Source organism: Yinghuangia aomiensis (assembly GCF_039542225.1).
Lineage (GTDB): Bacteria > Actinomycetota > Actinomycetes > Streptomycetales > Streptomycetaceae > Yinghuangia > Yinghuangia aomiensis.
The window spans coordinates 56928-147447 of record NZ_BAABHS010000023.1; the positions used below are offsets into that span (position 1 = coordinate 56928).

General features: G+C 73.0%; 65 protein-coding genes, 1 pseudogene and 2 riboswitches (1 of these 68 running past the window's edge). Of the genes and pseudogenes, 25 read left to right on the forward strand and 41 right to left on the reverse strand.

The window, feature by feature from the left end; all coding sequences use genetic code 11:
• The 6 genes from ABEA93_RS28255 to ABEA93_RS28280 form a co-directional block, all read right to left on the reverse strand.
• On the reverse strand, positions 1–481 hold the 5' portion of the coding sequence (locus ABEA93_RS28255; protein ID WP_345678638.1) for a hypothetical protein. 404 nt of this gene lie to the left of the window's left edge; only the first 481 of its 885 coding nucleotides appear in the window; it begins with the start codon at positions 479–481; the stop codon falls past the left edge of the window.
• Positions 482–3349, reverse strand: coding sequence for an SAV_2336 N-terminal domain-related protein (locus ABEA93_RS28260; RefSeq protein ID WP_345678639.1), 2868 nt, complete (start codon positions 3347–3349; stop codon positions 482–484).
• Positions 3350–3352: 3 nt separating this feature from the next.
• The gene (locus ABEA93_RS28265) at positions 3353–4630 is read right to left on the reverse strand and encodes an AAA family ATPase (protein ID WP_345678640.1); all 1278 of its coding nucleotides are present in this window, start codon (positions 4628–4630) and stop codon (positions 3353–3355) included.
• A complete protein-coding gene (locus ABEA93_RS28270; RefSeq protein ID WP_345678641.1) occupies positions 4627–6762 on the reverse strand; it encodes a hypothetical protein in 2136 nt (711 codons plus the stop codon). The genes ABEA93_RS28265 and ABEA93_RS28270 overlap by 4 nt, the downstream gene beginning before the upstream one ends.
• Entirely contained in the window at positions 6759–7955 is a 1197-nt protein-coding gene (locus tag ABEA93_RS28275) for an alpha/beta fold hydrolase (protein ID WP_345678642.1), read from the reverse strand. Before ABEA93_RS28275 ends, ABEA93_RS28270 begins: the two co-directional genes overlap by 4 nt.
• Positions 7956–8122: 167 nt before the next feature.
• Positions 8123–9601: a glutamate-cysteine ligase family protein gene (locus tag ABEA93_RS28280; RefSeq protein WP_345678643.1), complete on the reverse strand. Its 1479-nt coding sequence runs from the start codon at positions 9599–9601 to the stop codon at positions 8123–8125.
• A 296-nt stretch (positions 9602–9897) separates the two neighbouring features.
• On the opposite strand from ABEA93_RS28280, the gene ABEA93_RS28285 reads away from it, so the two are divergent.
• The 5 genes from ABEA93_RS28285 to ABEA93_RS28305 all read left to right on the forward strand — a co-directional run bounded on the left by ABEA93_RS28285 (position 9898) and on the right by ABEA93_RS28305 (position 14739).
• Positions 9898–10749, forward strand: a complete 852-nt coding sequence (locus ABEA93_RS28285) for a polysaccharide deacetylase family protein (protein ID WP_345678644.1) — start codon at positions 9898–9900, stop codon at positions 10747–10749.
• A gap of 180 nt (positions 10750–10929) precedes the next feature.
• Positions 10930–12261: a hemolysin family protein gene (locus ABEA93_RS28290; protein WP_345678645.1), complete on the forward strand. Its 1332-nt coding sequence runs from the start codon at positions 10930–10932 to the stop codon at positions 12259–12261.
• Positions 12258–13244, forward strand: coding sequence for a hemolysin family protein (locus ABEA93_RS28295; RefSeq protein WP_345678646.1), 987 nt, complete (start codon positions 12258–12260; stop codon positions 13242–13244). Before ABEA93_RS28290 ends, ABEA93_RS28295 begins: the two co-directional genes overlap by 4 nt.
• A gap of 406 nt (positions 13245–13650) precedes the next feature.
• The gene (locus tag ABEA93_RS28300) at positions 13651–14271 is read left to right on the forward strand and encodes a hypothetical protein (RefSeq protein WP_345678647.1); all 621 of its coding nucleotides are present in this window, start codon (positions 13651–13653) and stop codon (positions 14269–14271) included.
• A 273-nt stretch (positions 14272–14544) separates the two neighbouring features.
• Positions 14545–14739, forward strand: a complete 195-nt coding sequence (locus ABEA93_RS28305; protein ID WP_345678648.1) for a DUF5999 family protein — start codon at positions 14545–14547, stop codon at positions 14737–14739.
• Between the two features lie 125 nt (positions 14740–14864).
• Here the strand turns inward: ABEA93_RS28305 and gcvP are convergent, their stop codons facing one another.
• The 16 genes from gcvP to ABEA93_RS28385 form a co-directional block, all read right to left on the reverse strand.
• Entirely contained in the window at positions 14865–17681 is a 2817-nt protein-coding gene (gene gcvP, locus ABEA93_RS28310) for an aminomethyl-transferring glycine dehydrogenase (protein WP_425585139.1), read from the reverse strand.
• A 142-nt stretch (positions 17682–17823) separates the two neighbouring features.
• Positions 17824–17956: riboswitch (glycine riboswitch) on the reverse strand.
• Positions 17957–17958: 2 nt separating this feature from the next.
• Positions 17959–18052, reverse strand: a riboswitch (glycine riboswitch).
• A 126-nt stretch (positions 18053–18178) separates the two neighbouring features.
• A complete protein-coding gene (locus ABEA93_RS28315) occupies positions 18179–19663 on the reverse strand; it encodes a DNA polymerase IV (RefSeq protein WP_345678650.1) in 1485 nt (494 codons plus the stop codon).
• Positions 19664–19766: 103 nt separating this feature from the next.
• Complete coding sequence (locus ABEA93_RS28320; RefSeq protein WP_345678651.1) at positions 19767–20468, reverse strand: SanA/YdcF family protein; 702 nt, start codon at positions 20466–20468, stop codon at positions 19767–19769.
• 50 nt (positions 20469–20518) lie between these two features.
• Positions 20519–21109 (reverse strand): MerR family transcriptional regulator, encoded by a 591-nt coding sequence (locus ABEA93_RS28325; protein ID WP_423534849.1) that lies wholly within the window; start codon positions 21107–21109, stop codon positions 20519–20521.
• Between the two features lie 426 nt (positions 21110–21535).
• A complete protein-coding gene (locus ABEA93_RS28330) occupies positions 21536–22009 on the reverse strand; it encodes a bifunctional nuclease domain-containing protein (protein ID WP_281473054.1) in 474 nt (157 codons plus the stop codon).
• Between the two features lie 585 nt (positions 22010–22594).
• Positions 22595–24649: a transcriptional regulator FtsR gene (gene ftsR, locus ABEA93_RS28335; protein WP_345678652.1), complete on the reverse strand. Its 2055-nt coding sequence runs from the start codon at positions 24647–24649 to the stop codon at positions 22595–22597.
• Positions 24646–25419, reverse strand: coding sequence for a double zinc ribbon and FHA domain-containing protein (locus ABEA93_RS28340; RefSeq protein ID WP_345678653.1), 774 nt, complete (start codon positions 25417–25419; stop codon positions 24646–24648). Before ABEA93_RS28340 ends, ftsR begins: the two co-directional genes overlap by 4 nt.
• A gap of 149 nt (positions 25420–25568) precedes the next feature.
• The gene (gene gcvH, locus ABEA93_RS28345) at positions 25569–25955 is read right to left on the reverse strand and encodes a glycine cleavage system protein GcvH (RefSeq protein WP_345678654.1); all 387 of its coding nucleotides are present in this window, start codon (positions 25953–25955) and stop codon (positions 25569–25571) included.
• A 142-nt stretch (positions 25956–26097) separates the two neighbouring features.
• On the reverse strand, positions 26098–29628 hold the full coding sequence (locus tag ABEA93_RS42195; protein WP_425585135.1) for a DUF881 domain-containing protein: 3531 nt from the start codon (positions 29626–29628) through the stop codon (positions 26098–26100).
• A gap of 13 nt (positions 29629–29641) precedes the next feature.
• Positions 29642–29974 (reverse strand): small basic family protein, encoded by a 333-nt coding sequence (locus tag ABEA93_RS28355; protein WP_345678655.1) that lies wholly within the window; start codon positions 29972–29974, stop codon positions 29642–29644.
• The gene (locus ABEA93_RS28360) at positions 29971–31113 is read right to left on the reverse strand and encodes a DUF881 domain-containing protein (RefSeq protein ID WP_345678656.1); all 1143 of its coding nucleotides are present in this window, start codon (positions 31111–31113) and stop codon (positions 29971–29973) included. Before ABEA93_RS28360 ends, ABEA93_RS28355 begins: the two co-directional genes overlap by 4 nt.
• Positions 31114–31251: 138 nt before the next feature.
• Entirely contained in the window at positions 31252–33747 is a 2496-nt protein-coding gene (locus tag ABEA93_RS28365; RefSeq protein ID WP_345678657.1) for a sugar phosphate nucleotidyltransferase, read from the reverse strand.
• Between the two features lie 90 nt (positions 33748–33837).
• Positions 33838–34437 (reverse strand): cardiolipin synthase ClsA, encoded by a 600-nt coding sequence (gene clsA / locus ABEA93_RS28370; RefSeq protein ID WP_345678697.1) that lies wholly within the window; start codon positions 34435–34437, stop codon positions 33838–33840.
• A 110-nt stretch (positions 34438–34547) separates the two neighbouring features.
• Positions 34548–35864: a glycosyltransferase 87 family protein gene (locus tag ABEA93_RS28375; protein WP_345678658.1), complete on the reverse strand. Its 1317-nt coding sequence runs from the start codon at positions 35862–35864 to the stop codon at positions 34548–34550.
• Positions 35865–35993: 129 nt separating this feature from the next.
• The gene (locus tag ABEA93_RS28380) at positions 35994–37412 is read right to left on the reverse strand and encodes a glycosyltransferase 87 family protein (RefSeq protein ID WP_345678659.1); all 1419 of its coding nucleotides are present in this window, start codon (positions 37410–37412) and stop codon (positions 35994–35996) included.
• A 179-nt stretch (positions 37413–37591) separates the two neighbouring features.
• Positions 37592–39604, reverse strand: a complete 2013-nt coding sequence (locus ABEA93_RS28385; protein WP_345678660.1) for an acetoacetate--CoA ligase — start codon at positions 39602–39604, stop codon at positions 37592–37594.
• A gap of 90 nt (positions 39605–39694) precedes the next feature.
• On the opposite strand from ABEA93_RS28385, the gene ABEA93_RS28390 reads away from it, so the two are divergent.
• The 5 genes from ABEA93_RS28390 (at position 39695) to ABEA93_RS28410 (ending at position 45675) form a co-directional block, all read left to right on the forward strand.
• Positions 39695–40630, forward strand: a complete 936-nt coding sequence (locus tag ABEA93_RS28390; RefSeq protein WP_345678661.1) for an AurF N-oxygenase family protein — start codon at positions 39695–39697, stop codon at positions 40628–40630.
• 163 nt (positions 40631–40793) lie between these two features.
• Positions 40794–41237, forward strand: coding sequence for a Zn-ribbon domain-containing OB-fold protein (locus tag ABEA93_RS28395; RefSeq protein WP_345678662.1), 444 nt, complete (start codon positions 40794–40796; stop codon positions 41235–41237).
• Positions 41231–42424 carry a lipid-transfer protein gene (locus ABEA93_RS28400; RefSeq protein ID WP_345678698.1) on the forward strand — a complete coding sequence of 398 codons (1194 nt, stop codon included), beginning with the start codon at positions 41231–41233 and terminating at the stop codon, positions 42422–42424. The genes ABEA93_RS28395 and ABEA93_RS28400 overlap by 7 nt, the downstream gene beginning before the upstream one ends.
• A 127-nt stretch (positions 42425–42551) precedes the next feature.
• Positions 42552–43424 carry an amidohydrolase family protein gene (locus tag ABEA93_RS28405; RefSeq protein WP_345678663.1) on the forward strand — a complete coding sequence of 291 codons (873 nt, stop codon included), beginning with the start codon at positions 42552–42554 and terminating at the stop codon, positions 43422–43424.
• 142 nt (positions 43425–43566) lie between these two features.
• Positions 43567–45675 (forward strand): FGLLP motif-containing membrane protein, encoded by a 2109-nt coding sequence (locus tag ABEA93_RS28410; protein ID WP_345678664.1) that lies wholly within the window; start codon positions 43567–43569, stop codon positions 45673–45675.
• A gap of 14 nt (positions 45676–45689) precedes the next feature.
• On the opposite strand, the gene ABEA93_RS28415 is transcribed toward ABEA93_RS28410, so the two are convergent.
• Positions 45690–46496 carry a hypothetical protein gene (locus tag ABEA93_RS28415; RefSeq protein ID WP_345678665.1) on the reverse strand — a complete coding sequence of 269 codons (807 nt, stop codon included), beginning with the start codon at positions 46494–46496 and terminating at the stop codon, positions 45690–45692.
• 523 nt (positions 46497–47019) lie between these two features.
• Positions 47020–47985 (reverse strand): LLM class F420-dependent oxidoreductase, encoded by a 966-nt coding sequence (locus tag ABEA93_RS28420; protein WP_345678666.1) that lies wholly within the window; start codon positions 47983–47985, stop codon positions 47020–47022.
• A 221-nt stretch (positions 47986–48206) separates the two neighbouring features.
• On the opposite strand from ABEA93_RS28420, the gene gad reads away from it, so the two are divergent.
• From gad to ABEA93_RS28435, 3 genes are all read left to right on the forward strand, one after another.
• Positions 48207–49595: a glutamate decarboxylase gene (gad, locus tag ABEA93_RS28425; RefSeq protein ID WP_345678667.1), complete on the forward strand. Its 1389-nt coding sequence runs from the start codon at positions 48207–48209 to the stop codon at positions 49593–49595.
• 69 nt (positions 49596–49664) lie between these two features.
• The gene (locus tag ABEA93_RS28430) at positions 49665–49982 is read left to right on the forward strand and encodes a hypothetical protein (protein WP_345678668.1); all 318 of its coding nucleotides are present in this window, start codon (positions 49665–49667) and stop codon (positions 49980–49982) included.
• A gap of 225 nt (positions 49983–50207) precedes the next feature.
• Positions 50208–51020, forward strand: a complete 813-nt coding sequence (locus ABEA93_RS28435) for a sugar phosphate isomerase/epimerase family protein (protein ID WP_345678669.1) — start codon at positions 50208–50210, stop codon at positions 51018–51020.
• Between the two features lie 85 nt (positions 51021–51105).
• On the opposite strand, the gene ABEA93_RS28440 is transcribed toward ABEA93_RS28435, so the two are convergent.
• Positions 51106–51768, reverse strand: a complete 663-nt coding sequence (locus tag ABEA93_RS28440) for a maleylpyruvate isomerase mycothiol-dependent enzyme family protein (protein ID WP_345678670.1) — start codon at positions 51766–51768, stop codon at positions 51106–51108.
• A 373-nt stretch (positions 51769–52141) separates the two neighbouring features.
• The gene (locus ABEA93_RS28445; protein WP_345678671.1) at positions 52142–53272 is read right to left on the reverse strand and encodes a serpin family protein; all 1131 of its coding nucleotides are present in this window, start codon (positions 53270–53272) and stop codon (positions 52142–52144) included.
• A 276-nt stretch (positions 53273–53548) separates the two neighbouring features.
• Here ABEA93_RS28445 and ABEA93_RS28450 point away from each other — a divergent pair, with 276 nt between their 5' ends.
• The 4 genes from ABEA93_RS28450 (at position 53549) to ABEA93_RS28465 (ending at position 58124) form a co-directional block, all read left to right on the forward strand.
• Entirely contained in the window at positions 53549–54928 is a 1380-nt protein-coding gene (locus tag ABEA93_RS28450) for an IS30 family transposase (RefSeq protein ID WP_345678699.1), read from the forward strand.
• 160 nt (positions 54929–55088) lie between these two features.
• Positions 55089–55646, forward strand: a complete 558-nt coding sequence (locus tag ABEA93_RS28455; protein WP_345678672.1) for a nuclear transport factor 2 family protein — start codon at positions 55089–55091, stop codon at positions 55644–55646.
• A gap of 132 nt (positions 55647–55778) precedes the next feature.
• The gene (locus ABEA93_RS28460) at positions 55779–57407 is read left to right on the forward strand and encodes a purple acid phosphatase family protein (protein WP_345678673.1); all 1629 of its coding nucleotides are present in this window, start codon (positions 55779–55781) and stop codon (positions 57405–57407) included.
• A 168-nt stretch (positions 57408–57575) separates the two neighbouring features.
• On the forward strand, positions 57576–58124 hold the full coding sequence (locus tag ABEA93_RS28465) for a YndJ family transporter (protein ID WP_345678674.1): 549 nt from the start codon (positions 57576–57578) through the stop codon (positions 58122–58124).
• Between the two features lie 21 nt (positions 58125–58145).
• Here the strand turns inward: ABEA93_RS28465 and ABEA93_RS28470 are convergent, their stop codons facing one another.
• The 6 genes from ABEA93_RS28470 to ABEA93_RS28495 all read right to left on the reverse strand — a co-directional run bounded on the left by ABEA93_RS28470 (position 58146) and on the right by ABEA93_RS28495 (position 68476).
• Complete coding sequence (locus ABEA93_RS28470) at positions 58146–62744, reverse strand: hypothetical protein (protein ID WP_345678675.1); 4599 nt, start codon at positions 62742–62744, stop codon at positions 58146–58148.
• Between the two features lie 106 nt (positions 62745–62850).
• Positions 62851–63669 carry a hypothetical protein gene (locus tag ABEA93_RS28475; protein ID WP_345678700.1) on the reverse strand — a complete coding sequence of 273 codons (819 nt, stop codon included), beginning with the start codon at positions 63667–63669 and terminating at the stop codon, positions 62851–62853.
• An 83-nt stretch (positions 63670–63752) separates the two neighbouring features.
• Entirely contained in the window at positions 63753–65312 is a 1560-nt protein-coding gene (locus ABEA93_RS28480) for a hypothetical protein (RefSeq protein ID WP_345678701.1), read from the reverse strand.
• A 472-nt stretch (positions 65313–65784) separates the two neighbouring features.
• Positions 65785–67275, reverse strand: a complete 1491-nt coding sequence (locus ABEA93_RS28485) for a HEAT repeat domain-containing protein (RefSeq protein ID WP_345678676.1) — start codon at positions 67273–67275, stop codon at positions 65785–65787.
• Between the two features lie 190 nt (positions 67276–67465).
• The gene (locus ABEA93_RS28490) at positions 67466–67942 is read right to left on the reverse strand and encodes a hypothetical protein (RefSeq protein WP_345678677.1); all 477 of its coding nucleotides are present in this window, start codon (positions 67940–67942) and stop codon (positions 67466–67468) included.
• Between the two features lie 303 nt (positions 67943–68245).
• On the reverse strand, positions 68246–68476 hold the full coding sequence (locus ABEA93_RS28495; protein WP_345678678.1) for a hypothetical protein: 231 nt from the start codon (positions 68474–68476) through the stop codon (positions 68246–68248).
• A gap of 221 nt (positions 68477–68697) precedes the next feature.
• Here ABEA93_RS28495 and ABEA93_RS28500 point away from each other — a divergent pair, with 221 nt between their 5' ends.
• Positions 68698–69789, forward strand: coding sequence for a hypothetical protein (locus ABEA93_RS28500; protein WP_345678679.1), 1092 nt, complete (start codon positions 68698–68700; stop codon positions 69787–69789).
• A gap of 117 nt (positions 69790–69906) precedes the next feature.
• On the opposite strand, the gene ABEA93_RS28505 is transcribed toward ABEA93_RS28500, so the two are convergent.
• Positions 69907–71775, reverse strand: coding sequence for a penicillin-binding transpeptidase domain-containing protein (locus ABEA93_RS28505; RefSeq protein ID WP_345678680.1), 1869 nt, complete (start codon positions 71773–71775; stop codon positions 69907–69909).
• 516 nt (positions 71776–72291) lie between these two features.
• On the opposite strand from ABEA93_RS28505, the gene ABEA93_RS28510 reads away from it, so the two are divergent.
• Entirely contained in the window at positions 72292–72606 is a 315-nt protein-coding gene (locus ABEA93_RS28510) for a WhiB family transcriptional regulator (protein WP_345678681.1), read from the forward strand.
• A gap of 111 nt (positions 72607–72717) precedes the next feature.
• On the opposite strand, the gene ABEA93_RS28515 is transcribed toward ABEA93_RS28510, so the two are convergent.
• The 3 genes from ABEA93_RS28515 to ABEA93_RS28525 all read right to left on the reverse strand — a co-directional run bounded on the left by ABEA93_RS28515 (position 72718) and on the right by ABEA93_RS28525 (position 76359).
• Entirely contained in the window at positions 72718–73302 is a 585-nt protein-coding gene (locus ABEA93_RS28515) for a phosphoribosyltransferase family protein (RefSeq protein WP_345678682.1), read from the reverse strand.
• A gap of 62 nt (positions 73303–73364) precedes the next feature.
• Positions 73365–75275: a vWA domain-containing protein gene (locus ABEA93_RS28520; protein ID WP_345678683.1), complete on the reverse strand. Its 1911-nt coding sequence runs from the start codon at positions 75273–75275 to the stop codon at positions 73365–73367.
• 4 nt (positions 75276–75279) lie between these two features.
• Entirely contained in the window at positions 75280–76359 is a 1080-nt protein-coding gene (locus tag ABEA93_RS28525; protein WP_345678684.1) for an AAA family ATPase, read from the reverse strand.
• Between the two features lie 313 nt (positions 76360–76672).
• Here ABEA93_RS28525 and ABEA93_RS42200 point away from each other — a divergent pair.
• Positions 76673–77674 (forward strand): annotated as a pseudogene (locus ABEA93_RS42200) (serine/threonine-protein kinase); the annotation flags it as partial.
• A 749-nt stretch (positions 77675–78423) separates the two neighbouring features.
• Positions 78424–78624 (forward strand): hypothetical protein, encoded by a 201-nt coding sequence (locus ABEA93_RS28535; protein WP_345678686.1) that lies wholly within the window; start codon positions 78424–78426, stop codon positions 78622–78624.
• Between the two features lie 116 nt (positions 78625–78740).
• Here ABEA93_RS28535 and ABEA93_RS28540 read toward each other — a convergent pair whose 3' ends face one another.
• Positions 78741–79772, reverse strand: a complete 1032-nt coding sequence (locus tag ABEA93_RS28540; RefSeq protein WP_425585138.1) for a DUF2637 domain-containing protein — start codon at positions 79770–79772, stop codon at positions 78741–78743.
• A gap of 469 nt (positions 79773–80241) precedes the next feature.
• Between ABEA93_RS28540 and ABEA93_RS28545 the strand changes: the two genes are divergently transcribed.
• The gene (locus ABEA93_RS28545) at positions 80242–81126 is read left to right on the forward strand and encodes a hypothetical protein (protein ID WP_345678688.1); all 885 of its coding nucleotides are present in this window, start codon (positions 80242–80244) and stop codon (positions 81124–81126) included.
• Here ABEA93_RS28545 and ABEA93_RS28550 read toward each other — a convergent pair.
• Together ABEA93_RS28550 and ABEA93_RS28555 are read right to left on the reverse strand one after the other, a co-directional pair.
• The gene (locus tag ABEA93_RS28550) at positions 81105–81914 is read right to left on the reverse strand and encodes a TrmH family RNA methyltransferase (RefSeq protein WP_345678689.1); all 810 of its coding nucleotides are present in this window, start codon (positions 81912–81914) and stop codon (positions 81105–81107) included. The two genes, ABEA93_RS28545 and ABEA93_RS28550, sit on opposite strands and share 22 nt — an antisense overlap.
• Positions 81911–83308, reverse strand: a complete 1398-nt coding sequence (locus ABEA93_RS28555) for a uracil-xanthine permease family protein (RefSeq protein ID WP_345678702.1) — start codon at positions 83306–83308, stop codon at positions 81911–81913. The genes ABEA93_RS28550 and ABEA93_RS28555 overlap by 4 nt, the downstream gene beginning before the upstream one ends.
• 151 nt (positions 83309–83459) lie before the next feature.
• Between ABEA93_RS28555 and ABEA93_RS28560 the strand changes: the two genes are divergently transcribed.
• The 3 genes from ABEA93_RS28560 (at position 83460) to ABEA93_RS28570 (ending at position 84485) form a co-directional block, all read left to right on the forward strand.
• Complete coding sequence (locus tag ABEA93_RS28560) at positions 83460–83708, forward strand: hypothetical protein (protein ID WP_345678690.1); 249 nt, start codon at positions 83460–83462, stop codon at positions 83706–83708.
• Positions 83705–84106 carry a DNA-binding protein gene (locus ABEA93_RS28565; RefSeq protein WP_345678691.1) on the forward strand — a complete coding sequence of 134 codons (402 nt, stop codon included), beginning with the start codon at positions 83705–83707 and terminating at the stop codon, positions 84104–84106. The genes ABEA93_RS28560 and ABEA93_RS28565 overlap by 4 nt, the downstream gene beginning before the upstream one ends.
• A 124-nt stretch (positions 84107–84230) precedes the next feature.
• Complete coding sequence (locus ABEA93_RS28570) at positions 84231–84485, forward strand: helix-turn-helix domain-containing protein (protein ID WP_345678692.1); 255 nt, start codon at positions 84231–84233, stop codon at positions 84483–84485.
• Between the two features lie 6 nt (positions 84486–84491).
• Here the strand turns inward: ABEA93_RS28570 and cobA are convergent, their stop codons facing one another.
• Positions 84492–85727, reverse strand: coding sequence for a uroporphyrinogen-III C-methyltransferase (gene cobA / locus ABEA93_RS28575; protein ID WP_345678693.1), 1236 nt, complete (start codon positions 85725–85727; stop codon positions 84492–84494).
• 254 nt (positions 85728–85981) lie between these two features.
• Positions 85982–90475: a nicotinate-nucleotide--dimethylbenzimidazole phosphoribosyltransferase gene (cobT, locus tag ABEA93_RS28580; protein WP_425585140.1), complete on the reverse strand. Its 4494-nt coding sequence runs from the start codon at positions 90473–90475 to the stop codon at positions 85982–85984.
• Positions 90476–90520 lie beyond the last annotated feature (45 nt).

The window sequence follows — 90520 nt, forward strand, 5'->3', positions numbered from 1 at the left end:
GCACCAGCGCCGCGACCGAGGCAAGCCAGCCGAGCGGGTACGGCTGCCTCTCGGACGGCTCACTCGGCGCGGGCAAGGTGAGCAGGGCCGGCTGCGGCGGGTGTTCCGCCAGGTCGATGCCGAACAGCGCCTGCATCAGCTCGTCGAGGGCGGGGCGGTGCAGCGCCAGGTCGACGCCGGGCAGCACGTAGTGGCTGGTGCCGACGATCGGACGTCCGAACTCGTCCAGCAATGCCGACCACTCGGTCCATGTGACGGTGTTCGCGGCGCCGTCGGCGCTGCGGTCGAACCGCACCCACGGGAGTGCGTCCGGGCCGCGTACCGCGGGCAGCGGCGTGCCTATGGCGCGCGCCCGGATCTCCGCGCCGAACCGCGGGTAGTCGGCGGGCGGTCCGGAGGCTCTCAGCACCCGGTAGTCGCCGTGGCTGTCCCCCGGTTTGGCATGCCACGCCCACTCCGCGGCTATGGTGCGTTCCGTCATTCAGGAAGTCTCCCCGGCGAAAGCTCCGACCGAACTGGCAAGCCAGACCATGGGTTCCCAGACGTTGACCGGCTGGACGGGGCGGCCGCGCAGCCGGAAGGCGTCGCCCTGGTAGTCCCATCCCACCGACGTCGTGCCGAAGTAGCGGACCCGGTCGTGGTGGAACCAGGTGCCGAGGACCCGCAGCATCGTGTCGACGTCGGCGTCCCCCCGGGCGGCCAGCCGCCGCAGGGCCGCTTCGACGCCGGCCGCGCCGGGCGCGGACGCGCCGCCGAGGACGCGGTCGCGGACCCGGGCGTCGTCGCATTTGGACACGCACACGGCGACGAAGTGCGGCAGCCGGTCGGCGGCTTCCTCGGGCAGGCCGTCCGGCCTGAGCCGCGGGATGAACCGGCTCAGGCTGGCCGCCGTGTGGGCGGCCGCGGCCGGGCTGCTCAGATCGGCGAGGAACACGATGCCGTGGGTGTCGCGCACGTTCCGCACCGCGTCGGCGCCGAGCGTCAGCGGCGAGTCCGGCTCCTCGAAGTCCCCGCCCGCCCGGTCGTGGAGTTCCAGGTCGAAGGCGACCCGCCAGGACAGCTTCCGGCGCCAGCGGAGCCTGCGGCGGACGGTGCACCGGGCGTCCACCCGCAGCCGCAGGTCTTCCGGCTGCGAGGTCGCGTTCGGGAACACCCGCTGCTCGATGATGCTCACGCCGGCCCGGTGCACGAACTCCTTGGTGGCGTCGTCGCGCGGGGTGATCAGCACGTCGTCGAGGGCGACGCCGGGCAGGTCGAGGTCCAGCCGCGCGCCGCGGTCCGTGGTGAACATCCGCAGGGCGGCGACGACCAGGAACGTGGTCTTGCCGGACGCCTGCCCGCCGAGCAGCGCCACCCGCGGCACCGCGCTCGGGCGGCGCCGGTCGCGGCCGGGCTCCGGCTCCGGGGCGGGCTCGGGCGGCAGGGTGCCGATCGCGTCGGCGACATCCGCGGCGGGCACGACCATGCGCGCGCCGTCGAGCAGCGCGCCGCCCAGGACCCCCCGCGGGCGGGCGGCCTCCGCGGCCGGGCCGGGCGTGCCGGGGTCGGCGGCGGAGAGCTGCGGTGTCCCGGACGGGGGCCGCGACGGCGGCGGTGCGGAGCCGGGCGGCGGCGCGGGCTCCGGCTTGCGGAATCCCGGGATGGGCGTGCCGGGCGCCAGGTCGGGCCCGCCCGCGGCAAGACGTTCCAGCAGGGCCGCGTTGCGCACCTCCGGGTTGTTCGCGAGGCGGCGCAGCAGGGCCGCGGTGAGATAGGCCAGCGGCCGGGCACCGTCCGCGATCCGTGCGGGGGCGGGGAAGTCCTCGCCGCTCAGCAGGACCCGGAAGGCGACGGCGTCGGAGCCGAGGCGGCGGGCGACCTCCTGGGCGATCCGGTCGTACATGGCGAGGAGCTCCGCCGACGTGCAGCGGCTCAGGAGGACGGCGCGGACGTCCGCAGGGAAGTCGTAGGGCGCTTCCTCGGGCGGCGCCTCGGCGGCTTCGTCGTCGGTGCGCACGAGCAGGCCGCTGAGGAACACCTCGGCGACGTCCGCCGGATCCGGACGTTCGTTGACGACCGCGTTGACCAGCCGCATCGTCTCGAAGGTGATGGGGGCGGTACCCGCGAGTCCGTACAGCAGATCGGCGCAGCTCGGCGGGACGGTGCGCAGGAACGTGTCCACACGCTGCTCCGCCGGCAGGTCCACCGGAACGGGCCCGGGAGGGTGCGGCGCGGCGCGTGGCGCGGATCGCGGCACCACCCAGGCGGCGGCGGTCAGTTCGCGGATGCCTTGGGTGCGTCCGACGAGCATTCCCATGAGCCTGCGCACATGCGACCAGGGCGGCTCCGCGGTCTCCCGGCCCGGCGCCCAGTGCAGGACCGGGGCGCCGTCGAAGGCCAGCACGGGCAGCGCCAGGAAGTCGGCGTCGTCGACGGGGACCGGCGGGCGGTCGTCGTCGCGGCACACGAGGATCCGCGGGCGGTGCCGGGCGCCGAGCGACGGGCGGAGGACGACGCGGCTCGGGGCGATCGCGGTCTTGGCCCACAGGCGTTCCGGCAGCAAGTGCCACACGACGACGGGCCCGCGCTCGTGCCAGGACCCGAGGTGGCCGATCGCGGCGGCGGACTGCCACCCTTCGCACACGCCGTCGGTGATGACGAACACCATGCCGCGGCCCCCGTCCGCGAGCATGCGCGCCGGGTCGCACGGGGTGGTGCGGTCGCTTGCCGTGAACCGCGGTTCGGGCCCGGACACGTCCGCGTGGATCTCCCGGACGGTGCGGAACACGCCGCTGCGCCGCAGCACGTCGGCTAGTTCCCGCAGGACAGCACCCCACGGTGCGGTCGCGGCGCTGGTGTCGCGGACCAGCAGCAGGTCCCAGCGCGGTTCGCGCTGCGGGCGCAGCACGGGGACGAACGCGTCGGCGACGGCCATCGCTTCCGCGGTGCGGTCGATGTCGAGGTCGGTGCGGCCGGGTGCGTCGGCGGTGGAGCCCAGCGGTTTGAGCGCGTTCTCGAGGGCGCGCGCGGCGGGCAGACGCGGTTCGGCGCGGATCCGCATCGGAAGCGCCCGCACCGGGGTCCCGCCGTCGTCCCACGAAGGCAGTTGGACGGGCGCCGCCGGGAATCCCGGCGTCGGCGCGGGAGGCGGCTTGCCGCCGCCCGGCCCCCAGTCGAATCCGGCGGGCGCGCCGTACCCGGCCCCCCCGCCGCCTTCCGGCTCGGCCGCCGGGTCGGGGCCGGTGCCGAGCGCACCGCCGAGCCACGCCATCGCGGCGTCGGGCGTGCTGCCGGTAAGCCACAGCATGTCCAGGGCGGCGCCGACGTCGTACGCGGGTTCCGGTCCGCCATGGCGCGCGGTGGGGTCCATCCGTCACCCCCCTCCGTGGAGATCGCCCATGACGATGTCGAGCAGGGCGCGTCCGGCGGCGTCGAGCGGGTCGAGGGGCGCGCCGGTGCCGTCGAGGAAGGCGGTGTGCAGGAGTTGGTCGGACGACAGGGTGCGGGATTCGGCGCGTTTCGCGAACGTCTCCACCGGGTCGCCCGGCCGGTAGGCGGCGGGTGCCACGCCGAGTTCGGCCCAATAGCCGGTGTGGCGTTCGAGCAGCATCTGCAGGTCGCGTTTGGTGGGTGCCTGGAGTTCGAGGCGCAGGCAGCGCCGGTGGAACGCGGCGGGGAAGTCGCGTTCGCGGTTGCTGGTGAGCACGACGACGGGGAACTCCGCGCACTCGACCCGGCCGCCGACGACCTCGACGCGCCGGTCCCGCGGCCCGGTCCGGTCGGCCGTGCGCACGAGGACGGACTCCTCGCGGTGCCGCTGGAGTTCGGGAATGTCGAAGGTACCGGTCTCGAAGACGTGCAGCAGGTCGTTGGCAAGATCGCTGTCGCCCTTGTCGAACTCGTCGATCAGGAGGACGCGGGGGCGCCGCCGCGGCACGAGGGCCTCGCCGAGCGGGCCCAGACGCAGGTAGTTGCCGATGTCCTCGGCGTAGTTGCCGGCGTTGTCGGCGATGCCGCCGCGGGCGAGGGTGAGGTCGTGGATGCGGCCGAGGGCGTCGTACTCGTACAAACCGTCGCGGAGGGTCGTCCGGCTGGTCACGCCCCAGCGGAGCACGGGTCCCAGATCGAGTTCGTAGGCGATGCTCATCGCGAGCGACGTCTTGCCCGCACCCGGAGGGCCGGTCACGAGCAGCGGGCGGCGCAGCCGGATGGCGGCGTTGACCGCGAGCAGGATCTCGGTGCGCTGCTCGGCGGGTAAGTGGAAGGTCCGGGCGACGTAGTCCTCTTGCAGGGTCGGCCGCGCGGCGGCCGGGGTGTCGGCGGCCGACCGGTCGACGCGCGGCGGCGGGTCGGCGGGCAGCGGCGGCGGTTTCGGACCGGCGCCGTTGGGCGGGGCGTCGGCGTCGCCGCGGGCCCCGGGCACGACGGCGACGGGGGCCACCGGGGCGGGCGCGACAGCAGGGGCCGCCGGGTGCGCGGCGACGGGGGCGGCAGCCGGCACCGCCGGGGGCACGGCAGCCGCGTCAGCGTCCGCGGGGATGCCGCCGAAGCGGCGCCACGGCGGCGCATCCGGCCACCGCACCGGGAGCGTGCGGGGGCCGCCGCTGCCGGGGCCGCGGTAGATGAACCACTGTTCGAGGTCGTCGGTCACTGCCGCCCCTTCCGCTGCGGGGTGCCGAGGCTGGGCCGCGGGTCGTAGGGCACGCGGAGGCCGGGCCGGTCGAGCACCAGAACCACTTCTTCGCGCGGCCGGTCCGGGGCCGCGCCGCGCGGCCACACGGGCCGTCGGCGCGGGTCGCCGCCGCCGTTGCGCCACAGCCAGACCCGTTCGGGCAGCTCGTCGATGCTCGCAACGCCGCGCAGGTGCCGACTCATGGCGCGGACGTAGCCGCGGCCGGGGCAGTCGCGGCCGCCCGCGCAGTCGTGCGGGCACAAGGTGCGGGGCCACAGGGCGAAGATGGCTCCTCCCTCCAGGACCTGGTCGACGCCGTCGGGTGCGCGTTGCTCGGCGTCGGCGGCGAACGCCAGCGCGGCGCCGATGTACCGCGATCCTTCCCACGACTGGAGGGGAATGTCGCGTGTGGCGGCGCCGCAGCGGAACCACTTCACCCGTTCGTGGATCCGACGGGAGCGTCCTTGGCCGATCTCGTGCATGAAGCGGCCGAACACCCGGCTGAGCGCGTAGCCGCTGGGGCCGCCCATGGTCCGCTCCCGGTCGCGCAGTACCAGGGCACGTGCCTTGCCCAACGGCAGCGCATTGCGTTCGTGGCCTTCCGGCCCCAGGGTAATGCGGTCGAACGCATAGCCGAAGAGCGAACGCGGGACCAGGATTTCCAGGACCTGCACGTATTTGTCACGCGGCAGGGCGGCCTCGGCGGCGGCGATCGCGGCGCGGAACGCCGCCGCGACGGGTTCGCCGAAGTCGATCCGCAGGTTGCCGAGCGGCAGTTTGAGGCCGTGGGTGCCCTGGTACAGCCAGGCGTCCACGCGGAACGGCCCGGGGGCTCCGCCCGTTTCGGCGCCGGCTGCGGCGACCCGATCGGTGGCGACGGCGTAGTCGACGACGAGGACCGGCGGTCCGGCGGGCGGTTCCGGCGGCCGGAGGTCGTCGGGGATCTCGTGCCACCACTCCTCGAACGGCGCGAGCAGTCCGTCGGCGGTGTCGCGGGCCCACCCGGCGAAGCCGGTGCGCAGGCACGCGCGGAGCCAGTCGCGCAGCACGTGCAGCGGATGGACGGCTTCGGTGGCGAACCGCACGTGGTCTTCGGTGTTGAAGTACACGGCGTCGCCGAGTTCCGCGAGGGTGCCGTCGCGCGGGAGGCCGCGGGTGCCGTGCAGCCACAGGGCGTGGCGCAGCGCGGCGGTGGCGAGCGGTTGCCCGGTGGCGGTCTCGTAGTCGCCTTCGAGCCGGTCGAGGACGTCCCACAGCGCCATGCGGTGCGGCGAGCCGTCGGGGACTTGGCGGTAGACGACGGCGGTGCCGGTGCCGGGCGGGCCGATGAGGAAGAAGTCGGGGGTCTGGCGTTGCGTCTGTTTGGACGCGGCCGCGCGGGCGAAGGCCTGCTGCACGGCCTGCCCGGCGAGGAGGGCGCGGGCGAGCGTGGGCTGTCCGTCGGCGGCGCGGTCGGCGAGTTCGTCGATCAGCAGGTTGGCGAACTTGACGCCGACGGCCTTCTGCCCCGCCGAGGCGGCGAACATCACGAGGGCGCGGCGGGCGGCCTGGTCGCTCGCGCCGTCGCTCAGGGGGAAACCGCCGATGTCCGGGTAGCGGTTCGGCTCGTGGTTGCGGCAGATGTCGAAGACGCCGAACCATTCGCCGAGCGGGCTGTTCTGCCCGGCGCGCTGCTGGCGCAGGTAGTCGTGCAGTTTTCCGACGTCCTGGCGGTGCGTGCTCCACATGCCGTCGTCGTCGAGGCTGGGAACCAGCGCGGATGTCGCGTGCGAGGTGCCTTGCAGGGTGTGCTGGCCGTGGCCGAGCCAGACGACGAACAGGGTTTCGCCGTCCTCGGCTTGCCGGTAGAACGCGCGGACGGCCGCTTCGTAGTCGGCGCGCGAGGTGTTGAGCCGGACGTCGACGCCGCGGTCCGCATACGCCTTCACCGCCGTCTCGTCCTCCGACCCCGGCTTGGCCGCCGCCAGCAGGGTGATGCGCCAGCCTGCGCCGCCGTCGAGGAGGTAGTCGAGGTAGCGGCACGCGGTGCGGACGACATGGGGCAACTGGGGCGGGTCGGCGCCGCGCGGCCCGAAGTATCCGTAGGCGACGACGAGCGCATGTCTGTTCACGGCTGCCGCCGGGCGAGTTCGGCGATGACGCGGTAGGTCTCCTTCTGCCCCCAGTAGCCGCTGTGCGCGTCCGGGAAGAGCATTCCGGTGTCGATCTGCAGGTCGGTGACGGGCACGTCGTCGCCGAAGTCCGGCCGCGCCGGGAAGCCGAGCAGGTCTTGCGGGCAGTGCGCGTTGGTCCAGCGCGTCGGCCAGTACGCGGGCGTGCCGCCGCGCGCCAGCGTGGCCAGCGCGCCGTAGCGGTAGAGCCGGGAGACCTGCGAACCGACCGTGAACAGCCGCACGCGCGGCCCGTAGTCGGCGCCGGTCAGCGTCTCGAACGCGACGATCCCGCCGAGGCTGTGGCCGACCACGACGACGTCGCCGTCGACGGCGTCGATCCGCCGGGCGAGGTAGTCGCGGGCGCGGGCGCCGTGCGCCTGGTAGACGAGGATGTCGCCGACGAACAGGTCGGCGCTCGCGTGGATCCTGTCCCGGTACTTGCGGATGCGCTTGCGCGAACCTCCGACATACGCGATCGCCGCACCGGCGATGGCGGCCTTCGCCCGCCCGCTCTGCTCGCGGCCGCCGAGGGTCTCCTCGAGTCCGTCGATCATCCCGGCCGGGTCGAAGCCGTCCGGCAGCACTCGGTGTTCGCCGGCCAGCAGGACGAACTGCGCGGTGAGCGCGCGGGCCAGGACGACGTTGCCGCCGGCCGTGGCGAACCAGTCCCACGCGTCGTCGCCGACCGAGGGATCGTCGTCGCCCGCCAGCAGCCGGGCCGCGGTGTCCAGCAGGGCCCGCGCCGGGACGCGCACGTCGGGGGCGTGGTCGTCCCAGGCGAACTCCCCCGGTGCGGCGAGGACGGTGTCGCGCACGTCCCGGCCGTACCCGGGCCCGCCGTCCTGCGGGTCGGCGGCCTGCGCGGCGGCGGTGACGCGGATCTCCAGCCCGGGGTCGGCGAGCAGCGACGCCCACGGCAGCGTGCCGTCGCCGTCGGGTGCCGGGGCGGGGCCGGCGTCGTCGTCCGGTCCGGGTTCCGGGAGCAGTCCGGCGTTGCCGCCGACGACGCCGCAGTCCTCGCCCCAGGCCGGGGCGAGGACGCGGTCGACGTCGGGGGCGAACGCCCGGCAGCCGTCTTCGATCAGCCGCAGCGTGTCGGCGAGATCGTCGGCCCGGACTCCGGTGCCGTGCACGAACAGAACCGTGGCCATGGCGTCCCCCGCAGACGTGGTGCCCGGCACGGCGGCCGGAATGAGCGGTCCGGTGTGGTGATCAGGTTAGCCGCACACGCGTCCCTCCGGGGTCGCAGTCGTGCAACAGGTCCGCCACACACGGTGATCCGCGGTCCGGTCCGCGGGTTTCGGCCGGGCATACCGGCTCAGGGCACCGGCCACGTGTGGACGGGTTCCCCGCTGCGCATGTGCTCGGCGTACCGGAGCGTCATCGTGCGCAGCGCGCCGAGCCGGTCGAGGCCGAACGCGTCGCGGGCGTGGTGGAACATCGCGCTCTGCCAGGACGCGCCGTTCACGCGGCGGATGCAGCGCTGCTCGATGATGCCGAGGTACTCGTCGCGTTCGCGCGGGTCGATGCCCCAGGCGTCCAGGCCGCGGTAGGCACGCGGCAGGAGTTCGCGCAGCACCAGTTCGGTGACCGGGACGCGGCCGAGGCCGGGCCAGGACAGTTCCGCATCGATGCCGCGCCGGGCCCCGGTGTGGAAGTTGTCGGTGGCTTCGGCGAAGGACATCCGCTGCCACACCGGGTGTTCGTCCTCCACGAGGGACCGCACGACGCCGTAGTAGAACGCCGCGTTCGCGATGATGTCGGCGACGGTCGGGCCGGCCGGCAGGACCCGGTTCTCGACCCGCAGGTGCGGTTTCCCGCGGGCGACGTCGTACACCGGCCGGTTCCACCGGTAGATGGTGCCGTTGTGCAGCCGCAGTTCGGGCAGGTGCGGCACGTCGCCGCGGTCCAGGGCCTCGACCGGGTCCTCGTCGTCGCAGATCGGCAGCAGCGGCGGGAAGTAGCGCAGGTTCTCCGCGAACAGGTCGACGGGGCCGTCGATCCAGCGTTCGCCGAACCAGGTGCGCGGCCGGACCCCTTGCGCGATCAGTTCCTCGGGCCGGGTGTCGCACGACTGCTCGAACAGGATCGGCCGGGTCTCGCACCACAGTTCGCGGCCGAACAGGAACGGCGAGTTCGCCCCGACCGCGACTTGCACGCCGGATATCGCCTGGGCGGCATTCCATAACGGGGCGAAGTTCTCCGGGGTGACCTGCAGGTGCAGTTGGACGGACGTGCACGGGCACTCCGGCGCGATCGTCGCGAACGTGGTGTCGAGCCGTTCGACACCGTCGATCCGCAGCCGGATGTCCTCGCCGCGGGCGATGAGGATCTGGTCGTTGAGCAGCGTGTAGCGCGGGTTGTGCGACAGGTTCTCCAGCACCATGTGCGCGTCGGTGACGGTCGGCAGGATGCCGATCATGACGATGCGGGCGCCGGCTTCGGCCGCCTTGCGGTCGGCGTAGTCGAGGCTGGTGCGGAGTTCCTCGGCGAGTTCGGAGAACACCGGGCCGGCCAGGCGGTGCGGCTGGATGTTCACCTCGATGTTGAACTGCCCCAGTTCGGTCTGGAAGTCCGGACTGGCGATCCGGTCGAGCACGGCGTCGTTGACCATGCACGGCAGGCCGTCGGCGTCGGTCAGGTTCAGTTCGATCTCCACGCCCATGAGCTTGCGCGGGCTCTCGAACCGCTGTTCCGCGAGCATGCGTTCGAGCGTCTCCAGGCAGCGCCGCACCTTGTGCCGGTAACGCTGCCGGTCGGACGGTGTGAACGCGATCTGCTCGACTTTCTCTCCCATCGGCGTACCTCCCCGTTGGCCGCCCCGGTCGGGCTGTCGGTCGTCCACCCTGGGGGATACCCCGCGGTCCGGTCGGACGTGCGCCCGATCACGCAACCATGTGCGGGACTCCGCGCGTCATCCGGACAGACGGGCCGGCCGGTCCGAAAGACCGCCGGGCCACCGCCCTTCCCCTGGGGATTTCGCGATCACTAGGGTGTGGGCGGCGTCGGCGGACTCCGTCCGCCGGCAGGCCGTCCGGGCATGCCGCCGGGGGGACGGCACCCGGAATCCACGCTCCACCATGGGGGGTTGCCATGTTCTCGTTGCCGGTGCGCAGCATGTCGTTCCAGGCCGCGGTCGCGGTGCTCGCGGTGTTCCTGTGCGGCTTCCTGGTCTGGACCGCGGCGGGGGACACCGTCACGTCCAAGGCCGCGGCGGCCACGCCGGGCACGACGCCGGACGCGACGCCCGGCGGCGGCGAAGGGCAGTACGAGGGTTCGACGAGTCCGCCGCCGCCGCTGGCCTCCGCGTCCGGGTCGCCGTCCGCGCCGCCGACGAAGGTGTCGTCCGCGGTGCAGGCGAAGCCGGGCCGGACCGAGCCGGGCAAGTGGGTGTCGCTCACGTTCGACGACGGGCCGTGGAACACCTACACCGACGAAATCCTGGCGATCCTCAAGCAGTACAACGTCAAGGCCGTGTTCTGCATGGTCGGCAACCAGGCCCGCGACCTGCCGTCCGAGGTGCAGAAGGTGGTGGCCGACGGGCACACTCTGTGCAACCACACGATGAGCCACGACGAACAGCTGTCGAAGAAGTCCCCCGACGAGATCCGCGGCCAGATGCAGCACGCCCTCGACGCGATCGGCAAGGCGTCGCCGGGCACCCCGGTGCCGTTCTACCGCGCGCCGGGCGGCGGCTGGTCGCCGCTGGTGCAGGAGACCGCGGCGTCGCTCGGCATGCGCTCGCTGGGCTGGAGCGTCGACACCGAGGACTGGAAGAAGCCGGGCGTCGACAAGGCCATGGCGACGGTGTCGAAGCAGTTGGGCAACTCCGGCATCATCCTCATGCACGACGGCGGCGGCGACCGGAAGATGAGCGTCGAGCTGCTGAAGAAGCTGGTCCCGCAGCTCATCGCGGAGGGCTACCAGTTCACCATCCCGGCCTAACGCCCTCCGGCCGGTCCGCGGCACCCGCGGACCGGCATCCGCCGGGCGTGGCATGTCCCGCCTGTACGCAATCAGCCGTAATCTGACCGGGTGGTGTCCGTTCTCGGACGCCACCCGGGGCCGTGCGCTTCGCCGGGCCCGGCACGGGGCCGACCGAGGAGACGGGCGATCGACGTCGCGTTGCCGCTGCTGCTGCTCGCCGTTCTCATCGCCGCGAACGGCATGTTCGTCGCCGCCGAGTTCTCCCTCATCACCGTCGAGCGCAGCCAGGTCGAAGAGCGCGCCCGCGACGGCGACCGCGCGGCGGGCCGGATCCTCAAGGGCCTGCGCACGCTGTCCTTCCAACTGTCCGGCGCGCAGCTCGGCATCACGATCACGTCGCTGGTCGCCGGCTACCTCGCGGAACCGGCGTTCGCCCATCTGGTGGAGCCCGCGGTGAAGGCGATCCCGGGCGTAGGCGACGCGCCGGCCCGCAATCTCACCGGGCCGCTGTCGCTGGTGATCGCGTCGGCCGTGCAGATGGTGCTCGGCGAACTCGTGCCGAAGAACGCGTCCATCGCCCGGCCGTTCCAGGTCGCCGCCGTCGCGGGCCCGTTCCAGACCGGGTTCTCGACCGCGTTCCGGCCGATCATCACCTTCCTGAACCGGTCCGCCAACCTCTTCGTCCGGCGTCTGGGCATCGAACCCGAGGACGAACTGGGCTCGGCCCGGTCCGCCGAAGAACTCATGTGGCTCGTCCGGCACTCGGCGACCGAAGGCGCCCTGCCCCCGGGCACCGCCCAGGTGCTGCACCGCGCGCTGCGGTTCGCCGACAAGCGCGCCGACGAAGCGATGACGCCGCGCACCGACGTGGTGTCCCTGCCGTCCGACGCCACCGTCGCCGACCTCATGGAAGCCGCACGGGACAGCGGGCACAGCCGGTTCCCGGTCCGCGGCGACTCCCTCGACGAAGTGAACCGTCTCGCGGTGGTCCACGACGCCTTCACCGTCCCGGCCGCGAGCCGCGCGACCACACCGGTTCTCTCGATCGCCCGACCGGCCGTGCTGGTGCCGACCTCGCTGAACCTCGACCGGGTCATCGAACGCCTGCGCGAGGCCCACACCCAACTCGCCGTGGTCGTCGACGAGTACGGCGGCACCGCCGGCGTCATCACCGCCGAGGACCTCGCCGAGGAAATGGTCGGCGACCTCGCCGACGAGCACGACCCGCAGGACGAGCCCAGCGCCCCGCCCCGGCTCCCCTGGGCCGCCGGAGGCGCGGCCCGGCTCTCCGGCCTGCTGCGCGCCGACGAGGTCGAGGAAGCCTGCGGCTGGCGGATGCCCGAGGGCGACTACAGCACGCTCGCCGGCCTCGTGCTCGCCCGCCTGGGGCACGTGCCGTACGTCGGCGAAGAAGTCGACGTGGACGACCGCCGCCTGACCGTCACCGCGATGGACAAGCTCCGCGTCGACCAGGTCGAGGTCGCGCCACTCCCCGACACCGCCGACGCCGCCCGGGACGGTGCCCGATGACCGGCCAACTCGCGCTCGCCGTCGTCCTGCTGCTCGCCAACGCCTTCTTCGTCGGCGCCGAGTTCTCGCTGATCTCCGCACGCCGCACCCGCATCGAACCGCTCGCCGAGTCCGGCTCCCGCCGCGCCCGCGTCGTGCTGCGCGGCATGGAGCAGATCTCGGTCATGCTCGCGGGCGCGCAGCTGGGCATCACCGTCGCGTCGCTCGGGCTGGGCGCGGTCGCCGAACCCGCCCTCGAACACCTGCTGCACAGCCCGCTGCACGCCCTGGGCCTGCCGTCCGGCGCCGCAAGCGTCACCGCCTTCGCGATCGGCCTGGCGATCGTGGTGTTCTGCCACATGGTGCTCGGCGAGATGGTGCCGAAGAACATCGCGCTGGCGGGCCCGGAGGAGTCCGCGCTGTGGCTGACCCCGCCGCTGTGGGTGTTCTCCCGGGTGACCGCGCCGATCCTGTGGTTCCTGGGGCACGTGGCCAACGGCTGTCTGCGGCTGTTCCGCGTGCACCCGGTCGACGAGGTGCGCAGCGTCTACACCGCGGAGGAACTCCCGGCGGTCCTCGCCGAGTCCCGCGAGCACCAGCTGCTCGACAAACGCGGGCACCACCGGCTGTCGGCGGCGCTGACGCTGCAGTCCCGTACCGCCGAACAGGCGATGCGTCCGTGGCCGGACGTGCGGACGCTGCCCGGCCCGGTCACCGCGGACGTGCTCGAACACGCGTCCGTCGACACCGGATTGTCCCGCTTCCCGGTGGTCGAGAACGGCAGGGTGACCGGCTACGTGCACGTCCACGACACCCTCGGCCGCGCGCCGGACGCCACCGTGCCGGTCCACCCGCTGCACACCGTCCGCGGCGATGCCACCCTCGCCGCGGTCCTCGCCCGCATGCGCGCGGGCCGCACCCACCTCGCGCTGGTGCAGGGCGCCGACGACCGGATCGCCGGCCTCGCGAGCCTCGACGACGTCCTCGCCGGGTTCCTCGCGTGAGCCCCGGCCGGGGACCGGCCGGACCTTGCCGCGACCAGGGCCGCGAGCCCGGATACGCCCCTGATCCGGCGCGATATCGCCCCGCTCCTCCCCCGCCCGCCGGGGGCGCCGCCCCGTGCGCCCCACCCGCTCCCCCTGGCGCATCGCCACCCTTCGCCCCACCGGCAAAAGCGCACAACCGGGCGAGTAGCGGACGCTTCCCACCAGGAAACCGCCCACAGTCCGTTACTTTTCGCATCCGTTCAAGTACAATGCGCTGACCGGCTTGTACGGTCGGTTCCTGCATGCGCGGCGCAGCACCCGCCCGGCCCGGACCGGCACAGCGGCTTTTTTCTCGACGGCTTTTTCTCGACCCACGCCCATCGCGGCGTAACCCTGGATGCTGTTTCAGAAATGAGGCGGTCTCATGGTCCTGCGTGTGCCCGAAACGCCCGAGCACGCCCGTGAGGCGGTGCGAGCCGTGCTCGCCACGCCCCGCCGGCGCACGGCACCGCCCCCGGACTCCGCGTTCGCCGGCCCGTCCGGTTCTCCCGACGCCGAGGCGGACGACGCCGACCCGGACGTGCCGGGCCCGACGGCCGTCTGCCCGCACCGGATGTTCGAAATCGACCTCGCCGACCTCGCCGCGGGCCGCGGCGTCGAGGCGGCGCGGCCGGTCGGCTGGCGCTGGCTGATCCACGAACGCGGGCGCACCGTCGGCGCCGTCGAGGTCGCCGAACCGGTCGGCGGCCCTCCCCTGGCCCGGTTCACCGAGGGCCCCTTCACCACCGGCACGGACGCCGCCGTCGCGACCGTCCGCAGCCTCCCGCACGTCGAACGCGGCTACTACGAACTGCGCTTGCTGCACATCCCCGGCCTCTACACGGTCGCCCTCTGGCTCGCCGACCTGGCCGGCTGGCAGGACCTCCTCGTGCCGCTCGCCCCGGCACCCCCGGGCGTGCAGCCGCTGCGCCCGTATCCGGCCGCGGAACTCGCGCACACCCTGGTCGCCCGCGGCGCGCACGTGCTCACCACGACCCAGGCCTGACCCCCCGCGCGGTCCTCGCACGCCCCTCGCGCAACCCTCGTATAGTCCTCGCGCGGCCTTCGCCTGACCCTCTCGGTGGAAACCCGGTGACGCGCTCGGGTGAGAACTGCGAATTCCGCTGCGGGAGCGCCTCCGCGGGCGGAGACTGGGATCGGATACGAGTCAGGTCGTGTCCGGAACGCACGTACGAACGCACGACCAACGCACCGGCCGGTCGGCAGGCGTCCGGCCCCATCGCGAGGCATCGCGAGAACACACCGAGAAGGTACGACGATGTGCCAGCACCAACCGCAATGCCCACCGGCCGACAGCCCTGACCGGGAAGCCGCCCACGTGGTCGCGGCCCACCCCGAGCAGGGTTGGAGCCTGCTGTGCAACGGAGTGGTCTTGTTCGACGACACGGGGGAACTGCTGCCGGACGGCCGCATGATCGCTCCGCACCGCCCGCGCGTCCGACTCGCCGCCTGAGGGGGCCTCAGGAGGCGTACTCCGCACCGCAATCCCCGCCCACGACGACGTGGGAGCGCCGGAGGGCCACACCCGATCGGGTGTGGCCCTCCGGCGTTGTCCGTGACGGCGGAGCGGGTCGGGGCTCAGCTCTCGTAGGCGTCCACCGACGGGCAGGAGCACACCAGGTTGCGGTCGCCGTATGCCCCGTCGATGCGCCGCACCGGCGGCCAGTACTTCCCGGCCGGCGTCATGCCGCCCGGGAACGCGCCTTCTTCCCGCCCGTAGGCGTGCTCCCACGTGTCCGCCGCGACCATGGCCGCGGTGTGCGGGGCGTTGACCAGCGGGTTGTCGTCCGCGGGCAGCGCACCGGCGCCGACCCGGTCGATCTCCGCCTTTATGGCGATCATGGCGTCGCAGAACCGGTCGATCTCGTGCAGGTTCTCGCTCTCGGTCGGCTCGATCATGAGCGTCCCGGGCACCGGGAAGGACATCGTCGGCGCGTGGAAGCCGTAGTCGACGAGCCGCTTGGCGACGTCGTCCACGGTCACGCCGGTGGCCTTGGTGATCCCCCGCAGGTCGACGATGCACTCGTGCGCGACCAGGTCCGCGGGCCCCGTGTAGAGCACCGGGAAGTGCGGCGCGAGGCGCTTGGCGATGTAGTTGGCGCTCAGCACCGCGACCTGGGTGGCGCGCTTCAGGCCGTCCGGGCCCATCAGGCGGATGTACGTCCACGAGATCGGCAGGATCGCCGCCGACCCCCACGGCGCCGCGGAGATCGGCCCCACGCCGGTCGCCGGGCCCGCGGTCGGCTGCAGCGGATGGTTCGGCAGGTACGCCGCGAGGTGCTCGCGGACCGCCACCGGGCCGACGCCCGGACCACCGCCGCCGTGCGGGATGCAGAAGGTCTTGTGCAGGTTCAGGTGCGACACGTCCGCACCGAACGCGCCGGGCTTCGCCAGACCGACCAGCGCGTTCAGGTTCGCGCCGTCCACGTACACCTGGCCGCCCGCGTCGTGCACGAGCGCGCACACGTCGCCGATGTGCTCCTCGAACACGCCGTGCGTGGACGGGTAGGTGACCATGAGCACCGCGAGGCTGTCCCGGTGCGCCTCGATCTTGGCCTTGAGGTCGTCGAGGTCGACGTCGCCGTTCTCCCCGGTGCCGACCACCACGACGCGCATCCCGGCCATCACGGCGCTCGCCGCGTTGGTGCCGTGCGCCGACGACGGGATCAGGCACACGTCGCGACCGGTGTCGCCGTTGGCGCGGTGGTAGGCGCGCACCGCGAGCAGCCCGGCCAGTTCGCCCTGCGACCCGGCGTTCGGCTGGATGGAGACCTTGTCGTAGCCGGTGACCGCGACCAGGGCGTCCTCGAGGCCGTGGATCAGCTCCAGGTAGCCGGCCGCCTGGTCGGCGGGCGCGAAGGGGTGGATCTGCGCGAACTCGGGCCAGGTGATCGGCTCCATCTCGCTCGTCCCGTTGAGCTTCATGGTGCACGAGCCGAGCGGGATCATGCCGCGGTCGAGCGCGTAGTCCTTGTCGGCGAGGCCGCGCAGGTAGCGCAGCATGTCCGTCTCCGAGCGGTGCGCGTGGAAGACCGGGTGGGCCAGGTAGTCGTCGGTGCGCAGCAGCCCCTCGGGCAGCGCGTCCGGAGTGGCCTCGTCCAGCGCCGCGACGTCCTGCCCGGCGACGCCGAAGGCACGCCACACGGCGGCGAGGTCCTCGCGGGTGGTGGTCTCGTCGCAGCTGATCGACACGTGGTCGTCGTCGGCCTGGTACACGTTGACGCCTTCGCCGCGCGCCGACTCGCGCACCGCGGCCGCCCGGCCCGGGACACGGACGTGCACGGTGTCGAAGAACGCGCCGTGCGCGACCTCGACCCCGCCCGCGCGCAGCCCGGCGGCCAGCACCGCGGCGTACCGGTGGGTGCGGCGGGCGATCGCAGCAAGGCCCTCGGGGCCGTGGTAGACCGCGTACATGCCGGCCATGACGGCGAGCAGCACCTGCGCGGTACAGATGTTGCTGGTGGCCTTCTCCCGGCGGATGTGCTGCTCGCGGGTCTGGAGCGCGAGGCGGTAGGCCTGGTCGCCCGCGGCGTCGACGGAGACGCCCACGAGGCGGCCGGGCAGCGAACGGGCGAGCTTGTCGCGGACCGCCATGTAGCCGGCGTGCGGGCCGCCGAAGCCCATCGGCACGCCGAACCGCTGGGTGGTGCCGACGGCGATGTCGGCGTCCATGCTGCCGGGCGAGGCGAGCAGGGTGAGCGCGAGCAGGTCGGCGGCGACCGCGACGAGCGCCCCGCGGCCGTGCGCGTCCGCGATGAGCGGCGCGAGGTCGCGCACCCGGCCGTCGGCACCCGGGTACTGGAGCAGCGCACCGAAGAACTCGCCCTCGGGCAGCCCCGCGGAGGTGTCCGCGACGACGACGTCGATGCCGAGCGCCTCGGCACGCGTCCGCACCACGGCGATCGTCTGCGGCAGACACGCCGCGTCCACGACGAACACGTTGCTCTTGGCCCGTCCGGCGCGGCGCGCGAGCGTCATGGCCTCGGCGGCGGCGGTGCCTTCGTCGAGCAGCGACGCGCCCGAGACCGGGAGGCCGGTGAGGTCGGCGACCATGGTCTGGAAGTTCAGCAGCGCTTCGAGGCGGCCCTGCGAGATCTCCGGCTGGTAGGGCGTGTAGGCCGTGTACCAGGCCGGGTTCTCCAGCACGTTGCGGGTGATGACCGGCGGCGTGTGGGTGCCGTAGTACCCGAGGCCGATCATCGGCCGCAGCACGGTGTTGCGCGACGCGAGGGCGCGGAGCTGCTCGTGCACGTCGGCCTCGGTGACCGCGGCGGGCAGGTCGAGCGCCTCGAGGGTGCGGATGGCGCCGGGGACGGCGGCGTCGGTCAGCTCGTCGAGCGAGCCGTAGCCGACGTGCGCCAGCATCTTGGCCTGCTCGTCGGCATCCGGGCCGATGTGCCGGGTGGTGAACGGCGACGCGGCCTCGAGCGCGGCGAGGCTGCCGGGACCGGACGCGTGGTGCGATGACGACGAGCTCACGTGGAGGCCTCCAGTGTCGCGGAGGAGACCGCGCGGGTCGCGCGACCTCTCTGCCTCCCCCTCTGTCATCGATACCTGAGAGCTTCACCCGGGCGCCGCAGAAACGCGGAACGGGTTTTCACCGTCGGTGAGCCCCGGCCGCACTCCGCCGGAAAACCGGCGGAACCCGAACGGGACTGCTTTCCAGAGTGCCCATGGCCACGCGGTACGGGTGCCTGAGAGATTCCGGGGAGGGGTTGCTCCTTCGGCGCCCGGATCGGTGTCCGGGACTCTCCCGCGCGACTGTTGGTGCGCCCTCAACGCTACCAGTGCGCCGCCGACGGATAGGCGGAAGATCACCCGGGGGAACGGAGAGAGGGGGTCTACGCGGGTAGTTGACGGGAAGGCGCAGCCGCCGCTGTGCGCCGCGATCCTCACCCGCCCTGCGGCGGCTCCCCCTCCGCCACCAGCGGCAGCGGCGCCGATGCCGTCACGTCCGGGTCGTCCACCGGGAACGTCCGCACCCGCCCGGGCGCCGAGCCCGGTGTCTCGAAGCGCACGGTCACGCGGCCGACGCCGCTGCCTTGGACCCAGCCGGGGCCGTACTCGGTGTGCGTCACGTCTTGGCCGGGGAGCCACTTGGCGTTGCCGAAGCGGCCGGGGTGGAAGACCGGGACGGGGCCGTAGGCGCCGTCCTCGGGGCCGTGCTCGGCCGCGGCCTCCTCGCCCGGGGCGGGCTCGCCGGTGCCCGCCGCAGCCGGGGCCGCGTCCTCGTCCGCCGCCTTCCCCACCTCCAGGTCGGCCGCCTCGTCGCCGCCCCCGGCGAACCCGACGTCCGCCCCCGCGACTTCCCCGAACAGATCCTGCTGGGCGAAGTCCGCCAGCGACGCGACGCCCACGCCCAGCAGCCGCAGGCCGCCGGTGAAGTCGACCTGCGCGGCCAGGCGGTGCACGGTTTCCCGGACCACCGCCAAGTCGTCCGTCGGGGCGCGCAACGTCTCCGAGCGGGTCAGCGTGCTGAAGTCGTAGCGCCGCATCTTCACCACGACGGTGCGGCCGGACCGGCCCGCGGCGCGCAGGCGTTCGACGCAGCGGGCGGCCAAGCGGTCGAGTTCGGCGGCCACCCGGGCCCGGTCGACCAGGTCGACTTCGAAGGTGTCCTCGACGGACACCGACTTGGCATCCCGTTCCGCGACCACCGGCCGGTCGTCGATGCCGAGCGCATGGTCGTGCAGGCCGCGGCCGTGGGCCTGGCCGAACATCCGGACCAGCTCGTCCGGGTCGGCCGCGCCCAGCTCGCCGATGGTGGTGATGCCGACCTTGCGCAGGTGCTCGGCGGTGGCCGGGCCGACACCCCACAACGCCCGTACCGGCAACGGGTCGAGCAGGGCGTGCTCTTCACCGGGTGCAACGACCACGAGGCCGTCGGGCTTGGCGGCCTCCGAGGCGATCTTGGCGACCAGCTTGGACGTGGCCAGGCCGACGGACGCGGTGAGGCCGGTGGCGGCCCGTATGTCGGCGCGCAGGCGTACCGCGAGCTCGGTCGCGCCCGCGGTGTCGAGTTCCTCGCCGTGCGGGCCGGCCTCCAGGTCGACGAACGCCTCGTCCAGGCTCAGCGGCTCGACCAGCGGCGACAGTTGCCCGAGCAGGCCCATGACGCGCTCGCTGACGTCCCGGTACGCGGTGAAGCGCGGGATCAGGAACGCCGCGTTCGGGCAGCGCCGCCGCGCCTCCGCGGTGGGCATGGCGGAGCGCACGCCGAACCGTCGCGCCTCGTAGGACGCGGTGGCCACCACCCCGCGGCCGCCGATGCCGCCCACGACGACCGGTTTGCCGCGCAGACTCGGTTTGGCGGCCTGTTCGACCGACGCGTAGAACGCGTCCATGTCGAGATGCAGGATGCCCGGCTTCTGTCGCATTTCCTCCGATGATCGCGCATCGGTGCGACATCCCGGCGGCGGCACACCCCGCACGGGCGCAAGGGGTTCGCGAGGGCGCTCGGCAGCCGCTTCCGCGGACGGTTCAGCGGGCCGCGGCCAAGCCCTCGTCGACGCCGGGCTCGTGCGGGCCGAGCGCCTGCGGTTCCGGTTTCAGCACCGCCTCGCCGAGAGCCTTGTACGCCGCGAACACCTCGCGGAAGCCGCCGTACAGCGTTACGCCGATCAGTTCGCCGTGCAGCGAGTCGTCGCCCACCCCGTAGGCCGTCACCCCGGCCGCGTCGCACAATGCGAGAGCACGGCGCAGATGGAACGTCTGGGTCACCACGATCGCCCGGTCGACCCCGAACACCTTCTTGGCGCGTACGCAGGAGTCCCAAGTCGAGAATCCCGCATAGTCGGCGACAACTTGCTTCTCCGGCACTCCGCGAGCGACCAGGTAACGGCGCATCACATCCGGCTCGTTGTACGAGTCCCGGCCGTTGTCGCCGGACACCAGCAGCACCTTCACCTTGCCCGCCCGGTACAGGTCCAAAGCCACGTCCAGGCGACGCGCCAGCAGCCGGGACGGCTCGCCGTCCTTGATCCCCGCCCCGAGCACCAACGCGACCGGCGTCGGCGGCACATCGGAGACCGTGCGCAGGCGGCCGCCCGCGACCGCGTACATCCACGTCACGGGGGCAAGGCCGAGCACGGTCACGAGGACGGTGGTCTGGAACGCGATGCGCTGCCGCCGACGCGTCCGCAGCGCGCGGGCGAGCCGGGCGGGAACCAACCGGTGAGCCATGCCGGAAGGGACGCCGCGGACCGCGGCGGCGGTTCCGGCGGGTGGCCGGATCAGCCCGCCCGCTCCCGGCGGCGGCGGGCGAGTTCGTCGGCGGGATGGGCGCGGTAGATGACCTCGCCGGTGTCCGGGCGCTCACCCTGCAGGTGGCCCAGCGACGCCTCGACCTCGCGCCACACCGCGCCCACGGCGATGCCGAAGACGCCCTGGCCGCCTTGCACCAGGTCGACGACCTGGTCGTACGAGGTGCACTCGTACACGCTCGCGCCGTCGCTCATCAGCGTCATCCCGGCCAGGTCCTCGACGCCCCGCCCGCGCAGGTGGGCGACCGCCACACGGATGTTCTGCAAGCCGACCCCGGTGTCCAGGAGCCGCTTGACGATCTTGAGGACGAGGATGTCGCGGAAGCTGTACAGACGCTGCGTGCCGGAGCCGTGCGCCGGTCTGATGCTCGGCTCGACGAGCTGCGTACGGGCCCAGTAGTCGAGCTGGCGGTAGGTGATGCCGGCCGCGGCACACGCGGTGGGGCCGCGGTAGCCGACCTCGCCGGACTCGTCGGCGGACGCCGCTTCCCGGGGCACGCCGTGCGGCGTCAGCGGGCGGGCCGCGCGGGCTTCGCCCGCAAAGTCGCCGGTGCTGCTCACGCCGACCTCCGTTTCGTCTCCCCGCACCTGCCTGCGGCGAGAGGAATGCCGTGAGTCCCGGGCCGCATGCGGCGGAGTGCAACGCGCACGGCTCACCCCCGGAACTGTCGATTTCGACGGTAGGCAGTCACCCACAGCGCGTCAACGACCGCCGCATTCGGCACGCCGAGTGACGCATCTCTCAATCTGCGTTTGGATACTCGGCAACAAGGGTACGCATGGCGACCGCCCTCTGTCGGTTCCGCACCCCAGTTGATCGAATCGGCCCGTTCGGGTGGCCGGGCAGATCGGCGTATTTCACTCGATCGCGCAAGGGTTGCGACGTCGAAACGGAAAGCCGGCCCGCGCCCACGCGGACCGGCTCCGGAAGTACCCGGTACTGATTGCCCGACGTCGCCCGACTACCGGCTTGTCACGGGTGGCCTGTCACTGACTCGTCGTGCCGAAATCCTCGGGCGAGATCTGGTCCAGGAACTCCCGGAACTTCTCGACCTCGTCCTCCTGCTCGTCCGGAATGACGATCCCCGCTTCGTCGAGCACCGCCTCGGCACCGAAGATCGGCGTCCCGGTACGCAGCGCCAGCGCAATCGCGTCGGACGGCCGGGCACTGACCTCGGTCCCGTTCGCGAAGACCAACTCGGCGTAGAACACCCCTTCACGCAGATCCGTGATCCGGATTCGGGTCAACTCCTGACCAAGTGCCTCGAGCACATCCCGGAACAGGTCATGCGTCAACGGCCGAGCCGGCACCACGCCCTGCTGCGCAAAGGCGATCGCCGTCGCCTCCACGGGCCCGATCCAAATCGGCAGGTAGCGATCGCCGCCGGTCTCCTTGAGGAGAACGATCGGCTGGTTGGAAGGCATCTCCACCCGGACGCCCACGACCTCAAGCTCGTTCACATCGCCACACTAGCGCGCTCGGGTGACGAGCACAGATCCCCCCGGCCCCATTCGCACACGGATTCGTCGCATTTTCTCCGCCGCCGGTAAACGTGCACCCCCCGGAATTTCACATGACTGCAACGGAATCGGCCGCGCTGAGGGGCTGTGGAGGAGGGGGCGAGAGGGCGGGGGCCGGATGGGTGAGGAGGGGGGTGGCATGGGGTGTTGGGAGCGCTTGGCCTGGCGAGGGGCGGGCGCGGGACGGGTGAGGAGGCGGATGGGCTGCGCCGTCGGCGGGCGGGAACTGCGGGCGCGCGAGTCCGCGGACCCCACCTGCTCGACACGGCCACGACGGACCGGCGGCGAGTCGGCGGCATCCGGTCCGGGGCCGGGTTGAGCCGCGGACTGCCGGCGGGCGGAGCCGGGCGTCCAAGCCGAGCGGGCGGCGATGTCGATCGCGAGGTGTGCTGTTCGGCCCCTCGGGGCCCGCGACACGCCGTTGCCTCGCCGTCCGGCGGCGCGGTGTGTCGTTCGGGACGCGAGCTGTCGTGGCGCGGCGGCCGTCCGCCGCGTGCGCCTGTGCGCGGCGGAGGCCGCTGTCGGTCAGCGGTCCAGGAGGGGGCGTAGGGCGGAGCTGACCAGGACGGTGTGGAGGCGGGAGGTGAGGGAGAGCAGGTCGCGGACGGTTTCCTCGGCGCCGGACTTGGCTCCCGCGCCGCGGCGGTGCAGCAACGGCGCGACGATCTGCTCGGCCAGCGCGGCCTCGCGGTCGGCGGCCGCCTTGACCTGGCGCAGGTGGCGCGGTTCGAGGCCGTACTCGCCCAGCGCGGTGACGAGCCGGGCGACGACGAGGGCGTCGCCGTCGTAGCGGAGGACGGTCCGGGGGACCGGGTCGGCGCCGGACGCCGTGGCGCGTGCGGAGGCCGGGCGGGCGGCGGGCTTGGCCTCGGCGGACGATGCCGCACCGGTCTGGGTGGCGATCGGCGGCGGGGCCGTGGGGCCACCGACCATAGGCCGCTCGGGCGCGTGGGGGGACGACGAGGACGACGTGTTCTCCCCCGCGGCGGTCCCGACAGCATGGCCGGCACCGGGTCGCTCCCGGTCCGGCGCGCGAGAGGACGACGCGGCCTCCCCTGCGGTCGTGTCGAGAGCATCGTCGGCGCCCGGTTGCTCCTGGACACGCGAGTCGGCTGCGGGGCCGGGGAGAGTCCCGACACCGCCGCCGTCCTGCCCCTGATAACCCGCGTCGGCCGCGGGGCCCAGGGGGGTATCGGAGCCGCCGGGCCGTGCCTGGTCGCGCACGTCGGCCAAGGGGCCTTGGAGGACATCGTCGGGTCGGTTCCGACCGGTCGTGTCCGCCACGGGGCCGTCCGGGGCATCGGTGCGCGTCTCTGCGGCGCCCGGGGCGGCCTTCGCCTCGGTGTCCGCAGCGTCGGCGTCGGGCGCCCGGTGGGCGGCCCGGGCCGCTTCGGGCCCCGAGGAGGACGTCAGGGCTGCGGGCGCCGTCGACGGCGCGTCGGTGGGGCTGTCGGGCGCGGCGGCCGCGGCCGAGTCGCCCGACACCGCAGCCGCCTCGTCCGCCGTCTCCGCCGTGGCCGCCGCGGCGGGCTGAGTCTTCGGGGCGGCCGAGGCTGTCGCCGCGGCATCGTCGGCAGCCGGAGCCGGTTCCCCGGGCACCGCGGCCTGGGTGTCGGTCGGCTCCGGCGCCACAGCGGCACGGGCGGAAGGCACGTCGCTCGACATGGCATCCGCGCCGGCATCGGTCGTCCGCCCCGAGCCCGGGGCGTCGTCCGGCGCCGCATCGGCGGCATCCATCGCGTCGGCGGCCCCACGCGCCGCCGGCGGTCCCGCAGAACCGTTCCATTGGGCGTCGAGAACCTGCGCCGACAAGACGTCGACCGCCATCGCGGCACCGTCGCCCGGCACCACGTCGGCAGCGGCGTCGCGCACGGCCCCGACGCCACCGCTAGGCCCGGTCACAGCCGAGTCGACGGCGTCGACCGTCCGTACATCCGCCGACACGCCCGGCACCGCAAAGCCGACGTCACCCGTGACCACGTCGGCGCCCGCGCCACCCTTCACACCATCGTCCGCCGCGCGCCCGGGCTCGAACGCCCGCACGGCTGCGGCTGCTCCCGCGCTGCTCCCCCGCGCCGCCGGAACGCCGGCCGCGGCGTCGGAGTCCGCACCCCCGGCCTCCGGCCCCGCGACCTCCACCACCCGCCGCGCCTCGATCAGCCCGAATTCCTCCAGGCGGGTGAGGGCCGCGTCGTCTATCCCCGCCGCCGCCAGCAGTTCGGCCCGGGTGAAGTACACCGGGGCCGGGGGTGACGCGTCGGCGGCGGCCAAGGCCGCGCCGAGGCCGTCCTCGGCCGGTTCCAGGCCGCGGTCGATGGCGTCGAGGTGGTCCTTGATCACCTTGAGCGGCAGGTACTGGTCGCGCTGGGCGCGCAGCACGTAGCGCAGGCGGTCGAGGTCCGACGGTCCGAACTTGCGGTAGCCCGAGGGCGTGCGCTGCGGCTCGACGAGGCCTTCCGCTTCCAGGAAGCGGATCTTGGAGACGCTGACGTCCGGGAACTCCGGACGCAGCAGCGCCATCACCTCGCCGATACCGACCAGCGCACGTCCGCCGCCGGCCCGCGGCGGCGTTGATGTCACGCGTGCTCCCCGCTGCCGATCTGCGCGTGGCGGCTCGGGAAGAACACCAGGCGGTACTTGCCGATCTGTACCTCGTCGCCGGCCGCGAGCGGCACCTCGTCGATGCGCTGCCGTCCGACGTAGGTGCCGTTGAGGCTGCCCACGTCGGCGACCGTGAACCCGGCGGCGCCGCGCCGGAATTCCGCGTGGCGGCGGGACACCGTCACGTCGTCCAGGAAGATGTCGCTCTCCGGGTGGCGGCCCGCGGTGGTGCGGTCCGAGTCGAGGAGGAAGCGGCTGCCCGAGTTCGGTCCGCGGCGTACCACCAGCAGGGCGGTGCCCGGCGGGAGGGCCTCGACCGCGGCCTGCGCCTCGGGGCTGAGGACCTCGCGCGGCGCGGGTTCGGCGTCGAGGGCCTCGATGCCGGTGATCGAGATCGTCGACGTCTGCTCGGACGGGCGTTCGACGTCCGGCCGCAGCGGGTTGCCGCAGTTGGAGCAGAAGCGGCTGCCGGCCGGGTTCGGGTTGCCGCAGTTGGCGCACGAGATCGTGTCGGCTGGCGCGCCGTACGGCACCGGCCCGGGCTGCGGCTGACCGCCGTACGGCTGCGGCGCCGGAGCGCCCGGATGGCCTCCGCTTATCCGCGGGTCGGCGCCGGACGCGGCGCCCGGCGGAACCGCGCCCGGAGCGGCCGGACCGGTCCCGGGGTACGGCACGCCGGCCGGAGGCTGCTGCGGCGCCTCCTGCTCCGCGCGACGCGAACGACCGAACAGCCTCGCGAACAACTTCACGCGAGAACCTCCCCGAGAGAGCCAGGCCCGCCCATGGGGCAGGTACATGTCGTAGTTGTACTGAAGGTTGTACTCAATGTCGTGCAGAAAAAGGTTGTACTCGAAATGGTGCGGAAGATCCGCGGGACACCCGACGCGTTCATGATCGGTCAGGCGTCCAGGCTCTTGACGTACGTCGCGGCGTCCCACAGCGCGCCGGGCGCGGCGGGGTCGTCGGGGCGTACCTCGAACATCCAACCGTCGCCGTACGGGTCGGAGTTGACGAGTTCGGGCACGGTATCCAGCACGTCGTTCACGGCGACAACGGTTCCGCTGACGGGGGCGTAGACGTCGCTGACGCTCTTCGTCGACTCCAGTTCGCCGCACGGCGTGCCGCCTTCGACGACCGCGCCGACCCGAGGCGGCGTCACGAACACGATGTCGCCGAGGGCGTCCTGCGCGTATTCGGTGATGCCGATCCGCACGGTCCCGTCCACGTCGCCGAGGGAGCGCACCCACTCGTGCTCCGCCGTGTACGTGAGGTCCTCGGGATACATGCGGGATCCGTCCTGTCTTCCTTGCCTCGTGTCGCCTCGTGGGCCGCCGGATGGCGCTGCCCGGAACTGCGGGTACGGCGGGCCGGCAGCGCTGGTCCGCCGCCGCTCACGACGATTCTGTCAGGTCTCGATCATCGCGGGGTCAGCCCTTGTCGTCGCCCGGTGCCGTGCGAGCGTAGTCAGGCGCCGTCGGCACCCGCAAGGCGTCGACGACGACCTGCTGAGAGGGCGTCACCACGGCTTGGGCCTGCTTCTTCTCCAGGGTGCGGATCACACCGCCGGGGATGTTCAAAGCAGGTTGCAGGTCTTGGGGGTTGCCGATGACCTTGAACGTGTACGGCGCGGTCACGCGCTGCCCGTCGACGACGATCTGACCCTGCGTCGGTTCGTCGAACCACGTGGACGCGACGACCCGGACCTGGTTGATCTGGATCGCCTCGGCGCCCGCCGCGCGGAGTTCCTGCAGCGTGTCGAGCAGCATGTCGGGGCGGACGTTGCCGAGCGGGTCGTTGATGGTCAGCGTGATGCCCGGGCCGGTGGCTTTGACGGTACCCGCGAGGATGCCGAGGACTTGGGCGCGCTGCTCGGTCTGCTGACGGGCTTCCTCGGCCCGGTTGTTGCTGCTTTCCAGTTGGTCGCGGGCCACTTCGAGCCGGTGCTTCTCGGAGTCGAGGCGCTGGGTGCGCTGTTCGAGTTCGTCGAGGATCCGCACCAGGTCGGACTCGCGCGCCCCGCGCAGCGGATCGGACTCGGTGTTGCTGCGGACCTGGATGGCGAGCCCGGCCCCGAGCGCGAACAGCAGCAGCCCGACGATCAGTTGGGCCCGGCTGACGCGGGGCGGCCAGACGGCGCCGAGGAGCCGGCGGCGGCCGGTGGGTTCGTCGGTGTGGGGGTGCTCGGGGAAGTCGGAGGTGTCGGGGTCGTCCGGATCGTCGGGGCCTTGCGGCCCGTCGGGGCCGTCGGGTCCGTCGCCGCCGGGACCGCGCGGGCCTTGGGGGCCGCGAGGGCCCTGGGGACCGTTGCCGTCCCCGGGCGCGCCGTCGTGACCGGCGTCGGCGTGGCCGGCGCCGCGCTCGTCGTGCGGACGGCCGCGGTCGTCGGCGGAACGCTTGGCGTCGCTCCCCCGGTCGGGACCGGGCGCCGCGGACGGATCACCGGGCTCGCCGGGCGTGCCGACCGGCTCCGGGAGTTCGGACGTGGTGCCGGACATGCCTTCGGCGCGGAACAGCCGCGACACGCCGCCGCGTGCCCCGCGCCCCGCCGCGTGCCCGGGCTCGCCGCCGTGTCCGGACCTCCGCGGACGCAGCGGCACGACGTCGCCGCCCCGCCCGGCATGCGCGGCCCGCCCGCGGTCGGACGCCCGATGGCCGGGCGCCGCCGGACGCGCGCCGCCACCGTCGGGTTCCTGGGACGACGCCTGGCCGCGCCGGGGAGCACGGTGGCCGGGCGAAGCCGGACGCGCGCTGTCCTGACCGGGCTCGGAAGGCGCCTCGCCGGGCCGACGCCCGGACGCGGGCGCCTGGCCCGCGGCGCGGTCGGGTCCGTGTTCGGGCGTGTGGCGGTGAGTGGGGCCGTCGTCGCCGGCCGGGGGCGTGCCGGCACCCGGGTGTGTCGGGCGCGCGCCATCCCCACCGGGCTGAGCGACGCCTTCGCCGGGCTGCGTGAGGCCCTCGCCGGGCCGACCCCCGGGCACGCCGTCGGCCGCCCCGTGGAGCCCCAGCGGCTCGGTGCCACGCCGCCCGTCGCCCGGCCCTGGCACTCCACCGCGCGGAAGCCCCGACGCGGAAGCATCGCCGCTCGGCCCCGCCACGCCCCCGGAGTCCGGCCTGGGAGCCCGGCGCATGTCGACGGGCGCGCGCAGGCCGCCGTGGGGCGGCTGCGGCTGCGGCGCAGTGTCGTCGGGAAAACGTCCAGGCGCCACGCCGCCGCGCGGATCAGCCGACGCGGCGCCACCGGTCGGCGGGCGCAGCGACGCGGTGTCGCCACCGGGCCTCGCGGCCCCGAACTCCGGCTCGGGCGCGCGACGACCGTCACCGAGGCCCGGCCGCCTGCCCTGCGGCAGCCGTGCCGCGGAGTCGTCGGCGGGGTGTCCGTGCGGCGCGCGGCCGCGCGGATCGGTCGACGACGCGTCCCCGACCGGCGGGCGCAGCGCCGCGGTGTCTCCGGAGGCCCCGCCCGTCGGACGAGGCGCCTGGGGGCCGTCTCCGGCCCCGCCGAAGTCCGGCTGCCGCGTCTCCGCAGCCGCGGTACGGTCCACGGACCCGCTCGCGCGCCCCGGAGCGCCTTGCGGCGACGCCCCCGGCGGGCGGACCGCCGCGCCGAACCCGCTGTCGCCGTCGTCGAAGCCGGGGCCGTACGGGTTCGCGACCTCGCCGGGCCGCTGCGGCGGCAGATCGCCCCGCGGCCGGTCGGCGGCTTCCGGACCTTGTCCGGCCACCCCGGCACGCGCACCGGACGGCCGCATGTCGCCGCGCCGCGCGTCACCCGCGCGCGACAGATCAACCCGCCGCGGCAATTCCGCGGACGCACCGGAGCGGCGGCCGGCGTCCGAGGCGGAAGCATCGGCGGCAGCGGCCTGCCAGGTCTCGCCCGGAGCCGAACCGCCCGGCGCCGCGGGCACCGACGATCCGCCGCCAAGCCCCTCCACCAGCCGCCCGAGCGCCGCGAACCCCGGCTCGGGAGCGGCGGGACCCGGAGGCGGCACGGAATTTCCGCCGCGAGCCGTCGGTGTGGGAGTCCGCGGCTGCGTGGAGGCCGCGCCTGCGGCTTCCCGTCGCGCGGTGTTCCACGGGTCGGCGGTCGGCATGCCGGACGAGTCGGCCGGCCGGGGCGCGACGTGGTCTTCCGAGGCTGCTGCCTGACCCGCGGGCCGCGAGGGACCGGTGGTCCGCGGCGCGGCGACTCCCGGTCGCGGTCCCCAGCCTTCCGAAGCAGCCGAGTCGGCCGAAGCCACCGGGTCCGGGGTCACCGGGGTCACCGGGGTCACCGGCAAGTCCGTCACCCGACGCGGCAGCCCACCATCCGCCGCGGGTTCGGACTCGCTTGCAGCTGCCCGACCGTCGGTCGGCGCGCCCGGCCCGTCGCCCGGCCCGTCGCCCGGCGCGTTGCGCCGCCGAGGAATCGCCTCGGCAGCCGGCGCCCCCGCTTCCGCCGCCTCCAAGTCGCGGAACCTGCGGAACGCCGGCATCTCGGGCCGCCCCCGCCCCGCGCCGCCGCTGTTTCCGGCAGCGTCGGCGCGCCCGGCGGGTCCTCCGCTGTCGGGCGCGTCCTCGCGTCCCCGGGAGCCTTCCCAGGCGTCCGTCCCGGCACGGTCGTCGGCGCTGCCGCGGCCCGCAGACCCTTCACCGCTCGGCCCGCGCTCGCGTCCGGGAGCACCGTCCCAGGCGTCCGTCCCGCCGCGGCCGGCAAATCCTCCGTCGTCCGCGGTCTCGCCGAGCCGGGCGCCGGCACCGCGGCCGTCCACCCGGTCACGGGCCTCGACGCCGTCGAACCAGCCCGACCCGTCGCGGCCCGCGGACCCGCCTTCCGCGGTCTCGCCGCGCCCCGGCGCGGCCTCGTGCCCGGCGAAGCCGTCGGAACCTCCGTCCGCCAAGCCGTCAGCCAAGCCGCCGTGCGGCTCTTCGCCATGGCCGCCGTCTCCGGATCTCCCCACCCCCGGCCTGTCGTCCGCCATGTCTCGCACCCTCTCAGGCCCGGAACACGTGCCGGCGGATCGCCGCGGCGTTGGAGAAGATGCGGATGCCGAGGACGACCACCACGCCGGTGGACAGCTGCGCGCCGACGCCGAGCTTGTCGCCGAGGAACACGATCAGGGCCGCGACCACGACGTTGGACAGGAACGACACGACGAAGACCTTGTCGTCGAAGATGCCGTCGAGGAGCGCGCGGAGGCCGCCGAAGACGGCGTCGAGCGCGGCGACCACCGCGATGGGCAGGTACGGCTCCAGTTCGTGCGGGATGACCGGGCGGGCGAAGAACCCGACCACGACCCCCAGCGCCAGGCCGAGTACCGCGATCACGCTAGTCCTTCCTCGGGCGTCGGCGCGGAGTCGCGCGCGGCCGCGTTGTTCGACGGGTGCGCGGTGGCCGCGCCCGTGGCGGATTTGCCGTTCTTGGGCGGTGACGTGCTGTTCCGCGGGGTCGCCGGGGCTTTGCTGCCCGGAGTCGCGGGGGCCCCGGACGTCGGGGTGGGAGACACCGTACCGGTCTGCGGCGTGCCCGAGGGGCCGGGCGCCTGCGTGGGGCCCGCGGACTGGGCGGGGGCGGGCGGTGCGCCTGCCGGTTGGGCGGCCCGGAGCTGGATGCCGATGGCGGCGGGGAGCTTGATGCTCTTCTGCGTCGCGAACGTCGCGCGGATGCCGTACCGCTCGCTCAGCGCGTGCAGGTAGCGCCCGTCGGAGCTGTCCTGGAAGGCGACTTGCATCTTCTTGCCGTTGCCGATCGCGAGGATCGTGTACGGCGGCGACAGCGGCCGGTTGTCCACCAGGATCGACGCCCCCGCGGCGCGGATCGCGGAGAGTGCCGTGAGGCGCTGGCCGTTGATCCCTATCGCTTCGGCGCCGGCCTGCCACAGGCCGTCGACGACGCGCTGCAGGTCGCGGTCCAGGACACGGCCGTTGGCGAGGTCCTCGGCGGCGCGCGGGTCCTTGTTGGCGCCGTCGGCGCCGTCGGACTGGGCGGCGTCGTCGACGACGACCTTGAGGCCGGGGCCTTCCACCGGGTCGGCGCCGGTGAGCAGCGCAAGGAGGTTGACGCGTTCGATTTCGTCGGGCGTCAGGTTCTTGTCCTGCATCGCGTCGACCTGGTCGCGCAGCGCGGCGACTTCCTTCTCCAACTGGTCGGCGGTCGTCTCCCGGGTGTGGATGCGCGCGATGAGGTCCCGGCGTTCCTTCTCGGCCTGCGGGGCGGCGATGCGGACCTGGATGGCGGCCATGGTGACGACCGCCGCGATGAGGCCGACGCCGAGCATGACCACGAGGCGGGCGCCGGGGGCGCGGCTGAGGGCGGTGCCCTGGCCGCGCACCGCGCGGCGGGCGGTGGCCTCGGCGTATCCCTCGTCGAGGCTGTGATCCATGATGTTGATCAGCAGCGACATGGACGCGTCGGGCCGCCGGTATTGGGCCTGCCGGGCCGGACCGGGTGTGGGCTTCGGCGTCATGCGCCATATCGTTCCATGCCTGCCCGGCCCGGCGTATGAGGGCCCGGGAGCGGGCGTGCGCGGGGCACGCGGCGCGGCCGGAAAGCACCCCGCCGCGCGCCCCCCGAAGCACCCTGCCGAGCGCCCCGGAAACGCCGGTCAGTCGCCCGCGCGCTCCACGACGTGCGACCACTCGTCGAGGAGTTCCGCGGCGGCCGCGTCGTCCGGGCCTTCGGCCCACAAGTGCGTGACGGCTTCGGCGACATCGGGCAGCACGAGCACCCAGCGGCCGTCGGATTCGACGACGCGGACGCCGTCCGTGGTGTCGATGCCGCGCTCCCCCGCCGCCTCGACGACCGAGCGCATGACCATGCCCTTGGCCGCCCACGGCGTCGGCACGTCCCGGCGCAGCACATGCGCCCGCGGGATCCGCGCATCGATCTGACTGAGCGTCAACTGGGTGCGGGCGACCAGCCCGATGAGCCGGACGAACGCCGCCGTCCCGTCGAACACCGTGCTGAACTCCGGGATCACGAACCCACCGCGCCCGTCGCCGCCGAATACCGTGCCGTCCTTCGACGCCACGCGCGCCAGGTCGTCGGGCGACGTCGTCGTCCACCTCACCTGCACGCCGTGGTAGGCCGCGACCTGCTCGGCGATCCGCGTCGTGGTGACCGGCAGGGCGATATCGCCGCCGCGCCGCTCCGCGGCCACCAGGTCGAGGAACACCAGCAGCGCGCGGTGGTCGTCGATGATCCGGCCGCGTTCGTCGACGAGCGACATGCGTTCCCCGACCGGGTCGAAGCGGACCCCGAACGCGGCACGCGACGACGACACCATCTCGCCGAGCCGGATCAGGCCCGCCGCGCGGTCCTCCGCGGTCTCGGTCGGCCGGGCGTCGTCCAGGCCGGTGTTGATCGACAGCGCGTCGATGCCGAGCCGGCCGAGCACGCTCGGCAGCAGCAGCGCCGCGTTGCCGTGCGCCGCGTCGACGACGACCTTGAGCCCGGCGTCGGCGACGCCGGTGATGTCGACGGTCTTCAGCAGCGAACCCGCATAGCTGTCGAACGGGCGTGACGGGAAAGTGAGTTCGCCGATCTCGCCGGGGAACGCACGGCGGTACTCCTGCCGCCCGAACACCCGGTCGAGCTTGCGCTGCTGGGCCTGCGACAGGTCGGCGCCGCGTTCGTCGAAGAACATGATGTCGACGGAGTCCGGCACCCCGGGCGTCGTGCGGATCATGATGCCGCCCGCCGAGCCGCGCGCGGTCTCCTGACGGGCCACCGGCATCGGCACGTTCTCCAAGTCGCGCACGTTGATCGCGCTGGCCTGCAGCGCCGAGATCACCGCCCGCTTGAGGGCCCGCGCACCACGCGAGTGGTCGCGCGCGGTGGTGACCGTCGCGCCCTTCTTCAACGTCGTCGCATAGGCGCCGGCGAGCCGGACGGCGAGTTCCGGGGTGATCTCGACGTTGAGGATGCCGGACACACCGCGCGGCCCGAACAGGTTCTTCTGCCCGCGCGACTCCCAGATCACCGACGTGCTGACGACCGCGCCCGCCTCGATGGTCTTGAACGGGTAGACGCGCACGCCCGTCCCGACGAGGGACTCCTCCTCGATCAGGCACTCGTCGCCGATCACCGAGCCTTCCTCGATCCGCGCCGCCCGCATCACGTCGGTGTTCTTGCCGACGACGCAGCCGCGCAGGTTGGTCTGCGGGCCGACGTAGACGTTGTCGTGGATGACGGCCTTGTGCAGGAACGCACCGCGCTTCACGACGACGTTGCTGCCGAGCACGGTGTGCTCGCGGATCTCGACGCCGCCCTCCACCTTCGCGTAGTCGCCGATGTACAGCGGGCCCTTCAGCACGGCGTCGCGGTCGACCTCGGCGCCTTCCGCGACCCACACGCCGGGCGACAGCTCGAAGCCGTCGATGTCGACGTCGACCTTGCCGTCGAGGACGTCGGCCTGCGCCTTGACGTAGCTCTCGTGCGTGCCCACGTCCTCCCAGTAGCCCTCGGCGACGTACCCGTAGACGGGCTTGCCCTCCTCGAGGAGCTTGGGGAAGACGTCGCCGGACCAGTCGACGGACACGCCCGCCGCGACGTAGTCGAAGACTTCCGGCTCCATCACGTAGATGCCGGTGTTGACGGTGTCGGAGAAGACCTGCCCCCACGTGGGCTTCTCCAGGAAACGGTCGACGCGTCCTTCGTCGTCGATGATCGTGATGCCGAACTCGACCGGGTCGGGCACCCGGGTCAGGCACACGGTCACCAAGGCGCCCTTGGCGCGGTGGTACTCGACCAGCTTCGTCAGGTCGAAGTCGGTCAACGCGTCGCCGGAGATGACCAGGAAGCTGTCGTCCCTGAGCGCTTCCTCGGCGTTCTTGACGCTGCCTGCGGTGCCGAGAGGGGTCTCCTCGTTCGCATACGTCAGGTGCATCCCGAGATCCTCGCCGTCGCCGAAATAGTTCCGGACGAGCGACGCGAGGAACTGCACGGTGACGACCGTCTCGGAGAACCCGTGCCTCTTCAGCAGCCTCAGCACGTGCTCCATGATCGGGCGGTTCACCACGGGCAGGAGCGGCTTGGGCATGCTTGAGGTCATCGGGCGCAGGCGGGTCCCTTCACCGCCTGCCATGACGACGGCCTTCATCGAGTCACGTCCTCCTTCGCTTCGCTTCGTCCGCGCGGAGTGGCTCCCGGCAACGCGGGATGCCTCGCGGACGGCTGGGCAGGGGCCGTGCTACGCGTACCCGGTCCCCGCCTGTTTCACCGCGGCAACCAGCCGTCTGGCCTGTACCGCGTACAGAACTCCTGCCCACCAGTACAGAGCGATACCCCACCAAGCGAAGGCCCAGCCGAAGATGGCGGCGAGAGTTGCGACACGTCCCGTGTCGTCGCTGAGCAGCAGCAACGGGAACGCGTACATCAGGTTGAACGTCGCCGCCTTGCCGATGAAAGAGACCGGCAGGAGCCCGTAGCCGTACTTCCGCAAGTACGGGAACAGCGCGCCGATGAACAATTCGCGCGCCACGAGAATGCCGGTCACCCACAGGGGCAGGATGTCGCGGACCGTGAGACCGATGATCGTGGAGATGATGTACAGCCGGTCGGCCGCCGGGTCCAGGATCTGGCCGACCCGGCTGATCTGGTTCCACTTGCGGGCCAGCTTCCCGTCCAGCCAGTCGCTGACCCCGCTGGCCATCAGGATGACCAGCGCGATGATGTCGTGCTTCGGTCCGCCGAACTCCGGCCACAGGACCAGCCACAGGAACACCGGCACGCCGAGCAGCCTCAGGAAGCTCAGCACGTTCGGAATGGTGAGCACCCGGTCGGTGGTCACCGCAAGGTTGCCGCCCGTCGCGGGGCGCGGAGCCGGGCCGCCGTCGGACGGGCCGGGCTCGGGTGCGGGGTGCTGGGCCGCCACGACCACTCGTTCTCCAGATCAGGGCGTCACTCGGGGCGGGAACCGCCGGACGGAACGGACGCCCTGAGCGTATCGGTGCGCGCCCCGCCCCCGGACCCGCGCCCCGCTTCCCCGGTCGGCCGCAGCGCCAGATAGGCCGCGACGGCGACCAGCAGCAGCCCCGCGAACAGGTACGCGTTCCCGGCCAGGAACTGCACCGCATCCCAGTGGTGCTCGCGGTCGTCGGCATACGGCAGCTTCCACAGCAGCCCCTGCGGCGTCAGCGCCGGCCGCCCCGGCAACGCCATCGGCCACGCGAACGCGAGCAGCACGAATCCGACCGGGAACGCCGCCCACGCCGCCTTCACCGCCCACGAACCCGCCGCCCGCCCGCGCGTGACGGCGACGTGCACCACCAGCACCAGCACCGGCGCGACCCACACCCAGTGGTGCGTCCACGAGATCGGCGACACCAGCAGCCCCGTCACCCCGCACGTCACCACCGCGGCGAGTTCCTGCCCCCGCCGGGACAGCAGCGTCGCCGCCCCCAGGCCGGCGACCGCGGTCGCCGCGCACAGCAGCAGCCACAGCGGCGCCGCCCCGCCGTCGAAGACCCGGCGCAGCATGCCGTTGAACGACTGGTTCGAGATGAAGTCCTGCCCGACGTTGTCGCCCACGCCGATCGCGTCGAACCAGTACTTGCGGGACGCCGCCGGAATCAGCAGCCACGAGCCCAGCACCGTGGCCGCGAACGTCGCCACCGCGACGGCCGCCGCCCGGAACCGCCGGGTCAGCAGCAGGTACACGACGAAGATCCCGGGCGTGAGCTTGAACCCCGTCGCCAGCCCGATCAGCGCGCCCTTCCACCAGCGGCTGTCCGGGAACGCCAGGTCGACCAGCACGACCGCCAGCAGGATCACGTTGACCTGCCCGAACAGCAGCGTCTGCTGTACCGGCTCCAGCCACAGCGCAGCCCCCGCGACCGCGAGCGTCGCACCCGCCCGGCCCCAGGAACGCCGGTAGTGCAGCATCCCCCACGACACCCAGACGATCACCAGCAGCGACGCCAGCGTCAGCCCCGTGACGACGAGCTTGAGCGTGCCGAACGAGAACGGAAGCTTGTAGAAGACCAGCGCCGCGAACGGCGGATAGATGAACGGCAGCTTCCCCTCGCCGAAGCGGTGCGTGTAGAGCCGGTGCTGCGCCCGCTCCAGGGAGTGCCCGGCGTCGTTGTAGACGCCCAGGTCGATCAGCCGCCACAGCGCGTCGGGCTGGTGGCGCACGGTCAGCACCCATGCGGTGGCCGCGGTGGCGGCGACGAGCAGGCCGAACGGAAGCCACCAGCGCGCCGGAAGGGTTCGCATGGCGGCATCATGGCGCCGCGCGGGGGGCGCACGCCATTCAGACGCGCGCCCTGCGCCGCGGTGGCGCCAAACGGGTGAAAGCGGGACGGGGCGGGCAGGCGAACCGGGACGGTTCGGGCGGCCTGCCGCTCAGGACTCCGCGGCGACCTTCTCCGCCCGGGGCCGCGGCGCGACGTCGGCGGGTTCGGCCTCCGTCTCGGCGCCGGTCTCCGCGGCGGCGGTCGTGCGCAGCACCCACCAGGCGACCAGCACGGTGAGCGCGATGCCGACGAACAGGTAGCTGTTGCCGACGAAGTACTGCCACACGTTCCACCGGTTCTCGCGCTTGCCGTCGCGCGGCGCGAGCCAGATGAGGCCCCACGGCTGGAGCTTCTGCCCGCCGTCCCAGTGGCCGTCCACGTCGAGCGACAGCGGCCAGGTGCCGTAGAAGGCCAGGAACGCCGCGGTGGCGTACCACCACATCCGGCGGCGCAGCCGCAGCGCGTGGTGCAGCAGCAGCACGAACGCGGGCACCACCCACACCCAGTGGTGCGACCACGAGATCGGCGACACCAGCAGGCTGAGCACGCCGACCAGGACGACACCGAGGAGTTCCTGCCCGGCAAGCGAGGCCTTGGCCGCGGCGACCATCACGAGGATCGCAAGGGCGGCGCAGCACAGCAGCCACAGCATGCTGCTGAGCGACTCGCTGTCCAGCATGCGCCGGAACATGCCCTGCACGGACTGGTTGTTGAGGGTGCCGACGGGGAGCTGTTCGCTGACCCGGTTGTTGATCTCGGCGATGTCGCTCCAGTACTTCGCCGACGCGCTCGGCAGCAGCACGAAGCCGAGGCCGATGGTGCCGAGGAAGGTGCCGAGCGCGACGCCCGCGGCACGGAACCGGCGGGTCATCGCCAGGTAGACGATGAAGATCAGCGGCGTGAGCTTGAACCCGGCGGCCAGGCCGACGCCCACGCCCTTCCAGCGGCGGGTGTCGGGCTGCCCGAGGTCGAACATGAGGACGGCGAGCAGCGCGAGGTTGACCTGTCCCCATTCGAGGGTCCACACGACCGGCTCGAACCACAGGACGACGGCGAAGGTCGCGAGCGTGGCGCCCGCACGCCCCGCCGAGCGGCGGTAGCCGAGCATGCCCCACGACGTCCACACCACCGCGGCGAGCGCGAGGAGGCTGGTGACGGTCATGAACCACTTGAGCCCGGCGAAGCCCATCGGGACGAGCCCGAAGAACGTCAGCGCGGAGAACGGCGGGTAGATGAACGGCAGCTTCCACGTGCCGAAGTTGCTCGTGTACAGCGCGTCCTGATTGTCCTTCAGCGAGTCGACCGCGTTGTAGTAGACGCTCAGGTCGAGCATGTTCCACATCACCGTGCGCTGCAGGTACGCCCATATGCCCCAGACCGCGAGGGCGAGGACGGCGGCGGCGATGCCGATGCGCAGCAGGCGCTGCTGGTTGCCGAAGGTCTTGTCGCGGTGCGTTCCGTAGGGGGTCCGCGGTGCGCGCGTGCACAGCTCACGGCAAGACGTGACGAGCACGCGTGGGAAGGACATAACGGCAGGGGACTCCAGGGACGCGCGGGAAGGCCGGCGACGGCGGCCGGGGTCAGGATATCGGCCGACTCCCGAGCCAGATGACGCCTTGTGAGCCGCCTCGGCACAGTATCACCGTGCTCGGACGGTACCGGGTTCCCCGTGCGCCGCTTGCCGCACTGGCGTTTCTTGTTGCGCGTTTATTGCTGTTTCGTGTTCCGTTCGCGTCCCAGTCGCGCATAGAAACCGAGGATTTCCATGTCGTCCACCGAACCGGGGTTGACGGCGGTGTCCAGGCTTTTGCCTTGCAGGAGTTTCTTCACCGGGATTTCGATGCGCTTGCCGGTGAGGGTGTGCGGGACGCCGGGCGCTTCGAGGATCTCGTCGGGGACGTGCCGCGGCGAGACCTCGGTGCGGATGACCTGCTTGATGCGGTCGCGCAGCGCGTCGTCGAGGACGGCGCCGGGCGCGGGCACCACGAACAGCGGCATCCAGTAGCCGCCGTCGGGCTGCTCGATGCCGACCACGAGCGACTCGGCGACCTCCGGGATGCGTTCGACGGCCTCGTAGATGTCCGCGGAGCCCATCCGGACGCCCTGCCGGTTGAGCGTCGAGTCGGAGCGGCCGTGCACGACGACGGTGCCGCGGCCGGTGAGGGTGATCCAGTCGCCGTGCCGCCACACACCCGGGAAGGTGTCGAAGTAGGCGGCGCGGTAGCGCTCGTGGTCCGGGTCGTTCCAGAAGAACACCGGCATGGACGGCATGGGCTTGGTGATGACCAGTTCGCCGACCTCGTCCACGACCGGACGGCCCGCTTCGTCCCAGGCTTCGACGGCGCAGCCGAGCAGCCGGGCCTGGAGTTCGCCGCAGTACACCGGCAGCGTCGGGACGCCGCCGAGGAAGGCACTGCACACGTCGGTGCCGCCGCTGACGGACGCGAGCCACACGTCGGGGTGCGCGGCCTCGTACACCCAGCGGAAGCCGTCCGGCGGCAGCGGCGACCCGGTGGTGCCGAGCGCGCGGACCTTGGACAGGTCGTGGGTGTCGCGGGGGCGCAGGCCCTTCTTGCGGCAGGCCATGACGTAGGCGGCGCTGGTGCCGTAGACGGTGGTGCCGGTGCGTTCGGCGACGGTCCACTGCACGTCGGGGCCGGGGTGGCCGGGGCTGCCGTCGTACAGCACGATCGTCGCGCCCACGAGGAGGCCGCCGACCAGCAGGTTCCACATCATCCAGCCGGTGGACGTGAACCAGAAGAAGCGGTCGCCGGGCCCCAGGTCGAGGTGCAGGGCGTTGTGCTTGACGTGTTCGAGGAGGATGCCGCCGTGGCCCTGCACGATCGCCTTCGGCAGACCGGTCGTGCCGGACGAGTACAGGATCCACAGCGGGTGGTCGAATTCGACGGGTTCGAAGTCCTCGGGAATCCCGGCGTCCCCGGCGGCCGGCTCGGCGACCAGGTCGGCCCACGCCACCGCGTCGCCGTCCGCGGGAGTGCCGAGCAGCGGGACGTGCACGACGGTGCGGACCGTCGGCAGCTCCGCGATCAGCTCGGCGACCTCGGCGCGGCGGTCGATCTCCTTGCCCGCGTAGCGGTAGCCGTCCACGGTGACCAGCGCGACGGGTTCGATCTGCTGGAGCCGGTCCAGGACGCTGCGCGCCCCGAAGTCGGGCGCGCAGGACGACCACACCGCGCCGATGCTCGCGCAGGCCAGCAGCGCGACCACCGCCTCGGGGATGTTCGGCAGGTAGCCGGCCACCCGGTCGCCCGGTCCGATGCCGAGACCGCGCAGCCGGTGCGCGGCCGCGGCGACCTGCCGGCGCAGCTCGCCCCAGCTGATCTCGCGCGGCTCGAGGGACTCGTCGACGTGGACGATCGCGGTCTCGTCCGGGTGGGTCTCGGCGCGGCGCAGCGCATGGCGCGCGTAGTTGAGGCGGGCGCCGGGGAACCAGACGGCGCCCGGCATCCCGGGATCGGCGAGGACGCGGTTCGGCGGGCCGGTGAAGGCGATGTCGAAATAGGCGCAGACCGAGGCCCAGAAACCGTCCGGGTCGTCGACCGACCACTGCCACAGCGCCGCATAGCCCTCGTGGTCGCCCAGCCCCTGCTCGGCGCCGACGTAGGCGGCGAAGTCGGTGATCCGTGCGGCGGCGACCCGCTCCGCGGAGGGGCGCCAGAGGATCTCCGGGACGGCGGGCTGCTGAGCTGCGGAAGGCATGCGCACATGTTGACACGGGGCCACCCGACGAGGGATGTTACTTGCGGTAACACCCCACGACACGGCTTCACGACGAGGAGGGCCCGGGCCATGGCGGTTGCGTCTGGTGTCAAGGACCGCGAGGTGACCGCGGAGCGCCTGTTGGCCGCGTCCGCGAAGCACTCGTTCGACCCGCTCAAGGACATCGACTGGGCGGCCCCGCTGCTGCCCGACACCTACTTCATCGCCGAGGAACGCTGCACCCTCTACGGCACCCGCACCTGGGACCGGATGAGCGGCCGGCAGCGCATCGACCTGAGCCGCCACGAAGTGGCCAGTACCGCCAGCGTCGGCATCTGGTTCGAGGTCATCCTCATGCAGCTGCTGATCCGGCACGCGTACGACCAGGACATGACGAGCCGCCACGTCCAGTACGCGTTCACCGAGATCGCCGACGAATGCCGCCATTCGACGATGTTCGGCCGGATGATCGAGAAGTTCGAGGCACCCAACTACGGCCCCGGCAAGCACGCGCACGAACTGGGCCGGGTCATGAAGACCATCGGCTTCGGCATCCAGACGTTCGCCGCCGCACTCATCGCCGAGGAGATCCTCGACACCGCGCAGCGCGAAATGATGCAGGACGTGACGATCCAGCCGCTGGTCCGCGGCGTGGCACGGATCCACGTCATCGAGGAAGCCCGGCACGTCCGCTACGCCCGCGAAGAGGTCGTCCGCCGCGCGCCGCGCCTCAACCGCGCCGAGATGGCCTTCAGCCGCCTCGTCATCGCGCGCTCCGCACACGTCATCGCCCGGCACCTGATCCACCCCGGCGTCTACGCCGCGGTCGGCCTCGACCCGAAGCTCGCCCGCGCCGAAGCCCGCGCCAACCCCCACCACCACGAGACCCTCCGCGCCTGGGCGCGCCGCCTGGTCGCGTTCTTCGAGGAAAACGACCTGATGGCAGGCCCCGGACTGGCCCTGTGGCGGCGCAGCGGACTGGTCGCCCCGGACTACCGGCCGCCCGCGAAGGCACTCGCGGTGTGACGCGGTGTGAGCATTGCGACTGCCCACCTCCTTGCCCCGGGTAACTGACGTACCGTCAGAATAGGGGGACGGGGCCCGCCCGGCCCCGGACCGACCCCAAGGCGCCAGCCTCCACCGGAACCCTCCGGAGAGGACTGCACCCGACACGAAGGAGGCCCGGGCGATGAAGGACCACAAGCCCGTGGTCCCGGGCTGGTTCACCGCGGACGACGAGGACTTCCGCCTCCTCGGCACCCGGTGCACCGCCTGCGGGACCGTGTTCTTCCCCCGGCAGGACACGTTCTGCAAGAACCCCGCGTGCGCGGGCCGTGAATTCGAAGAGGTCAAGCTCTCCGGGCGCGGGACCGTGTGGTCGTACACCAACGCGGGATACCGCCCGCCGGCGCCGTACGTGTCGGACCCGGACACCGAATGGGTGCCGTTCACCATCGTCGCCGTCGAGCTGGCCGAAGAAGGCATGATCGTGCTCGGCCAGGCCGAGCCCGGCATCACCGTCGACGACCTGACCGTCGGCGCCGAGGTCGAGGTCGTCCCGGGCGTGCTCTACGAGACCGACGAGCACGTCTACACCACCTGGAAGTTCAAGCGGACGGGAGCGGCATCGTGAGCGACCGCGAAATCGTCGTCCTCGGCGCGGGCATGCACCCGTGGGGCAAGTGGGGCCGCAACTTCGTCGAATACGGCATCAAAGCGGCCCAGGACGCCCTCGCCGACGCCGGCCTCGACTGGCGCGACATCCAGTACGTCGCCGGCGCCGACACCATCCGCAACGGCTACCCCGGCTTCGTCGCGGGCGCCACCTTCGCGCAGGCCCTCGGCTGGACCGGCGCCCGGGTCAGCAGCTCCTACGCGGCCTGCGCCTCCGGCTCGCACGCCATCGCCAACGCCCGCGCGCAGATCCTCGCCGGCCTCGTCGACGTCGCCCTCGTGGTCGGCGCCGACGCCGCCCCCAAGGGCTTCTTCGCCCCCGTCGGCGGCGACCGCCCGGACGACCCGGACTGGGTCCGCTTCCACGTCCTCGGCGCCACCAACCCGACCTACTTCGGCCTCTACGCGCGCCGCCGCATCGACCTGTACGGCGCCACCGTCGAGGACTTCGCCCGCGTCAAGGTCAAGAACGCCAAGAACGGCCTCGCCAACCCGAACGCCCGCTACCGCAAGGCGTTCACCCTCGACGACGTCGCCGCGTCGCCGGTCGTCGCCGACCCGCTGCGCCTGATGGACATCTGCGCCACCTCCGACGGCGCCGCCGCGGTCGTGCTGTGCAGCAAGGAGTTCGCCGCCAAGCGCACCACCAAGCCGGTGCGCATCGCCGCGGTCTCCACGGTCACCCCGACCTTCCCCAGCGCCATCATCGAAATGCCGGACATCGCCACCGACTCGTCCGCCGCCGTCGCGCCGAACGACCTGTCGTTCCGCGCGTCGCTCGCGCAGGCCGCCTACGACGAGGCCGGCATCGGCCCCGAGGACCTGAGCCTGGCCGAGGTCTACGACCTCTCCACCGCCCTGGAACTCGACTGGATCGAAGACCTCCAGATCTGCGGCCGCGGCGAAGCGGAGAAGCTCCTCCGCGACGGCCAGACGGAGATCACCGGCCGCATCCCCGTCAACGCGTCCGGCGGCCTCGGCTCGTTCGGCGAAGCGGTCCCCGCGCAGGCCATCGCCCAGGTGTGCGAACTGACCTGGCAGCTGCGCGGCCAGGCGGGCGACCGCCAGGTCCCGGACGCCAAGGTCGGCATCACCGCCAACCAGGGCCTGTTCGGCCACGGGTCGTCCATCATCGTGACCCGGTAATACGCCTGTGCGCGGTGTCCCGGCGGCTCCCGCTGCCGGGACACCGGCATTTCCGCTCCCCTCTGCTCCCGCCTGCTCCCCTCTCCACTCCCGGGACCTCCGCAGGACTTCCAGGAAGGTGCGTCTCATGGTCTTTCCGGCCGGTGTCGGCGTCGTCGACACCCTCATGGGTCTCCCCAACAAGGACCGCCGCTGGTGGGCGACCGCCATGGCGGGCACGCTGCGCGACGAGGACTCCCGCAGCGGCATGACGCACCCCGCCGGCTACATGTTCAAAGACCTTCCGGACATGGAGCGCTCCGCCACCTCCGCGGACGACCTCGTCGCCGCCATGGACGCGTTCGGCGTCGACAAGGCCCTCATCCCCGTCTCCTTCGAGGACGAAGGCACCATCGCCGCGGTCAAGCAGTACCCCGACCGGCTGCTCGGCAGCTTCCAGGTCGACCCGTCGCAGGGCATCGTCGAGGGCGTCCGCGCGCTGCGCCGGGCCCACGAAGAGGCCGGCATCGTCGCGGCGTCGTTCTTCCCGTGCGGCTGCACTCCCCCGGTGCCGATCGACGACCGCGCCGCCTACCCGCTGTACGCGGCCTGCGTCGAACTCGGCCTGCCGGTCTTCGTCAACGCGGGCATCCCCGGCCCGCGCGTCCCCGCGACCGCGCAGGACGTCATGCGGTTCGACCAGGTCTGCTACGACTTCCCGGAACTGACCGTCGTCATGCGGCACGGCGGCGAACCCTGGTGCGACCTCGCGGTCAAGCTGATGCTCAAGTGGCCGGGCCTGCACTGGTCTTCGTCGGCGTTCGCACCGAAGCACTACCCGCGCGCGATCATCGACTACGCCAACACCCGCGGCGCCGACAAGATCCTGTACGCGGGCTACTTCCCGTACGGCCTCACCCTCGACCGGATCTTCTCGGAACTCCCGCACGTGCCGCTCAAGGCGGAGGTGTGGCCGAAGTTCCTGCGCGAGAACGCGCTGCGGGTGCTCGGCACCGCCTGACCGCCGAGGGTCGCAGAGAGGCGCCGCGGGCCCGCGAACTGATATACGAGAGACCGCTGATCGCCCGGCCGTGTGGAAGCACGGCCGGGCGTCGTGTGTCGGAAATCGGGGGCGGGTCGCTTTGGTGCTGCGCGGGGTTGTCGTGCGGTGGTGGGTACTGGCGGTGAGCGTGCTGTCGGCGGCAGGTGCGTTGTCGACTGCCGGAGCGGCGACGGCACCGCCGTCGTTGGACACCGCGGCGCGGATCACCGTCTCACCGCGACAGGCCGACGTCGGCACCACGTTGGAGATCCGCGGCACCGGCATGCGCGGCTGCCCGGACGGCAGCATCGACGTGTTCCTGCTGTGGCATCCCGACGGCGGCAACATGGGCGACTACCGGTACCTCCTCGCCGCCGGCCTCCCCATGAACGACGCCAACGGCCACAGCTTCACCCTGCGCCACAAGGTCACCGAACAAGAGGTGGACAGCAACCAGGTCCAGGCCGTGTGCCACGCCGCCGACCGGAAAGCCTCCGCCGGCGTCCCGGTCGTGGTCCCGGTGGAGATGACCGGCCGGTCCCAGGCGGCCGGACGCCCGTCCCGCGCACCCATCGCACCGCCCGCGAACCTCCCCGCGAACTCCGCGACCGCGGTGCCGTCGTCCGGACTGCCCGGGTCGACTTTCGTGGTGTGGATCAAGGCGTCGTGCCCGCGCGGCGACGACATGGCGTCGCTGCGGAACAGCATGTGGGCGGCGTGGGACGAGACGGACCTCCTTCCGGACGACGCACCCTCGACCGCGACCGGCACCGACGGCATCGACCGGGCCATCCGGCTCCAGGTCCCGGTCAGCGGCACGCGCGGCCCCCACAAGATCACGGTGCCGTGCGTCAGCGGCCACGACACCCGCGAGCTGACGACCACCTTCACCGTCACCCCCACCGAACTCGCCGTCACCCCGCGGAACCCCGCACCCGGCGGCCGGTTCCACGCCACCGGCAAGTACTTCACCGGCTGCGCCGATGCCGGTGCGGGACGCACCGGCGAGATCGCCCTGGCCCTCGGCTCCCGCGAGATCGGCCGCACCCAGGTCGCGGCGGACGGCAGCTTCGACGCCGACCTCCTCCTGCCCGCCGACGCCACCGGAAACGTCCCGCTCACCGCGGCCTGCACCATCGACCACTTCGACGGCACCGCACAAGCCGCGCTCACGCTCGCGTCGGCCGCCGCCCCCGCACCGGACACACCGCACAGCAAGGGCGCCCCACTCGCCCCCGGACGCTCCGCATCCGCCGCGCAACTCCCGCAGCCCGCCGACGTGTTCCACCACCCGGGCACGGTCGCCGCGGCCGCGGCCGGCTCGACGATCGCGATCGCGGTCGTCGGGGCGGGCGCGGAGATCGTGAACCGCACCATCGAGGAGCAGCGCCAACGGATCCGCCGGTTCTTCCGCCCGGGCGGCCGGGCGCCGCGCCGCCACCCGCGCTTCCCCAAGCTCCACGTCCTCGCCTTCGTCCTGCTGTCCTCCCTGTTCGCGCTCGTCGCCGACCCGGGGCTGGACTTCGACCGCGGGACGCTGACACTCGGACTGGCGATGGCGGTCGCGGTGCCGCTCGGCGTGCTGACGTACGCGGCGAGCGCGGAAGCATACCGGCGCCGGGTGAGCGGGATACCGTCGGTGCCGTCGCTGGTGTGGGGCGCGCTCGGCATCGCGGCGCTGCTCGCGGTGGTGTCCCGGCTCGCGGACCTGACACCGGGTTACGTCTTCGGACTGGTCCTGGCGTTCACCGCCCTCGGAGCACGGGCGCTGACCCCGGCGCAGGAAGGACGCGCGGTCGGGATCGGCGCGCTGCTCCTCGCGCTGCTGGCCGGCACGGCGTGGGTCGCACGGATCCCCGTGCACGCGGCGGCGGGCGACGCCGCCCACCCCGGGTTCTGGCTGGTCTTCGGCGAGGACGTCCTGACGCAGACGTTCGTCGGCGGCGTGGTGGCCCTGGTCTTCGGCCTACTGCCGATGCGGGGCCTGGACGGCGGTCTGCTGTGGAGCTGGAGCAAGACCGCATGGCTGGCGCTCTACGCCGCGGCGACGTTCCTGTTCGTCCTGGTCCTGACCGACCCGGCGGGCGTCGTCGACGGCACCACCACGGCCATGCTGGTCCGCACCGGCGTCATCTTCGGCGTCTTCTTCCTCGGCTCCCTGGCGTTCGCCGCCTGGTTCCGCCTCCGCCCGGACCCGTCCCGGCCGGTGGCACCGCCCCCGGCCGTCTAGGGAGCCCTCGTTGCCTACGGAACGGGCGCGCTGCCGCCGGTCCACTCGCAGAGCACGGTGAACAGGGCCGCGCCGGCGACCGCGGTGCGGACGCTGCGCAATCCGAGCGATCCGGCGAACACCCGCCGCGCCACGAACCACACGCCGACGAGGAGCAGCGGGACGTAGATCACCAGCGCGGCCAGCGCCAACCCCCATGGCGACACCGCGAGTCCGGCGATGGCAATCGGCCAGGCCGCGGTGGGGCGCGGGCGCGGCGTCTGCTGGACGACGTAGGCCAGGGCCGGAGCCAGCGCCCAATGCACCGGGACGGCAAATCCGCGCAACGCGCCGAAGACCAGCAGCAGGGCGCCGACCGGGGCTGCCCACACGGCTCCGGCGGGGATCTCGCGGTCGAAAATGCGGATCCGGTCGCCGTTGCCGTTGCCTTTGCCGTCGCCGTCGCCGTTTCCTCTGCTGTCGGCGGCGCTGTCGCGTCGCCACAGGAACCACGGCAGGGCGAGTCCGGGAGCCACTGCGCTGACCGGGCCCAAGAGCAATGCCACGTACGCGATGACGCCCACGCGGCGCGGCCGTACGCCGAGCACGGGTGCGCCGGCGACGGCGATCAGCGGCCAGGCGATGGCGAGGAGAAAGAGCACGTTGTTGCCGGCCACCGGGCGGAGCGCGCCGGCGAGGACGGCGGTGGCGAAGGCCATGCCGACCGCGGCCGCGGGGAGGCTCCCGGCGATTGCGGCGGCATCTCTTGCGGCGGTATCGGTCTCGGGCGGGCCATCGGTGTGCGGAGTCGGGTGCTCGGTCGTCGCGCCGGTTCTGGGCATGCCGCTCACTCCCCCTTCGTGAACGCGCCGGTTTTGGCGGCGGGCATCACCATTACAGCGTCCGGTCGTTGGGCCATGTGGCGCAGGGTGTGGGCCGGTTGGAGGAACTGCGGTCGCACACCTGTCTGACCGGGGCGGGATCGGGGGAGCCATGAGGCCGGTCGGTCCGGCGCCGGTCGGGGCGGGGGCCGGGGAAGAGACGGGGCAGGGATGGGGCAGGGCGAGTGGCGCGAGTGGTGAGCGGTGTCGTGGACGAGGCGCCGGGTGCTGCGACCGGACCGGCGGAGCCGGCGTGTTCGTCGCGGCTGTGCGGGGCGGCGACGCGGCCGGAGCGGCGGCCGGGGCATCCGCGGTGGCGGGTGACGGTGGCGGTGCTGCGGGAGTGTGCGGGTGGCGAAGGCAGCGTGCTGGTCGTGCCGTTCGGACCGCGGGGGTCGTCCGAGCAGGTACGGGGGCCGCAACGCGCGCAGGAATCGCCCGGCCTGCCGGGGTTGCGCGCGCCTGACGGCCTTCCCGTGCTCCCTCAGGGGGCCAGTGTCAAGGCCGCGTCCAGCGGGCCCGCGTCCGGGCGGGGGTCGATGACGGCCAGGACCGGGACGGTCACGCCCGCGTCCACGTAGGCCTGGATCTTGGCACGGCACACCTCCGGGCTGCCGTGCACGACCAGGTCGTCGACGAGTGCGTCCGGGACGAGTTCGAGGGCGCGTTTGCGGTCGCCCGCCGCCCACGCGTCCCACATCGGCTGCAGCAGCTCGCCGCGGCCCAGCCAGCGGTGGAACTCGGCGTACACCGGCACGTTGAGGTACGACGTGATCATCCGCCGCCCGATCGCCCGCACGAGCACCGGGTCGTCGATCGGGCAGACGAAGATCCGCGCGACGATCTCCTTGTCCGGACCGCCCTCGTGGACGTACGGCGCGACCTGGCGGACGTCCTCCGCGGACAGCCAGTTGACGATCGCCCCGTCGCCTTCCCGCCCGGCCAGCCGCAGCATGCCGGAACGCAGCGCGGCGACCAGGATCTTCGGCGGGGTCTGCGGCGGCCGGGTGAGACGGAAGCCGCGGACCTGGAACGTCTCGTACTTCTCGGTGACCTTCTCGCCGGTGAACGCGGCGCGCAGGAAGCGCACCGTGTCCCGGACCCGCTGGTACGGGCGGTCGAACTCGGCGTCGTTCCACGACTCGACGATCAGCTGCGACGCCGAGCCGATGCCGAGGTGGAAACGCCCGGGCGCGAGGTCGGCGAGGGCCGCGGCGCTCATCGCGAGCGTCGCCGGGCCGCGGGTGTAGGGGGACACGATCGCGGTGCCGAGCCGCACATCGGGGTCGGCGAGCGCGGCGACGGTGAGCGGGGTGAACCCGTCGAAGCCGTCGATCTCCGCGGACCAGATGTCGGTGTATCCGGCCGCGGCCAGTTCGGCGATCAGCCTCGGATGCTCGGCAAGGGGTGCGTTGAGCGGGACGGTGATGCCGTACCGGTGGGCGGTCATGCGCACTCCCTGGGCGTCGCTCGTTCGGCCGACCCACAAGTACCACAGCGGAGCGCGGATGTGATCGGCGGACCGGTCGGCATGTCGTCTCGATGACGACCGGTTTTGCGGCATATGTTCGGACTTCCGGGCGGATTCCGAACGGATTCCGGGTGGGTTCCGGGTGGGTTCCGGGGAGATTCCGGCCCGGTTCGGCGGCACGACGACTGCGGAGGCATGCGTTGGCACTCAAGCACCCCGGCGGCCCGACGGGTCCGGACCGCGATGTTCCGGTCAACCCGCTCTACACGCGCGACGACATCCAGATTCCGCGCCACCAGATGCCGGAAGGCGAGATCGAGCCGGACACCGCCTTCCAGATCGTGCACGACGAGCTGATGCTCGACGGCAACGCACGGCTCAACATGGCGACGTTCGTCACCACGTACATGGAGCCGCAGGCCGGCGCGCTGATGGCCGAGTGCCGCGACAAGAACATGATCGACAAGGACGAGTACCCGCAGACCGCGATCATGGAGCTGCGGTGCGTGTCGATCCTCGCCGACCTGTGGAGCGCACCGGACGCCGAACGCGCGATGGGGTGTTCGACGACCGGGTCCAGCGAGGCGTGCATGCTCGCCGGACTGGCGCTGAAGCGGCGGTGGCAGCAGCGGCGCAAGGCGGCGGGGCTGCCGTACGACAAGCCCAACCTCGTGATGGGCGTCAACGTCCAGGTGTGCTGGGAGAAGTTCGCCAACTACTTCGAGGTCGAGCCGCGGTATGTGCCGATGCAGGGCGACCGCTTCCACCTCGGCGCGCCGGAAGCCGTGGCGCTGTGCGACGAGAACACCATCGGCGTGGTGGCGATCCTCGGGTCCACGTTCGACGGGTCGTACGAGCCGGTCGAGGAGATCTGCGCCGCGCTGGACACACTGCACGCCGGCGGCGGGCCGGACGTCCCGGTGCACGTCGACGGCGCGTCGGGGGCGATGATCGCGCCGTTCCTCGACCCGGACCTGGTGTGGGACTTCCGCCTGCCGCGGGTCGCGTCGATCAACACGTCGGGGCACAAGTACGGGCTCGTCTACCCCGGCGTCGGCTGGGTGGTGTGGCGCGACGACGAGGCGCTGCCGAAGGAGCTGGTGTTCCGGGTCAACTACCTCGGCGGCGAGATGCCGACCTTCGCCCTGAACTTCTCCCGGCCGGGGGCGCAAGTCATCGCGCAGTACTACAACTTCCTGAGACTGGGGCGGGAGGGCTACCGGCGGGTGCAGCAGAACTGCCGGAATGTGGCGACGTATCTGTCGGCGCACATTGCCGAGCAGGGGCCGTTCGAGCTGCTGACCAAGGGCGACGAGCTGCCGGTGTTCGCTTTCAAGGTGCGGGCCGAGGAGACGCGGTTCAACGTGTTCGACGTGGCGCGCGGGCTGCGGGAGCGGGGCTGGCTGCTGCCGGCGTACACGTTCCCGGCGGAGCGGACGGACTTGGAGGTGATGCGGGTGGTGGTGCGGAACGGGTTCAGCCACGATCTTGCGGATGTGCTGCTGGAGGACCTGCGCAGACTGTGCGAACGGCTCAAGGAGCAGCCTCATCCGATGGCGGGACCGGCGGCGGGCGGGTTCCATCACTGAGGCGGATTTCGTCAGCGCGGTCGGGCTGGGACCTTGTCCACGCCGTCGTCGCTGGTTGATCATCCGGGCATGAGAACCGAAGTCCAGGCCTTCGTCGCCGACGGCCCGCTGCCCGATTGGGACGCGAGCGAGGACGAGATCGACCGCCGCTGCAGCCGGCTCGACTCCATCGCCAAGCCCGTCACCCGCGCGGAAGCCCTGGCCCTGGCAAACTGCTTCGGCCCCGATGACTGCTACGGCGTCGCCTGGCCCCTGCTCCATCTCATCGAGACCGGCCCGAACCCGGTCCTGACCACCAAGCCCGCACCCGACGACAACGAATGGCGCCACAGGCTCTGGAAGCGCGCCGTCAATGCCGGCCTCGTGCAGGACGACTCGACGCATTGACATCGTGAGGTGTCTCCGGCGTTACCCGTCCGCTTCCCACCGTGCTTCCTCCTCTGACGTCCCCCGCCCACGGTGGTTCCCTCCTCCAGCGCGTCACGCCTTCAGCGCCCCACTGCTGGTTGTTCGATTAGTCGAACTGGGGTGTCGAAAATTGCCTGTTTCTGGGGTAGCGTCGGGCGCCCGCCCTCGGACTCGCCGGGGGCCGCCGCGACGGGAGTGCGCGACGTGCCGACGTTTTGCCTCAACACCTTCACGTTCTCGCCGTTCGCGGGGGCACCGAAGCCGGTCGACTTCGCGGAGCTGCTGGACGGTGTGCGCGCGGCCGGTTTCGAGGCGCTGAGTCTGGACGCGTTCACGCTGGCGGCGTACCGCGAGGCCGGCGCGTCGTACGAGCAGCTCGCCGCGCAGGTCGCCGCTGCCGGGCTGACGTGTCCGGAGATGCTGGGCTTCGTGGTGGCGGAGGACGAGGCGTCGACGTTGGACGGGGCACGACAAGTCGCCGAAGCCATCGCGGCGTTCGGCGCGTCGTTCGCGCTGGGCATGGTGACGATCGCGCCGGATGCCCGGTGCCGCGACCTGTTCGCGGGTTGTGCGGAGATCATCGCGGCGGCGGGCGGGAAGGCGGCCGTGGAGTTCCTGCCGTTCAGCCCGGTGGCGACGGTTGCGGACGCGCGGGCGTTGGTGCGGCACGCGGGCACGGACCGGGCGGGCGTGCTGGTCGACTCGTGGCATGTCTTCCACGGGCCGGGCAGCCTGGACGACGTCCGGGCGCTGCCGGTCGCGGAGTTCGGCTATGTGCAGCTCGACGACCATCCGCGGGCGCTCGGGCCCGATGCCGACCTGTACACCGAGTGCATGACCGGTCGCGTGATGCCCGGGGACGGGGTCTTCGATCTGGCGGCGTTCCGCGGGGCGGTGGAGGCGACCGGGTTCGACGGGGTGGTGAGCGTCGAGGTGATCAACCCGGAGCTGGCGGCGGCGGGGCCGGCGGCGTTCGCCGAGGCGGCGATGGCGGCGGTGCGCCGGGTGTGGAGCTGAGGGCGGCGCGGCCACAGCGGTTTGACGTTTCCGAGAATCGCTATCCGCAAAGCTACTTTCCGGATAGCGACTCCCGCCACAGCCATCAGCCCCGGTCGGCCTCGGGCCGGCTCTCCCACCTCCACTTGCCGACGACGCGGTCGCGGCCGGCCAGGTCGGCGCGGCCGGTGGCCCACAGCAGGGTCCGCCATGGGTCGGTGTCCTTCGGCACGGCCGGGAACAGCCGGTCGCGGACCCGGGCGCACAGGTCGGCCGGGGGTTCGAACGCGAGTCCGAGACCGCGCGCGACATCGTCCACGTGTACGAGCGTCTCGATGACGCCCATCGCGGCGAAGCCTTCCGGGTCGGAAACTCCGTAGCTGTGGAACCCGCGCACGTCCGGGCCCTTGACCGCGACGACCGCGGACAGCATGCCGCCGCTGACCTCGACGAGGTGGCACAACCCCGCAAGGCCGCTTTCGCGGTCGGCCCACAGGGAGTTCGACGGGCCTTCGGTGCGCGGCTGGGTCCACGCGAAGGGCGGGTAGTGCTGCGTCCAGGGGCGCGGCGCGGAGATCGCCGCGGCGTAGAACACCAGATCGTCGATGAGGTGTTCGACGGTTTCCCAGCAGGTCCAGGTGAGGGGTCCGGCGGCGGAGTCCCAATCGGCGTCGGTCGGGGCCGACTGGAACACGGCTACGGCAAGGGCGACGGCGTGGTCGACGTCGGCGGGAGCGACCGGGGTACGGTCGGCAAAGGCGTCAGGCATGCGCGCGACCCTAGCCGAGGGGCAGGTTGGCCGGGCCGGACATTTCCGGCCGAACAATCCGCCCACCATGCCACGCGTCTACGCGCCCAGCCCGCCACCCGCAAAGGCTTGAGGCGCGTGGCCGAACGGCCCGGCCACCCGGCCACCCGGCCACCCAGCCACCCGGCCACCCGCGAGGTCGGTCGCCCGCCCGGCCGCTTCTCCGCTCGGCGCTCGGCGCTCGGCGCTCGGCGCTCGGCGCTCGGCGCTCGGCGCTCGGCGCTCGGCGAATCGTCCGTTCGCCCAGCGTGTGCGCCGCCGCGACTGCCCCGGACGACGCTCGACCGCCCGTACGACGCACTTCCCCGACGTCATGACGGCGCGCGCCGCCACGTCAGGCCCCTGGCACCGCCGCCTGGTACGCGGCGAACAACGGCACCGTCCCGGACGCGTCCATCACCGCGCAGGCGAACGGGCGGTCGAATGCCAGGTCCAGAATCCGCTTCCTCGTGGGCGAGAAGCTCATCCGCACCATCGTCACCGACGTCACGGCCGCGGCTTCGACGCCCTCCTCGTCCACCTTGACGAGTGATTCCTGCACCACGTCCTCGATGCACAGCGGCTCGTCGGCCAGCGCCGCGAAGTCGGCAGCGTGCGCGTCGAGCGCGGCGTGGACACCGAGCGCGGGCAGGTGCGCGGCGACGTCCAGCGTCGTACGCAGTGCGAACCGGGGCAGCGCCAGGGCGACTTCGTCGTACTCGAGCGGCGTGCCCGCGCGGCGCGGCGCCCAGGCGGCGGACATCACCGGCGCGGGCGGCGCGCCTTCGGGGCCGAGCGCGAATCGTATGAGCGCGGGACGCTCCCCGGCGCAGGCGAGTTCCACGACATGGACCGGCCCGAGGTGCGCACCGATCGTCCACGCGTCGGCGGCAGCCAACGTGCGGTGCATCATCGGTACCGGCGCGGGCGTTCCCGAAGCTGGTGTGAAGTCACGCGGACGAGTGAAGTCGGGATCGAACGGAGTCCCCCACCGCGCTTTGAGCGCCAGCACGTTGGCGAGGAGCAGCCGGACGGTCGGTGCCACGTCCACCGGCAGCTGCGTGATCAGTCCGCCGGTGGCGTCGGCCACCCACGCGTCGATCGCCGCGCGACCCGCCAACGGGCCGAAGCCGATTCCGGGAAGCGACGCGCGGAAGGCGTCGCGCAGCGGGGTCGCACTCCAGAGTCCGGTGGCCACGGCGAGCGCGTCGGTCGCGCCCAACTCCGCCGCCGCCGCGGACACCGCGGGCGCCGCTTCCGGGCCCGCGACGCCGAGCAGGTCGGCGAGTTCGTCCGCCGTCTCGCCCTCCGCGCCGCACGCGACCGCCGCCAGCGCGAGCCACAGCCCCGCGGGCGAACACACCGCGTTCCCGCCGGCGGACGCCACCGCCGGATCCGACAACACGCCGTCGAGCCACCGCGAACCCAGCTCGCGGATCTCGCCGGCGTACTCGCGCACGGTCATGGTGGTGTCGCCGTCCGGCATCGCTCCGCCCCGTCTCGCCCGGTGAGTGATCGTCGCTTCGACGCTACCCCGGTTCGGCGTCGGCTGGGCTACACGCCCCACCGCAGCCTCACCACTTTGCTTCCGCCGCACTTCGGGGCCCTCCCTCTCCCGCTGTCACTGGGAGACGTCGCGTCAGGGCCCCTCCCCCGCCTCCGCCGCCGCCGGATCACTCCGACCCACGCAGTCTCGGCGGATTCAATCGGTTGTCGCAACACCTCGTCGTAGCGGGGGCGTTCGGTGGTTCGTCGCCAGCAAATGGCAGACCGGGCGATTCGCCCGGCGATGAGGTCGCCTGGTCATCCCAAGTTCCAGCGCGAGGTCGAGGCCGCGTTCTGGGCGGAGATCGCGAAGGGGTTGTTGCCCCCGGAGGCAGCAGCCGCGGTCGGTGTGTCGCAGCCGGTCGGGCAGCGGTGGTTCCGCAACGCTGGCGGCATGCCGCCCTTCGACCTCAAACAGCAGCGGTCAGGCCGCTACCTTTCCTTCGCTGAACGCGAGGAGATCGCGCTGCTGAAGGCTCAGGGCAAGGGGGTCAGGGAGATCGGCCGCGCGATCGGCCGCGACCCCGGGACGGTCTCCCGTGAACTGCGTCGCAATGCCGCCACCCGCGGTGGGAAGCCCGAGTACCGTGCGTCGGTCGCCCAGTGGAAGGCCGACCTCGCCGCACAGCGTCCGAAGGCCGCGAAACCGGCCGCTGATCCCCGGCTGCGCGAGTACGTCCAAGAGCGGCTGTCCGGGCAGATCGTCAGGCCCGACGGCACTGCGGTGGCGGGCCCGCCACCGCCGCGGTGGACCGGCAACAACAAGCCGCACCGCAAGGACAGGGCCTGGGTGCGGGGTTGGAGCCCGGAGCAGATAGTCAACCGGATCAGGCTCGACTTCCCCGAAGATGAGTCCATGCGGATCAGCCACGAGGCGATCTACCAGTCGCTCTACATCGAAGGCCGCGGCGCGCTCAAGCGCGAACTGGTCTGGTGCCTCCGCACGGGACGGGCACTGCGCGCCCCCCGGGAGCGCTCCCGGCGCAGGGCCTGGGCGCACGTCACGCCCGAGACCCTGATCAGCGAACGTCCCGCCGAAGCCGAGGACCGTGCTGTTCCCGGCCATTGGGAAGGGGATCTGCTGATCGGGTTGGAGCGCTCGGCCGTCGGCACGGTCGTCGAGCGCACCACGCGGTTCACGATGCTGGTGCACCTGCCCCGTGAGGAGGGCTACCGGCACAAGGCGACGCCGAAGAACGGTCCGGCGCTGGCGGGTTACGGCGCGACCACGATGAAGAACGCGCTGGCCGACACGATGTCGACGCTGCCGGCGCAGTTGGCGCGCTCGGTGACCTGGGACCGCGGCAAGGAGATGTCGGCCCACGCGAAGTTCACAGTGGAGACCGGAATCCCGGTCTTCTTCGCCGACCCACAGTCGCCCTGGCAACGCGGCACCAACGAGAACACCAACGGCCTGCTGCGTCAGTACTTCCCCAAGGGCACCGACCTGTCCCGGTGGTCAGCCGAGGAGATCGAAGCCGTCGCACACACCCTGAACACCAGACCACGCAAGACGCTGGGTTGGAAAACCCCAGCCGAGGCCTTCAACGAGCATCTACTGTCACTCCAACAAGCCGGTGTTGCATCCACCAGTTGAATCCGGTCTCTTCAGCCCGGTAACACCCCGTCCAACCCGAAAAGCCCACCCTGTGGAAAACCCATCCACCCACCGCCCAACCACCCACAACACTCGCCCGCGCGACGCCGACCCCCAAAGGCCCCTGGCGTATACATCCCCCCACCGCCAGAATCCCGCGATGAGCACCAAACCCGACCACACCACCCCCGACCCCCTCCACCACCTCCTCGCCCGCCAGGAGATCCACGACGTCGTCCTCCGCTACTGCCGCGGCGTCGACCGGCTGGATCTCGACACCGTCCGGGCCTGCTACCACCCCGACGCCACCGACGAACACGGCAGCTTCACCGGCGACGTCGACGCCTTCCTCGCCTGGATCGGCCGCCTGCTGCCCCGCTACACGATGACCATGCACGTCGTCGCGAACCACCTCGTCGAGTTCGCCGGCCCGGAGCTCGCCCGCGCCGAGACGTACGGCATCGCCTACCACCGCAGCGAAGGCGGCGACCCTCGCGGCAACCTGACCACCGGTTTCCGCTACATCGACGACTTCGCCCGGCGCGACGGCGCATGGCGCATCGCCAAGCGCGTGGCGACCACCGAATGGGTCCGCATCGACGACGCGGCCGGCCAGTGGCCGGTCCCGGACGGCATGCTCACCGGCCGCCGCGACCGTGAAGACCCGGTCTACGCGCCGTTGTCCGACCCGGAACACGACGCCGATCCGACAGCCTGACGACGTTTTCCGGACATCCCGGCAACACCTCGGGAAACTCTCACTGGACGCAATGTTGAACCTTGTTTTCTTGCGTCCAGCTCAATACGGTCCTCGCGGCGGGGGGCAGGCACCGACGAGAAGAGGGGTTCCATGGCGATATCGCGCAGGTCCGTACTCACCGGAGGCGGCGCCGCGAGCGCCGCACTCGTCGTCGGGGGCGCGGCGGCCACTCCGGCCGCCGCGGCCGACGACCCGGCGGGGACGCCCGGCTCCGCGCTGCTGTGGGACAAGCCGGGCGCCCTCGGCGCACCCAGCGTCACGGGCCTCCACCTCCAGTTCGGCGCGGACGCGTCGCGCGAGGTGGTGGTGTCCTGGCTGACCCTCCAACCGGTGGCGAAGCCTCATGTGCAGTACGGCACCGCGGAGGCCGGACTCGGCCGCAGCGTGGAGGCGGAGACGCGGCACTACCGCGACGGCCTCAACAACATCGAGGTCTTCGTCCACCACGCCCGTCTGACGAAGCTTCAGCCGGGCACGCGGTACGTCTACTTCGCGAGCCACCAGGGCTCGACACCGGAAAGCGGCGTGTTCGAGACCGCGCCGCGCGGCCGTCAGCCGTTCACGTTCACCAGCTTCGGCGACCAGGGCACCCCGAACCTCCGCAAGGAGGTCAAGCTCCCGCCGGGCACGCCGTCCCCGAACGGCCCGTACCCGATGTACACCGCCGACGCGGTCGGCACGCAGGCCTCCGCCGACATCGTCGCCGCGATCGAGCGCGTCAACCCGCTGTTCAACCTGGTCAACGGCGACCTCTGCTACGCGTCGATCGGCGCGATCTTCGGCGGCGCCAACCGTGTGCAGACGTGGGCGGACTGGTTCATCAGCAACAGCCGGTCGGCGCGTTTCCGGCCGTGGATGCCGTGCGTCGGCAACCACGAGAACGAGAAGAACAACGGCCCGGTCGGCGCGGCGGCCTACCAGGCGTACTTCACCACGCCGGATGCCGGCGCGGACGACGAGCTCAAGGGCCTCTGGTACGCGTTCACCGCAGGTTCGGTGCGTATCATCAGCCTCGCCAACTGCGACGTGACCTACGAGGACGGCGGCGACTCCTACATCCGCGGCTACTCCGGCGGCGCACAACGCCGCTGGCTGGAACGCGAGTTGAAGACGGCCCGTGCGGACCGCGACATCGACTGGATCGTCGTCTGCATGCACCAGCCGTTCATCTCCAGCAACAAGGGCGGCGGCAGCGACCTCGGCGTGCGCGAGGCGTGGGGCCCGCTGTTCGACCAGTACGGCGTCGACCTGGTGGTGAGCGGCCACGAGCACCACTACGAGCGTTCCCACCCGGTCCGCGGCCGTCTCCCCAACGAGACCCGCACTCCGACGCCGGTCTCCACCAAGCAGGACGTGATCGACACCGGCCTCGGCACCGTCCACATGATCATCGGCGGCGGCGGCAACTTCGCCACCTCGGAGAACACCCTTTTCGAACGCCCCCAGGGCCAGGTCGTCGTCGCCCTCAGCGACAAGCCGAGCCCGATCCTGCCAGGACACAAGGACTCGGTGAAGGTCCTCGAGGACGCCCCGTGGGCGTCGGTCCAAGACCGCGTCCACAAGCACGGTTTCGCCGCGTTCGAGGTCGACCCGGGCGACAAGCGCTCGGGCCGCACGCGCATCAAGGTGACCTACTACACCTTCGACGGCGCCTACGCCGACCTGACCCCGGTCGACCGCTTCATCCTGGAGAAGGACCGCGCCGACGCGAGGCACTGACGCACGCGAAGCAACGTACGGGACGGCAACTGCCGGGCAGCCTGAGGCTGCCCGGCAGTTGCCGTCTGGGGCGCCCGCCCTGCCCCCACCTTGACCCCCGCCATTTGAACATGTTCAAATCAACCCCGTCAGCGACTTTTGAACACGTTCAATTCCGGAGCGTGGGCCATGGTGCTCCTCGTCAACCTGCTCGCCACCCTCGGCATCGCCGCGGTCTTCCCCGCGCGTCTGCGGCGGATCGACGACCCCTGCGTGCGGGCGCTCTCCCGGGTCTGGCTGCTGGCCGCCGTCCCCGGCGCGATCGCGGTGTGGATGCCTCGGGGCCCCGACGCCGTGGCGATGACCGGGCTCTACGCCGCGGCCGCCATCGCCCTCGCCGGCTGCGTGCCCCTCCGCTTGGCACGCGCGAAAGCCACCACACCACACGAACTCACGCTGATCGCCGCTCTCCTGATCCCCCTCGGCGCGGCCGCCGCTCAGCTCGCCGACCGCGCCAACGGCGATTTCGGGCACCTCACGGCGCCCGAGCTCGCCCTCGCCGCCGCGCTCCTGCACCTCGGCGCCGCCACAGCCGCAGTCCGCGCCGCCGGCAACGACGCCCTACGCAACCGCTCCAGCACCAGCACCAGCACCAGCACCAGCAAGAGCACCGGCCGTGCCGCGTCCTCTCCCGAACCGCCCCGCCGACTCACCCCCGTCGCCGGCGCAGCCCAATAGCCAACCCCGAAGCAGCGTCCGCTACGGGACACTGACCCCCGGCGCATCCCGCAGCATCGGCGCATCCGTCTCCGTCTCCGCCTCGCCCACCGCGACCACAGCCGCAGCCGGCTGCCGGAACACCCGCGTCGCGTGGATCTGCCCCAGCCCCTCCGGAATCTCCGGGTCGGGCTGCGGCAACCCCGGCCGCAGGTGCTCCTCCACCGAGATGTACTTCAACCCGGCCCGCAGGTCCGCATCGTTCCGCAGCCGCACGACCAGCGGGAACTCCGCCAGCGCCGTCGTGTCGAACAGGCCCGTCGTGTAGATCAGCTGCACGCCGAGCGCGTCCGCGACCGCCCGCTGCAGCTCCAGCAGGTACGACGCGTTCGCTCGCCCGATCGGGTTGTCCAGGAACAACGTCCCCGCATGCCGGTGCCGGGCGCGTCCGCGGTCGTTCGACCGCAGCGCCGCCATCGTGCAGTACAAGGCGATGGCCGCGGTCAGCAGCTGGCCGCCGGAGAACACGTCGCCCATCTGCCCCACCGGGACACGCTCGGCGCGCAGCACGGAGTCCGGCTTGAGGATCTCGACCTGCACGCCTCGCGGTTCCAGGCCCGCATGCACGCTCCGCAGGAGCAGCGTCATGCCGTCGCGCCGCACTGCCGGGCCGGCCTTCCGGGCCGCGCGGGTGGCTTCGTCGACGACCTCGCCCAGGCGTTCGGACAAGTGGGCCGCGTCCGGGTCGTCGAAGCGGATCCGCAGGAATTCCTGCCCCGACCACTCGCCCAGTTCTTCCGGCAGCCGCGACAGCCGCTGGGCTGCCCGCAGGGTGGTCAGCGACGCTTCCACCATGCCGCGGAGCCGGTCGACGATGCTGTCGCGATTGCGTTCGATCTGGGCGAGTTCGTCGGTGAGGACACGCAGCCGCGGTTCGAACGCCGCCGCCCAGGCGAGCGCGTGTTCGGGCAGGGCGGACAGCGGCAGTTCGCGGATCTGCTGCCGCGCCGGCATCCGGACCTGTTCGAACTTGGCCGCACCCGCATGCCGGACGACCGCTTCGGCTCGCTCCCGCACCTGGCCTTCGGCTGCGGACAGTTCGCCGGCGGCGGTGCGCAGTGCCCGTCGGCAGGATGTGGCCGCGTCGCGGGCTTCCGCCGTGGTGCCCTCGAACGCCGGTGTCTCGTCTTCGTCGGACGTGTGTGCTTCGGCGGGCAGCGTGTCGGTGAGGGACACGGACACTTCGGCGAAGCTGGACGCCGAGGTCTCCGCGTCGGTCAGGGCCCGGACCAGACGGGTGTGGGCGTCGCGCGCGGTTTCCACCTGGTCGGTGCAGGCGGCGTGTTCGGCGGCGGCTTCGCGCAGGAGTTCCCGGGCGTGGGCCGGGTCGCGCGGGATGCGGTCCTCGGGGAGTTCGACGTGCGCGTCGCGGCCGTCGCCGGGGGCGTGCCGTTCGACCTCGCCGCGCAGGCGGCCGAGGAGTTCGTTGGCGGCGTCGGCGCGGCCTTCGAGTGTGCGGACGTGTTCCTCGGCGCGGCCGGCCGCGGCCAGTCGGGACGGGCCGTCCGCGCCGTCCGGACCTTCCAGCAGTTCCGCGGCGTGCCGCCGGACCCGGGCCGACAGCCGGTCCAGTGCGGCTTGTGCGGCGGCTTGTTCACTTTCCGCGCGGGCCTGTTCGGCGCGCAGGTCGGCGCCGACGCCGACCTTGTCGTACAGCACCGACGCGGTCCGGTAAGCCTCGCGCAGCGCCGGCAGGGCGGCCGGCGGTGTGCCGTCGGCCGTTTCGGCTTCGTCCGGTGCGCCGCTGATGTCGGCGCGTTCTTCGAGCAGGGCGCGGGCGGTGCGGCGGGCGTCGTCGGCGGCGCGCTGGGCGTGGCGGCGGTCCTGGTCGGCGGCGCGGGCGAGGGTGAGGCTGGCTTCGGCGGCGCGTTCGTGTTCGCCGGTCTCCTGGTCGAGTTCGCGGATGCGCCGGGTCCAGCCGGCGCGTTCGCGGAGTCGGAAGGCGAGGCCGGCGAGGGTGTCGGCGCGGCGGCGGGCGAGTTGGGCGGCGTCCATGCGCCGGTCGCGCTGTTCGGTGGCGCGGGCGCGGGCGGTTTCGGCGGTGTCCGCGGCGGCTTGGGCGGCGGTTCCGGCGGCGCGGGCGTCGACGAGGGCTTCGGTGGCGGCGCGGACGGCGGCGACGAGTTCGGCGACGCGGCCTTCCGGACAGGCGGTTCGCCAGGCGGCGAGGCGTCCGGCGAGGGTGCGGTCGCCGTCGAGGCGGGCGGCTCGGGCGCGGATGGCGTCGTCGCGGTCGGTCGCGCGGCGGCGCAGGGCTTGGCGTTCGGTGTCCGCGGCGCGTTCGTCGTGCATGGCGGGGTTCGGCGGGACGAGGAACACCGCGTCGCCGCCGCCGGTTTCGTTGCGTGCCGTGAGCAGGGCGTCGGGGGTGCCGACGGCGACGGCGGAGCGGGGCAGGAGTGCGGCTTCGGCGAGGGCTTCGCGGGCGCGCTGCATTTCGGTGGGGGCGGTGACGATGACGCCGTCGACGAGGTCGGGGTGGGCGTCGAGGACGGCGGCGTGGCGTTCCGCGGGGACGGATTGGGCGAGGTAGCGCCAGCCGGGCAGGGCGGGGATGCCGTGTTCGCCGAGGAATTCGACGGTGGCGAGGACGTCGGGGCTGGGCGGCAGGAGTCCGCCGTCGCCGAGTGCGGCGAGGATGCGGGTGTCTTCGGCGGCGTCGGTGCGCAGCTGGAACAGGGCTCGTTCGCCGTCGGCGACTGCGTCGCCGAGGAGTCCGGCGAGGATTTCGGCGGCCCGGTCGAGGACGGCGGCGGGGCCGGCCGGGTCGGCGTCGGCGGCTGCCTGGCCTTCCAGTCCCAGGAGTTCCCCTACCCGCGGTTCGTCGAGGAGTTCGCGGGCGGTGGCCCGGACGCCCGACAGGTCGTGTTCGGCGGCGGCCAGCCGGTCTGCCGCGCGGGCCGCGGCGAGCTGGGCGCGGCCGCTCTCGGCTTCCGCGTCGCGGACGGCGTTCGCGGCTTGTTCGACGCCGGTGCGGGCTTCCGCCCATGCCGCGGAGGCGGCTTTCTCTTCGGCTGCGGCGCGTTCGGCGGCTTCGGCCGGGTCGTCGTCCTCGGCGATCCAGCCGGCGTCGACGGCCTGGCCGAGTTCGCTGCCGACCTCGGCGAGGCGGGCGCGCAAGTGGACGGCTTCGCTGCGGGTGCGCTGCGATTCGGTGGCGGCGACGGTGGCGGCGCGCTGTGCGGCTTCGCCGCGTTCCTGGAGGTCGGCGGCGCGCTGTTCTTCCTCGTCGGCGCGTTCCTCGGCGACGCCGGCGGCGGCGTTGAGGGCGCGGACCAGTGCTCCGGCGGCGGCTTGGCGGGCGGCGAGGGCGGGGGCGGCATCGCGTTCGGCGGCCTGGATGGCGGTGGCGACGCGTTCGGCGCGGTCGGTCGCGGCGCGGTGCCGCAGGGCCGCTTCGGTGCCGAGCCAGGCGGCGTGCAGGCCGCGGGCGTCGGTGAGTTCGCGTTTGAGGGCGGCGGCGTCGCGTTCCGCGGCGGACAGGCGCATGCCCGCGTGCCGGTGGGTGATCTCGGCGGTGATGAGGGCGGTATGGGCGCGGGAGCGCTGTGCCGCGTCGACGGCTTCGGCGGCCGCGGCGACCTGGTCGGACAGGTCGGCGGCCCGGCCGCGTTCGCGTTCGGCGCGGTGGGCGAGGGCGCGGCCGAGGGTGCGGGCGTCCTGTTCGGCGGCGTGGTGGGCGGCGCGGTAGCGGCCGCGGCGGTCGGCGGCGTCGGCGAGCTGGTGGAGGAGGCCGGTGGCGCCTTCGACGAAGTCGCGTTCGGCCATGAGTTCGGCGCGCTGGGAGAGTTTGGCGGCGAAGCCGTCGACGAGGTCGGCGAGGCCGTCGGTGTCCGCGGTGTCGGTGACGGCGCGGAGCAGGAGGTCGACGAAGTCGGCGTCGTTCTTGACCGCGAACAGGCCCGCGGCCTCGCCTTCGTCGGCGTTCATTTCCCGCTGGTAGCGGAAGAGTTCGGGGTCGAGGCCGAGTTGGGTGAGGTGGTCGTTCCAGCGTTCGTGGATTTCCTCCCAGACGACGTCGACGTCCGGGTAGAGCTTGGCCGTTTCGGCGAGGGCGTCGCGGAAGCCGCGCATGGTGCGGCGGCGGCCGGACGACACGACCGGCAGGTCGTCGAGGGTGAGGCCGGGGCCGGGGCGGAACGAGTACCACGCCTCGGCGAACTTGCGCGGGTCCGAGGACACCTGGCGGCCGCGCCACTCGCTGACTTTGCCGACGACGACGAGTTCACCCGTGCGGGTGTGCTGCCATTCGAGAGCGACGTGCCCGCAGTCGTCCGCGAGGAGGAATTTGCGGAGCACGCCGGAGCTGGCGCCGCCGAGGGTGTTGCGGTGGCCGGGCAGCATGACGGAGAAGATCAGTTTGAGCAGCACGGATTTGCCGCCGCCGTTCTCCAGGAACAGCACGCCCGCGGGTGCCGGGCGGCGCGGCGGGCCGATCTGTTCGCCTTCGAACAGCTGGGCTTGGCGCGGTGCCGGTTCGGGCACCGGCTCGCCGACGCCGCGCAGGTCGAGCACGGTGTCGGCGTAGCGCGCACCCGCGGGCCCGATGGAGAACAGGCGGACGCGGGACAGCTCGTACATCGGTCTTCTCTCGGCTGGTTGGCGGGTCGTCGTCGGGGAGTGCGGCGGGGCTCGGCGGTGGGGCTGGGTGGTGGGGCGGGGTGGTGGGGCCCGTTGCCGGTGCGGGTCAGACGCCGTGGAACGGGAGTCCGGCGCCGGGGGCGAGTTCGGGTTCGCCGTCGGTGGGCGGTACCAGTGTCGGGGAGCCGTCCGACACGGGGACGATGCCGAGTTCGAGGAGTTCGCTCATGGCGGCGCTGCCCGCCATGTCGCGGACTTGGAGCTGGTAGCGGGCGGTGGTGCGGTAGGTGCCGCCGGATTCGTCGGAGACGCGCTGCAGGAATCCGGAGTCCACGAGGAAGGCGACGGCTTTGCCGACGATGCCGATCGTGGATGCGGAGAGGCGGCGGGCGTCTTTGGTGGCGCCGGTCGCGCTGCGGCGTGCGTACACGCGCCAGGCGGCTTCGAGGCCGGGCTGGTCGACGGCCGGGTCCGCGTTCGAACCGGCTTCTTCGGCGCGTTGTTCGAGGCGGCGGCAGGCTTGGCGGACGAACGCGTCGACGCCGTGCACGCTGAGCCGGCCGACGTAGGTGTCCTCGGCGAGGTCTTCGGGGCGCGGGAACGCCAGGGCCGCTATGGCGAGGTGGGCGAGACCGTGCAGGAACCGGTCGGCGGACTCGGTCGACGCGCGGCGTGCGTAGTCGCTCATCCGGACCGCGAACACCGAGTCCTCGGCGGCGGTCACCGCCATGCCGGCCCGCGGCGACACTTCGAGCACGACGAGGCCGAGACCGGCGGCGACGGCGTCGCACAGGGCCGCGAAGCGCGGGTCTTCGCGGTGCCGGCGGACGAGTTCGGCGTACTCCTGGTCGCGGGCCGGGAGCAGCTTGGGCTGCAGGCCGAAGGCGACGAGCCGGGCGGCGTCGCTCACGTCCGCGGGCGTCATCGGCGCCGCCGTGCCGGGGCGGCCGGCCTGGTCGGCGTCGGCGGGGCCGGGGATCGGACGGTCCGTCGTGGAGTGCAGGTCGGTCATGCGTTCGGTTGCCCGTCGGTCAGGTCGAAGGAAGCGTCGTGGAGGGGGGTGTCGAGCACGGTGTCGAGCGGGGCCGGCGCCGGGTCGTCCGCCATGTCGCCGGGGTCGGCGGCCGGTTCGGCGGCGAGCAGGGCCGTTCCGACGATCAGGTCGGCGCCGCCGACCTCGGGGTCGTCGAGGACCGCGCCGTCGTCGACGGCGACGAGGAGCGACCGGTCGCCCTGCCGCAGCGCGGTCCCGACCGGCGGCGACGCGGCGTGGAAGGCGAGCAGCGCGACCAGGTACGGCAGATCGGGGTCGCTCGCGCGTGCTTCCGCGAGCAGCCCGGACAGCCGCCGCGGCGCGTCGGGCGGAAGGTCGAGCAGCGCGGCGGCGGCATCGTGCTGGGCTTCGCTGTAGCGGCTGTCGTCCGGGGTGGCGACGAGGTCGGGTTCGGGTACTTCGGCGCCGAGGTGTTCGCGCTCGGCGGGCGGGGTCAGCAGCAGCTCGGCGAGGTCGTGCAGGCGCACGGACACGGGGGTGCGCAGGCCGGTGCCGGTCGCGAAGAACCGGTCGGTGACCGTGCGGGCGTCGCCGACCGGGAGTTCCAGGACCGGGCGCAGCAGTTGCCCGTACAGGTCGAGCCCGGGGCGCTGCGGCCGGGCCGCGAACGCCTGCCGGTCCTGTTCGGCGCGGAACAGCGGCCCGGCTTCCATGAGCCGGGTCTGGAGCTGGGTGTGGCGCCGGATGCAGTCCTGGACGATGTCGACGAGTTCGGCCGCGCCGCGCTTGTGCTCGGGTTCTTCGGCTTCGTCGCGGGCGCGGCGGATGTTGGTGAGGATCGCGTTCTCGTGCCGGTAGCGCTCGGCGACGTGGTCGAGGGCTTCGTCTATGAGGTCGGGGACGGCGTGCAGCCAGTCGACGGCGCGGACGTTGCGGCGGGTGGCCTCCAGCGCGCGGCGCAGCGTCTCGGCGTACTGGACGGTGCGGTAGCGGGCTTGTTCGGCGGCGAAGCGGGCTTCGGCGAGGCGGCCGCGGCGGATCAGGTGTTCGAGTTTGACCTCGGCGGCGATCTGCGCGCTGGTCACGTCGGTGTCGAGGGCGCCGACGAGGACGTTGACCGCTTCGTCGGTGGCGCGCAGGAAGATGTCGCCGTCCGGGCCGGGGACTTCTTCGAGGAGCTTGAAGTCGTAGTCGCGGCGGACATAGCCGTCGGCGGGCGTGTAGGTGCCGTAGACGGCGCGGAAGCCGCGGTCGACGCTGCCGACGTTGATGAGGTTCTCGAGCACCCAGCGGGCGACCCGTTCGTGTTCGGCGGGGCTGCGTTCGGGGGCTTGGGCGGCGACCCGGGGCCGGAGCCGGGCGACGACTTCCTCGTGGTCGGCACCCGTGTCGAAGTCCATCGTCACGGTGACCAGGTCGATCGCGGTGAGGCCCAGCTCGGCCATCGCATAGACGGTGTACTCGCCTGCGAGGTTGACCTTGCGCGCTTCGAGGTCGTGCAGTGGCGCGGTACAGGCCAGGGCCTTGAGCCGCCGTGCCAGGCCGTCTTCGGTCACGCCGGACCGGTACGGCATCGCCCCGGGAAGATGCGGGGTGCCAACAGGTGCAGCCTGGGCGGAAACGGTCACGGTCGACAAGACTAGAGCGTCCGGGCGACAGTCCTTGCCACCTCGAGGCGCCGTGCCCCGACGGGGATTCTAGCGGGGCGGCGGGGGCCTCGACGCATGTGCGCGGGTGGGTCCGGGGCCCTTGCCGGGAGCACCGCGGTCCGACCACGCAACCGCGGCACGTCCGTCGCTGCCTTCGGCCCGCGCGGGGTTCCCGCCGCCTCCCCCGCCCGGGCGTGCCGGAAAACGCGCGAGCGGCCCGTGGGGGTCTGCCCTGGGCCGCTCGTCGCGTCGTCGTGGTCGGTTGGGGGTGGTGGCCGCCGGGTGGGTTCGGGGGTGTCGGGGGCTCCCGAAGCCGCGGCGGCCGGTGGTGGGGTCGTTCAGCGGTTCCGGTGCGGCCGGTGCCGTGGTGGGACGGCCGGTCCGAAGTCCGGGTGCTTCACAGGGCCGCCAATCGTCGCCGCGCGGCGCTGCGGACGCCCTCGTCTTCCGAGGGGTCGCGGGCGAGTTCGCGGAAACGTTCCAGGACGCCGTCGACGGCAAGGTCCGCCCGGTCGACGGCGATGCGGCGGGTGCCCGCTTCGCAGTCCCACAGGCATTCCACCGCCGTGGTGCCGCCGAACGCGGGTTCTATCCGCGCCAGCGTGTCCACCGCGCGGCTGCGCAAGCCCGCGCACGGGCTGCCGAGGTAGACGTCCCGTACCGGTTCGACCGCGTCGACGAGGCCGAGTCGGCCGACGCCGTCCACGAGGTCGCCGAGGGCGAACCGGCGGTCGCCGCGGTGGTCGTGCCGACATCGCTGCAAGGCGGCGATCAGCACCGGGCCGTCGGCGGGTCCGCCCGCGCCGGCCAGTATCCGTACGGCGACGTCGCCGAGGGCGCCGTCCTTGCCCGCGCCGAGCCAGTCGCGGGCCCGGCCCACCGCCTCGCGGGTGCGCAGGCCGCCGACGGCTTGGACCGCGGCTTGGCGGACCACCGCGGGCGATTCGTCGCCGAGGGCGTTCTCGGCGAGGTCGAGGAGTGCGGGGTCGCCGAGGTCGCCGAGGTAGCGCAGTGCCGCGACGCGGGCGCCGGCGGCGCCGGACCAGGCCGCGGCCAGGATCAGCGCGCGGTGTTCGGCGGTGGCGACGGATGCGAGTCTTCTGCCGCAGACGAAGCTGCGTCTCGGGCTCGCGGCCGCCTCGGACAGCACCTGGTCGACCGTCGGCTGCATGCGCGGCGGCACCTGCGGTCCGTCGGCCGGTGCCGTGTCCTGTCCGGCCGCGGACTTGCCGCGGGCCAGTTCCCAGCGCCACCAGTCGAGGTCGACCTGTTCGACGATGGCCCGCATGCGGGCGTCCTGGAAGCCCCACACGCGCCAGGGGCGCATGCCGGTGCCCTGGCGGACGCAGTCGTACAGTTCGTCGTCCTCGCCGCGTTCCAGCGCGAGGGCGAGCATGCCGGACAGCGCGGCCGGGTCGGCCGCGCGGGCGAGGTGCTCGACGGCGAGCGTCCAGTCGCGGCCTTCCGCGGCGTAGCGGCGCAGCAGGGCGACGGCATCGGAGCGGCCCGCACGGGCGAGGGTGCCGAGGACGGCGAGCGGGAGCGCGGTGCGGTCCGCGTCCTCGTCGGTCCAGTCCTCGTCGCAGATCAGGTGTGCGGCGAGCGCGTCGAGGCCGGCGCCGAGCCGGTCGTACAAGCGCGCGTAGTACAAGGAGCGGGATTCGGTCGCCGGGACCGCGCGTGGATCTCGCAGGACGCAGGAGTCCAGCGCGGCGATCACTTCGGCGCGCGCGGCGGGGTCGGCGGTCGCGAGAGCGCGGCGCGCCCCGTCGCCGTGGCCGCTGCGCAGGCGCGCGAGCAGATCGCTGGGCGAGGGGCGGCCTGCCGGGGCCGCGGCGCCGGCGGCCGTGGCGGCCGTCTCGCGTGCGGCGTGTGCCCGACTGGTCATGACTTGTTCCTGGCTGGATCGAACATGTCGCCAGCATCCGACGCCCCGGATCAGGGGGCAACAGGATTTCACCGACATGAACCCCAGATGGCGATTTTGCCTCGCCTTTGCGTCGTGGTCACGGTGTGCTGGTCCCGTGGTCACACGGCGGCTATACGCGCGGTGCGGCGTGCCTGGTGTCCGGTGCCGGTCAACCCTGCCGCGGGAGGGTGATCCGGGGCCGGCGCCTGCGTACCGCCCGGTAGTCCTCACCCGGCAGCGGGGTGAGCATACGGGCCGGCACGAACGCCTGCTGCGCGCAGGTCCGGGTCTGGACCTCGCCGGCGTGCAGGACGGCACCCCAGACGGGCCAGGTGACCCGGGCCCGCCACGTCCCGTCGGCGTACTGGTGCCAGCTGACGAGGGTCACCTCGATGTGCTGGCCGTCCGGCAGCCGGAGCCGTACGCGCGGGGCCCGCGAGCGGCGGTGCCGCCGCCCGAACCCGGGCAGGGTGCGCAGGTCGGCGGGGGTGCCGGGGCCGAGCGTCTCGTCGGCGGGCTCCGGCGCCGGGCCGGGGACCCGCACCTCGTCGGTCGGCGGCGCGGTCGTGGTCGACGCGGCTTTGGTCGGGGTACGTCCCGGTCGACGCGCCGCACCGACGCCGGCCCCGGTCTTGCTGTGAGTCACGGCAGGCATTGTGGGGTGGGGGCGCCGGGTGGGTGGGGGAAGCGGTCGGCGGGTCGGTGATCCAACCACCCGTGTGGACCAGAGAACCCGACTTGCTTTGCCATCGGGCCCTCCCTCCTCCCACCGCTGTGTGGTCGGTCTCGCAGTGAAAGCCCCTCCCCCGCCTCCTCCGCCATCGGACGCATCCGACGCGCGCAGTCTCGCCTTGCCTCTCCCGCTCACGCACCCCGCTTCACTTCACCCTGTGGACAACCGAGGTTGTCCACAGGGCTCGCACTTGCGGCGTTCAGCCCCTCGACTCGGTCACGACACCACGCGCAGGTCCGGCGCCGCCGCCAGGTTCAGCCCCAGCATCGCCGCCAAGTCCTCGACCAGATTGGTCGCCTGAGCGGTCGTCAGGCGTTCGATCGTCCACTCCTCGGTCGGGCGGCCCTCGGCGTCGGTGTGCGGGCCGAACCGGAGTTCGACGGGACGCTCGGCGTCGGTCGAGCGCAGGACGGGGACGCGGGCGACCAGGGTGACGTTGTTCGACATGCGGTACTCCGTTCGGACGAAGGGCACAGCGCCCTCCGCGCAAATATCGACAATTCGCCCCACGTGCTTGAGTGGCCGTCGGAGTGACACGCTCCGCACGGGATGCGGAGGGCGGCGTGCCGGGTATGGCCCCGGAGGGGTCCTCCGTACCACCATGGAGGGCGACGAACCGGCTGCACCCGCTCCCCGGCCCGACGCCGGGGCTTCTCTCGGAGGATCAGGTGACCGACGCGTGCGAGCCGCTCGCGGCCGAGCCTGCCGAGCGTCTCCTCGCCCTCGCCGCCGCGCATCCCTCGCCGGCGGCCCGGGCCGATCTGCTCGCCGTCCTGTCCTGTGTGGTGCTGCCCGAGCAGTTGCGTCCGCGGCTGGCGGTGACGTTGATCGACGCGCTGTCCGACGCCGAGCCCGAGGTGTTTCCGGACCTGGTCCGGACCGCGGCGGGCAGCGACGCGCCCGCGGTGGTGATGTGGGTGCGCGCGTTCGCGGCGACCCCGGGCCCCCGTCGGCATGCGGCGCTCGAGGCGCTCGTGGACGTCGGCGACCCCGACGTGGGCATCGAACTCGAACACCTCATGCGCTCCCCCGACCCCGGCGACCGCCTCGTCGCCGCCCGGCTGACCCAGCGCCACACCCGCCGCGCCCCGCGTCTCCGCAACGGCGACACGATCCCTCCGCCGCCACCGCGCGAGGGCGCCGCCGAAGCCGCGCCCGAGACCCCGATCGAAGCCGCTCCCCGACCCGCCGCCGCCCTCCCCGGTCTCCCCGCCCTCACCACCCCCCTCGACGGTCCCCCCGCCCCACCCGACGACCCCTGGCGCCCCACCTACCACGGCATCCTCCGGGTGGTCGGCTCCCGCTGGTTCGAGCTGATGCAGCGTCATCCCCCGATCCACGCCACGTCGTTGCCCCCGGAGCGGCTCGGGCCGCTGCTGGTGGACCGGCTGTTGGACAGCGCGGTCGCGGCCGGTGCCGCGGAACCGCTGGAACTGCGGGAGTGGCCCGCGGAGATGCCGTCCGAGACCGCGGTGCGGCTGGCCCGATCGCTCAACGGCGCGTATCTGCCCGACCGGACCGGCCTGTTCCGCCGCTACCGGCTCGCCCGCCGCGGCGAGGGTCCGGATCTGGCCGTGTCGGCGCAGTCGTTGGCCGAGCTGGCCGGCGTCGGGGCGCCGGAGGCCGCCGTGACGGAGTTGCTGGGGCCGCTGCTGGCGGACGATCCCCACGAGTGCGCCGAGGCGGCGGCGTTCCTGCGCACCGCGCTCGAACAAGCCGCCGCGGCACGCAAACACCGGACACACCCCGCGCACACCTGACACCGGCCACGGCCACCCCGCCCGAGCCCGGCCCGGGCCGGGCCGGCCCCACGACAATAAGCGGACGGCCCGCGGGTTTCCCCGCGGGCCGTCCGCCGCAAAGCCGTTCAGCAGGGATCAGATCGACGACAGGAACTTCTGCACGATCGGTCCCGCCGCCTTGCCGCCGGATTCGCCCTTCTCGACGAGCACCGCGACCGCGATGTCGTCCTTGAACGCGATCATCCAGCCGTTGGTCAGCACCTGGCCGCCTTCGCTGAACTCGGCGGTGCCGGTCTTGGCGCCGACGGTGCCCGGGAGGCCCTGGAGCATCTTGGCGGTGCCGCCCGCGACGACGCTCTGCATGAGCGACTTGAGCTGCGCGGCCAGCGCCGGGTCGACCGGCTTGGCGGCGACGCGCTTGGGGGCCGGGTCGGTGACGATGATCGGCTGGTTGAACGTGCCGGAGTCGACCGTGGCGGCGACCGAGGCCATGACGAGCGGGCTGGCCTGGACCTTGCCTTGGCCGATCATCGACGCGGCCTTCTCGTTCTCGCTCGCGGCCGCCGGGACGGAGCCGTCGAAGGTGCCGGCGCCGACGTCCCACTGCTGGCCGATGCCGAACACGTCGTTCGCGACCTTGGTGAGCGAGTCCGCCTGGAGCTTGTCCCGCTGGCTGATGAAGCCGGTGTTGCAGGACTGCTGGAAGTCGGTGCCGAAGTTGGCGCCGGGGATCGGCGCAAGGCCGTCGTAGTTCTTGAACGTCTGGCCGTTCACGACGACGGTGTTGTCGCACGCCGCCGGGTCGTTCGGCTTGAGGCCGGCCTGGATGAGCGCCGCGGCGGTGACCGTCTTGAACGTCGAGCCCGGCGCGTAGTGGCCGTTGAAGGCTCGGTTGTCGCCGGTCGCCGGGTTGTTCGCGACGGCGCGGATCTCGCCGGTCTTGGCGTCGATGGCGACGATCGCGGCGTTCTTGTCGAGGCCGGTCATGGCCGCTTCGGCCTTGGACTGGAGGCCCTGGTCGATGGTCGTCTTGACCGCCGTGCCGGGCTTGCCCTGGATGTCGACGAGCGTGGCGACGTCGTTGCCGTTCGGGCCCTTGATGGTGAGCTTGGTGGTCGCGGTGCCGCCGAGCTGGGCCTGGTAGCGGGCCTGGAGGCCGCTGGTGCCGACCTGGTCGCCGGCCGCGGCGTTCTCGTAGCCGGGCTTGGCGAGGATCTCCGCGCTGGCGTCGCCGACGGAGCCGACGACCTGCTTGGCCGCGGTGGCGGTCTGCCGGGTCTGGTCGGCGATCTGCACGCCGGGCAGGTTCGCGAGCTTGGCGCGGGCCTGGCCTTCGTACACCTCGGTGCGGAGGCTGACCACGGGGACGGACTGGTTCGGGTCGGCCTTGGCGACCCGGTCCTTGAGCTTGGGCACGTCGACGTCGAAGACCGGGTCGCCGAGGGCGGCGTACACCTGGTCGGGCTGCGTCATCTTCGCGGGCCACAGCGAGATCGCCACGACCTTCGTGGCACCCGCCAGCGGCTTGCCGTCGCGGTCCAGGATCGGGGCGCGGTCGGGCGACTTGCGGGAGTTGGAGAACTTCGCGCCGTCGACGTACTGCGGGTGGATGATCGTGGACTGCCAGTGGACGAGCGTCTTGTCGTCCTTCTTCTGCACCGGCACCGCGGAGTCCCACTCCACGGGCGCCGTGACGCCCTGGACGGTGACCTTGGCGTGGTAGTTGAGGGTGGCGGGCTTGTCGCCGTCGCCCTTCTTGTAGTCCTTCGCCGTGTACTCGCCGGCCTTCAGCTGAAGCTGGTTGGCCGCGGCGGTGAGCCCCGCCGTCGCCTTGGCCGGGTCGTCGGTGAGTCCGGCGGCCTTGGCGATGTCGCCGGCCTGCCATGCGGCGAGGAAGTCCTGCGCGGTCTTCTGCGATTCGTCCTTGCCTCCGCCGCCGCTGCTGCAGCCGGAGAGCCCGATCGCGACCACCACGGACAGGGCCACCGGGACCGTCGCCCGCATCCGACGCCTTGACCTGCCCACGCACGCCTCCTGTTGCCACCAACCGCCGCGTCCCCGGCGGTATGTCTCCGCCACGCTACCCAACGGCGGCGCATGGTCGGTCGCCGGACGCAAACCGCGGACGTCTTGTGACCGAGCTGTTGATGTTCTTATCCGACCTAGTACCGAGACGGCACGCGGCTTCGCGGCACGGCGTGGCCGGTCGGACACCCAGTGCACACGAAAGCGCCGGAACGCGGCCCGGAGCACCGGAAAATCCCAGGCAACTCCCGGGGAACTCCACACACCCGCCAAGTGGACGGCCAATTCGCCCGTTTCGGGCTTATCCCCGCAAATCCCCCCACAGGCATGCCGCATCGCGTGCGTGCCCTCCTCCCCACTGCGGATGCGCGGGGCGGCCCCTCATCCTCCCGCACGAAAACTGCTGCCGTGCGGAAACCAATGGGCGGGGTCACGCGTCGGATAAAGGCATGGGGCCGAACCGCGTGGTCCCGCTACTGACATCCGGTCGGGGAAATGCCGGTCGAGCAGGAGGAGAACGGGGCGATGGGGACCACGAGGATCGCCATTCCGACACCGCCTAGGTACGGGTGGCAGGAGGACGCGTCGTGCCGGGGCATGGACGCGGCGTTGTTCTTCGGAGACGACCAGGAGCGTCCCGGGGAGCGCCGTGCCCGGGAGCGGGTCGCGAAGAAGGTGTGCATCAGCTGTCCGGTGCGGCGGCTGTGCCTGGACCACGCGTTGACCGTGCCGGAGCGGCGCGGTGTGTGGGCCGGGATGGGCGAGACGGAGCGTGCGGCGCTGCTGCGGGAACGCGAACACGCGGCGTAGCGGGCGGGCACCGCGTATCGGGGTGCCGGCGCGGGCGGATCCGGGCGTCGCGGGGGCGGCCGGGCAGGGCCGCCGCGCCTGTGCCGCGTCGCTGCCGTGCCTGTGCGGCTTCTATGCCGTCTCGTCGAGGTCGTCTTCGCGGACCAGGCCGCGGACGCCGAGCCGTTCGCCGACTTTGGATTCCGACGCGTCGACGATGACCGCGACGCCGGCCCACTCGGCGCCGGATTCGCCGACCATGCGGCGGACGGCGTTGGCCTGCGCGCCGGTTTCGATCCATTCGTCGACGAGGAGCACGCGGTCGCCGGGTCCGAAGAGGCGGCGCGGGGCGACGAGGGTGAGTCCGCCGTCCTGGTATTCGGGTGGGGTTTCGGCGCGCAGCATGGGGTCGTTGGCGTCGCGGCGGAGCGGGTCGCCGCTGGTGCGGTGGTCTTTGCGGATTTCGACGAAGCCGACGCCGAGGTGCAGGGCGGTGAGCGGGCCGAGGACGAGTCCGCGGGTTTCGATGCCGGCGACGACGGTCGGGGCGGGGGTGCCCGGCGGGTCGGCGTGGAGTCCGGCGAGGGCGGGGCCGAGGAGGCGCAGGACTTCGGCGTCGCGCCACCAGCCGGACAGGTCGGCGAATATTCCTCCGGGCGTTTCCCGCCAGGCGAAGGTCTCCTTGAGCCGCTGGACGACCCGCTGACGGTCGGTCACGCCCATGTCCTCCCGATTGCCCCCGATGTCATCGACCGGGCAAGGCTACCGGTCGGACAAAGTCACACGACACGGAACACCGGGCCGCGCGGGGTGAACGGCAGGCGGGCGCCTTGGGGGACGAGGAAGGCGTGTTCGCGGCGGACGACGACGCGGTCGCACGCGGCGTCGGTGATGACGAGGACCGGTCCGTCGGCGGGGAAGTCGTCGGCGCGTTGCAGGAGATCGATGCCGGGTTGCAGGACGGTGCCGCCGCGGCCGCGGATGCGGACGCGGGTGGCGATCTCTTCGACGGGGAGGTAGCCGGCGTCGTAGGCGGCGGCGTCGCAGAACACGACGCGGGCGCGCGGCACGTCGCGGGCGGCGGCGTAGGAGGCGATGGCGCCGAGGGCTTTGCCGAGGAGTTCGCGGTCCATCGATCCGGAGGTGTCGAGGACGACGCCGAAGGTGCATTGCGCGACGAGTTCTTCGGGGAGGACGCGGCCGGGGCGGGGGACGCCGGGGGTGGCGGCTTGGCGGCGGGAGGCGCGGGCGTAGGAGCGGCGCGCTTCGGGGGTGCGGACGTGTTCGTCGAACCAGCGGGCGAGTCTCGCGTCCCAGGCGAGGGGCGGGTGTTCGAGGGCGCGGATTTCCTCGACGAGTCCGGCGGGGACGAGGCCGCGGCCGTGGTCGTGGTAGGCGAGGCCCGTGGAGAGGGCGCGGCGGTAGAACGCGTCGAGGTCGACGGCGTCGCGCGGGGCGCCGGGGCGGTCCCAGGGTGCGGGGGCGGCGGGCCGGCGGTCGCGGGCGCGGGTGCCGCGCCGGTCGGCGGCAGCCGGTTCGCACAGCCAGTCGCCGAGGACGTCGCCGGATTTGCCGCCGTGGGTGCGTCCGGCGAAGGTGCGGAGTTTGCGGGCGCGGCGCAGGTCGGTGACGAGGGTGTCGTAGACGGCTTCGGCGGACAGGCCGGTCAATCGGGGGTCGTGGAGGAGTCCTTCGGGCATGTCGCCGACGCCCATCTGCACGAGCCAGTCGTTGATGACGAAGTCGCAGGCGATGTTGAAGAGTTCGGGGTCGCGGCCGGCGACGCGCCGGTCGTGGCCGAGGGCGGCGTGCAGCATTTCGTGGGCGAGGACGAACCGCCATTCGGCTTGGGTGAGGGCGGCGTGGGGGTTGATGTAGATCTCGCCGGCGCGGGCGCTGACGGCGGCGATGGAGATGTCCCAGGCGCGGGCGGTCTCCGGGTCGTCGACGATCGTGAGTCCGGCGGCGAGTGCGCCGAGCAGGGGGTAGGAGGCGACGAACCAGTCGAGGGCCTTGTCCCAGGGGCCGCGGCGGGTTTTGCGTTGGACGCCGCCGGCTTGGTCGTGGGCTTTCTCCATGGCGTCCTGGGCGGTGCGGGCGAGGCCGCGGGCGAACAGGCCCGGCCAGTCGGTGTCCCAGGGTTCGGTGCCGGCGTGGTTGCGCGGGGCGGGGAGGTAGCGGATGCAGGGTTTTCCGGCGTTGGGGGTGAGGGCGCGGAGTTCGCGCGGGATGCCTTCCTCGGCCCAGCGGGCGGCGAGGGCGAGGACGTCGCCGGCGGGGAGTTCGGGCAGGTGGTAGAGCGGGACGCCGACGCGCACGGTGTCCCGGGCGAAGCGTTCGACGGCGACGCAGCACGCGACCGCGTAGGTGTCGGGGATGGCGGGTTCGCCGGGGCGGTCGAAACGGACTCCTGCTTCGCGGAGCCGGTCCGGGTCGAGATGGCCGAGGCCGAGGTGCAGCAGCATGTGGGTGACGATCCAGGCCCACTCCCCCGGGCGGCCGTCCTGGTAGGGGTTGTGCCGGATGCGGCCGGTCGAGGTGATCTGCGCCCAGTCGACGGGGTGTTCGGCCGGTTCGAAGGCCGTGGCGGCCATCAGGCCGAGCAGGATCGACTGGTCGGCCACGATGCGGGTGCCCGCTTCGCGGGCTTCGCGGCGGCGTTTCTCGAGTTCGTCGGGGCGGCGGGCCACGGGCCTACTTCCTCGCGCGGGCGGCGACCAGGCGCGGCATGTCCTGCGCGGCTTCGACGAGGAACCAGCCGGGCAGCCGCAGTTCCCCGTCGTCGCCTTCGGCGATGACGAGCTGGGCGATCTCCAGGGAGATTTCCGCCAGTTCCACCAGGAGCGCCTTGGCGCGGAACGCGAACTGGCGTACGGACGCGGACGCGTGCTTCCGGTCCGCGGGGAGTTCCTTGACCAGCCGGGCGCGGAACGTCTCGGCGAGGAAGTACAGCAGGTCGCGGTCGGCGGGCGCGGCGGGCCAGCGCGCGTCGCCCTTGAGGATCGCGTCGAGGCCGTAGGCGTTGCGGACGGTCTTGAGGTAGGCGAGGAACGCGGCGGCGTGCGTCGGGGTGAGCGTGCCGTAGGCGAGGAGGGCGACGGTGTCGGCGGCGTTCTCGCCGGTGAGCGTGTCGCCGTACGACGCGAGCGTGTCGGACAGCATGTGCCAGCTGCGCGGGGTGGAGAACGGCTCTTCGCTCTTCGGCGGGGCGCTCCACAGGTGGTCGGGGCGCTGGGTCAGGTATTCGACGATCCACGGGTGGATGCCGGACCGCATCGCCCACGCCAGCCAGTCGGCGGCCGACGCGCGCAAGTGGACGTGCACGAGGCGGTTCGCGAGCGCGGACGACATGGGGCGGGCGAGGGCGTTGTCGGTGGCGCGGTTCCCGGCGCCGATGACGACGGACCCGGCGGGCAGCTCGTACGAGCCGATGCGCCGGTCGAGGATGAGCGAGTAGAACGCCTTCTGGACATCGGGCGAGGCGGCGTTGAGTTCGTCGAGGAACAGGCAGTACGGCTCGTCGCGGGCGATCTGCTCCGGCGGGCAGAAGCGGCTGCGGCCGTCGGCTATCTGCGGGACGCCGATGAGGTCCTCGGGCGCGAGCTGGGTGCCCAGCAGCGACACGCAGTCGAAGCCCAGGCTCGCGGCGAACTCGCGGACCAGGGACGACTTTCCGATGCCGGGCGCACCCCACAGGAACACCGGCCGCACCACGGCCACATGGAGGAGCACCTCGGGCAGGTCGGCGGGGGTCACGGTGACGGCTGATTGCACGCGGGGGTTCCGTTTCGGGGCTGCGGAAATCGGGTGGGCGGACGCGGGTGTGGGGGAAATCGCGGGGAAGCGGCCGCACGTTCCGTACTGGCGTTCGAAAGACCCGAAATCGGGCGCGCCCGGGAGGGGACATGCGGCGCGAAGCGGGTCCAGGGTGGCGGGCGAGGCCGTACGATGTCACCCGGTTTTACTCCGGGTTACGTCTCCGGGCCCCGCCCCGGGCGTTGCTACCACCAACCGCGTGCACCGTCCTCTAACGTGTGTCCCAGACGACTTGATCACAGTTGCCGGACCAGGTAGGAGAGCGCTCCCGATGACGATGGTGCGGCTGCGGCGGCAGGACCCGCGCGTCGTCGGTTCGTACCGGCTGCTGCGCCGGCTGGGCGCGGGCGGCATGGGCGTCGTCTATCTGGGCACCGACCGGCACGGCAACAAGGTCGCCCTCAAACTGATCCGCCAAGAGCTGGCGAACAACCCCGAGTTCCGGTCCCGTTTCGCCCGCGAGGTGGCCGCGGCCGCGCGCGTGCGCGGCAACCGCACGGCGCCGCTGGTGGACGCGGACCCGGAGGCGGCACGGCCGTGGCTGGCGACGGCGTACGTGCCGGGCCCGTCGCTGCAGCGCCGGGTCGGCGAACGCGGCCCGCTCAACTGCCTCGACCTCGCCCGTATGGGGTCGGCGGTCGCGGACGGACTGGTGTCCGTGCACGCGGTGGGCGTGGTGCACCGGGACGTGAAGCCGTCCAACATCCTGCTGTCGCCCGACGGACCGCAGATCATCGACTTCGGCATCGCGTACGCCGACGGCGCGGGCACGCTCACCCACACCGGCACCGCCGTCGGCTCCCCCGGGTTCCTCGCACCCGAACAGGTCCGCGGGCAGCCCGTCACTCCGGCGACGGACGTGTTCGCCCTCGGGGTGACGCTGGCGTATGCGGGGCGCGGCAGTTCGCCGTTCGGCTCCGGACCGGTGGACGCGCTGCTCTACCGGGTGGTCCACGAAGAGCCGGACCTGGAAGGCGTGCCGTCGGCGGCGATCCCGCTGGTGTCCGCGTGCCTGGCGAAGGACCCGCTGATGCGGCCGCGCGCCGAGGAGGTCCGCGACCGGCTCGCCGCGCTGGCCCGGCGCATCGCCGCCGATCCGCACGCGGCCGCGGCGGACGGGCCGCGCACGAACGGGCGTTCGCCGCGCCCCGGCAACGAACCCGCGTCCGGTCCGCGCACCATGCCGCGTCCCGGACCGGGCGTGCGCTCGGGCCCGGTACGGCCCGGGTCGGGGCCGCTGCGCACCAACGGGGCCGCGGCGTCCGCGGCCGCGGTCGCGGCGGCGGCCGATTCGGTGCTGGGGCCGGAGTCGGGCCGCAACCGGGTACGCGCTGCCGACGGTTCACCCTCCGGGCGCGGCGGCGCGGGCTCGTCCGGCACGGCCGGGCCCCGGTCGCGCGGCGGTTCCTCGCGGCCCCCGCAGCGCGGACCGCGGACATCGCCGCAGCGGCGGCGCCGCGTCCTCGTGCACCAGGCGATCGTGTTCGTGATCGTGACAGCCGTCGTCGCCCTCGCCATCGCGGCGTTCCAGGGCTCCGACGACAAAGCGCCGCCGTCGCCGAAGACCACCGGCGCGGCCGCGACGGGCGCCGCGGGCGCCCTCGCCCCCGCCGCGACGACCGCCCCGGCGGACTGGGCCAACCGCACCTACGCCGACCCCACCGCCGGCGGCGCCTCGGTCACCCTGATCAACGGCTCCGCCACCGTCGGCACCGACCGCGTCGACCTCACCGACACCCTCCCGGCCACCTTCCGCGGCGAACCCGCCGCCGTCGTCGTCCTCACCCGCACCCCGGGCAACGGCGGCCCCGCCACCCAGTTCGTCGAACTCTTCCGCTTCGACGCGGCCACCCCGGTCCCCCTCGGCGTCAAAGCCGTCCCCCTCGACCCCGGCGCCACCACCACCAAGTGGTCCGTCGAACCCGGCGCCATCCTCCGCACCGCCGCCCTCCCAGGCACCCCGGACGTCGTCAGCCGCTACGGCGTGAAGGCGGACGGCTCACTGGCCTGAGGCCGGGCGACATGTCGGTATGGCCGGGTCCACGGTTCTACACTCGGGACCTGGTCAACTTGGTCGCCGACCGCAAGGAAGGCCGGGTGCTCCTGTACTCCGAGCCCGGTCCCGGCGGATACGCCGACCCGGTGCCTTTCGGGGAGACCGTGTGGCTGCCCAAGCCGTTCGGATTCGCACTGGCGACCGAGCCCCTCAAGCGCTTCGTCTGACCCCGCCGCGTCGCCGCAACGCAAAACGGCGCCCGCCACTCGGGGTGGCGGGCGCCGTCGGGGTTTTGCTGCCGGACTGCCGTGCCGAACGGCGGGTCCGGGGTTTGCCGGGCCGGTCAGCCGAACTGGCGTTCCAGGTCCTTGAGCTTCCGTTCCAGGGAGTCCAGGCGCGGGAGCGTCATGGTGTCGTCTTCGGCCGTCAGATCGATGTGCTCGCCACGGGCTTGGGACGACGCTTCGGCGGTTGCGGGGGCGGAGGCGTGGTCGTGGCCCTCTATGGCCGGCTCCGAAACAGCTTCGGAGCCCCCACCTCCCGGCAGCGCCGCGATCTCCTGGCGCGAGCCGGACGACCGGCCCCAGCTTCCGCCGCTGCCCTCGCCGCGGCTGAGCGCCTTCAGCTGAGCGCGCTCGCGGCGGCTCTGCAGACGGCGGTGCTCACGGTCCTCCTGCTTCGAGCGGCGCTCCTCGCGGACCTCCTCGACGGCCTCGTCGAGGGTACGCACGCCTTCGAGCAGCATGAGCGACCAAGCCGCATACGTCTCCCGCGGGGCACGCAGCCACCGCACGATACGGATCTGCGGCAGCGGACGCGGCACGAGGCCCTGCTCGCGCAGCGCCGCACGGCGGGTCTGCTTGAGCGCGCGGTCGAACAGCACCGCGGCGGACAGCGACATGCCGGCGAAGAACTGCGGAGCGCCCGCGTGTCCGATGCCGCGCGGCGCGTGGACCCAGTTGAACCAGGCCGAAGCGCCCGCGAACGTCCAGACGAGGATGCGGGAGCCGAGCGCCGCGTCACCGTGGCTGGCCTCGCGGACGGCGAGGACGGAGCAGAACATCGCGGCACCGTCGAGGCCGAGCGGCACCAGGTATTCCCAGCCGTCGGTCAGGCCGAGGTTCTCGCGCCCGAAGCCCATGAGGCCGCGGAACGACAGCGCCGCGGCGACCGCGGCGCAGCAGAACAGCAGCGTGTAGGACGCGACGCCGTACCAGAGTTCCTTGCGGCGGCGGCGAGCTTCCTCGCGCTCCCAGCTGTCGTCCGACGCCAGCGCGGAGTCGGACTTCTTGGAGCGCAGCAGGTACGCCACCAGCGCCATGAGCGCCACGAGTTCGACCAGGCCGACGATGGCCCAGGCCAGGGGTACACCCATGATTTTCATGAAGCGGTACTGCCTCACTTCCCATGCCTGGTCCGGATTGCGGACGCCGGATCCCCGTCGGCCCGGGCGAAACGGCGCGCACCGGACCGGAGTTCGGAGCGTTCCCTGCGCGCCGGATGCCCCCTTCGTACGGCGCCCTATCTTGGCGGAAAATCCGCCGCGCGTCGTCCGAACGACGGAACAACCCCCGCTGCGGGTGAAACCTACTTCACTCTCAGGGGATTTGCTCCGGCGCGGAGGCCGCGCTGAGGGAACAGCCCGAAATCCGGTGCGGTCGAAAACTCGACCGACCGACGATACAACCGTTCGAGGTACAAGCGCGAAAACGCGCCGCGTCCCTCGGCAAAATCCGGATGACAACCGGGTGCCGTAGCCAGGACCCTTGTGGCACAACGGACATGACGGACCCTCACCGCGGTCCCAGTCTGCCCTACGCCGCTTCCGAATCGCGCACTTCCGGGTGCGCTTCACTCGTGAGGAGTACCCCCGCATCGCCCACGAAGGAGTGAAACTCCACCGCCGGACCCTGGTGCTCGACGGCCGCACGTACACCGTGCTCGGCTTGCGCCCCGCGAACCGCGAGCGTTTCGCGGTCAACCACTTCCACGGCACCTGGCACGTCGTCAGCGACCGGGCCGGCGCGCTGCTGCTGGCGAAGCTGATGTGGGCGCTGTCGTACGAGCGTTCGCCCGGCACGCTGGTGCTGATCGACCGTCCGTTCCTGGACCCGAACCCGTTCGACGCGGAGAAGTCGCCGCCGATCGTGCTGACCGCGCACAAGCTGACCGTGTTCGACGCGGGTACGGCGCGCGAACTGCGGCGCAAGCTGCCGCTGTCGGCGCCGTCGGAGGGCACGGTGCGGTACCGCGCGCCGGGGCTCGCGGCGGCGGCCGAGGACCCGGACGGGTGGCTGGCCGCGCGGCCGCCGCGGCCGTACCACTGGAAGAACCACCGGTACACGCGGCCGACGGTCGATGTGCGCTCCGGGGTGCTGCACGTGGGCGGCAGCGCGGACGAGTTGCGCGAGTGGGCGGTGCGCCTGACCCGGACGAACCCGTACGTGGTGATGCCGCACACGTCGGGCGGTATGGACTACGACCACCTCGGCGACGACTACAGCCTCGAAGTCCAGGTCTTCGCCGACTACCGCCTCCGGGTGAGCGCGGCGCGCCAGGCCCGTGCGCAACTCGAGGCCGAGGAGCCGGAGATCGCCGCCGCGTCGCCGGACGAAGCGAACCCGGTGCTGTGGGACCGGAGCACGCGTATCCACCACCGCATGCGGCGCGACCGGGTGATGGCCCGGAAGCGCCGCGCGGGCCGGGGTCAGCCCGCCGGCCGCCCGTAGGCCACCGCGTAGAACGCGACCGCCGCGGCCGCGCCGACGTTGAGCGAGTCGACGCCGTGCGACATCGGGATGCGGACGCGGCGGTCCGCGGCCTCCATCGCCTTGCGGGTGAGCCCGGGGCCTTCGGCGCCGAGCATGACGGCGCAGCGTTCGAGTTCGGCGGCGGGTACTTCGTGGAGCGGGACGGAGCCTTCGGCAGGCGTCATGGCGAGGAGGGTGAGTCCGGCGTCTTTGACGGTGTCGAGGGCGTGCGGCCACGGGGCGAGGCGGGCGTAGGGGACGGAGAACACCGCGCCCATGGCGACCTTGACCGAGCGGCGGTAGAGCGGGTCGGCGCAGTCGGGCGAGAGCAGGACGGCGTCCATGCCGAGGGCGGCGGCGCCGCGGAAGATGGCGCCGATGTTGGTGTGGTCGTTGACGGCTTCGAGGACGGCGACACGTCGTGCCCCGGCGAGGAGTCCGGCGGGGTCGGGGAGCGGTTTGCGCTGCATGGAGGCGAGGGCGCCGCGGTGGACGTGGTAGCCGGTGACTTGTTCGACGACGTCGGGGGTGGCGACGTAGACGGGGCCTTCGGCGTGGGCGATGACGTCGGCCAGGGCGTCGGCCCAGCGTTCGGTGAGGAGCATCGAGCGCAGCGGGTATCCGGCGTCGAGGGCGCGGCGGATGACTTTTTCGCCCTCGGCCATGAAGAGGCCTTCGGCGGGTTCGCGGCGGCGGCGCAGGTCGACGTCGGTGAGGCCGGTGTAGTCGTGCAGGCGCGGGTCGGCGGGGTCGTCGATGGGGATCACGCGGGTTCCTTGGCTCCTCCGTCGTTGCCGCTGCCCGGTTCCGTGGTGCCGTCGGGGTGTGCGGGGGTGCTCTTGAGGTGCGGCGGGGCGAAGTAGCGCAGGACGTGGTAGCCGACGATGGTGACGATGGTGCCGAGGGGGATGCCGTCGAGCTTGAAGTCGTCGGTGATGTCGAGGGATACGTTGCCGATGCCGATGACGATGCCGGCGGCGAGGGGCACCAGGTTGAGCGGGTTGCCGAGGTCGATGCGGTTCTCGTTCCAGATCTTGGCGCCGAGGAGGCCGATCATGCCGTAGAGGACGACGGTGATGCCGCCGAGGACGCCGCCGGGGGTGGCGGCGACGATCGCGCCGAACTTGGGGCAGAGGCCGCACAGGATGGCGAAGGCGGCGGCGGCGTAGTAGGCGGCGGTGGAGTAGACGCGGGTGGCGGCCATGACGCCGATGTTCTCGGCGTAGGTGGTGGTGGCGGGGCCGCCGACCGAGGTGGAGAGCACGCTGGCGGCGCCGTCGGCCGCGATGGCGCGGCCGAGTTCGGGGTCGAGGTTGTCGCCGGTCATCTCCGCGACGGCTTTGACGTGTCCGGCGTTCTCGGCGATGAGGGCGATGACGACGGGCAGGGCGAGGAGGACGGCGGAGAGTTTGAAGTCGGGTGCGTGCAGGGCGGGGAGCCCGAACCAGTCGGCGTCTTTCACGCCGCCGAAGTTCACCCGGTTGTGGTCGGTGACCTGGCCGGCGCCGGTCACCGAGTGGATGGTGCCGAACACGCGGTCGAAGACCCAGGAGAGCACGTAGCCGAACACGAGGCCGAGGAACACCGCGATGCGGGACCAGAAGCCGCGCATGACGACCATGGCGACCATGGTGAACGCCATCGTGAGCAGGGCGACCCACTGGTCCTGCGGCCAGTAGGTCTTGGCGACGACGGGCGCCAGGTTGAACCCGATGATCATGACGACGGCGCCGGTGACCACGGGCGGCAGCACCGCGTGCACGATCTTCGCGCCGAGGGCGGTCACCACGAGCCCGACGACGCACAGGACGGCGCCGACGACGAGCATGGCGCCGGTCACCGTCTGGACGCTGCCGCCGGCCGCCTTGATCGACGCGGCCACCCCGACGAACGACAGGCTGGACCCGAGGTAGCTGGGCACCTTGCCGCGCGTGATGAGCAGGAACATCACCGTCGCGACGCCGGACAGCATCACCGCGAGGTTGGGGTCGAGCCCCATGAGCACCGGCGCGACGAAGGTGGCCCCGAACATCGCCACCACGTGCTGCGCACCCAGCCCGGCGGTCCGCCCCCAGCTGAGCCGCTCGTCCGGCCGCACGACCTCGCCGGGCCCGGGGGTTCCCCCGGTCCCGTGCACCTTCCATCCGAGGCCGAGCCCCATCGCGCACTCCCACTGCTCCGTCACCGGCCGCCGACGCTCCACGGGCCGAACCGCGCCCTACGGTACCGGCCGAGATCACCGCGTCCGCGGTGCACCCGGTCCGGGAGGACGGAACGGGCCGAGGATGCGCATACCGCAGTATGCTCGGGTCATGGCGGACACGACACGCATCACGGTCACCCTGCCGACCGAGCAGGTGGACGAGCTGAGGAAGCTCACCGACAACGTTTCCGGGTATGTGGCTGCCGCGGTGGCACGTCAGCTGCGACACCAACTGCTCGGCGCCGACCTGCGGCGCCACCAGGAAGAGCACGGAGCGTTCACCGAGGAGGAACTGGCCGAGGCGCGCTCCCGGATCTTCGGGGCGACGGGCTCGGGCGGCTCGGCGAGCGCGGCGTGAACGAGCACGTCGAGACCGTCGTCCTGGACTCCCAGGGGGTCTCCGCCTGGATCGCCCGGGATCGCAAGATCCTGGCGATCTTCCAGGTGTTCCACACGATGGGTGCCGACTTCGTCATCGGAGCAAACACCGTCGTCGAAGTCAGCCATGCCCGGGTGAACATGCCCCGGCTGCGCGGGGTGCTGTCCCGCGTCAAGGTCGAGCCGGTGACCGAAGAAGCCGCGAAAGCGTCCGCGGAGCTGCTCAAGGCCGCGGGTCTGCACGGCCACAAGTACGCGATCGACGCGACGGTCGCCGAGATGGCCCTGCGCCAACCCGGCCCGGTGGCCATGCTGACGTCCGACGTGGACGACATGACCCGACTGTGCGGCGACCGGATCCGGCTCATCGGCATCTGAGCACAGCCGCGACGAGGAGGACTCGGCGCGACGGAGCGCAGTTCGTGGCGGGACGTCCGCCGCGGCATCATCGATACCCCCGAGGCCCGAGACGCGTACGACGAAGCCCGACTGCGTTTCGAGCTTGGCCGCATCGTCCGGGAAACGCCGGATCGCGCTGGGGCTCACGCAAGAGCAGCTCGGGGAACGCGCCGGCATGCAGCAGCCGTCGGTTGCGCGGTTCGAGGCCGGCGGAACAATGCCCACGATCCCCGTGCTGGAGCGCCTCGCGAACGCGCTCGACCTGCGGCTGACCATCCGGCTCGAGCCCCCGCAGGGTGGCGGGCCGGTCGGCCTCGGGGAAGGCGGGGCGGCCGCGAGGCCGTCCGGGGCGGCGTAGGCGTGGCTAGAGGGGCCGGACGCGTTCGGCGACGGCGACGACCTCGCCGATGACGACGATGGCCGGCGGGCGCATGCCCGCGGTCTGCGCGTCGGCGGCGGCGGTGGCGAGGGTGGTGCGGAGGGTGCGCTGGGTGGCCATGGTGCCTTCCTGGATGATCGCCACCGGGGTGTCCGCGGCGCGGCCGTGCGTGATGAGGGTGTCGGCGATCACGCCGAGGCGTTCCATGGCCATCAGGAGGACGAGCGTGCCGCGGAGGCGTCCGAGGGCGGCCCAGTCGACGAGGGAGTCGGGGTTGTCGGGGGCGACGTGGCCGGACACCACGGTGAACTCGTGGGTGACGCCGCGGTGGGTGACCGGGATGCCGGCGATGGCCGGGACCGAGATGGCGCTGGTGATGCCGGGCACGACCTCGACGGGGATGCCCGCTTCGGCGCACGCGATGGCCTCTTCGAAGCCGCGGCCGAAGACGTAGTTGTCGCCGCCCTTGAGGCGGACCACGAACTTGCCCGCGGACGCGTGCTTGATGATCTCGTTGTTGATGGCCTCCTGCGCCATCGCCCGCCCGTACGGGATCTTGGCCGCGTCGATGACCTCGACGTCGGAGGGCAGCTCGTCGAGGAGCGCCCGCGGCCCGAGCCGGTCGGTGACGACGACGTCCGCTTCGGCGAGGAGGCGGCGGCCGCGGACGGTGATCAGGTCGGGGTCGCCCGGTCCGCCGCCGACCAGCGCCACGCCGGGCGTCTTGGCGCGGAAGTGCGCGGCGCCGAGGGTCCCTTCGCGGAGTTCCTCGAGGATGCGGTCGCGGACCGCGGCGGCGCGCCGCGGGTCGCCGCCGGCCAGGACGGCGATCTGGAGGCCGTCGTGCCGCCCGCTCGCGGGCGTCCACGCGCTGGCCTGCGACGCGTCGTCGCTGCGGACGCAGAAGATCCGGCGTTCCTCGGCGTCGGCTTCCACGGCCGCGTTGACGGCCGGGTCGTCGGTGGCCGCGATGACGTACCACGCGCCGTCCAGGTCGTCGGCCCGGTAGCCGCGGCGTTCCCAGCGGAGTTCGCCGTCGTCGGCCATCGCCTCGACGGACGGCGTGGCGTCCGGTGCGACGACCAGGACGTCGGCGCGGGCGTCGACCAGGCCGGGCAGCCTGCGGCGGGCGACCGTGCCGGCCCCCACCATGACGACCTTGCGGCCCGCGAGCCGCAGACCGGCCGGGTAGGCGGGGATGTCGTCGTACTTCGGGGACATGGCGTGGCTTCCGCTCTTTCGGACCGCTGCTCGGCGTCGGGTCTGCGTCGGACTACTTCAAGGCTGCGTCGGTTCTGCGGGGGTTCGGCGGCACGACGCACGGGACGTGCGGTGCTGTCCCGTAAGTATCACTTTCGTGTTTCCGGATCATTGCGCACCGGCCGGGTGCCGTCGGTGCGTGCCGGTCCCCGGGCGCGGCCGTGCGGGCGGTCCGGATCGTCATCCGGCCCGCCCGCACGGCTCCTCGCCTTGCGCTACTCGGTCTTGCCGCTGACCCCCGCGGAGTCGAACGTCGCGACGTCGTGCAGGACGCGCGCCGCGCTCTGCACCAGCGGCAGTGCGAGCACCGCGCCGGTGCCCTCGCCGAGCCGCAGTTCCAGCTCGACGAGCGGACGCAGGCCGAGCTTCGCCAGCGCGGCCGCGTGGCCGGGCTCGGCGGAGCGGTGCCCGGCGATGCACGCCGCCAGCGAGTCCGGCGCGATCCGGTGCGCGGCCAGCGCGGCCGCCCCGGCGATCACGCCGTCCAGCACGACCGGCGTCCGCATCGCCGCGGCGCCGATGACGAATCCGGCGATCGCCGCGTGCTCCAGGCCGCCGACCGCGGCCAGCACCCCGATCGGGTCCTCCGGGTCGGGCTTGTGGTGCGCGAGCGCGGCGCGGACGACCTGGACCTTGCGGTCGTGCGTCTTGTCGTCGATGCCCGTGCCGCGGCCGGTGACCTCCACCGGGTCGGTTCCGGTGAACACGGCGATCAGCGCCGCGGACGCCGTGGTGTTGGCGATGCCCATGTCACCGGTCAGCAGGCACTTGTTGCCGGACGTGACCAGGTCCCGCGCGGTCTCGATGCCGACCTCGATCGCCTGCAGGACTTCCTCGCGGGTCATCGCCGGGCCCTGCGTCATGTCCGCGGTGCCGGGACGCACCTTGCGCGGCAGCAGCCCGGGCGCGGACTGCGGCAGCTCGGCCGCGACCCCGACGTCGACCACGCACACCTCGGCACCGATCTGCCGGGCGAACGCGTTCACGACCGCGCCGCCGCCGAGGAAGTTGTGCACCATCTGCGCGGTGACTTCCTGCGGCCACGGCGACACGCCCTGCGCGTGCACCCCGTGGTCGGCGGCGAACACCGCGACCGCGGCCGGCTCCGGAATCGGCGGCGGGCACTGCCGGGACAGGCCCGCCAGCTGCGCCGAGATCATCTCCAGCACACCGAGCGACCCGGCGGGCTTGGTCATGACCTTGTGCCGCTGCCACGCCGCACTGAGCGCCTTCGCGTCCAGCGGACGCACGGCGCGCAGCGTCTCGTCGAGGAGCCGCACGGGCTCTTCGCCGGGCAGGCCGCGGCGGCCGTACTCCTCCTCGTGCACCACCCACGACAGCGGGCGCTGCTTGGCCCAGCCGGCCTGCGCCAGCTCCGGGTCCTCGGGGAACTGGTCGACGAAGCCGACGCACAGGTACGCGACGATCTCGACGTGCTCGGGCAGGCCCAGCGTGCGGCTCAGCTCGCGCTCGTCGAAGAAGCTCACCCAGCCGACGCCGAGGCCTTCGGCGCGGGCCGCGAGCCACAGGTTCTCCACCGCGAGCGCGCTGGAGTACGGGCCCATCTGCGGCTGCGTGTGCCGGCCGAGGGTGTGCCGGCCGCCGCGCGTGGAGTCCACCGTCACGACGATGTTGACGGGGGTCTCCAGGATCGCCTCGGTCTTGATGCCGAGGAACTGCTTGGCGCGGGCCTTCGGCAGCGACGCGGCGTACGCCTCCCGCTGCCGCGCGGCCAGCTCCTGCACGAGCGCACGGGTTTCCGCGGACCGGATGACCACGAAGTCCCACGGCTGCGAGTACCCGACGCTCGGCGCGTGGTGCGCGGCCTCGAGGACCCGGATCAGCAGCTCGTCCGGCACCGGATCGGCCCGGAATCCGACCCGCACGTCCCGCCGGTCCCGCATGACGCGGTGCACGGCTTCGCGGTCGGCGTCGTCGTACCCGGGGGCGGGCGGGCCGACGGGGTCCGCCGGCGCGGCCTCGGCCGCGTCGTCCGGGTCGATCGCGTTGATCGGGTTGTTCGGGTCGGCAAGGGCGGCGGGAGGGAGGAGCATGGTGCGGTTTTCGGGGTCGGGTGCGGGAGCGGTGCCGGGGTCGGCCGGAGCGGCCTGTGCGGCACCGGTCTGCGCGGCCTGGGGCGTGCCCGGGTCGGCAGAGGTCTGCTGCGCCGGGGCGGCGGCGTTGCCGGTGCCGCGCGCGTTCCGGGGGCCGGCGACGGGCTGGGCGGGCGGCGGGCCGTCGGGCGCGGGCTGAGCGACGGCGTCCGCCGCGGGCGCGGTGCCCGGGGCGTCGGCCGCGGAGGGAGCCTGCGGGGCGTCCTGGGCCTGGCCGGGGCCGCCCGCGGCGGGGGCCGTGTCGGCCTGAGCCGCGGGAGTACCGGACTGGGGAGCCTCGTCGGCGGCGGGCGCGGGCTGCGGCGTTCCGTCGGCAGGCTGGGGCTCGGCCGCGGCGTCGGCGGGCTGCGCACCGGCTGCCTGGGCCGACGGGTCCGCGACCGGCGCGGCGGCCTCGGGCGCGGCCTCGGCGGTCGGCGTGGCGGTCTCCGGAGCCGTCGCCGGGGCCTGCGGTGCGGCGGTCCGGTCCGCACCGTCCGGAGTCTGAGCGGACGGTGAACCACCCTGTGCCGTCGGCGCGTTGCCCGTGGCGTCGGTCGTAACCGGAGCCTGCGGCGCCGCTGCCTGCGCCCCGTCGGCCGCGGCCTGCGGAGCGGACGGGGGCTGAGCCGAACCGTCGGTGGCCGCCGGGGCGGCCGCACCGGTCGGGGCGTCGGCCGGGCCCGGCTGGGCGCCCGGCTGCGGACCGGCCTGCGGCGCGTCGGCCTGGCCGGCCGCCGCGACGTCGGCCGCGTCCTGCGCCGGAACCTGGCCCGTGGGCGCAGGCACCGTTCCGGGCGCGGGCTGCACCGCGGCCTGACCGGCCGCGGCCTCGTGCGGCGCCGCGTCGGGGGCTGCGCCGATGGCCTCAGCGGCACCGTCCTGAGCCGCGGGGGCTTGGACGGCGGCCGCACCGGCGGCCGGTTGACCCGCCGGTCCTGCCGTCGCGTCCGCCGCGGGAGCGACGGTCGCGGCACCCCGCGCAGCGGCCTGCTCGGCCTGCGGGCTCTCCTGAACGGGCAGAACGGGCAGAACGGGCTGAGCGGGCTGAGCGGGCTGAGCGGGCTGTGTGTCGCCCGCTCCGGCGGGCACCGGCGCACCGTTCGCCACGGCTGCCTCCGACCGACCGGTTTGCGAACCGTCGGCGGCGGCCGGGGCATTGCCCGCGGCGGCGGCCTGAGGAGCACTCGGCTGCGCGGCGCCCTGCGGGACGGCAGCACCGGATTCCGGCCGGCCCGACGGCACGCCGGGCCCGGCCGCTTCCGGGGCCTGCGCCCCGGCGACACCCTGAACCGGGACCCCGCCTTGCGGCGCGGCCTGGCCATCGGCCGGACCGGCCGCGGCCTGCGGAGCGGTCGGCACACCGGCCGGAACAGCCTGCACGGCGTCGACAACCTGCGGGCCGGTCTGCCCCTGCGGCACGTTCGCCGCCGGGACGGCCTGCGGACCGGCCGGGTGGCCCGGCGCCTGCGCGTCGGCCTGGACGGCCACGGCCTGCGGGTTCCCGGCCACAGCCGGTCCCTGAGCCGTCGCCTCGGCGGTCTGCGGCCCGGCCTGAACGGGCACGGCCGACAGACCGCTCGGCGCCTCGGCCTGCTGCGGCCCGGCGGCTTGGCCCTCGACCACACCCTGCGGAGCCGCGGCCGGTCCGGCGGCGACACCCTGCGGGTTGACCGGCGCCGCCGGCACATTGCCCGCGGCGGCGGCTGCCTGCGGCCCCGCCTGACCGGCGACCGCAACGTGCGGGCCACTCTGCGGCGCGCTCCCCGGCGTCGGCGAACCGGCCGGAGCAGCCTGCGCGTTCCCGGCGGCGGCAACCGCCTCGGGACCCCCCTGTCTCACGTCGCCCTGTCCCGCCACGGCGGCGGGCACCGGCTGCGCGCCGTCCACGGCTGCCTGCGGCACGCTCTGCCCGGCACCCTGCGGTACGGCAGCTTGCCCGTCGGGACCGCCGGGCACCGGCGCACCGGCCTGCGGGACCGCCTGCGCGGCGTCCGCCACCGCGGCATGCCGGCCGCTCTGCTGCGCGGCATCGCCCGGAGCCGACGGCGAACCGCCGACCGCGGCCTGCGCGGTCGGCCCGGCGCCCAGCGGCACCGCCGCCGAGCCCGTCGGCGAAGCCGCGGGACCTGCCTGTGCGTTCACCGGGCCCTCGGCCACCTGCACCACTCCCCCGGGAGCAGCCGCCCCGGCAACGGCACCCTGCGGCGCCGGAGCACCCGGGGTGCCTTGCTGATCGCCTTGCTGCGCGTCGGTCGGTCCGGTCTCCGTCGAAGCCTCCTGCGTCTGCGCCGGGTTCGGACCTGCGGCGGCAGCGGTCACGGTGCCCTTGGGGGCATTGCCGGTCGGCACGGCAGCGCCCTGCTCGGCGGTCGGTGTTCCGGGCGCGGCGACCACCGGCGGGACCGGGATCGGCCCCTGGTGGGCGGGCGCGACCGGCGTGCCCGCGGCCGGGGTCGAGACCTCGGCGGGCGGCGCCGGAACCTGTCCGGGCTTCGCCGACGGGGCCGGTGCCGGTGCGGGAACCTGGGTTCCCCCTGCCTGGCGTGCCCGGCGGGCGGCCACCCGGCCGGTCGTGGCCACGCGCGGGGCGGGCGGGACGAAGCCCGGCGGCACCGTGCCGCCGGCGGCCGCGTCGACGTCCTGCCGACGCCCGGCGGC

Bases quoted from the DNA above. Each gene is read 5' to 3' on its own strand.
- ABEA93_RS28415 (WP_345678665.1), bottom strand. From the start codon at position 46,496: ATGCCCAGAACCGGCGCGACGACCGAGCACCCGACTCCGCACACCGAT.
- ABEA93_RS28320 (WP_345678651.1), bottom strand. From the start codon at position 20,468: ATGGCTCACCGGTTGGTTCCCGCCCGGCTCGCCCGCGCGCTGCGGACG.
- ABEA93_RS28445 (WP_345678671.1), bottom strand. From the start codon at position 53,272: ATGCCGGACGGCGACACCACCATGACCGTGCGCGAGTACGCCGGCGAG.
- cobA (WP_345678693.1), bottom strand. From the start codon at position 85,727: ATGTCCCCGAAGTACGACGACATCCCCGCCTACCCGGCCGGTCTGCGG.
- ABEA93_RS28535 (WP_345678686.1), top strand. From the start codon at position 78,424: ATGTCGGTATGGCCGGGTCCACGGTTCTACACTCGGGACCTGGTCAAC.
- ABEA93_RS28455 (WP_345678672.1), top strand. From the start codon at position 55,089: ATGAGCACCAAACCCGACCACACCACCCCCGACCCCCTCCACCACCTC.
- ABEA93_RS28440 (WP_345678670.1), bottom strand. From the start codon at position 51,768: ATGCCTGACGCCTTTGCCGACCGTACCCCGGTCGCTCCCGCCGACGTC.
- ABEA93_RS28540 (WP_425585138.1), bottom strand. From the start codon at position 79,772: ATGGGTGTACCCCTGGCCTGGGCCATCGTCGGCCTGGTCGAACTCGTG.
- ABEA93_RS28560 (WP_345678690.1), top strand. From the start codon at position 83,460: ATGGCGGACACGACACGCATCACGGTCACCCTGCCGACCGAGCAGGTG.
- ABEA93_RS28475 (WP_345678700.1), bottom strand. From the start codon at position 63,669: ATGACGCCCGCGGACGTGAGCGACGCCGCCCGGCTCGTCGCCTTCGGC.
- ABEA93_RS28430 (WP_345678668.1), top strand. From the start codon at position 49,665: ATGAGAACCGAAGTCCAGGCCTTCGTCGCCGACGGCCCGCTGCCCGAT.
- ABEA93_RS28315 (WP_345678650.1), bottom strand. From the start codon at position 19,663: ATGCGACAGAAGCCGGGCATCCTGCATCTCGACATGGACGCGTTCTAC.
- ABEA93_RS28260 (WP_345678639.1), bottom strand. From the start codon at position 3,349: ATGGACCCCACCGCGCGCCATGGCGGACCGGAACCCGCGTACGACGTC.
- ABEA93_RS28485 (WP_345678676.1), bottom strand. From the start codon at position 67,275: ATGACCAGTCGGGCACACGCCGCACGCGAGACGGCCGCCACGGCCGCC.
- ABEA93_RS42195 (WP_425585135.1), bottom strand. From the start codon at position 29,628: ATGGCGGACGACAGGCCGGGGGTGGGGAGATCCGGAGACGGCGGCCAT.
- ABEA93_RS28465 (WP_345678674.1), top strand. From the start codon at position 57,576: ATGGTGCTCCTCGTCAACCTGCTCGCCACCCTCGGCATCGCCGCGGTC.
- ABEA93_RS28505 (WP_345678680.1), bottom strand. From the start codon at position 71,775: ATGCGGGCGACGGTCCCGGTGGCCCTGTCCGTGGTGGTCGCGATCGGG.
- ABEA93_RS28300 (WP_345678647.1), top strand. From the start codon at position 13,651: ATGGTCCTGCGTGTGCCCGAAACGCCCGAGCACGCCCGTGAGGCGGTG.
- ABEA93_RS28450 (WP_345678699.1), top strand. From the start codon at position 53,549: ATGGCAGACCGGGCGATTCGCCCGGCGATGAGGTCGCCTGGTCATCCC.
- ABEA93_RS28375 (WP_345678658.1), bottom strand. From the start codon at position 35,864: ATGCGAACCCTTCCGGCGCGCTGGTGGCTTCCGTTCGGCCTGCTCGTC.
- ABEA93_RS28275 (WP_345678642.1), bottom strand. From the start codon at position 7,955: ATGGCCACGGTTCTGTTCGTGCACGGCACCGGAGTCCGGGCCGACGAT.
- ABEA93_RS28555 (WP_345678702.1), bottom strand. From the start codon at position 83,308: ATGGGGCTCGGCCTCGGATGGAAGGTGCACGGGACCGGGGGAACCCCC.
- ABEA93_RS28420 (WP_345678666.1), bottom strand. From the start codon at position 47,985: ATGACCGCCCACCGGTACGGCATCACCGTCCCGCTCAACGCACCCCTT.
- ABEA93_RS28460 (WP_345678673.1), top strand. From the start codon at position 55,779: ATGGCGATATCGCGCAGGTCCGTACTCACCGGAGGCGGCGCCGCGAGC.
- gcvH (WP_345678654.1), bottom strand. From the start codon at position 25,955: ATGTATCCCGAGGACCTCACGTACACGGCGGAGCACGAGTGGGTGCGC.
- ABEA93_RS28405 (WP_345678663.1), top strand. From the start codon at position 42,552: ATGGTCTTTCCGGCCGGTGTCGGCGTCGTCGACACCCTCATGGGTCTC.
- ABEA93_RS28305 (WP_345678648.1), top strand. From the start codon at position 14,545: ATGTGCCAGCACCAACCGCAATGCCCACCGGCCGACAGCCCTGACCGG.
- ABEA93_RS28285 (WP_345678644.1), top strand. From the start codon at position 9,898: ATGTTCTCGTTGCCGGTGCGCAGCATGTCGTTCCAGGCCGCGGTCGCG.
- ABEA93_RS28495 (WP_345678678.1), bottom strand. From the start codon at position 68,476: ATGTCGAACAACGTCACCCTGGTCGCCCGCGTCCCCGTCCTGCGCTCG.
- ABEA93_RS28510 (WP_345678681.1), top strand. From the start codon at position 72,292: ATGCCGGTCGAGCAGGAGGAGAACGGGGCGATGGGGACCACGAGGATC.
- ABEA93_RS28280 (WP_345678643.1), bottom strand. From the start codon at position 9,601: ATGGGAGAGAAAGTCGAGCAGATCGCGTTCACACCGTCCGACCGGCAG.
- ABEA93_RS28395 (WP_345678662.1), top strand. From the start codon at position 40,794: ATGAAGGACCACAAGCCCGTGGTCCCGGGCTGGTTCACCGCGGACGAC.
- ABEA93_RS28385 (WP_345678660.1), bottom strand. From the start codon at position 39,604: ATGCCTTCCGCAGCTCAGCAGCCCGCCGTCCCGGAGATCCTCTGGCGC.
- ABEA93_RS28365 (WP_345678657.1), bottom strand. From the start codon at position 33,747: ATGAAGGCCGTCGTCATGGCAGGCGGTGAAGGGACCCGCCTGCGCCCG.
- ABEA93_RS28360 (WP_345678656.1), bottom strand. From the start codon at position 31,113: ATGACGCCGAAGCCCACACCCGGTCCGGCCCGGCAGGCCCAATACCGG.
- ABEA93_RS28480 (WP_345678701.1), bottom strand. From the start codon at position 65,312: ATGCCGTACCGGTCCGGCGTGACCGAAGACGGCCTGGCACGGCGGCTC.
- ABEA93_RS28470 (WP_345678675.1), bottom strand. From the start codon at position 62,744: ATGTACGAGCTGTCCCGCGTCCGCCTGTTCTCCATCGGGCCCGCGGGT.
- ABEA93_RS28390 (WP_345678661.1), top strand. From the start codon at position 39,695: ATGGCGGTTGCGTCTGGTGTCAAGGACCGCGAGGTGACCGCGGAGCGC.
- ABEA93_RS28295 (WP_345678646.1), top strand. From the start codon at position 12,258: ATGACCGGCCAACTCGCGCTCGCCGTCGTCCTGCTGCTCGCCAACGCC.
- ABEA93_RS28380 (WP_345678659.1), bottom strand. From the start codon at position 37,412: ATGTCCTTCCCACGCGTGCTCGTCACGTCTTGCCGTGAGCTGTGCACG.